General features: G+C 63.5%; 105 protein-coding genes, 1 tRNA gene and 8 pseudogenes (2 of these 114 only partly in view). 79 read left to right on the top strand and 35 right to left on the bottom strand.

Features of this window, described 5'->3' with window-relative positions; translation table 11 throughout:
* The 7 genes from DEA8626_RS08960 to DEA8626_RS08930 all read left to right on the top strand — a co-directional run.
* Nucleotides 1-335 carry the final stretch of a cryptochrome/photolyase family protein gene (locus DEA8626_RS08960; RefSeq protein ID WP_108852631.1) on the top strand. The gene continues 1,087 nt to the left of window position 1, outside the view, so the window shows 335 of its 1,422 coding nt (coding positions 1,088-1,422); its start codon lies off the left edge, out of view; it ends in the stop codon at nt 333-335.
* 686 nt (nt 336-1,021) lie between these two features.
* Entirely contained in the window at nt 1,022-1,462 is a 441-nt protein-coding gene (locus DEA8626_RS08955; protein WP_108852630.1) for a TrgA family protein, read from the top strand.
* The gene (locus DEA8626_RS08950) at nt 1,459-2,616 is read left to right on the top strand and encodes an NUDIX domain-containing protein (RefSeq protein ID WP_245890810.1); all 1,158 of its coding nucleotides are present in this window, start codon (nt 1,459-1,461) and stop codon (nt 2,614-2,616) included. The genes DEA8626_RS08955 and DEA8626_RS08950 overlap by 4 nt, the downstream gene beginning before the upstream one ends.
* A gap of 53 nt (nt 2,617-2,669) precedes the next feature.
* Nucleotides 2,670-3,701: a cysteine synthase A gene (locus tag DEA8626_RS08945; RefSeq protein ID WP_108852629.1), complete on the top strand. Its 1,032-nt coding sequence runs from the start codon at nt 2,670-2,672 to the stop codon at nt 3,699-3,701.
* Complete coding sequence (locus tag DEA8626_RS08940; RefSeq protein WP_108852628.1) at nt 3,701-6,127, top strand: DUF3772 domain-containing protein; 2,427 nt, start codon at nt 3,701-3,703, stop codon at nt 6,125-6,127. The genes DEA8626_RS08945 and DEA8626_RS08940 overlap by 1 nt, the downstream gene beginning before the upstream one ends.
* Nucleotides 6,127-6,849, top strand: a complete 723-nt coding sequence (locus DEA8626_RS08935) for an alanyl-tRNA editing protein (protein WP_108852627.1) — start codon at nt 6,127-6,129, stop codon at nt 6,847-6,849. Before DEA8626_RS08940 ends, DEA8626_RS08935 begins: the two co-directional genes overlap by 1 nt.
* Before the next feature lie 80 nt (nt 6,850-6,929).
* Nucleotides 6,930-7,019: transfer RNA gene (locus DEA8626_RS08930), tRNA-Ser, on the top strand.
* Nucleotides 7,020-7,464: 445 nt separating this feature from the next.
* On the opposite strand, the gene DEA8626_RS08925 is transcribed toward DEA8626_RS08930, so the two are convergent.
* Nucleotides 7,465-8,379: an AraC family transcriptional regulator gene (locus DEA8626_RS08925; RefSeq protein WP_108852626.1), complete on the bottom strand. Its 915-nt coding sequence runs from the start codon at nt 8,377-8,379 to the stop codon at nt 7,465-7,467.
* A gap of 169 nt (nt 8,380-8,548) precedes the next feature.
* Between DEA8626_RS08925 and DEA8626_RS08920 the strand changes: the two genes are divergently transcribed.
* Both DEA8626_RS08920 and DEA8626_RS08915 read left to right on the top strand, forming a co-directional pair.
* Nucleotides 8,549-9,496 (top strand): SDR family oxidoreductase, encoded by a 948-nt coding sequence (locus tag DEA8626_RS08920; RefSeq protein ID WP_108853392.1) that lies wholly within the window; start codon nt 8,549-8,551, stop codon nt 9,494-9,496.
* 194 nt (nt 9,497-9,690) lie between these two features.
* Nucleotides 9,691-10,317, top strand: coding sequence for a tyrosine-type recombinase/integrase (locus DEA8626_RS08915; protein ID WP_108852625.1), 627 nt, complete (start codon nt 9,691-9,693; stop codon nt 10,315-10,317).
* 487 nt (nt 10,318-10,804) lie between these two features.
* Here DEA8626_RS08915 and DEA8626_RS08910 read toward each other — a convergent pair whose 3' ends face one another.
* From DEA8626_RS08910 to DEA8626_RS08895, 4 genes are read right to left on the bottom strand one after another with little or no spacing between them, the layout of a single operon-like run.
* Nucleotides 10,805-11,761, bottom strand: coding sequence for an ABC transporter substrate-binding protein (locus DEA8626_RS08910; protein WP_108852624.1), 957 nt, complete (start codon nt 11,759-11,761; stop codon nt 10,805-10,807).
* 48 nt (nt 11,762-11,809) lie between these two features.
* Entirely contained in the window at nt 11,810-13,354 is a 1,545-nt protein-coding gene (locus DEA8626_RS08905) for an ABC transporter permease (RefSeq protein WP_181366395.1), read from the bottom strand.
* A 4-nt stretch (nt 13,355-13,358) separates the two neighbouring features.
* The gene (locus DEA8626_RS08900) at nt 13,359-14,420 is read right to left on the bottom strand and encodes a quaternary amine ABC transporter ATP-binding protein (RefSeq protein ID WP_245890809.1); all 1,062 of its coding nucleotides are present in this window, start codon (nt 14,418-14,420) and stop codon (nt 13,359-13,361) included.
* The gene (locus tag DEA8626_RS08895; protein WP_245890808.1) at nt 14,417-16,741 is read right to left on the bottom strand and encodes a DUF1989 domain-containing protein; all 2,325 of its coding nucleotides are present in this window, start codon (nt 16,739-16,741) and stop codon (nt 14,417-14,419) included. Before DEA8626_RS08895 ends, DEA8626_RS08900 begins: the two co-directional genes overlap by 4 nt.
* Nucleotides 16,742-16,943: 202 nt before the next feature.
* Between DEA8626_RS08895 and DEA8626_RS08890 the strand changes: the two genes are divergently transcribed.
* Together DEA8626_RS08890 and DEA8626_RS08885 are read left to right on the top strand one after the other, a co-directional pair.
* On the top strand, nt 16,944-17,972 hold the full coding sequence (locus DEA8626_RS08890; RefSeq protein WP_108852620.1) for a LacI family DNA-binding transcriptional regulator: 1,029 nt from the start codon (nt 16,944-16,946) through the stop codon (nt 17,970-17,972).
* Nucleotides 17,973-18,111: 139 nt separating this feature from the next.
* Entirely contained in the window at nt 18,112-19,119 is a 1,008-nt protein-coding gene (locus DEA8626_RS08885; protein ID WP_306418097.1) for a zinc-binding dehydrogenase, read from the top strand.
* A gap of 392 nt (nt 19,120-19,511) precedes the next feature.
* Here DEA8626_RS08885 and DEA8626_RS21330 read toward each other — a convergent pair whose 3' ends face one another.
* The gene (locus tag DEA8626_RS21330; RefSeq protein WP_245890807.1) at nt 19,512-19,910 is read right to left on the bottom strand and encodes a CsbD family protein; all 399 of its coding nucleotides are present in this window, start codon (nt 19,908-19,910) and stop codon (nt 19,512-19,514) included.
* 94 nt (nt 19,911-20,004) lie between these two features.
* Nucleotides 20,005-21,594 carry a hypothetical protein gene (locus DEA8626_RS08870; protein WP_108852619.1) on the bottom strand — a complete coding sequence of 530 codons (1,590 nt, stop codon included), beginning with the start codon at nt 21,592-21,594 and terminating at the stop codon, nt 20,005-20,007.
* A 175-nt stretch (nt 21,595-21,769) separates the two neighbouring features.
* On the opposite strand from DEA8626_RS08870, the gene DEA8626_RS08865 reads away from it, so the two are divergent.
* The 4 genes from DEA8626_RS08865 to DEA8626_RS08850 all read left to right on the top strand — a co-directional run bounded on the left by DEA8626_RS08865 (nt 21,770) and on the right by DEA8626_RS08850 (nt 25,015).
* A complete protein-coding gene (locus DEA8626_RS08865) occupies nt 21,770-22,069 on the top strand; it encodes a hypothetical protein (RefSeq protein ID WP_108852618.1) in 300 nt (99 codons plus the stop codon).
* A gap of 70 nt (nt 22,070-22,139) precedes the next feature.
* Complete coding sequence (locus tag DEA8626_RS08860; RefSeq protein WP_108852617.1) at nt 22,140-22,538, top strand: PRC-barrel domain-containing protein; 399 nt, start codon at nt 22,140-22,142, stop codon at nt 22,536-22,538.
* 16 nt (nt 22,539-22,554) lie between these two features.
* Nucleotides 22,555-23,121 (top strand): HdeD family acid-resistance protein, encoded by a 567-nt coding sequence (locus tag DEA8626_RS08855; protein WP_181366394.1) that lies wholly within the window; start codon nt 22,555-22,557, stop codon nt 23,119-23,121.
* A 499-nt stretch (nt 23,122-23,620) separates the two neighbouring features.
* Complete coding sequence (locus DEA8626_RS08850; protein ID WP_108852615.1) at nt 23,621-25,015, top strand: DUF3179 domain-containing (seleno)protein; 1,395 nt, start codon at nt 23,621-23,623, stop codon at nt 25,013-25,015.
* A 629-nt stretch (nt 25,016-25,644) separates the two neighbouring features.
* Here the strand turns inward: DEA8626_RS08850 and DEA8626_RS08845 are convergent.
* The 5 genes from DEA8626_RS08845 to DEA8626_RS08825 form a co-directional block, all read right to left on the bottom strand.
* Nucleotides 25,645-26,259, bottom strand: coding sequence for a hypothetical protein (locus tag DEA8626_RS08845; RefSeq protein ID WP_108852614.1), 615 nt, complete (start codon nt 26,257-26,259; stop codon nt 25,645-25,647).
* A gap of 1 nt (nt 26,260) precedes the next feature.
* On the bottom strand, nt 26,261-28,558 hold the full coding sequence (locus DEA8626_RS08840) for a copper-transporting P-type ATPase (RefSeq protein ID WP_181366429.1): 2,298 nt from the start codon (nt 28,556-28,558) through the stop codon (nt 26,261-26,263).
* A 151-nt stretch (nt 28,559-28,709) separates the two neighbouring features.
* Entirely contained in the window at nt 28,710-29,432 is a 723-nt protein-coding gene (locus tag DEA8626_RS08835) for a TVP38/TMEM64 family protein (RefSeq protein WP_108852613.1), read from the bottom strand.
* A gap of 72 nt (nt 29,433-29,504) precedes the next feature.
* Nucleotides 29,505-29,891 carry a DUF302 domain-containing protein gene (locus DEA8626_RS08830; protein ID WP_108852612.1) on the bottom strand — a complete coding sequence of 129 codons (387 nt, stop codon included), beginning with the start codon at nt 29,889-29,891 and terminating at the stop codon, nt 29,505-29,507.
* A gap of 172 nt (nt 29,892-30,063) precedes the next feature.
* Nucleotides 30,064-30,744: an EF-hand domain-containing protein gene (locus DEA8626_RS08825; RefSeq protein WP_181366393.1), complete on the bottom strand. Its 681-nt coding sequence runs from the start codon at nt 30,742-30,744 to the stop codon at nt 30,064-30,066.
* 171 nt (nt 30,745-30,915) lie between these two features.
* Here DEA8626_RS08825 and DEA8626_RS08820 point away from each other — a divergent pair, with 171 nt between their 5' ends.
* The 7 genes and pseudogenes from DEA8626_RS08820 (at nt 30,916) to DEA8626_RS08785 (ending at nt 35,876) form a co-directional block, all read left to right on the top strand.
* A complete protein-coding gene (locus DEA8626_RS08820; RefSeq protein ID WP_108852611.1) occupies nt 30,916-31,638 on the top strand; it encodes a response regulator in 723 nt (240 codons plus the stop codon).
* Nucleotides 31,638-33,017, top strand: coding sequence for an ATP-binding protein (locus DEA8626_RS08815; RefSeq protein ID WP_108852610.1), 1,380 nt, complete (start codon nt 31,638-31,640; stop codon nt 33,015-33,017). Before DEA8626_RS08820 ends, DEA8626_RS08815 begins: the two co-directional genes overlap by 1 nt.
* Before the next feature lie 95 nt (nt 33,018-33,112).
* Nucleotides 33,113-33,685: a L,D-transpeptidase gene (locus DEA8626_RS08810; RefSeq protein WP_108852609.1), complete on the top strand. Its 573-nt coding sequence runs from the start codon at nt 33,113-33,115 to the stop codon at nt 33,683-33,685.
* A gap of 457 nt (nt 33,686-34,142) precedes the next feature.
* Nucleotides 34,143-34,346, top strand: a pseudogene (locus tag DEA8626_RS08800) (c-type cytochrome); the annotation flags it as partial.
* A complete protein-coding gene (locus DEA8626_RS08795) occupies nt 34,346-34,705 on the top strand; it encodes a hypothetical protein (protein WP_108852608.1) in 360 nt (119 codons plus the stop codon). The pseudogene DEA8626_RS08800 and the gene DEA8626_RS08795, both read left to right, overlap by 1 nt.
* Before the next feature lie 38 nt (nt 34,706-34,743).
* A complete protein-coding gene (locus DEA8626_RS08790; RefSeq protein ID WP_108852607.1) occupies nt 34,744-35,298 on the top strand; it encodes a cupredoxin domain-containing protein in 555 nt (184 codons plus the stop codon).
* 92 nt (nt 35,299-35,390) lie between these two features.
* The gene (locus DEA8626_RS08785; RefSeq protein WP_108852606.1) at nt 35,391-35,876 is read left to right on the top strand and encodes a c-type cytochrome; all 486 of its coding nucleotides are present in this window, start codon (nt 35,391-35,393) and stop codon (nt 35,874-35,876) included.
* A 13-nt stretch (nt 35,877-35,889) separates the two neighbouring features.
* On the opposite strand, the gene DEA8626_RS08780 is transcribed toward DEA8626_RS08785, so the two are convergent.
* Nucleotides 35,890-36,099 (bottom strand): heavy-metal-associated domain-containing protein, encoded by a 210-nt coding sequence (locus DEA8626_RS08780; protein ID WP_108852605.1) that lies wholly within the window; start codon nt 36,097-36,099, stop codon nt 35,890-35,892.
* A gap of 167 nt (nt 36,100-36,266) precedes the next feature.
* Between DEA8626_RS08780 and cueR the strand changes: the two genes are divergently transcribed.
* From cueR to DEA8626_RS08750, 6 genes and pseudogenes are all read left to right on the top strand, one after another.
* Nucleotides 36,267-36,692, top strand: a complete 426-nt coding sequence (gene cueR, locus DEA8626_RS08775) for a Cu(I)-responsive transcriptional regulator (protein ID WP_108852604.1) — start codon at nt 36,267-36,269, stop codon at nt 36,690-36,692.
* Nucleotides 36,693-36,786: 94 nt separating this feature from the next.
* Nucleotides 36,787-37,152, top strand: a complete 366-nt coding sequence (locus tag DEA8626_RS08770) for a hypothetical protein (protein WP_108852603.1) — start codon at nt 36,787-36,789, stop codon at nt 37,150-37,152.
* Between the two features lie 68 nt (nt 37,153-37,220).
* On the top strand, nt 37,221-37,457 hold the full coding sequence (locus DEA8626_RS08765; RefSeq protein ID WP_108852602.1) for a hypothetical protein: 237 nt from the start codon (nt 37,221-37,223) through the stop codon (nt 37,455-37,457).
* Entirely contained in the window at nt 37,457-38,920 is a 1,464-nt protein-coding gene (locus DEA8626_RS08760; RefSeq protein WP_108852601.1) for a TolC family protein, read from the top strand. The genes DEA8626_RS08765 and DEA8626_RS08760 overlap by 1 nt, the downstream gene beginning before the upstream one ends.
* Nucleotides 38,921-38,936: 16 nt before the next feature.
* On the top strand, nt 38,937-40,274 hold the full coding sequence (locus DEA8626_RS08755; protein WP_108853388.1) for a multicopper oxidase family protein: 1,338 nt from the start codon (nt 38,937-38,939) through the stop codon (nt 40,272-40,274).
* Nucleotides 40,275-41,477: 1,203 nt separating this feature from the next.
* Nucleotides 41,478-41,777 (top strand): annotated as a pseudogene (locus DEA8626_RS08750) (integrase core domain-containing protein); the annotation flags it as partial.
* Between the two features lie 536 nt (nt 41,778-42,313).
* Here the strand turns inward: DEA8626_RS08750 and DEA8626_RS08740 are convergent.
* Nucleotides 42,314-42,979: a L,D-transpeptidase gene (locus DEA8626_RS08740; protein WP_108852599.1), complete on the bottom strand. Its 666-nt coding sequence runs from the start codon at nt 42,977-42,979 to the stop codon at nt 42,314-42,316.
* Nucleotides 42,980-43,235: 256 nt separating this feature from the next.
* On the opposite strand from DEA8626_RS08740, the pseudogene DEA8626_RS08735 reads away from it, so the two are divergent.
* From DEA8626_RS08735 to DEA8626_RS08670, 14 genes and pseudogenes are all read left to right on the top strand, one after another.
* Nucleotides 43,236-43,929: pseudogene (locus tag DEA8626_RS08735) on the top strand (IS6 family transposase).
* Nucleotides 43,930-44,245: 316 nt separating this feature from the next.
* On the top strand, nt 44,246-45,622 hold the full coding sequence (locus tag DEA8626_RS08730; RefSeq protein ID WP_245890806.1) for a serine/threonine protein kinase: 1,377 nt from the start codon (nt 44,246-44,248) through the stop codon (nt 45,620-45,622).
* On the top strand, nt 45,619-46,491 hold the full coding sequence (locus tag DEA8626_RS08725) for an FHA domain-containing protein (protein ID WP_245890805.1): 873 nt from the start codon (nt 45,619-45,621) through the stop codon (nt 46,489-46,491). Before DEA8626_RS08730 ends, DEA8626_RS08725 begins: the two co-directional genes overlap by 4 nt.
* Complete coding sequence (locus DEA8626_RS08720) at nt 46,475-47,365, top strand: PP2C family protein-serine/threonine phosphatase (RefSeq protein ID WP_108852598.1); 891 nt, start codon at nt 46,475-46,477, stop codon at nt 47,363-47,365. The genes DEA8626_RS08725 and DEA8626_RS08720 overlap by 17 nt, the downstream gene beginning before the upstream one ends.
* 4 nt (nt 47,366-47,369) lie before the next feature.
* Complete coding sequence (locus DEA8626_RS08715; RefSeq protein ID WP_146188851.1) at nt 47,370-48,581, top strand: hypothetical protein; 1,212 nt, start codon at nt 47,370-47,372, stop codon at nt 48,579-48,581.
* Between the two features lie 11 nt (nt 48,582-48,592).
* Nucleotides 48,593-50,677, top strand: coding sequence for a dynamin family protein (locus DEA8626_RS08710; protein ID WP_108852596.1), 2,085 nt, complete (start codon nt 48,593-48,595; stop codon nt 50,675-50,677).
* Nucleotides 50,678-50,733: 56 nt separating this feature from the next.
* Nucleotides 50,734-51,714 (top strand): dynamin family protein, encoded by a 981-nt coding sequence (locus DEA8626_RS08705; protein ID WP_181366392.1) that lies wholly within the window; start codon nt 50,734-50,736, stop codon nt 51,712-51,714.
* Nucleotides 51,715-51,893: 179 nt separating this feature from the next.
* Entirely contained in the window at nt 51,894-52,247 is a 354-nt protein-coding gene (locus DEA8626_RS08700; RefSeq protein WP_108852594.1) for a hypothetical protein, read from the top strand.
* Nucleotides 52,244-53,050, top strand: a complete 807-nt coding sequence (locus DEA8626_RS08695) for a hypothetical protein (RefSeq protein WP_108852593.1) — start codon at nt 52,244-52,246, stop codon at nt 53,048-53,050. The genes DEA8626_RS08700 and DEA8626_RS08695 overlap by 4 nt, the downstream gene beginning before the upstream one ends.
* Before the next feature lie 115 nt (nt 53,051-53,165).
* A pseudogene (locus tag DEA8626_RS21315) lies at nt 53,166-53,411 on the top strand (IS6 family transposase); the annotation flags it as partial.
* Nucleotides 53,412-53,757: 346 nt separating this feature from the next.
* Nucleotides 53,758-54,678 carry a class I SAM-dependent methyltransferase gene (locus DEA8626_RS08685; RefSeq protein ID WP_108852592.1) on the top strand — a complete coding sequence of 307 codons (921 nt, stop codon included), beginning with the start codon at nt 53,758-53,760 and terminating at the stop codon, nt 54,676-54,678.
* A complete protein-coding gene (locus tag DEA8626_RS08680; protein WP_108852591.1) occupies nt 54,675-55,355 on the top strand; it encodes a class I SAM-dependent methyltransferase in 681 nt (226 codons plus the stop codon). The genes DEA8626_RS08685 and DEA8626_RS08680 overlap by 4 nt, the downstream gene beginning before the upstream one ends.
* Before the next feature lie 47 nt (nt 55,356-55,402).
* Nucleotides 55,403-56,155 (top strand): methyltransferase domain-containing protein, encoded by a 753-nt coding sequence (locus DEA8626_RS08675; protein WP_108852590.1) that lies wholly within the window; start codon nt 55,403-55,405, stop codon nt 56,153-56,155.
* Nucleotides 56,156-56,202: 47 nt separating this feature from the next.
* The gene (locus DEA8626_RS08670) at nt 56,203-57,330 is read left to right on the top strand and encodes a glycosyltransferase family 4 protein (RefSeq protein WP_108852589.1); all 1,128 of its coding nucleotides are present in this window, start codon (nt 56,203-56,205) and stop codon (nt 57,328-57,330) included.
* Nucleotides 57,331-57,493: 163 nt separating this feature from the next.
* Here the strand turns inward: DEA8626_RS08670 and DEA8626_RS08665 are convergent.
* The 12 genes and pseudogenes from DEA8626_RS08665 to DEA8626_RS08610 all read right to left on the bottom strand — a co-directional run.
* A pseudogene (locus tag DEA8626_RS08665) lies at nt 57,494-57,836 on the bottom strand (transposase); the annotation flags it as partial.
* 84 nt (nt 57,837-57,920) lie between these two features.
* On the bottom strand, nt 57,921-59,078 hold the full coding sequence (locus tag DEA8626_RS08660; protein WP_108852587.1) for a Gfo/Idh/MocA family protein: 1,158 nt from the start codon (nt 59,076-59,078) through the stop codon (nt 57,921-57,923).
* Nucleotides 59,078-60,133 (bottom strand): sugar phosphate isomerase/epimerase family protein, encoded by a 1,056-nt coding sequence (locus tag DEA8626_RS08655; RefSeq protein ID WP_108852586.1) that lies wholly within the window; start codon nt 60,131-60,133, stop codon nt 59,078-59,080. The genes DEA8626_RS08660 and DEA8626_RS08655 overlap by 1 nt, the downstream gene beginning before the upstream one ends.
* Complete coding sequence (locus tag DEA8626_RS08650) at nt 60,130-61,173, bottom strand: LacI family DNA-binding transcriptional regulator (RefSeq protein ID WP_108852585.1); 1,044 nt, start codon at nt 61,171-61,173, stop codon at nt 60,130-60,132. The genes DEA8626_RS08655 and DEA8626_RS08650 overlap by 4 nt, the downstream gene beginning before the upstream one ends.
* A 25-nt stretch (nt 61,174-61,198) precedes the next feature.
* Nucleotides 61,199-62,821 carry a dihydroxyacetone kinase subunit DhaK gene (locus DEA8626_RS08645; RefSeq protein ID WP_108852584.1) on the bottom strand — a complete coding sequence of 541 codons (1,623 nt, stop codon included), beginning with the start codon at nt 62,819-62,821 and terminating at the stop codon, nt 61,199-61,201.
* A gap of 13 nt (nt 62,822-62,834) precedes the next feature.
* Nucleotides 62,835-63,833, bottom strand: coding sequence for an ABC transporter ATP-binding protein (locus DEA8626_RS08640; RefSeq protein WP_108852583.1), 999 nt, complete (start codon nt 63,831-63,833; stop codon nt 62,835-62,837).
* Nucleotides 63,826-64,920 (bottom strand): ABC transporter ATP-binding protein, encoded by a 1,095-nt coding sequence (locus DEA8626_RS08635; RefSeq protein ID WP_108852582.1) that lies wholly within the window; start codon nt 64,918-64,920, stop codon nt 63,826-63,828. Before DEA8626_RS08635 ends, DEA8626_RS08640 begins: the two co-directional genes overlap by 8 nt.
* 6 nt (nt 64,921-64,926) lie before the next feature.
* On the bottom strand, nt 64,927-65,115 hold the full coding sequence (locus DEA8626_RS08630; RefSeq protein WP_108852581.1) for a hypothetical protein: 189 nt from the start codon (nt 65,113-65,115) through the stop codon (nt 64,927-64,929).
* Between the two features lie 61 nt (nt 65,116-65,176).
* On the bottom strand, nt 65,177-66,115 hold the full coding sequence (locus DEA8626_RS08625; protein ID WP_108852580.1) for a carbohydrate ABC transporter permease: 939 nt from the start codon (nt 66,113-66,115) through the stop codon (nt 65,177-65,179).
* 37 nt (nt 66,116-66,152) lie between these two features.
* Nucleotides 66,153-67,100, bottom strand: a complete 948-nt coding sequence (locus DEA8626_RS08620) for a carbohydrate ABC transporter permease (protein WP_108852579.1) — start codon at nt 67,098-67,100, stop codon at nt 66,153-66,155.
* A gap of 88 nt (nt 67,101-67,188) precedes the next feature.
* The gene (locus tag DEA8626_RS08615) at nt 67,189-68,508 is read right to left on the bottom strand and encodes an ABC transporter substrate-binding protein (protein ID WP_108852578.1); all 1,320 of its coding nucleotides are present in this window, start codon (nt 68,506-68,508) and stop codon (nt 67,189-67,191) included.
* 497 nt (nt 68,509-69,005) lie between these two features.
* A pseudogene (locus DEA8626_RS08610) lies at nt 69,006-69,636 on the bottom strand (tyrosine-type recombinase/integrase).
* 370 nt (nt 69,637-70,006) lie between these two features.
* On the opposite strand from DEA8626_RS08610, the gene DEA8626_RS08605 reads away from it, so the two are divergent.
* From DEA8626_RS08605 to DEA8626_RS20830, 4 genes and pseudogenes are all read left to right on the top strand, one after another.
* Nucleotides 70,007-70,996: a multicopper oxidase domain-containing protein gene (locus DEA8626_RS08605; protein ID WP_108852577.1), complete on the top strand. Its 990-nt coding sequence runs from the start codon at nt 70,007-70,009 to the stop codon at nt 70,994-70,996.
* Nucleotides 70,997-70,999: 3 nt separating this feature from the next.
* Nucleotides 71,000-72,136, top strand: coding sequence for a ZIP family metal transporter (locus DEA8626_RS08600; protein WP_108852576.1), 1,137 nt, complete (start codon nt 71,000-71,002; stop codon nt 72,134-72,136).
* 295 nt (nt 72,137-72,431) lie between these two features.
* Nucleotides 72,432-72,625 (top strand): annotated as a pseudogene (locus DEA8626_RS08590) (integrase core domain-containing protein); the annotation flags it as partial.
* Between the two features lie 48 nt (nt 72,626-72,673).
* Nucleotides 72,674-72,856: a hypothetical protein gene (locus tag DEA8626_RS20830; RefSeq protein WP_146188850.1), complete on the top strand. Its 183-nt coding sequence runs from the start codon at nt 72,674-72,676 to the stop codon at nt 72,854-72,856.
* A 179-nt stretch (nt 72,857-73,035) separates the two neighbouring features.
* Here DEA8626_RS20830 and DEA8626_RS08585 read toward each other — a convergent pair whose 3' ends face one another.
* The 4 genes from DEA8626_RS08585 to DEA8626_RS08570 all read right to left on the bottom strand — a co-directional run bounded on the left by DEA8626_RS08585 (nt 73,036) and on the right by DEA8626_RS08570 (nt 77,238).
* Nucleotides 73,036-74,028 (bottom strand): ester cyclase, encoded by a 993-nt coding sequence (locus tag DEA8626_RS08585; protein ID WP_108852574.1) that lies wholly within the window; start codon nt 74,026-74,028, stop codon nt 73,036-73,038.
* Nucleotides 74,025-74,906, bottom strand: coding sequence for a carbohydrate ABC transporter permease (locus tag DEA8626_RS08580; RefSeq protein WP_108852573.1), 882 nt, complete (start codon nt 74,904-74,906; stop codon nt 74,025-74,027). The genes DEA8626_RS08585 and DEA8626_RS08580 overlap by 4 nt, the downstream gene beginning before the upstream one ends.
* A gap of 3 nt (nt 74,907-74,909) precedes the next feature.
* The gene (locus DEA8626_RS08575) at nt 74,910-75,932 is read right to left on the bottom strand and encodes a carbohydrate ABC transporter permease (RefSeq protein WP_108852572.1); all 1,023 of its coding nucleotides are present in this window, start codon (nt 75,930-75,932) and stop codon (nt 74,910-74,912) included.
* Nucleotides 75,933-75,996: 64 nt separating this feature from the next.
* Complete coding sequence (locus DEA8626_RS08570; protein WP_219929175.1) at nt 75,997-77,238, bottom strand: ABC transporter substrate-binding protein; 1,242 nt, start codon at nt 77,236-77,238, stop codon at nt 75,997-75,999.
* 247 nt (nt 77,239-77,485) lie between these two features.
* Here DEA8626_RS08570 and DEA8626_RS08565 point away from each other — a divergent pair, with 247 nt between their 5' ends.
* The 11 genes and pseudogenes from DEA8626_RS08565 to DEA8626_RS21750 form a co-directional block, all read left to right on the top strand.
* Complete coding sequence (locus tag DEA8626_RS08565; protein WP_108852570.1) at nt 77,486-78,532, top strand: ABC transporter ATP-binding protein; 1,047 nt, start codon at nt 77,486-77,488, stop codon at nt 78,530-78,532.
* Nucleotides 78,529-79,026: an ester cyclase gene (locus DEA8626_RS08560; protein ID WP_108852569.1), complete on the top strand. Its 498-nt coding sequence runs from the start codon at nt 78,529-78,531 to the stop codon at nt 79,024-79,026. Before DEA8626_RS08565 ends, DEA8626_RS08560 begins: the two co-directional genes overlap by 4 nt.
* Before the next feature lie 10 nt (nt 79,027-79,036).
* Complete coding sequence (gene hisD, locus DEA8626_RS08555) at nt 79,037-80,347, top strand: histidinol dehydrogenase (RefSeq protein ID WP_108852568.1); 1,311 nt, start codon at nt 79,037-79,039, stop codon at nt 80,345-80,347.
* Entirely contained in the window at nt 80,344-81,108 is a 765-nt protein-coding gene (locus tag DEA8626_RS08550) for an SDR family NAD(P)-dependent oxidoreductase (RefSeq protein WP_108852567.1), read from the top strand. The genes hisD and DEA8626_RS08550 overlap by 4 nt, the downstream gene beginning before the upstream one ends.
* Nucleotides 81,105-82,124, top strand: coding sequence for a LacI family DNA-binding transcriptional regulator (locus DEA8626_RS08545; RefSeq protein WP_108853385.1), 1,020 nt, complete (start codon nt 81,105-81,107; stop codon nt 82,122-82,124). The genes DEA8626_RS08550 and DEA8626_RS08545 overlap by 4 nt, the downstream gene beginning before the upstream one ends.
* Nucleotides 82,121-83,113: a nuclear transport factor 2 family protein gene (locus DEA8626_RS08540; protein WP_108852566.1), complete on the top strand. Its 993-nt coding sequence runs from the start codon at nt 82,121-82,123 to the stop codon at nt 83,111-83,113. Before DEA8626_RS08545 ends, DEA8626_RS08540 begins: the two co-directional genes overlap by 4 nt.
* The gene (locus tag DEA8626_RS08535) at nt 83,110-84,075 is read left to right on the top strand and encodes a cupin domain-containing protein (protein ID WP_108852565.1); all 966 of its coding nucleotides are present in this window, start codon (nt 83,110-83,112) and stop codon (nt 84,073-84,075) included. Before DEA8626_RS08540 ends, DEA8626_RS08535 begins: the two co-directional genes overlap by 4 nt.
* 88 nt (nt 84,076-84,163) lie before the next feature.
* Nucleotides 84,164-85,288, top strand: coding sequence for a cobalamin-independent methionine synthase II family protein (locus tag DEA8626_RS08530; RefSeq protein WP_108852564.1), 1,125 nt, complete (start codon nt 84,164-84,166; stop codon nt 85,286-85,288).
* Nucleotides 85,285-85,977, top strand: a complete 693-nt coding sequence (locus DEA8626_RS08525) for an alpha/beta fold hydrolase (RefSeq protein ID WP_108852563.1) — start codon at nt 85,285-85,287, stop codon at nt 85,975-85,977. Before DEA8626_RS08530 ends, DEA8626_RS08525 begins: the two co-directional genes overlap by 4 nt.
* Nucleotides 85,977-86,669, top strand: coding sequence for an RraA family protein (locus tag DEA8626_RS08520; protein ID WP_108852562.1), 693 nt, complete (start codon nt 85,977-85,979; stop codon nt 86,667-86,669). Before DEA8626_RS08525 ends, DEA8626_RS08520 begins: the two co-directional genes overlap by 1 nt.
* A gap of 101 nt (nt 86,670-86,770) precedes the next feature.
* A pseudogene (locus tag DEA8626_RS21750) lies at nt 86,771-86,881 on the top strand (transposase); the annotation flags it as partial.
* 333 nt (nt 86,882-87,214) lie between these two features.
* Here DEA8626_RS21750 and DEA8626_RS08515 read toward each other — a convergent pair.
* The 3 genes from DEA8626_RS08515 to dctP form a co-directional block, all read right to left on the bottom strand.
* Entirely contained in the window at nt 87,215-88,510 is a 1,296-nt protein-coding gene (locus DEA8626_RS08515; RefSeq protein WP_108852561.1) for a TRAP transporter large permease, read from the bottom strand.
* Nucleotides 88,511-88,521: 11 nt separating this feature from the next.
* Nucleotides 88,522-89,010, bottom strand: a complete 489-nt coding sequence (locus DEA8626_RS08510; protein WP_108852560.1) for a TRAP transporter small permease — start codon at nt 89,008-89,010, stop codon at nt 88,522-88,524.
* 65 nt (nt 89,011-89,075) lie between these two features.
* On the bottom strand, nt 89,076-90,086 hold the full coding sequence (gene dctP, locus DEA8626_RS08505; RefSeq protein WP_108852559.1) for a TRAP transporter substrate-binding protein DctP: 1,011 nt from the start codon (nt 90,084-90,086) through the stop codon (nt 89,076-89,078).
* A 631-nt stretch (nt 90,087-90,717) separates the two neighbouring features.
* Between dctP and ugpB the strand changes: the two genes are divergently transcribed.
* From ugpB to iolB, 7 genes are all read left to right on the top strand, one after another.
* The gene (gene ugpB, locus DEA8626_RS08500; protein WP_438502429.1) at nt 90,718-92,028 is read left to right on the top strand and encodes a sn-glycerol-3-phosphate ABC transporter substrate-binding protein UgpB; all 1,311 of its coding nucleotides are present in this window, start codon (nt 90,718-90,720) and stop codon (nt 92,026-92,028) included.
* Nucleotides 92,029-92,249: 221 nt separating this feature from the next.
* Nucleotides 92,250-93,131, top strand: coding sequence for a sn-glycerol-3-phosphate ABC transporter permease UgpA (ugpA, locus tag DEA8626_RS08495; protein ID WP_108852558.1), 882 nt, complete (start codon nt 92,250-92,252; stop codon nt 93,129-93,131).
* A 17-nt stretch (nt 93,132-93,148) separates the two neighbouring features.
* Nucleotides 93,149-93,985: a sn-glycerol-3-phosphate ABC transporter permease UgpE gene (gene ugpE, locus DEA8626_RS08490; RefSeq protein WP_108853383.1), complete on the top strand. Its 837-nt coding sequence runs from the start codon at nt 93,149-93,151 to the stop codon at nt 93,983-93,985.
* 1 nt (nt 93,986) lies between these two features.
* The gene (gene ugpC, locus DEA8626_RS08485) at nt 93,987-94,994 is read left to right on the top strand and encodes a sn-glycerol-3-phosphate ABC transporter ATP-binding protein UgpC (RefSeq protein ID WP_108852557.1); all 1,008 of its coding nucleotides are present in this window, start codon (nt 93,987-93,989) and stop codon (nt 94,992-94,994) included.
* Nucleotides 94,995-95,287: 293 nt separating this feature from the next.
* Nucleotides 95,288-95,551 (top strand): hypothetical protein, encoded by a 264-nt coding sequence (locus tag DEA8626_RS21695; protein WP_108852556.1) that lies wholly within the window; start codon nt 95,288-95,290, stop codon nt 95,549-95,551.
* A 125-nt stretch (nt 95,552-95,676) separates the two neighbouring features.
* Entirely contained in the window at nt 95,677-95,892 is a 216-nt protein-coding gene (locus DEA8626_RS21690; RefSeq protein WP_108852555.1) for an IolE/MocC family protein, read from the top strand.
* An 11-nt stretch (nt 95,893-95,903) separates the two neighbouring features.
* On the top strand, nt 95,904-96,710 hold the full coding sequence (gene iolB, locus DEA8626_RS08470) for a 5-deoxy-glucuronate isomerase (RefSeq protein WP_108852554.1): 807 nt from the start codon (nt 95,904-95,906) through the stop codon (nt 96,708-96,710).
* Between the two features lie 243 nt (nt 96,711-96,953).
* Here the strand turns inward: iolB and DEA8626_RS08465 are convergent, their stop codons facing one another.
* Nucleotides 96,954-98,324 carry an aspartate aminotransferase family protein gene (locus tag DEA8626_RS08465; protein ID WP_108853382.1) on the bottom strand — a complete coding sequence of 457 codons (1,371 nt, stop codon included), beginning with the start codon at nt 98,322-98,324 and terminating at the stop codon, nt 96,954-96,956.
* Between the two features lie 188 nt (nt 98,325-98,512).
* Between DEA8626_RS08465 and DEA8626_RS08460 the strand changes: the two genes are divergently transcribed.
* From DEA8626_RS08460 to DEA8626_RS08450, 3 genes are all read left to right on the top strand, one after another.
* Nucleotides 98,513-99,697, top strand: coding sequence for a M24 family metallopeptidase (locus DEA8626_RS08460; RefSeq protein ID WP_108852553.1), 1,185 nt, complete (start codon nt 98,513-98,515; stop codon nt 99,695-99,697).
* Between the two features lie 4 nt (nt 99,698-99,701).
* Nucleotides 99,702-100,862, top strand: coding sequence for an acetylornithine deacetylase (gene argE / locus DEA8626_RS08455; protein ID WP_108852552.1), 1,161 nt, complete (start codon nt 99,702-99,704; stop codon nt 100,860-100,862).
* A 73-nt stretch (nt 100,863-100,935) separates the two neighbouring features.
* Nucleotides 100,936-101,625: a GntR family transcriptional regulator gene (locus DEA8626_RS08450; RefSeq protein WP_108852551.1), complete on the top strand. Its 690-nt coding sequence runs from the start codon at nt 100,936-100,938 to the stop codon at nt 101,623-101,625.
* 35 nt (nt 101,626-101,660) lie between these two features.
* Here DEA8626_RS08450 and DEA8626_RS08445 read toward each other — a convergent pair whose 3' ends face one another.
* Nucleotides 101,661-102,347, bottom strand: a complete 687-nt coding sequence (locus tag DEA8626_RS08445) for a fumarylacetoacetate hydrolase family protein (protein ID WP_108852550.1) — start codon at nt 102,345-102,347, stop codon at nt 101,661-101,663.
* 161 nt (nt 102,348-102,508) lie between these two features.
* Between DEA8626_RS08445 and DEA8626_RS08440 the strand changes: the two genes are divergently transcribed.
* The 12 genes from DEA8626_RS08440 to DEA8626_RS08385 all read left to right on the top strand — a co-directional run.
* Entirely contained in the window at nt 102,509-103,198 is a 690-nt protein-coding gene (locus DEA8626_RS08440; protein ID WP_108852549.1) for a FadR/GntR family transcriptional regulator, read from the top strand.
* 87 nt (nt 103,199-103,285) lie between these two features.
* Nucleotides 103,286-104,260, top strand: a complete 975-nt coding sequence (locus tag DEA8626_RS08435) for an ABC transporter substrate-binding protein (RefSeq protein ID WP_108852548.1) — start codon at nt 103,286-103,288, stop codon at nt 104,258-104,260.
* Nucleotides 104,261-104,319: 59 nt separating this feature from the next.
* Nucleotides 104,320-105,078, top strand: coding sequence for an ABC transporter permease (locus tag DEA8626_RS08430; protein WP_108852547.1), 759 nt, complete (start codon nt 104,320-104,322; stop codon nt 105,076-105,078).
* Entirely contained in the window at nt 105,059-105,865 is an 807-nt protein-coding gene (locus DEA8626_RS08425; RefSeq protein ID WP_245890804.1) for an ABC transporter ATP-binding protein, read from the top strand. The genes DEA8626_RS08430 and DEA8626_RS08425 overlap by 20 nt, the downstream gene beginning before the upstream one ends.
* 4 nt (nt 105,866-105,869) lie before the next feature.
* A complete protein-coding gene (locus tag DEA8626_RS08420) occupies nt 105,870-106,622 on the top strand; it encodes an ABC transporter permease (protein ID WP_108852545.1) in 753 nt (250 codons plus the stop codon).
* A gap of 155 nt (nt 106,623-106,777) precedes the next feature.
* Entirely contained in the window at nt 106,778-108,976 is a 2,199-nt protein-coding gene (locus tag DEA8626_RS08415) for a NosR/NirI family protein (protein ID WP_108852544.1), read from the top strand.
* A 14-nt stretch (nt 108,977-108,990) separates the two neighbouring features.
* Entirely contained in the window at nt 108,991-110,934 is a 1,944-nt protein-coding gene (gene nosZ, locus DEA8626_RS08410) for a TAT-dependent nitrous-oxide reductase (protein ID WP_108852543.1), read from the top strand.
* 2 nt (nt 110,935-110,936) lie between these two features.
* The gene (locus DEA8626_RS08405) at nt 110,937-112,262 is read left to right on the top strand and encodes a nitrous oxide reductase family maturation protein NosD (RefSeq protein ID WP_108852542.1); all 1,326 of its coding nucleotides are present in this window, start codon (nt 110,937-110,939) and stop codon (nt 112,260-112,262) included.
* A complete protein-coding gene (locus tag DEA8626_RS08400; protein ID WP_108852541.1) occupies nt 112,228-113,124 on the top strand; it encodes an ABC transporter ATP-binding protein in 897 nt (298 codons plus the stop codon). Before DEA8626_RS08405 ends, DEA8626_RS08400 begins: the two co-directional genes overlap by 35 nt.
* Nucleotides 113,121-113,942 carry an ABC transporter permease gene (locus DEA8626_RS08395; RefSeq protein WP_108852540.1) on the top strand — a complete coding sequence of 274 codons (822 nt, stop codon included), beginning with the start codon at nt 113,121-113,123 and terminating at the stop codon, nt 113,940-113,942. Before DEA8626_RS08400 ends, DEA8626_RS08395 begins: the two co-directional genes overlap by 4 nt.
* Nucleotides 113,939-114,499, top strand: coding sequence for a nitrous oxide reductase accessory protein NosL (locus DEA8626_RS08390; RefSeq protein ID WP_108852539.1), 561 nt, complete (start codon nt 113,939-113,941; stop codon nt 114,497-114,499). Before DEA8626_RS08395 ends, DEA8626_RS08390 begins: the two co-directional genes overlap by 4 nt.
* A gap of 4 nt (nt 114,500-114,503) precedes the next feature.
* A protein-coding gene (locus DEA8626_RS08385) for an FAD:protein FMN transferase (protein WP_108852538.1) crosses the window boundary here: on the top strand, nt 114,504-114,819 show its start. The gene runs 593 nt beyond the window's last position; 316 of the gene's 909 nt are visible here — the first part of the coding sequence; its start codon is at nt 114,504-114,506; its stop codon lies beyond the right edge, outside the window.

Raw genomic sequence — 114,819 nt, 5'->3', positions numbered from 1 at the left:
GGTTCGCCGAGTGTCTGACTGACTGGGACCCGGCCTCGAACGCCATGGGCTGGCAATGGGTCGCAGGTTCCGGCCCGGATGCGGCGCCTTATTTCCGCATCTTCAATCCCGACACGCAGGCCAAGAAGTTCGACCCTCGGGAGGATTATCGCCGCGCCTTCATCGCCGAAGGGCAGGCGGACCCGCCCGACACAGCGCTGAGCTATTTCGATGCGATCCCGCGAAGCTGGGGGCTGAGCGCCGATCAGAATTATCCTGAGCCGATCGTGGATCTGGCCGAAGGTCGCGCGCGCGCCCTTGACACCTACGAGCGCCAAAGCTCGAACGGCGGATAAGTCGTTGTCACGGGGTCGGGCATAGAGGGGGGCGTCTGTCAATCGTCGCTCGACGCTATGGCCTGTTGATTCCCCGGCACGTGCGCAAATCAAGGCGATTGTCGCCGAGGAGGCAACGGTTTCGGCGCGCCGTCGTTGATGTCTTTGCTGAGGCGTTGTTCGGCGCTGCGCGCGCGAACGTCGGCCTTGACCTGCGGTTTCCGGATGACAGGGAAGATCGCCGCTTTCGCTGCGGTCCGGCACTGCGCTGAGGAGTTGGTCAGTGAACGAGAATGCCGGGCCGGCTTTCCCGGCGAATGTATCTCAGTTGGCCTTCTTCGGGCCTGTGAGTGGTCTTGCAGAAGTGTTCCTCATTGACGGTACATGTGGATTACATTGTAAGGCATTGAGTTAAAACATTAAAGTGTCCTGCAGCATGATGTCTTCCCCGCGAGCTTCGTGGATTCGGGCGAACTTCGGCGCGCTTGGCTTTGATGCGAAAGAGTGTTCGCGCGCAACTTGAGCACCGGCCAACTGCAGCGGCAGCGGGAGGACAGCCGCGGCGACCTTAGCGACGAAATCGCAACGATGGGATTCGATCTGGCGTCCATCAGGCCGGGAAATTCCGCTTGCCTCTTGCGCCAAGGCCGTTCAGCGCGGAAACTGCGACGTAACAAATAACAATTGTGACGAGGCCAGCAGTCTAGATGCCCACCGCAGCCAAGCTATTCGCCGCCTTCGCGTTCGCGGTGCTGGCATTCTTCGCGGCCGAGATATTCAAGCCCCATATGCCAGAGGGGACGCAGTTCGGCTATTTCTCGTTCGTCTCGGCGCTGATCGGGCTCGTCGCGGGCTGGCGCGTGATGGGGCCGGAAGCGGGGCGCGGCAACTGGCAGGCAGTCAATACAGGCGTCAAGACGTCGGCCGTGATGGTCGGGCTCGCGCTGCTGATCTTCTCGACCTACGAAATGTTGCTGCTCGCATTCAGGCCGGCCTACAAGGGTCCGATGGAGGCGGTCGTCGGCATCTTCGACATTGGCGTGGAGTTCTTCCGCACGATGCTGGCCTGGGACGTGCTTGTTGTTCTCATCATCGGCGGCGCGTTGGCCGGGCTTCTGTCGGAATGGGCCGCGCGGCGCTGGCGGTGAGCGGCTTCTTCTTTTACGGCACGCTGTGTCACGCTCCGCTGCGGCGCGTGGTGCTGGGCCGCGACGCCAAGCTCTTTGCGGCGCGGCTGCCGGGTTTTGCCGTCAGCTGGGCCGAGGGGCGGGCCCACGCTCTCGTCCAGCCCGAGAATGGCGCGACCGCTGAGGGCGGGCTTCTAGCCGATGCTACCGAGGGCGAGGCGGCGCTGCTTGAGTATTACGGCGCAGTGATCGGCCACGAGCCGCACGAGGTCACGGTCGAGACTGAGGCGGGACCGGTCACGGCGGTTGCGTGGTTTCCGTCGCGTGAGCGATGGCAGGCCGGACCGGCTTGGCGGCTCGCGGACTGGGCGGGGCGGTTCGGCGCGGTGGTGACGGCGACCGCCGAGGAAGTGATGCGCGGCTTTGGGGCGCGCGATCCGGGCGGGATGGCACTACGCTATCCGATGATGCTGATACGGGGCGGTGCGCGCGTGCGGGCGAGGGCCGGAACCGGTGCAGGGGGTTCGGTCCTGCGTCGCCACGCGTCGCCGGGCGACGTCGTCACGAGCCGCGTAGAGGAGGTCTATTCAAACTACTTCGCGGTCGAGGAATTCGACCTCAGGTTTCGCCGCTTCGACGGCGAGATGAGCCCCGAGGTTGACCGCGCTGTCTTCATCTCGGGCGATGCCGCGGTCGTCCTGCCCTATGATCCGGTCCGTGACCGAGTGCTTCTTATCGAGCAGTTCCGCATGGGCGCCTATGCGCGCGGCGACAGCCAGCCCTGGCTTTTGGAGGCGGTCGCCGGCCGCGTCGATGGCGGCGAGACGCCCGAGGAGGCGGCGGTCCGCGAGGCGCGCGAGGAGGCGGGGCTGGAGCTTCAAGCGTTGATTCCAGCCCGGCACTACTACCCTTCGCCCGCCGCGAAGGGCGAGTATCTCTACTCCTATGTCGGCATCGCCGATCTGCCCGACGCCGCCGCCGGGCTCGGGGGGCTTCCGTCCGAGACCGAGGACATCCGCGCCCATGTCGTGACCTTCGAGCGCTTTCAGCAGCTTGTCGAAAGCGGTGAGGCGAATACCGCACCGCTGGTGATCCTGGCCGAGTGGCTGGCGCGGAACCGGCCACGTCTGCGCGCGGATGCCAAGGCGCGGGAGGTTGCGCCCCGGGGGGCTTGAGGTCCGCCACGCCGCGCCCTAGGAAGGTGGCAGGCGACAGGAGGGCACCCCCCATGCGGATATACAGCGATCTGGCAGATGCGGTGGGCAAGACACCTCTGATACGGCTGAAGAAGGCCAGCGAGATCACGGGCTGCGAGATCCTCGGCAAGGCCGAATTTCTCAATCCCGGTCAATCGGTAAAGGACCGCGCCGCGCTTTACATCATCCGCGACGCCGTCGCGAAGGGTCACCTTAGCCCGGGCGGCACGATTGTCGAGGGCACGGCGGGCAATACCGGGATCGGGTTGGCGCTTGTCGGTGCCTCGATGGGATTCCGCACGGTGATCGTGATCCCGGAGACGCAGAGCCAAGAGAAGAAGGACATGATCCGGCTTGCCGGAGCCGAGCTCGTCCAGGTTCCCGCTGCGCCCTACAAGAATCCGAATAACTACGTGCGCTATTCCGGACGGCTTGCCGCGAAGCTCGCCGAGACTGAACCCAACGGCGCGATCTGGGCCAACCAGTTCGACAATGTCGCGAACCGCCAGGCCCACGTCGAGACGACGGCGCCCGAGATCTGGGAACAGACCGGCGGCAAGGTAGACGGCTTCATATGCGCCACGGGCACCGGCGGAACGCTGGCAGGCGTCGCCACCGCGCTCGGTCCAAAGGGCGTCAAGATGGGTCTTGCCGATCCATATGGCTCCGCGATCTACAACCACTTCGCCCGCGGCGAGCTTAAGGCCGAGGGCAGCTCAATCACAGAAGGTATCGGAAACGGTCGGATCACGAAGAACCTGGAAGGCTTCACGCCGGACATGGCCTACAACATCCCCGATGCCGAGGCTCTGCCGATCATCTTCGATCTATTGGCCGAGGAGGGGCTGTGCATGGGCGGCTCGACGGGCATCAATGTCGCGGGCGCGACCCGGATGGCGAAGGAGATGGGGCCAGGGCACACGATCGTCACGGTGCTGTGCGACTATGGCCAGCGCTACCAGTCGAAGCTTTTCAACCCGGATTTCCTACGCGCCAAGAGCCTGCCGGTGCCGGACTGGCTCGACCGCGCGCCGCGCGCGCTGCCGAGCGTCTTCGAGGACTGATGCGCGTGCTGAGCCGTCTTCTCCTTGCGCTCTGCTTGGTGCTCGGGGCGGCTGGAGGCGCGGTTATTGCGCCTCTTTCCGCCGTCGCGCAGCAGCGTGCGACTGCGCCTGACTACGCGAGTTGGAACAACGTCGCGGAGGAAGCCGAGGCGGCACTGGCTGCGGACCGTACGTCGAACGAGAAGCTCGAATCCCTGCGTGCCACCATCGTCGAATGGCGCGGCAGGTTCCTCAGCGCCCAGAGCGCGAACGCGGCGCAAATCGAGACCGTCAAGAACCAGATATCCGCGCTCGGGCCAGCCCCGACGGAGGAAAGCCCCGATGCGCCGGAGATCGCCGCCCGGCGCAAGGAATTGAACGATCAACTCGCGCGGCTTCAGGCACCGGGACTCGAAGCGGTCGAGGCCTACAGCCACGCCGACGGGCTGATCCGCCGGATTGACGCCAATATTCGCGCGCGGCAGGCTTCGGAGCTTCTGAGGCTGTCTCCGTCGCCGCTAAACCCGGTCAACTGGCCCGCGGGCGTCGCCGTCGCCACGCAGGGAACGAAAACACTCTGGTCAGAGACGCGCGAAGCCTGGCAGGACGACGCGCGTCGGGCCGAGTTCCGCAACAAGCTGCCGATCATTTTGCTGCTCCTCACCGTGGCCGCCGTGCTGATGTGGCGCGGCTCGGACGTCATCGAGCGGCTCACGCAGCGGCTCCAGACCGGTGCCTCGATCCGGGCGCGGCATGTCGCCGCTGGTCTCTTGTCGCTCGGACAGGTGATTGTGCCCGTCGGCGGCATGGTGTTGCTGGTGATCGCCATCGAGATTACCGGTATGGCGGGCACGCGCATGAGCGCGCTGATCCAGGTCCTGCCCATCGCGGCCTTCCTGTTTTTTGCAGCACGCTGGATCGGAAGCTGGCTCTTCCGATCCTCGGGCGCGGTGGTTCGGCTTACCGAACGGCCGGCCGAGGCGCGCTTTCACGTCTCCATGCTTGCGCTGATTCTCGCCCTCGAAGCCTTCCGCCACGCCTTTACCACCGAAGTCCGGCCGCCCCTGTCGCTGGCCGCGCAGGCTGTTTGGGCCGCCCCGGCAGTCTGTCTCGTCGCGATCTTCCTCTTCCGGCTTGGCCTTCTCTTGCGGCCCAAATCCGCCGGCGTGGGACAGGATCAGGCCGATTTCCGGCTGCGCATCCAAAAACTGATCGCGAATGCGGTTCTGGCCGTCGCCGTCGTTGCGCCCGCGCTTGCCCTCATCGGTTACGTCGCCGCCGCCAACGCCCTCATTTGGCCCACTGTCGGTTCGCTCGGGCTGATGGGGATCATCCTGCTTCTGCAGCGCTTCGGAACCGACATCTACCTTCTGGCGAGCCGGCGCGGCGAGGAGGGCCGCGACGCGCTCATCCCCGTCCTGATCGGTTTCGGGCTGACGACCCTGGCGCTGCCGCTCTTCGCCTTGGTCTGGGGCGCGCGGGTGACCGATCTGATCGAAATCTGGACCAGCTTCTCCGAAGGGATACCGCTGGGCGAGACCCGGCTGTCTCCGGGCGTGATCGTGACCTTCGCGCTGATCTTCGCGATCGGGTACGCTGTCACGCGGCTGTTCCAGGGGGCGCTGAAGTCGGTTGTGATGCCGCGCACCCAGCTCGACAAAGGCGTGCAGAACGCCGTCGTGTCGGGCATCGGCTATGTCGGTATCCTCCTCGCCGCCCTGATCGCGATCACCGGGGCGGGGATCGACTTGTCGTCGCTCGCCATCGTCGCCGGCGCATTGTCGGTCGGTATCGGTTTCGGCCTTCAGAACATCGTCCAGAACTTCGTCTCCGGCATCATCCTCCTGATCGAGCGGCCGATCTCGGAAGGCGACATGATCGAGGTCAACGGCCAGTTCGGGACCGTGAAGGGCATCTCGGTCCGGTCGACTTGGATCGAGACGTTCGACCGCACCGACGTGATCGTGCCGAATGCCGATCTCGTCTCGGGCGTGGTGACCAACCTCACGCGCGGGAACCTCACCGGGCGTCTGATCATCCCGGTCGGAGTGGCCTACGGCACGGATACCCGCAAGGTGCAAACGATCCTGACCGAGATCGCCGAAGCCCAGCCTTTGGTCATGGTCGATCCCGCGCCACGAGTGCATTTCGTGGCCTTCGGCGCCGACAGCCTGAACTTCGAGATCCGGACGATCCTGTCGGACGTGAACTTCAAGCTCGACGTGCAGACCGAGATCCTGCACGAGATCAACGAACGCTTCGCGGCCGAGGGTATCGAGATACCCTTTGCGCAGCGCGACCTTTGGATTCGAAACCCCGAGGCGCTTGGGGGCGAAGCCGCGCGCCCGCACGTTGAGAAGGAGACGCAGCCCCCCCCGGCGCCGCCCGCCGAGCCCGATCCGCGCTACATCCGCAACGATCCGCAAGACGACAACGGAGACGACTGATGAGAGAAGCCGATCTCTACCGCGCCGACCCCTATCTGACAGAGGCCACGGCGCGCGTCGCGGCGCTGACGGAAAACGGCGGAATCGTGCCCGATCGGAGCCTCTTCTATCCGCAGGGTGGCGGCCAGCCGGGCGACAGCGGCGAACTTCTGTGGGAGGGCGGACGCATTCCGATCGTCACCGCGGTCAAGGGCGCGGACGGGTCCGTCGTCCTTGTCCCGGCAGAGACCGCCGCGCTGCCGCCCGTGGGCGCCGAGCTTCGTCAGACGCTGGATTGGGAAAGGCGCTACCGGCACATGCGAATCCACACGGCCTTGCATCTCCTGTCGGTGGTGATCCCGCTGCCGGTCACCGGCGGCCAGATCGGGTCCGAGAAGGGCCGGCTCGATTTCGACATGCCGGAGCCGCCTGAGGACCCCGCCGCGCTCGAGGCGGAGTTGAACGCTCTCATCGCGCGCGCTCTGCCGGTCACGGAGGATTGGATCACCGACGAGGATCTCGCCGCCAATCCCGGCCTCGTCAAGACGATGTCGGTCGCTCCGCCGACGGGGCAGGGCAGGGTGCGGCTGATCCGGATCGGGGCGGGGAGCGATCAGGTCGACCTGCAGCCCTGCGGCGGCACCCACGTCGCCCGCACCGGCGAGATCGGCCGGGTCGCGATCGGCAAGATTGAGAAGAAGGGCAGGCAGAACCGGCGCGTGAGCCTTGTTCTCGTGGACTGAAGCACCGAATGGCAGCGTACGGCACTTCGCGCCGATCCCTCTTGCATCGGGTTCGCCTGAAACGCTAAGTAGCACCCCACGGAGAGGTGGCCGAGTGGTCGAAGGCGCACGCCTGGAAAGTGTGTAGGCGGGAAACCGTCTCGAGGGTTCGAATCCCTCTCTCTCCGCCAATTAGTACGTTTAATATTCTGATTTTAAATAATAAATTCATCTGAGTCTCGCCTCAAACCCTCATCTGGCCCCACATTTCGCCCCCATCGCGTTTTTTGTATTGACTGTCCACTTAACCTTCTTGGCTAACGAATGACATGATCCGATCCTCCTGAATGGGATGAATCGCAAACCACGCCTCAAGGGAATCCCCGCGATTCAGGTTTCACCCGAAACGCTTTAGTTGCGAGACTGTTTTGTCGCTGGCGGCCCAATCCTGCCATTCGCTCGGCGATTCGACGCTGCATTGCAGTTTCATCAAACCGGTCACTCGCCGCGTGTGCGAGATCAGCGCCAAGACGGAGTTCGGCAACGCGGGACGGAGCAGGCGTTCATTTCGCTTCGCCCAACACTCGCTTGCGCCATGGTGAATGTAATAGGTCCACGGTGAAATTGTTCCCAATATCATTGAAGCGCGCCGTCCGTCACGCCGCTCCCAAGGGGGAGTTGCTGGGCATCGCTCCACTGCCTGGGAGACTGCCCGTACATCCGTTTAAACTCCCGGCTGAACTGAGACGGGCTGACGTAACCCACATCCATGGCCGCTTCATTCACGGTCATGCCCCCGGCAATCTTCATCGCAGCGTTGTTGAGGCGCATGGATTTCACGAATTGAATGGGTGACATCGTCGTGGCCTGCTTGAACATTCGGTGAAACACGGCGCGGCTCATGCCCGCGCGCGTTGCCATACTGTCGATCGAGATTGGCGTGTTCAGATTGGAAGACACATGCGCGATGGACCGCGCGATCCCATTTCCGACGCCAAACGCCTGTCTCGCAAAGAAGCCTGCCTCTCCTTTCAGGATTGCATAGTAGAGCTCGCGCAGGCGCGTGTGCCCAAGGACAGCCGTATCCGTTTCGCTGTCGCCTAATTGCAGCAGCCGCAACAGCGCGTCCGAGAACGCCTCATCCCAACGCGCGAGCCTGATCCCTTGCGCACGCGGACCACCCTTATTTGATCGGATGGTGCCCCCGGCGCTGTCTATCTCCATGGCCAGTTCGGTCATCACGCGCTGATCCAGTGAAACATAAACGCCAAAGAGAGGGTTTTCCGGCGATGCGGCAGGTGTCCCTGCCTTCACCGGCATCGACATGGGGCAGCACATGTACCTGCTGCTGTCGTAGACATATCGCTCACCATCCAGCACAGCCTCCTTGGCCCCGCTCACAATGGCGATGACACTGGGTTCGTAGACCGCAGGGGCACAGTGAACCGGACTGGTCGCCCGGAAAAGCTTCACCCCCTTCACACCGGATTCCATCAGGCCGTCCTCACGGATCCGGCCCTCGAGGAGGTGCTTGATCTGTTCATTGCACATGTGACCAACCTAATGCCGTCATATCTGCCGGGACAACCACCATGATACAATTAGGCAAGTATTCGCGACGATATCGTCTGTTTTGGAACGGACGAGAGAGCTATCTACCCGTTCAAGATGAAAACCCATACCGAGCGGCTCCTCAGCCGTCGCTGGAAGGAGCATGAAGATGAAAGACAGCCAATTTGGACCCAAAGGCTGGACGCCCGAGCGCCTCGGCTCACTTGCAGGCAAGACCTACGTCATCACCGGCGCCAATGCCGGTGCGGGGTTCGAGGCATCGCGCATCCTTCTTTCAAAGGGCGCAAAGGTGGTGATGCTGAACCGCAGCCCGGAGAAGTCGACAGCCGCAGTCGAGACGCTGAAGAAGGAATTCGGCCCTGACGCCGACGTGAGCTTTGTCCGCATGGACCTCGCGGAGCTTGCGAGCGTGCGCGACGCGGCGGCAGAGGTGTTGAAGATGGTTCCACGCATCGACGCGCTGATCTGCAACGCGGCCATCGCGCAGGTGCCCATGCAGAAGTCCACCAAGGACGGCTTCGAAAGCCAGCTTGGCACCAACCACTACGGTCATTTCGTCCTGTGCGGCATGCTCTTCGACCGCATCGACGAGTCAAGGGGCCGTATCGTGGTCGTTGCAAGCCTTGGCTACAAGATGGGCTTGAGGACAATCCAGTTCGACGACATGAACTGGGACAAGAATTATCGCGCCAATCCCGCTTACAGCCAAAGCAAGCTGGCTCAAATGATGTTCGCCTACGAGCTGCAAGACCGGGTGAAAGCGGCAAACAAGAACGTCGAAGTCTATGTCTGCCATCCGGGGTCATCCGCAACGTCGCTCATCAAAACCAGCGGCAGCCTCACCTCAAGATTCGTGTTTTACATCATGACCCTGTCGCCCTTGGTTCAATCGGCGGAAAAGGGCGCCTATCCGGAAGTCATGTGCGCAACCGAGGGCGGCCTGGATCAGAAGGCTCTTTACGGTCCCACGGGCCGCATGGAGTGGGTCGGTCCTGTCGGTAAGGGCACGCTGGAACCCTTCGCTTTGGACAAGGCCGTAATGGAAAAGCTGTGGAGCCGGTCAGAGAAGGAAACGGGTTTCAGTTGGAGCGTTTGACTGAAAACTGATCCCGCCGCAACTCTACGGGCGGGCGCGCCTTGCTTGCCGCAGTTGAAATTGGCACGGAATGCAGCAGTCTACAGGTTGGGCTCGGGGCCCACCTTCTCCGCAGTCGTACGTTAGCGTGCTACCGTGAGCCGCCAACGTCGGGTTGGAGATGTGGCTGGGCGTGGCGGATCGGAGGATCCGCCATGACAATTGCAAACCTACCGGCCATTCGCGCCTGCCGCCCTGCCTGGAACAAGGGCCGCGTTGTCGGCCAGAAACGCCCGCTGCTGCCGAAACAGGTCTGGGCGATCCGTGTCCGGCTCGAGCTGGCTGAGAACTTCCGCGACCTCGCGCTCTTCAACAACGCGATCGACAGCAAGCTCAGGGGCTGCGATATCGTCAAGCTAAACGTCGCCGACGTCTATGCCGCCGGCCAAGTCAAGGAACGCGCCTCGATCATCCAGAGCAAGACGCGGAAACCGGTTCGGTTCGAATTGACCGAGGGGACCCGCGCGTCGCTAGCGACCTGGCTCGAGCAACCCATGATGATCGGATCAGAATTCCTTTGGCCCGGCCGGTTCCACGAACGCCTGCACATCTCGACGCGGCAATACGCCCGCCTTGTTCGGGATTGGGTCTCGTCCATCGACCTCGAGCCAAGCTCCTACGGCACGCATTCCATGCGCCGCACCAAGGTCGCGCACATCTATCGCAAGACCGACAACCTTCGGGCGGTGCAACTGCTCTTGGGCCACACCAAGATGGACAGCACGGTCCGCTATCTCGGCGTCGAGCTCGAAGATGCGCTGGCTATCGCGGAAGCAATTTGAAATCTAGCAGAAATGGGCTGTCCCACGCGGACGGCCCATACCGGCAACTCGACCGAAGCCGTCCATGCTGCGTTGCGGCCCGCCGCACCGGACCTTGATCGATCGCGTAGCGATATGGATATTCGGGAGTCTTCGGCGCAACAAACCTGCGTTTTGCCGCGAACGCTCCAGCCGCGCTTCAGGCTCCTCGCGATGCGTGTATTGGAAATGCCGACGGGTTGGGGCGTTTGCACCAAGCGCGGGCCTGCCTTACCCGTTCAAGCTTTCGATTGTTCAGGCGCCTTCCTGAACAACAATAATATCCCGATAAGACCGAGCAGAATGCGGTCAGCTGTTCCATTCGCTTTCATCCGCACTGTCTTGACCCGAACTGACTGAGGGAAGGAAATGGGTTGGAATTCGTCCGAAAACCCCCATGCCCGAGCAATGCCATGCATGTATGCCCGACGCGACAGGAGACTCCGCGTCGGGCTGCGAATTGTATCGCTCAGTTAATCCATTCGTTCACGGTGTCCATGTTGTTCGCGACCCAGTCCTCGGCCACATCGCGCGGGTCCATGCCGTCGCGGCCGATCTTCAGGATCCATTCGTTGACTACGTCCGGATCGAGCTGCATCTGGCTGAGGAACTTCGCCACCGGCGGATTACGCTTTTCCAAGGTTTTGGAGTAGGCGACGAAGATTTCCGCGTCGCTGCTGGCGCAGGAGAAGTTTGACACTTCCAGCCAGTCTTCCTTTTCGAGGTCCACGTTCTCGCAGCCCTCGGTGCGCTCCGGCTCTTCGATCGGCGTAAGGTCATAGGCAGCGTGAACCCACTCCGGCGTCCAGTAGTAGAACAGGATCGGCTGTTCGCGCTGAATCGCGGTCTGTAGCTGCGCCTTGAAGGTCGCGTCAGGCAGAATCTCAGGCTCCCAAAGCTCCGACAGGCCGTAGCTTTTGAACTTTACCTGCCACATCCGCGTGGAGTTCCAACCGGCGTCGCCGGCCCAGTACTCGCCCTTGCCATTGCCGTCCTTGTCGAACATCGCGGCGACTTCCGGATCCTTGAGATCCTCGACTGATTTCACCCGTTCCGCCATGTAGGACGGCACATACATCTTCTGGGTGCCCAGATAGGGGATGTTGTGGCCGACGGTCTGTGCGCCGTCGATATATTCGTTCCAGATGGCCTCGCGGTTAGGCATCCAGAGATCGGTGTAGACATCCGCCGAACCGTCACCCTTGTCCATGCCGGCAGCGATGACATTGCCGTCCGAGAGGCCGGTGACGATTTCGGCTTCCGAATCGAGCGGACCATCGATCACGGCTTCGATCACATGGGCGATGGCCGAGGCGCCCGTCCAGCTCAGATCGCCGATCTTGACCGTGGCGTCCTGCGCGGCGGCACCGGAAGCGAATAGCGCGGACACGGCGGCCCCTGCGAGCAGATTTCCGAATAGTTTCATATTTCTCCCTTTCGTGTTGGCGGCGCCATTGGCACCGGTTCTGGTTGACTAGTGACGGGCCCTGTTCGCTTTCTGCACCACCCGGTCGATCATCATCGCAAGGAGGGCAATTCCGATACCAGCGAGGACTCCGCGTCCGGTTTCGGTCTTTTCAAGCGCCTCGGTTACGATGTAGCCCATGCCGCCCGCGCCAATGAGCGCGGCGATGACAACCATCGATAGGCTCATCATGACGACCTGGTTGATCCCGGTCATGATCGAGGGCAGCGCCAGCGGAAGCTCGACCTTTGTCAGCAGCTGGCGGGGGTTCGCGCCGAAGGCGAGGGCAGCTTCCTTGGTGTTCTCCGGCACATGACGGATGCCGAGCGCCGTTAGCCGGACCATCGGCGGCATCGCGAAGATCACGGTAGCAAGGATCCCCGGCGGCTTACCGATCGAGAAGAACGCGATGGCGGGCAGCAGGTAGACGAAGGACGGGATCGTCTGCATGACATCGAGGATCGGTGTCATGATCCCGTGCCCGCGCGCCGACTTTCCGACCCAGATCCCCAATGGCAAGCCCGCAACGACGCAGATGATCGACGCCGCCACGACAAGCGACATCGTGTCCATGGCCGTCTGCCAGAAGCCGAACACTGCGAGGTAGATCAGCGAAGCTCCGACGAAGATCGTCGTGCGCGTGCCTGCCATCTTGTACGCGATGAAGAGAAGTGCGCACATCGTGATCGGCCAGGGCGTGCCGACGAATACGGAGGTGATCGCGCTTAGCATCCCCCGCAGGAATTGTGTTATGCCGTCGAAAAGAAAGCCGTAGAATACCGTCAGGTAGGCAATGCCGTTGTCAATCGCCTCCGACACATAGGTGTTGAGGTTGACCGGCGGAGCGTCAGGGTTCGGCGGCGTACGCTGGATGATCCTATTGCCCGCGTCGTCCCGGGGAAAGGTGATGTCATCCGGCCGCTCGATCCAGAAGAGCGTGGGAAATTCACCGATTATGAAGCAGTCGAACCGATCTTTGAAAGGCACGGCTTCGCCTTCGGCCATGGCGCGGTCCTGCCGGATACAGGTGCGTTCGTCCGGAGCGAACTGCGTGGACCGGTAGATCATCATCGGAAAGATCAGAAGGGTGATCAGAGCGCAAAGGATCAGGCGTGACGTCGAAACGCCGCTGTTGACCTCTCTGTTCACGCGCCATCTCGAATACTGGTTGGCGTAGAGCCTGTCAGCCACCCAGGCAAAGATCAGCCGCCCGAGGACGAACGCAACTATGGCGCCCATCAGATGGGACTGGGACCAGCCCTCATAGCGTTGGACGAGAAAGTCCTTGTCCGCGTTGTCGGCGGCGGCCTTGGTGTATTTGTGGACAAGCGATAGATTGACCACCGCGATCAGGTCGACGGCGAATCCGATCACGAAAAGCGTCCAGTTGCCGCGCAGCGCCGCCCAGACGAAGCTGCCCAGAAGTGCCGCCTTGTTGATGTGAAAGCGGTCCAGCGTCGACTTCTGGATCTTCAGAAAGACATCGGAGTAGTAGTCTCCGCTTTGCTCCGCGAACTCGGAAAAGGGTCTTCTCAGATCGGGTTCCATTGTCATCGGCTCACACCTCGCCCTTGATGCCGTGCAGGAGCGCATCCTTCGTCACGACGCCCACCGGTTTGCCGTCGCTCTCGATCACGATCGGGTTGTCCTGATCGACCGCGAGGCTGACCAGCACGTCCAGATTGTCCTCGGGCCCCGCCTTCGGGCAGGTTTCGAGCGGGGGCAGCTTCCTCCCATTGCTCTCGAAGGCCTCGACGGGCTGCATCACCGTGTGCGCGAAGATCAGCTTGAGCTTTGAGATGCCGGCCACGAAATCCGCGACATAATCGTCCGCCGGCTGGGTCACGATCTCTTCCGGAGTGCCCGTCTGCACGATCTCGCCGTCCTTCATGATCGCGATCCTTGTCCCCATGCGGATCGCCTCGTCGAGGTCATGGGTGATGAACAGCGTCGTCTTCTTCATGGACTTCGAGAGATCGAGAAACTCGTCCTGAAGCCCACGGCGGATCAACGGATCGAGGGCGGAGAACGGCTCGTCCATCAGGAGGATGTCGGGATCGGCGGCCATGGCACGGGCGAGGCCCACGCGCTGCTGCATGCCGCCGGAGAGTTCGCTCGGCATCCGGTCGCCGTAGCCCTGAAGGTGAACCAGCTCGATTACGCGGTCGGCGACGTTGGCGCGAGTGAAGGCGTCGACGTTCCTCAGTTCCAGCGCGAAGGAGATGTTGTCGCGCACCGTGCGGTGCGGCAACAGCGCCATGTTTTGAAACACCATACCGATCTTGTCGGCGCGCATGACGCGCAAGTCTTCGGCGTTCAGGCCGCCGACATCGACGCCGTTGATCAGGATCTCTCCGCCGGTAGGCTCGATCAGCCGGTTGATATGACGGACAAGCGTCGATTTTCCGGAACCCGACAGCCCCATGATGCAGAAGATTTCGCCTTCGCCCACGGAGATCGAAACATCCCGCACGCCGACGACGGCCTGGAACCGTTCGAGCACTTCGGCTTTCGACAGGTTGTCCCGCCGGACGGCCTCCATGGCTTCTTGGGCCAGGTCGCCAAAGATTTTCCACACGTTCCGTGTGACGACGACAGCTTCTGATCCGTTATCTCTCACGCGCGCGCCTTCTCTCTTTTCGGGTCGAGGAACGGCAGGGCGACGACGACGCCGGGCAGCCGCTTCATGCGCCCGTCGAGCTTGCCAACTTCAAGTTCTGTGCCGATCTCGGCGTTCTCCACCGCCACGCGGGACATCGCGATTGCGTGGCCGAGTTGCGGCGAGTGGCAGCCGCTGGTGGCGACCCCGACCTGTTCGCGGCCGATAAAAAGGGCGTCGCCGTGCGAGGGCGCCTCGCTCCCGGCAAAGTGAAGGCCCACAAGCTTGCGGCGCGGCGCGGCGGCATTGCGCTCGAGCGCAGCTTTGCCGAGGAAATCGGACTTCTTCAGGTCGACCGCGAAGCCCAGACCGGATTCGAAGGCGTCGCTGTCGGGCCCGAACTCCGCGCCCGCAATCATCAGCCCAGCCTCGATGCGCAGCAAGTTCAGCGCCTCGCCGCCCATGGGAACCAGCCCGTGCGGCGCGCCGGCCTCCATCAGCCCGTCCCAGATCGCGAGCGCATCGTCGCGGTCGCAGAATATCTCGTAACCCAGCTCGCCAGTGAACCCGGTCCGGCAAAGCATGAACATTGGGCCGTCGCGATCGTGGAGCCGGGCGATCGTGAAGCCGAACCACTTGAGGTTGTCGAGCGCGGGGCGCGTCGGCTGGGTGAACACGACCTTGCGCAGGATGTCGCGCGATTTCGGCCCTTGCAACGCCAGGTTCACCATGCGGTGCCCGAGCGAGAGCACGCGCGCGTTCAGCCCGAGGATTTCCGCCTGCTCACGCAGATGCGCAGCGGAATTGTCCGACCCGCAGCACCAGCGGAACGCCATTGGCTCCAGCCGGAATAGCGTGCCGTCATCGAGCACGCTGCCCCGCTTGTCGCACATGAGTGCGTAGAACCCGCGATGCTGGGCCAGTTTCGACACGTCGCGGGTTAGGCAGTGCTGCAGTAGCGCTTCGGCATCCGGGCCCACGACGTCGAACTTCCTGAGGCCCGACATGTCCTGCAACGTCGCCGCGTTCTTACAGGCCCAGTATTCCTCGACAGCGCCGGTCGCGTCGTACTGCGCCGGAACCCAGAGGTCGCGCGAGGCGTGGAAGCGTGTCGTCAGCTTCGAGGTGCGCGGGTGGAACGCCGAATGTCGTGTCAGACTTCCGGCATCATCTGGCTGTGCACGCCAGGAAACTGAGTGGGAAATGGACGTGTCCTCTTCGTAGATGCGCACGTGGATGTCAGTCGGATTCCAGCCGTTGATCGGATCGACGTCGTCCGGGCACGCGGTCGAGACGCAAACGAGATCGATCAAGGCCTGCATGGCCACGTAATCCCCCGGGCGCGACCACGCCTCGTCGGCCGAGATGTTGTGATCGTGCCAGTCGATCCAGGAGTTGAAGAAGAAGTTGATCGCCGGCCATGCCCGACGCGGCTGGATACCGTAGGGGGCGAAGACACTGCTGATGTTGTCGGAGCAGTTCAGATGCCCCGGAAAGCCGCGCTCTTCGTACCCCCGCGCGGTGCAGGCCAGCGCGAAGGTGTCGTGCCGACCCACCGTGTCCTGACGGACCGCCAGAAGCGGGCGGATGTCCTGATCGTAGAACTTGTCGTGCAGGCCGGGTAGCGGGTAGGCGCTGCGCGTCATCGTGCGCGACACGGTGGAATCGATGTAGCGCTCTTTCCCGGCATCCAGCGCATCGCTCCGCATCGCCATGAAGTCGGAGCATTGCTGCCCCTCAACGTCGATGATCTGGACGAATTGGCCCTTCTTCAACTCATAGGCCCTGGCGGTGCCGCGCGTTACGCGCCACTCGTCGCGGATTTTGCCCAGCGGCTCGGGCAGGACGAGGCCGCTGTTGTCGCCTACCGGAGGCTTGATGCTCACCGCGATCTGGCCGCCGCCGCCGACGGTGATGTAGTCGCGGGACTTAGGGACGATGACGAACAGCAGAGCATCCGACGTCACCCGCGCGAGATGAACCTCGCCGGGCGCGACCCCCTCGTCGAAGACGCGCAGCACGCGCGCGTCCTCGAGCTTCCCACCGCGTTCAGAAGCGATGGCGGCCATCATACGCGAGTCAAATGCGGCGGGATCGAGCGTCGAGGCGGCCTGCGGTGGCACTTCGAGCGCGGACAGACCGAAATTCCTGTCGCGCTCGGAAATGGCGGTTAGCCACGCGCCGGCGCCGCCATCCACATTGGTCAGCGAGACGATGCTACCAGCTGAGACGCGCACGCGCCCGGTTTCGCCACAGCCGACGGACAGTTTCAGGCTGTCTGCCTGCTTGATGCCCTGATAGCGAAAGCGCTGTAGCCGCGTGGCGGCCTCGATGTTTAGCACGGACTCTCCCCCCCCCATGGCGGTTCCGCGTCGATTTCAGCCGCGCCTCGCAGCGCGAAGTGAAACCGGTTACATTTCATCACACGTAAGCTTGTCGAACACTTAGAATCAACGACGAATGACTAGGTAACCGGTTACATAAAACACTTGCCCTGCCGGTACGTCAAGTTTAATCATACGGAATGATACAAGCGGGTGTCTCGTGGCCAGGAAAGTAGGAAGCATCCGCGATGTCGCGAAGGAAACCGGGCTTTCCATCGCAACAATCTCGCGGGTCATGAACGGCGTCGATAAGGTCAGTCCGGAGACCCGCAACCGTGTTCTGAAGGCGTGCAAGAAGCTGGACTACTTCCCCAACCCGGCCGCACGCGCCCTCTCTACCAAAAAGTCCAGAACGATCGCAGCCATTATCCCGACGATCGAACATTCGGTCTTTGCAAAGTTTATCGCCGGCATCGAGCAAACTTTGGCAGAGAGGGATTATTCGCTCGTTCTGGCCGTCTCCAACGGCGACGAGGACGAGGAATTTCGGGCGGCGCGCAAACTTCTCGGCATGGGTGCCGAAGCCTTCATACTCAGCGGGGCGGCGCATAACAAAGCAATGGTGGAGATGCTGGAGCGACGCCAAGTACCGCATGTCTTCACGTCGATCTGGAATCCGGACTGCAAGAGTCCGACGATCGGATACGACAATTTCAATCTTGCCGCGAATGCCGTTAGTTTTCTCGCCGCGAAAGGACATCGCAACCTCGCTGTCATTCACGGACCCCTCGCAGAAAGCGACCGGACGGTCGCCCGGCGTGAAGGTGCGGCCTCTGTGCAAACGGAGCCACTTGTAACTGAGTTTCACGAAACGAGTCTCAGCGTTGAGGGTGGCAAGAGCGTGATCCGGGAAATCCTGACGCGCCACAGCGGTGTGACCGCAGTGTTGTGCTTCTCCGACGTTTTGGCACTAGGCGCCTACTTCGGTCTGTCCGAGGCCGGATTGCGAATTCCCGATGACATGTCGGTCATGGGTTTCGACAATCTGGATTGGGCAAAGGACGCCATGCCTCCGCTCACCACGATTGATCTCCCTGCAGCTGGGATGGGACGCGAAGTGGCCAGTCAGCTTGTGGATCACCTCGAGAGTGATGCAGCGCTCGTGCCGAAACTCCTGCCCAGCCGGATCATTGAGCGGGAGTCCGTCCGTCAGTTAGGCGGGGATTGCGAGCAGGAGGCCGGCGGTTGACGCGCGACTCGCTCCGCATGACGGGCGCGATGATGCAAAGTTTCAGGAAACTTGTCCGATCTGGGCGGAGGTGGGAAATGGCATTGCCGGAATCTATGTAGGGCGTTCAACTGACCGGCCATGGCGGTCCGGAGATGCTTTGCTGGAACGAGTCGATCCCGACCCCTGCGCCGGGTCCCGGAGAGGCGCTCGTCCGGGTGCTGCCGCAGGCGTCAACAATACCGACATCAACACGCGCATCGGTTGGTACTCCAAGGAGGTCACCGGAAGCACAGAGGAATGCGATCATCCGGCGGACGTCGACGACGGTGGATGGGCCGGCGCCCTCCAATTTCCGCGGATTCAAGGCAGCGACCTCTGCGGCGAGGCTGTTGCCCTGGGCGCCGAGGCCGGGAAAGTCGCTGTCGGGAAGCGCGTGATCTGCCCGACCAGCCAGCCCAATCCGACAGAAAAGGAGCCTACGCGGATTCTGGCCATCGGCTCGGAATTCGACGGAGCCTTCGCGCAGAATTGCGTGGTTCCCGCCAACCAGCTTCACGATGTCACCGACGCGCCGCTGACGGATATCGAGCTTGGCGCGATACCTTGCGCCTACGGGACGGCCTTCAACCTGCTGAGCCGGTCCGGGGTCGGGCCCGGCGATCGCGTAGTCATTGCCGGGGCGTCCGGCGGGGTCGGCCTTGCCGCCGTCCAGCTCGCGAAACTCCGGGGCGCGCGTGTCTGCGCGGTGGCCAGCGCATCGAAGCAGGCGATGGTGCGCGCCGCCGGTCCCGACGAGCTTCTCGATCGCGACCAAACGCCACCTCCCAAATCCGGAACAGTGGTGATCGACGTCGTCGGCGGACCCGGATGGCGGGCATTTGTCGAGGCACTGATGCTCGCGGGCCGCTACGCCAGGTCTGAAGCGATCGCCGGACCGATCGTCAACGCGGATCTTCGGACGCTTCATCTCAAAGACCTCACGATCTACGGGTGTACCTATACGCCGCACGAGACATTCGCCGAGCTGGTCGCCCTGATAAACACGGGCGCCGTCAAACCTCTGGTCTCAAAGACCTATCCGCTCTCGGATATCGCTGTTGCGCAGGCCGATTTTGTGGCGAAGGCCTATCCGGGAAAGCTGGTGCTCATTCCTCCTGACATCTGATGCGGCGCTTGCGTCGCCCCCGCGCGACCGTGTTCATTCGCCAATTCAGGCGTGACACAAAATCGGCCAAATTGGACTCGGAACAGTCGTGTGGTGCCGCAGCGAGCCACGGGCAGTGGTCAGGTGTTGCTCGGCCCTTTCCCGCCGTTCATCACTGCTTGTCGGCGCTGCGGTGCAGCTTCACCGAAGCGGCCGTTCGCGCGTCGCGCAGAAATTTACTGAGATGGGCGTCGGCGAAGCGTGACGACGTTCACTGCGGTTGGTCGAACGGCGGTTCTGGCGCATCGCCATGGGATCTGTCCGAAAGATCGGCGGAACCCTGATGCGGGCTGGGTGGTCTAGGTCGTGGCGAAAGAGGCGCCGCCGGGATGCCCCGAACGGCGCCGCAAGGGTCAGAAGTTGCGCTTCACGAAATCATTCACGGCTTCCCAGGCCTTCGCCCGGTTCTCGCCATAGCGCTTCTCGAGGAGGCCGACGAGCTGCGAGCGGCGACCGGCGGTCTTTTCGATCTCGTCATCGGTCAGATCGCCCCAGGCTTCGCGGACCTTGCCCTTGATTGCGGTCCAGTCGCCCTTCAGCGCCATGTTATCATAACGCGCCGCGATAGCGTCGATCTCGTCGCGCGCCTTCTCGATCGACATGCCGTATTCCTTTTGAAGCAGACCGGCCAGGTACTCCGCATTGCCGCGCGTCTGTTCGAGCTTGTCGTCGGTCAGCTTGCCCCAGGCGCTGCGTGCGGCGCCCTTGAACTCGTTCCAGGTGCCGTCGATCGTGTCTTGATGGATGTGCATTTCCGTCTCCGTTGTTGGATTGAACACCCACAGCATGTCCGGCGCCGTGCGCGGCGGGGAGTGAGTCACGGTATGCCGGGGGTTAACCGGCGGATCAGAGCTCGGTCACAACGCCCGCCTTGCGCCAGCCCTCGCGGATCTTCGTCTTGAGCTCGTCGGGCGCGTGCCAAAGCCGGAAGTTGTGGCTGACGAGGTGTTTGAACCGGTCGGGATCGGCTTCGATCGCCTCGACCAAGGGACGCGCTTCCTTCACCCGCCCGAGCTGGCCGAGCACCATCGCCTCGAACAGGATCTCGAAGCCCCAGGCGCTCTTGCCGCCCAGATGCACCTGCGTCAGCGCCTCTTCATGGCGATCGTCGAGATAGAGACGCCAGGCGGGGAGCCAGTAATACCAGCCGGGCGGATTGGGGCTGAGCCGCATGGCGCGCTTCATGATGCGAAGCCCCTCGCCCCAGTCGCGCGTGAACGCGGTGCAGACGGCGAGGTCGGCGAGCATATCCGGGTAGTTCGGATTGAGCCTGAGCGCGGTGTCGGCGGCGGCGCGGAAGCGGCCGAATTCGCCGAGATGGTAGTGCATGAGGAAGAGCGCGTGATGGCCGGCGACGTCGAGGGGATCGAGCTCAACCGCCCGCTGCGCCGCCGCCAGCGCGCGGTTCAGGGGATCGGGACGCAGGTTGTAGCCGCCGCGCAACTCGTCGCCGTAGACGATCGACAGCATCGCCCAGGCGCCGGCATAGTCGGGGTCGATGGCGACTGCGCGTTCGAGAAGGTCACGGACGCGGGCATGGGTCTCCTCGGTCGGCTTGCGCCAGTATTCCGATGCGAGCAGCCGGCATTCATAGGCGTCAAGCGCCTCGGTCCCCGCCCGCCGCCGCGTGCCGAGCCGGTGGATGACGCCATGCGGCTCGGCGATCTCGGCGGCGATGCGGGCGGCGACCTCCTCCTCGATCTCGAAGAGGCCTTGCGCGCTCAGCGTGCGGTCGAAGACCTCGCTAGACAGATGCGCCCCGGTCTCGGCGTCGATAAGCTGCGCGGTCACCCGCACCTGATCCTCCCAGCGCCGGACCGAGCCCTCGACGATGTAGCGCACGCCCAGATCGTTGCCGATGTCGCGCGGATCGGCGGGGCGGTCCTTGTAGCGGAAGGTCGAGTGACGCGAGATCACCTTGAGCTCGCGGAACCGGGCCAGCGCGTTGAGGATCTCTTCAGTGAAGCCGTCGGCGATGAATTCCTGCGCCGGGTCGCCGCTGAGGTTGTCGAAGGGCAGGACGGCAATGGAATAGCGCGCGGTGTCGGCTTCGCCGGGCGCGGCCTCGTCGGCGGCTTCGGGGTCGAATGCGACCTCGAAATGCGGGGAGTAGGAGCCCTTGGGAATGACGATCCTGAGAGGATCGTCGACTCCTTCCTGCGCATAATAGAGGTCGAGCCGCATGCGGAGCTTGCCCGCCTGCACGCGCACGATCGTGTCGATGGCGGGGTCGAAATCCTCGGGCCGGTCGAACACGTCGACGCCGATGGCGTAGCCCTTGAGCTCGGCGGCATTGCCCGCGAGCGACTGCTCGACCAAATAGCGCAGGAACCGGTTCAGCCGCGTCGTGCCCGCGAACTGGCTGCTGGCGAGGATGCGATCAAGTTGTTGCTCGACCACGCCCCGGCTGATCGGTGCGGTGGCGGTCGTGCTCACAATGCCGCTCCCGTGGCGATTGATCGTTGACTGGGATTCTCTGCGCGTCTCCCGCGGGTCCCATACCACATCCTTCACCGTGATTCACTCATCGCGGCCCCGTGGTCTGTGCCAGTTTCCGCTCATCGACAGGCGCCGGATCCATCTGGCGCCGGATGAGAAAGGGAACGACTGAATGACGAAATCTTACGAATTTGTCGCGGAGGCCAGGGCCGGGCTCGACCAGATCGACGCCGAGCTGAGTGCGCTCGAGACCAAGGTGAAAGCTTCCGGCAAGGCGGCGGATGATTGGACCTGCGACCAGGCAGGTAAGCTCCGCGCCGACTGGCAGAAGGCCCGCACCGAGATGCGGAAGATCGCCGATCGCATCGAGACCGAGGGCGACGAGGCCGCCCGCGATGCCAAGGCGCAGGCCGAGAGGCATTGGGCGGCGCTGAAAGCCGCTGTGAAGGCATATCGCGACCACGTCGGCTGAGCCGACGGGCGCGGATCGCGGCCGGGGCAATGGTGCCGCCGGCCACCCCACCACCAGAAGGAGAACCACCATGAAAACCGTGTTCACCCCCCTTGCCGCCGCGCTGATCGTCGCGGCCCCCACCTTCGCGGTCGCCGAGGAAAAGCCCGTCGCGGGCGGCTCGATCATGGGCGTCGAGGTCCATGTCGAAAGCGTCGTCGCCAACGGCTACAGCGCCAACAAGCTGATCGGCCAGACGGTCCACAACGACCAAAAGAAAGAGGTCGGCATGGTCCATGACCTGATCGTCGGCACCGGCGGCGACGTCAGCCTTGCCATCGTCGAGGTCGGCGGCTTCCTCGGCATGGGCTCGAAATGGGTCGCGGTGCCTGCGGGCCTCTTCGAGCCGGGCCCGAAGGCCGAACTGGTCCTGCCGGGCGCGACGGAGGCCAAGCTGAAAGAGATGCCGGCCTTCCGGTATGCCCACTGAGCGCGGAGGATCAGCCATGACCACGACAACGCATGACACCCAGGAGCGGGAAATCGGACGCGGCTGGTTCATCGCGCTCGGCGTCGTCCTGATCCTGACCGGCGTCGGGGCGCTGACCTTCCCGCTTGTCGCGACGCTTTCGATGGAGATCCTCGTCGGCTCGGCCATGCTGGCCGGCGGGATCGTCACCCTCGTCCACGCCTTCCGGACCAAGGAATGGAGCGGCTTCTTCTGGGAACTGATCCTGGCGGCGATCTATCTCGTCGGCGGGGTCGTGTTCCTCGCCAATCCGTTCGGCGGGGTCGTCGCGCTGACGCTGATGCTCGGCGTCTTCTTCACCGCCGAAGGCGTGGCGCGCATGATCCTCGCCTTCCGGGTCCGGCCTGAACGGGCCTGGGGCTGGGTCTTCGCCTCGGGCGCGATGTCGCTCCTCTTGGGCATCCTGGTGATCGCCGGCATGGCGAACGGATCGTCGCTGGTCTTCATCGGGCTTCTCGTCGGCATCAACATGATCTTCGCCGGAGCGTCGTTCATTGCCTTTGGCAATGCGAGCGGGCCGCTCGCCGCGCCCAACAATGCATAGCGAAGTCCCAGGGGCGGGCCGTCGCGGTTCGCCCCTGCCTGCCGGTCGAACGCAATCCTCGTAGGAGTAGGAGAGGCAACCGCTCAAGGGTTTGAAATGCCGGGAGGTCAGCGGAACTCGGCTCGCCTGGCCGCCAGGTAACGTACCGCGTCTTCACCGATGACCGGAGTGAACAGCGCTTGCATGCGGCGGGGTCCTCGTTCGGCCCATAGCGGAAATTCATCCCGTTCTGGGTTCTGCGGTGCAGCTTACGCCAGAGCGGTCCTTCCTTATCGCCACAGCTTGAGTGCCAGTCAGACAGCCCAAGTACGAACCCACCGAAACACAACGACCGCCGCGTTCACCGAATGCTGATATAATCGTGACTAGCGATGCAGCACGTTTAGGTCGACTGTGTTGTGGTGTGACCCGCACCGCCCATCGCTCGAAAGCTGCACTGCAGAAGGGCTATCGGAGGTTGTGCGTCTGAAGAGGAATCTGGCGCGCGAAAGGCCCTGCAATGGCTTTGAAAGCTCACCCCCGGATCGTCGCAGTTGCGTCAATGGTTGCGTTTGCGTTGTTTTGGCCCGGTGCCTTGCGTGCTCAAGAAACGACATCGCTACCAGACTACGTGGTCGAGCAATTTGGCACTCCCCCCGCAGTTCCGGACGGCCCGCTTTCCGAAGCCTTGCAGGCTGCGGTGCAGGTGGCCTTTCTCGAGAGTGCGATCGAGTCAACCTGGGGGCAAGATCAATCGGCCGCCCTCGGTGAAATCGCTGAGTCAAAAGATCCCCGGCTCGTCTGGATCATAAGTGATCTGATGCGATTTGCCGGCGGCGAACCGCTAAGCCGAGAACTAGCCGGTGCTGCCACGACATTGTTGGACATAGACGTACCGAACCAAAATCAGTGGGGGGTTGTGACGGACCATCTCATTGCATGGGACATCCCGGCGCCCCCTGATTACCTGCGGGCCAAGCGCACCATCTTCACAAGCCTTGTTCCCGGCTGGGACCGTATCATTGTTGAAGGCGACATCGACTGGCGGCTCGTGTCCTGGGGCGGCGTGCCCATAGACGATCGCGCCTATGATACGACAGACGAGCCGTGCAACTGCATTCCCGCGGCCGACAATCCCGAAGTCAGCAGCGCCGAAGATGCAACCTGGCTCAAGGACGACGATATCGTCTTCGGCATTGAGGTGAACGGAGAGTATCGGGCGTATCCGCGGCGCATCATGGAGGTGCGTGAAATGGTCAACGATACCTTGGGCGGACGTGACCTCGGCATTCCATACTGCACTTTGTGCGGTGCGGCACAGGCCTATTTCACCGACCGGCTGCCGGAGGGAATTGCGCGGCCCGTTCTGCGAACATCGGGGCTGCTAATTCGTTCTAACAAGGTGATGTACGACGTGAACACCTTTTCGGTGTTTGACACGTTCCTCGGCAAGGCGGTGACCGGGCCTCTTGCGGAACGGAACCTGCAACTGGAACAGGCCTCTGTCGTGACCACCGATTGGGGAACGTGGAAAAGGACATACCCTCAGACGACGGTGCTCGTGGAAGAACTGGCGCTTGGTCGCGATTTCGATTTTCGCAACGGCCGTGATGCCAACGGGCCGATATTCCCAGTCGGCGATGTCGATCCGCGCTTGCCCATACACGAGGATATCATCGGCATTGTCACGGCGTCCGGCAAGCCTGTGGCGTTCCAACGCAGTCAGGCGTTCTTGGCATTGAGCGACGGTGATGAGATCGCGTTCGAGAACGTCCGTCTTCAACTGGATGCTGGCGGCATAAAGGCCGTTGACGCAGACGGCACCGACCTTGGGAGCCATCAGGCATTTTGGTTCGCCTGGTCGCAGTTTCATCCGGATACCACACTCTGGCCCGGACAAGGCTCGGCGGAGTGAGCTATCCTTGGCGCGGCAAGGGCGAGGATTGAGGCTGTCGTAGCCGCTGGCCTGAAGCGCAGCGTTTGATACTTTGAGCTCTAAACTGACTTCAGGCGCGTTGCAGACGGCCCGCTCCTGCCGTTCGACTGAGTATAGCGACGCCGCGGCGCAGCCCGTGAGACCGGACTTTCGCGGCGCCCGCGAAAATGCGCACCACTTGACCTCACACAATGCGCGACACTCGCGCGAGGAGCCTACTCCGACTGAATGTCAGGTCTGGAATTTCGCGACATGCAGCATCCGAAAGTGCGCCGCCAGTCGACGGTCTCCGCGTGATGTCACGAAGTTGGGCTTCAAGGTTACACTCGTTGTTGCAAGACCCGGGGGTTCGTCCTTGCACACTCAGGGCGACGAAACCGACATGAATGGCCACAACCGATCGTGTTGAATGCTTGTGCGCTTGGCATCAGGCGGGAAACCGGCTGCGGTGCATCGAGCGCGCCTTCATACCGAAGCGCTACGATGGAACGGTCCGCGCGGGCGAGGAACACGGCGGCCTCAGCGCGCGGTCGGTGCCAGGCGGATCGCCGGTGGACAAGTCCCTAATTCGGCCGTCACACCATCCGTAGCTTTGGTACGAGTGCCTGCTACCATTCGATCCTGCCCTGGGTCTCGGTGAGCGACCGGACGAGCGCTGCGTCGTCCCCCACTGTGCCGAGCGGGCGCACCGCAAGATCGATGCGCCGCGCTGCGTTGTAGCCCTCGGCGGCGGCCTGATCGGGGGCGATGCCATAGGCGGCGCGGAAGCGGGCGGCGAAGCTTTCCGCGCGGCCCGGGTCCTGCCGGGTTTCGGGCAACTCCCCCGGATGCAGGAAGATCGTGTCCGATGTCAGCCCCGGCAGCGTTCCGGGCCGTGGCGGCTCTGACGCCTTGCCATCGAGGAGCAGCAGGAAATCCAGCGTCGCCGGTCGTGTTCCCATGAGCCCCTTGATCCCTGCCGCCGCGGCCCCGGGCAGCGGAACGATATGGACGTCGAGCCCGCCGATATGGCCGTCGGAGGTCTCGTCGGGATGTGAGTCGCGTTCGGCCGAGGCGATCAGGAAGCCGCGCACGGCGGAGGCGAGCCGCGCCTCGGCCCCGTCGCCCGTGGCCAGGATGCCGATCGAGAAGCTGTGGGCAAGCGCGGCGCCCGCGCGCGCTCCGAGGATGAGGAGCGCGGCAAGCATGGCGCGCAGGAGGAGGACGGGCCGCAGGTCGGTCATGTCACTCTCCTTCCGAGATGTTGGCGCTGCGCAGCCTGAGCGAGTTTAGCACGACGGAGATCGACGAGGCGCTCATCGCGAAGGCGGCGAACATCGGGCTGATGAGGATGCCGAAGACCGGGAACAGCACGCCCGCCGCGATGGGCACGCCCGCGGCATTGTAGATCAGCGCGAAGAACAGGTTCTGGCGGATGTTGCGCATCGTCGCGCGGGCCAGCCGGCGGGCGCGGACGATGCCGTCGAGGTTGCCCTTGACGAGCGTGAAGCCCGCGCTTTCGATCGCCACGTCCGCACCGGTGCCCATGGCGATGCCGACATCGGCCTGCGCGAGGGCGGGCGCGTCGTTCACGCCGTCGCCCGCCATCGCGACCTTGGCGCCCCCGTCTTGCAGTTCCTTGATGATGCGTGCCTTGTCCTCTGGCAGAACATCGGCGCGGATCTCGTCGATGCCGAGGCGCGCGGCCACGGCTCTTGCGGTGCGCTCGTTGTCGCCGGTGGCCATGATGATGCGGAAGCCGAGATCGTGCAGCGCCTTCAGCGCGGCGGGTGTCGTCTCCTTCACCGGGTCGGCGACGCTGACGAGGCCTGCGACCTCGCCCTCGACGACGACGAACATCACCGTCTCGCCCGCGTCGCGGCGGGCATTCGCCTTGTCGGCCGGCGCGCCCGCATCGAGACCGAGATCGGCGAGGAGACTCAGGTTGCCGAGCGCCACTGGCCTGCCGTCGACCTTGCCGGTCACGCCCTTGCCGGTCACCGCCTCGAACTCCTTCGCATCGGCCATATCGACACCGCACTCTGCCGCACCCGCAACGATCGCCTCGGCCAGGGGATGCTCCGATCCGCGTTCGAGCGAGGCGGCGAGGCGCAGCACCTCGGTCTCGTCGTGGCCCGGTTCGGGGAAGACGTCGACAAGCTTCGGCTTGCCCTCGGTCAGCGTGCCGGTCTTGTCGACGATGAGCGTGTCGACCTTCTCGAACCGCTCCAGCGCCTCGGCGTTCTTGATGAGGACCCCAGCCTGCGCGCCGCGCCCGGTGGCGGTCATGATCGACATCGGCGTCGCCAGACCCAGCGCGCAGGGACAGGCGATGATGAGAACCGAGACTGCAGCGATGAGCCCGTAGGAGAGCGCCGGTTCCGGCCCCCAGAGCGCCCAGCCAACGAAGGCCAGCACCGCGATCCCGATCACCGCCGGAACGAACCAGCCCGAGACCTTGTCGGCGTATTTCTGGATCGGCGCCCGGCTGCGCTGCGCCGCCGCCACCATCTCGACGATCTGGCTCAGCATCGTGTCGGCGCCGACGCGGGTCGCCTCCATGATCAGACTACCGGTACCGTTGATCGTTGCGCCCGTGACCGGGTCGCCCGCGACCTTCTCGACCGGCACCGGCTCGCCGGTGATCATCGACTCGTCAATCGACGAGCGGCCCCCGGTCACGACGCCGTCGACCGGCACCTTGTCGCCGGGGCGGACGCGCAGCCGGTCGCCGACCTGCACCTGTTCGAGAGGGATTTCCTCCTCGGCTCCATTGGCGCGGATCACGCGCGCGGTCTTCGCGGCCATGTCCAGAAGCGCCCGGATCGCCTTGCCGGTCCCTTCGCGGGCGCGGAGTTCCATCACCTGGCCCAGAAGCACGAGCGTGACGATCACCGCCGCGGCCTCGAAATAGACCTCGACATGGCCCTCGGCGTCGCGGAAGCCCTCGGGGAAGATGCCGGGCGCCAGCACCGCGACCACGCTGAAGATCCAGGCGGCCATCACCCCCATGGCGATCAGGCTGAACATGTTGAGATTGAGGCTGCGGAACGAGTTCCAACCACGCACCAGGAACGGCCAGCCGCACCACAAGACGACCGGCGTGCCGAGCACGAGTTCGATCCAGAGGGCCGCGCGTTCGCCGAAGACCTCGCGCACGGCGCCGAAACCCAGAAGCGGCCCCATCGTCAGGACGAGGATCGGCAGGGAGAGCGCCACGCCAACCCAGAAGCGGCGGGTGAAATCGACAAGCTCCGGGTTCGGGCCTTCCTCGGCCATCGCGGCGGATTCCAGTTCCAGCCCCATGCCGCAGATCGGGCAGGAGCCGGGATGGGTCTGGCGCACCTCGGGATGCATCGGGCAGGTATAGACGGGGCCCGTGTGACCAGCCGGCACGGCGTCGTAGCGCCCCGACGCAACCTCAGCCGCATGGTCGTGGCCGCAATGATGGTGCCCGTGCTCTGCAGCCTCGCCCTCTGGAACCAGATGCATGCCGCATTCCGGACAGTCGCCCGGTCCGGACTGCCTGATTTCGGGATGCATGGGGCAGGTGTAGATCGTGCCGGCCTGTTCTTGGCCGGATCCGGCCTCGGCGGTGTCGGCTGCGGAATGCGCGTGTCTCAATTGCTGGCCATCTCCTGGGACTCCCTCAACGAAGCTTTGCACCAAGATGGGGCTTCCAGTGACTGGAAGGTCAAGACCCGCCCGAATTCCGGCGCAGATGGCCGCGTATTGCCGCCCAGATCAGCGGTGCGCCGGTGAGAAGGCCGAGCCCAAGCACGGCCCAGGTCATGCGCCCGATCTCCGCGCTGGCGACCTCGCTGCCGAAATGCGCCAGAAGAAAGCTCGCCGGAATGATCCCCGCCAGCGTCGCCAGGCTGAAGCGCCAGAAATGCAGGCAACTCAGCCCCGCGGCATAGCTCACGAGGTCGAACGACACGAAGGGCATGAGCCGGCTTGCGAACACGGTCAGCGACAGCGCGTTCTGCGAGCCGAGAAGCCCGATATCGACCTTGTCACCAAGCCACCTGAGCAGCACGTCGCGCCCGAGGAACCGGGCGAGGCCGAAGGCGATCATCGCCCCCAGTTCGGCCCCGATGACGATATAGGCCGTGCCGACGACATGGCCATAGGCCGCGCCGGCCGCGAGCGCGATCGGCGCGCTCGGGATCGGGGTCGCGACGATGGCCACGGTCATGAGCCCGACGATCACCACCGGGCCGAGAAGGCCGGCATTCTCCACCAGGGCCTCGATCCGGTCCCGCGACAGGGCGGACTTGAGATCGGCCGGAAGGTCCCAGCCGAAGACGGCAAGCAGGACGAATCCAAGGATCGCGACGGCCGCAACGGCACGCCAAAGATCGCGCCCCTTGGCGCGGCCTTCCGGCGGCGGCTGCGGGTGTGGTTCCCGCGTCATGGCGTCATCCGATCTGCATGAGGCTATCGCGCCGCACATCTTCCGCCGCCCGCGCCACTGGCGCAAGCATGGTCAGGCGGCCTCGATCGCCTCCTTCAACATCTCGCGCACCTGGCCGGCGAGGCCCTTGAGCCGGGCGTTGTCGATCGCCGCCATCGAGGCGACGGGGTCGATGGCGCTGATCTCGACGCCGCCTTCGACCTGCCGCAGGATGACGTTGCACGGCAGCATCGCGCCGACCCGGGGCTCGATCTCCAGCGCCTTGTGGGCCATCTGCGGGTTGCAGGCGCCGAGGATCCGGTAGGGCTCCATCTCGGCGTCGAGCTTCTTCTTCATCGTGGCCTTCACGTCGATCTCGGTCAGGACGCCGAAGCCCCTGTCGCCGAGCGCCGCCCGGACCCGCCGGTCAACCTCGTCGAAATCGGCACCGGGGATCATCCGATCGTGCGTATAGGTCATGTCCGCCTCCGCTCATCCCTTGCTGACATACTTCACCAGCGCGAGAATCGCGAGGATGACCAGAACCGCGATCAAGAGCATCCACAGCCCGCCAAATCCAAATCCCATCATTGCTCGTCTCCAGGTCAGAAGTTTCCCGTTTGCCGGCCCGGGGCGGGCAAACGGGGTCTGGTCAGTTGTTATCCATCATCGGCATCTGGCCACCATTCGTCCCGGGTTCGGTCGGTCGCTGATCGGCCGGGCCGCCGAACATGCGGCCGCGCAACTCGAGCATGGCCTCCATGCGGTCGGCCGGTACCGCCATTTCCTCCTTGGTGACACGGCCGTCGCCGTCGTTGTCGAGCGACTGGAAGCGGTCGACCATGGCGTCCCGGATCAGCGCGCCATGGAGCGCCTCGAACTCGGCAAGCGAGAGCGCGCCGTCGCCGTCCGCGTCGAATTCGGCATGGCGTGCCTCGAGCCCGGCGCGCAGCTCCTCCGGGGTCACGTTGGCGTCGCCGTCGGCGTCGAACGCTTCCATCATCGGCCCCACACCGCCCATCATGCCGTCCGGCATGAAGCCGCCCTGCGGGCCGATGCCGCCCATCATGCCGCCGCCCATCATCTGGCCGTGCATGCGCATCATCATCCGCATCATGTCGTCCGAGCCGCCGAACTGGCCGCCCATCATGCCGGGTCCACCCATCATGCCTTGGCCACCCATCATTCCGGGGCCGCCCATCATGCCGTAGCCGCCCTGCTGGTTCATCATGCCCGGACCTGCGCCCTGGCCGTGCCAAGGATCGGCATAGGCGGCCGCGGCGACGACGGCTGCGGCGACAAGCCCGATGGCGAAAAGCGATTTGCGTGTCATGAACATCACCTCATGTTCGTCGTTGCGATACCCGCAATATGGACCCGCCACCACGCACCGCCATGCCCGACGAAAGCCGATTTGTCGCAATCTGTCGCAAGCCGGTCGGCGGTTACGGACTGCGACAATTTTCCGGGGAAAAAGCGGGCCAAGGTCGCATACATTTCAAGCATGAATGACACGCCCCACATCCTGATCGTCGACGATCACCGCGATATCCGCGACGCCGTCAGCCGCTATCTGGAGCGCAACGGCATGCGCGCCACCGCCGCGCGGGACGCGGCCGAGATGGATGCGACACTCGCGACGGGGAAGTTCGACCTCATCGTGCTCGACGTGATGATGCCCGGCGAGGACGGGCTGTCGGTCTGCCGGCGCCTGTCGGCCGAGGGCAAGGTGCCGATCCTGATGCTGACCGCGCTCGGCGAGGATACCGACCGCATCGTCGGTCTTGAGATCGGCGCTGACGACTATCTGCCGAAGCCCTTCAATCCGCGAGAGCTGCTGGCACGGATCAAGGCGATCCTGCGCCGCGCCGAGCGGACCGAGCCCTATGGCGGGGCGCTGTCGGGCCGCCGCGTCGCCTTTGCGAACTGGGTATTCGATCCGGACCGCAAGGTCCTTGTGGCCGAAGACGGCAGCGAGACGGAACTGACCACGGCGGAGTTCAGGCTTCTGACCGTTCTATTGGAGCGGCCGCGCGTCATTCTCAGCCGCGATCAGCTTCTCGACCTGACGGCGGGACGCGCCGCGCAAGCCTTCGACCGCGCGATCGACAATCAGGTCAGCCGGCTCAGGCGCAAGATCGAAGCGGACCCGACCCGCCCGAAGATCATCACGACGGTGCGCGGCGGCGGCTATTCGCTGGCGACCGACGTGACGGTGCTTGGCTGATGCCGGGGTTCCCCGACAGCATTCGCGGCCAGCTCGTGCTGCTGATCGTCGCCGCGCTGGCGGTCGCGCAGGCGATCAGCCTGTGGCTCTTTGTCGATGAGCGCAGCCTCGCGGTCCGGGCGGCGCTCGGCTCCGAGGCCGCGGCGCGGGCGGCCAATGTCGCGCGCCTGATCGAGGAGGCGCCCGAGCCGCTGCACGAGGCCATCCTGCGCGCGGCGGATTCGCCGCTGGTCCGGTTCGGCATCGCCGGCCGCCCGGAGGTCGATCACCGCGACCATCGCGGCACCGGCGCGGTGGAGGCGCGCATCCGCGCGCTGCTGGGCGATCGCGAACGCGACATCCGGGTCGAGCTGCACGAGGTCGTCGGCAGTGTCATGCCGTTGCCGCACATGTCCTCGGACATGGCCCAGATGCATCTGGCCATGATGGAGGGGCAACTCGCCGCGATCGAGATGCGGCTCTCGATCGCGCTGTCCGACGGACGGTGGCTGAACGTCGCCACGCGGTTCCAGAGGCCGCCCCTGCAATGGGCCTGGGCCTCCGCCCTCAGTTTCGGCCTGACGGCGGCGTTGCTGCTGATCGCCGCGTTCTGGTTCATCTTGACCCGGATCACCCGGCCGCTCAAGCACCTGTCACGCGCGGCCGACCGGCTTGGCCGTGGCGAGGCAACCGCCGCGATCGAACCCGCCGGCCCGTCGGAGATCCGCGACCTGGCATGCGCCTTCAACCGGATGCAGGAGCGGCTTTCGCGCTTCATCGGCGATCGCACGCGCCTGATCGCGGCGCTGAGCCACGACCTGCGCTCGCCGCTGACCGCGATGCGCGTCCGGGCCGAGATGATCGACGACGCCGAAAGCCGTGAGAAGCTGGTCGTATCGATCGAGGAGATGCAGGAGATGGTCGATGGGACGCTGGCCTTCGCCCGCGGCATGGCAACGTCGGAACCGACCGAACGGGCCGACATCGCCGCCTTCCTCGCGACCCTGCGCGACGACATGGCGGCCGGGTTCGGCATCGAGGCCGAACCCGGCCTGATCGCCCGCATCCGGCCCAAGTCGATGCGCCGCGCGCTGCGCAACGTCATCGAGAACGGGTTGCGCTATGGCGGCGAGGTGGAGGTTGCCGTGAAGCGGACTGGCGAGATGATCGAGCTTTGCGTCCGTGATCGTGGCCCGGGCATCCCGGAGGCTGAGCAGGAGCGCGTCTTCGAACCCTTCTACCGGATCGAAAAGTCGCGCTCGCGCGATACCGGCGGCGCGGGGCTGGGCCTGGCCATCGCGCGGACCATCATCCATGGACATGGTGGGTCCATCGAGCTCGCGAATCGGACCGGCGGCGGTCTCGAAGTCCGCATCCGTCTGCCAGCCGACACTGGCTGACGGAAACGTGAACCGGCGCTGACCAGCCCTATGCGCTGAACTGCAAGGATATTGTGATAGCCTGGCGTCGGAGGAAGCGGGAAGGACGGACGACGATGCAGAGGCGCATGTTTCTAGGCGCGGCAGCGGCTTGGGCTGGCGGCGCGACAATCGGGCGGGCACATAGCGCGGCGACGCCTTACATTCTGCCGCCCGAGCACCTGCCCCGCGTAGTACCGATCCGCGCCACGTTCGTGCCGTTCGAGATTCATGTCCTGCCCAGCCAGTTCGCGCTCTACTGGACGCTCCCGGATGCGAAGGCGATCCGCTACACGGTCGGCATTGGCCGGCCTGGCCTTTGCGAAGCGGACGAATTCTACATCGGCGCCAAGAAGGAATGGCCGAGCTGGACGCCGACCCCTCAGATGATCGAGCGCGAGCCGGAACGCTATGCGCAATTCGCCGACGGCGTGGCGGGCGGGATCGACAATCCGCTCGGCGCCCGCGCGCTCTATCTGTTCCAGCCGGGCCGCGGCGACACCATGCTGCGCATTCACGGCACTAACGATCCGACGACCATCGGCCGCGCCGTGTCGAACGGCTGCGCCCGTCTCGTCAACGACCAGATCACGGAGCTTTACGAACGCGTGCCGCTTGGTACACGGGTCATCCTCTATTCCCAGGCCTGATTCACGGCCCACACCGGCGCGACCTCGGTTCGGGCGGGCTCGTCCGTCTGCGACAAAGCTCACGGTTTTGTTGGGCGCGAGGGGTTGACCTTCCAGTGCAGGAAGGCGGTTCTAAAGGCATCGAACGCGTGTGAAATTTCGCGAATGAGGAGGCAGGCAATGGCGAGGGACCATGAAAAGTTCCTGAATCGACGTGACGTCCTTGGCGCGGCGGGCGCGGCGGCGCTGACCCTCGCAGCGCCCGGTCGGCTTCATGCGGACGACTTGACGGAAGAACCGGACGGCGTGCGCCGCAACCTGTCGGCCTTCCGGTTGCATGACTGGCGCGACCATTTCGACGCCTTGGGCAAAGGCATCCTGCTTTCCGACACCAATACGCGGGTACTGCAACACTGGACCGCCGACGGCGAGATGCGGGTCTACCCGACCTCGGTTCCGCTTACCGACGAGTTGACCCGGCGCGGGTCCGCCGCTCGTGCACAAGATCTACGAGCCCAGCCACCACGGGGACGCGGCCTTCCTCGTGGCCGTGAGGAACGGCGTAAGGCAGCATCACTGGGATTTCGGCAACATGCTGCCGGTCGAGGGGCTGACTGACGGCGACGTGAAATACATCGTCCGCTATGTCCGCGAATTGCAGTTCGAGAACGGGATACGGTGATGGTGTCGCAGGCACGCAGATCGCTGACGTCTCTACTTTGCCTGCTCGTCGCCTGCACCGCCTTTTCCCTCTCGGTGATCGGCGGGCCGGTTGGCGCATCTGTCGTTTCCCCGCATGCCGAAGCGGACCCCCACGCGCATCCCACGGCCAACTCCCCGGGCGTCGCAGACTCCTTGCCGGACGGCGGCGCGCATTGCGACCCGGGACCGGATTGCGGTCCGCAGGCACTCGCCTTGCAGGTATCGTCGGGCGTTGCGGGACATGCGGGCTGGGCGCGGCTGGGCCGGGTCTTCGGCATCGCGATACGGGAGACGTTCCTGACTTTCGAGCCGCCTCCGCCGCGCCGCTCTCGGATCTGAGCAACGAGAGACAGGAAAACAGCAGACAGGACCTATCAATGAAGACCACAATCACGAAATGCGCCGTGCTCACTCTGGCGGCATCGCTTGCCCTTGCGGCACCGGTCTTCGCCGGCGGCACGCATGGCGATGGACACGGCCATGGCAGCAGCCACATGACCATGATCGGAGCACCGGGCGCGCCGGGCGATGTCGACCGGGAAATCCGGGTCAAGCTCGGAGAGATGTTCTTCTCGCCATCGAGCATAGAGGTGGAGCGAGGCGAAACCATCCGCTTCATCGTCACCAATACCGGTGAATTCGTGCACGAATTCAACATCGCGACCGCCGAGATGCACCGCGAGCATCACGAAGAGATGATGAAGATGATGGAAACCGGGGCGTTGGAGGCCGATCGCATCAACCACGCGATGATGATGGCGGGCCACATGGCGCATGACGATCCCAACAGCGTTCTGCTCGAACCCGGGAAGGCGGCCGAGGTGATCTGGACCTTCGCGGGAGACGCACGGATCGAGGTGTCCTGCAACGTGCCGGGCCATCGCGAAAGCGGCATGATCGCACCGATCCGCATCGAGGGCCGATCATCGTAAGCTGCCATCGGAGCACGGGGTTTTCCCGTGCTCCGACCCATGCCCGCACTCCGCAATGCGCGGGGCGCGGCGGACCGATCCCGAGGCAATGAATGAGTGAACGCAGCGCCATGATGACAGCCGTTGTCGCAGCGGTCATGGTTCTTGCCGTTCTGCTCGCTGCTGCGCCGATTGTGCGCGGGCAGAGCGGTTTTCGCCCGGCGGATGTCGCCGAAGGCGAACGGCTCTACGCCGATTTCTGCGCCTCCTGTCATGGCGCCGATCTTGAGGGCCAGCCCGACTGGCGCTCAGTCGATGCCGACGGCCGGCTGCCCGCGCCACCGCATGACAAAACCGGCCATACCTGGCACCACGGCGACGGGCTTCTGTTCGCCTATACCAAGCTCGGCGGCAAGGCGGTGATGGAAGCGCAAGGCCTGGACTTCGACAGCGGCATGCCGGCCTTCGCCGACGAACTCACCGATCAGGAAATCCGGAACGTCCTCGCCTTCATCAAGTCGACCTGGCCCGAACGGCAGCGCGAGTTGCAGGCGGTCCGGACCGAGGCCGAACGGCTGCGCGAACAGGCCGGCCAGTAAAGCCGGGCCCGTCTCAGCGGGCGGCGGCGAGCGGCGTCGCCTTGTATCCGGCCTCGCGCATCGCCATGACCAGGCCGTCCGGATCGAGCGCGCTCAACACTCCGACGATCCGTGCGTTCAGGTCGCAGTCGACCTTGGCCAAGGGATCGACGCTGCGGATCGCTTTTTCGATCGCGGCGCGGCAATGGCCGCAGCTCATGTCGGGGACGTCGAATCGTGTCATCACTCGCTCCTTGCCTTCGCCCGGTGAGTGGCGGGTTCCAGCACGGGAAGGTCAAGCTGGAACGAACCCGCGCCGGCACCTTGTTTTCGCGCCTTGACCTTCCAGCGGGTGGAAGGCTTATCTTGGGTCGCATCCTTTCCCTCCAAGCCAGACAAGACGGGGCAAGCATGAATATCGGCGATGTCGCACGCGCTTCGGGGCTGCCCGCGAAGACCATCCGCTACTACGAGGATATCGGCCTCGTCCAACCCCTGCGCAGCACCAACGGCTACCGCGCCTTTCGGCCAAGCGACCTGCACAAGCTCGCCTTCCTCGGCCGGGCGCGGTCGCTGGGTTTCACGATCGAGGATTGCCGCAATCTGCTCAGGCTCTACGAGGATACCGAAAGGGCCAGCGCCGATGTGAAACAGATCGCCGAAGAGCATCTCGACCGCATCGACCAAAAGCGCTCTGAGCTTGCCGAGATGCGGAACACGCTCGCGCATCTGATCAAGGGATGCGCCGGGGATGACCGCCCGGACTGCCCGATCCTCGCCGACCTCGCCGCGTCCGAGGACCAACCCGCGGCGATCGAGCGCCGCAGCGGCGGCTGACCGCTGATGCTGACGATATGTTGAACGCCTTGGCGCACGGCGCCTCAACTATTCGCTTGCGCGACTCCTTGTTCCGACATAATCGGCGGAAATGATGACCGCAATCGCCCATCAGCTCCGGCGCGTCTTCATCGCGCTCCTGATCGCTGTGACGGCCGCCGGCAGCGCGTCGGCCGGGGCCCGCGCGATGTCTGCGGACTGCGTGACAGTCGCCGATCTCCACGCGGCCCACATGGAAGCCGCGCAGGATCAGGGAACCGGCGCAGACGGCGAAACCGGGCCGGTCGAGTTGAACCATACCTGTCTGCATTGCAGCCCTCACGGCTGTGCAGCCGTCCTGACGGTTGCCTCCGGTTCTCAGACAAAGACGAACCTCTGGCCGGCGAACACCGCTTCGGTTTCCGAACAGGTCGTGATCGGGCAGCGGCCAGGCACGCTGCAACGGCCACCAAAAGCCTGATCCTGCTCGACCTCGACCGTGCGCCCGGCGCTTCGGCGCGCATTTGACCGGCAGTATCAGGACCTCACATGAAACGCATCGCAATCGCGGCCATCGCGCCGCTTCTCGTCACCGCCTGCGCGGCCCCCAGCCCGCAAGGCGGCACGACCCGGCTGGACGGACTCTTCCAACCCGCCAATCCCGCGCTCGGCATCCGCGCCCAAAGCCCCGCCGGTTTCCCGGCCTACGAGACCCGCTTTCCCGCCACGCCCGGCCTCTGGCAGGGCACCGACAGCGCCCCGGCGCCAACGCATGAGGGCCACTGATGCGCGTCCATTCCAAGCGAATTCTCTGTCTCGGTGGCGTGCTCGTCCTGTCCGCCTGTGCGACCCCGCCGGGCCTGAACGGCGTATCCGAAGGGCGGGCGGGCTTCGATACTGTCGCCAGCACGACGCGCGCGGCGACCGGAAAGGACACCGTCTGGCTCCAGAACGCGGGTGAGATCGCCGCGAACGCCAAGCGTGTCCACGGGCTGACCCATGGCAAGACGATCAGTGCCGACACGGCGGTGCAGGTGGCGCTTCTGAACAACCGGGGCCTGCAGGCCGCCTATGCCGATCTCGGCCTGTCGGCGGCTGATGTCTGGCAACAGACATTGCTGCCCAATCCGACCGTCTCGGTCGGTGTGCTCGGCATCGGCGCCGAAGGGCTCGGCGGCTATCGCAGCATCGAGGCGACGGTGGCCAACAACCTCCTCGCGCTCGCCACACGCGACCGTCGGCTGGACGTCGCCGAGACCCGCTTCCGCCAGGCGCAACTCCGCGCGGCCGAGGAAACCTTGCGGGTCGCGGCCGAGACCCGCCGCGCCTGGATCGAGGCGGTGGCGGGTTTCGAGGCGGCGGCCCTCGTGCGCGAGGCGCGCGACACTGCCGATGCGGCCTCGGAACTCGCCGCGCGGCTCGGCGATACCGGCTTTCTCAACAAGTCCGACCAGGCGCGGGAACACGCGCTTTACGCCGAACTGACGGGTCAACTGGCGCAGGCTCGGCTCGATGCCGAGTTGAAGAAGGAGGCGCTGACACGGCAACTCGGCCTCTGGGGCAGCGAAGTCGACTATTTCGTTCCCGACGCCCTGCCGGGGCTGCCGAACGCCCCGCGCGCCCATCCCCGGATCGAGGAGGATGCGCTGCGCGCTCGCGTCGATCTGGCGGTCGCCCGGCTGGAACTCGAGGCGCTTGCGAAGTCGGGGAAGCTGACCTCCGCCACCCGCTCACTCACCGATCTCGAGATCATCGCCGGCGTCGAAAGCGAACGCGAACTGGAAGGCGGCGTGCGCGAGACCGAGACGACGCCGCAAGTCGAGGTGGAGTTCGACATTCCCGTCTTCGACAGTGGCAAGGCGCGGCTCCGCAAGGCCGAGCTTGCCTATATGCGGTCGGCCAACGAGCTTGCCGAACGCGCGGTCAATGTGCGCTCCGAGGCACGGTCGGCCTATCGCGCCTACACCGCGACCCACCAGATCGCTCGGCACTATCGTGACGCGGTCCTGCCGCTCCGCCAGGTGATCGAGGAGGAATCGCTTCTCAGCTACAGCGGCATGATCACCACGACCTTCGAGCTTCTGGCCGATATCCGGGCGCGGCTGAACAGCGGCCTTGGCGAGGCCGCGGCGCGGCGGGATTTCTGGCTGGCCGAGGCGGACCTTCAGGCAACCATCCATGGCGGCGGCGGAGCGCCTTCGGCCGGCGGTACCCTCACTGTCGCCGGCGATGCCGACGCCGGTCACTAAAGAACAGGAGAACAGGATGAACAGACGTCAACTCCTCGGCGCCGGCGCGGCGCTCGTCTCGACCGCCGCCTGGGGCCAGACCTCGAACACGGCCCTGCCCGAAGCGGCCCTCGCCGGAGGCGCGGGCACGCAGGTGCCGCCCAGACCATCCGCCGGGCCAGACTACAATCCGGTCGTGACGCTGAACGGCTGGTCGCTGCCCTTCCGCATGAATGGCAACGTCAAGGAATTCCACCTTGTCGCCGAGCCCGTCGAACGCGAACTGGCCCCCGGCATGATCGCCCGGCTCTGGGGCTATAACGGCCAGTCGATCGGCCCGACCATCGAGGCGGTGGAAGGCGACCGGGTGCGGATCTTCGTCACCAACCGCCTGCCCGAACACACGACCGTCCACTGGCACGGGATGATCCTGCCCTCGGGCATGGACGGTGTCGGCGGGCTCAGCCATCCCGGCATCCCGCCCGGCAAGACCTATGTCTACGAGTTCGACCTGATCAAGTCCGGCACGTTCATGTATCACCCCCATGCCGACGAGATGGTGCAGATGGCGATGGGGATGATGGGGCTCTTCATCGTCCATCCGAAGGATCCCGCCTTCATGCCCGTAGACCGGGATTTCGCGTTTCTTCTGAACTCCTTCGACATCAATCCCGGCGCCTATGTGCCGCGGGTGATGACGATGACCGACTTCAACCTCTGGTGCTGGAACAGCCGGGTCTTTCCGGGGATCGACCCGCTCGTCGTGCGCAAGGGCGACCGGGTGCGCGTGCGGGTCGGCAACCTCACGATGACCAACCACCCGATCCACATGCACGGCTACGATTTCGAGGTCACCGGCACCGATGGCGGCTGGGTGCCGCAATCGGCGCGCTGGCCCGAAGTCTCGATCGACATTCCCGTGGGTGGGATGCGGGCCTACGAATTCGACGCCGTTCATGAGGGCGACTGGGCGATCCACTGCCACAAGTCGCACCACACGATGAACGCGATGGGCCACGACGTGCCGACCTTCATCGGCGCCGACAAGAGCCGGCTCGCTCAGATGATCGGCCGCCAGAGGCCGGGCTACATGCCGATGGGCACCGCCGGCATGGCCGATATGGGCATGATGCACATGCCGCTGCCGGAGAACACGCTGCCGATGATGAACGGCCGTGGCCCGCACGGCCCCTTGGAGATGGGCGGCATGTTCTCGGTCGTGAAGGTGCGCGAAGGCATCGGCGCGGACGACTACGCCGATCCGGGCTGGTACGAAAACCCGCCGGGCACGCAGGCCTACGAGTGGACCGGTGAAGTGCCGGAGCCGATCCGCAGCGGCAGCGCCGCGACCCAGATCACGGAGCGCAAGTCGTGAAGCCGTGCGCCTGAGCGCCACGAAACGGGCGCCGCCGGGGCAGCCTCGGCGGCGCGCAACGCCCGCGATTGGTTCGAACGGCCTGGAAGGCTCTCCATCTGCGCAATCGGGGCTAGCAGCGATCTCGCCACCATCTTGGCGGAAGAGCGGCACCAACGCGCCGAACGTCTTCGCGCTGCTCGCTCGTCAGGCTTCGCCCTGCTTGGCGTTGGCTGAAGCTCGACTTGATTGCTCTTTATGTCCGCTACTTTGGACGGCACCATGCGATTTCGCACTTGCGGAGAAGGTCCGCTTTCCCTGAAGACCCTTCGGTTCGTGCCGGCCGCCGCCTAACTGTCAGGCGAATGTCTGCTTCTTCTGACGGCATCGGCTGCTTTCGCTCCCGCGGCGAAGGTCAGCTATCCCTGAAGCTCCGCCCGCTGCTTCGCAGGTGCGGCGAATTCACACTTCCCGCCGACGCGCCGGATTGTCGGGTGTCGGTCAGTTCCACGGCTGAATGTCCGCTCCCGCTATCAGCCGGTGACGCGCTCGCACCCGCAGCGAAGGTCTGCTTCCCTGAAGGTCTGAGCATTGCCGCGCGGTCGCAGCAGAGATGATCCTCGATGCATCTGAACTGCCGCTTTTGCGATGCCCAACGGGGAGGTCACGCCTGCGGCGAAAGCCCGGAACCCACCGATTCTGATTTCTAATCTGTCAATGGGCGTATTCCGAGCTTCCTTCTTTTTGCGCCTTAGGTTGCCTGTGTTCTCATCGAACGCGGCGGTTCATGATGGGGTTCGCTGGGTGTTTGTTGGCAAGGTGGAATCCGCTATCACGCCGGCGGATCTCGCGGCTGCAACATAACCCGTGTCGTTGCTCACGCCTTCCCTCGAACACGTCCCGGATGGGAGCTCTGGTGTAGGAATCCTCGCGCTTGCTGTCGCGACCGCCTCTACGCCCTCACCTGACGAAAGGTTCATGATCGCCCGAGTGAACCGTCGTTCGCGAGTGCCGGCCGTGCATCGCTACTCAGACCTCTGACGAAGCCCTTCTTTTAACTGTATCTTCAATGCCATCAGAAAAAACGTGATCTGCCCGATCAGGCATATTACAACCCGCCTACGCCAATCCTGGTGGCGGCATAATCGAGCGGAAAATCCACTTACGAAACGGCTCGAAACTGTTCAAACCAACCGAGCCACCTCTTTAGTGCGGGAGGATCAGGACGACGGCCCGGAATTCGTCGCCCAAGCGGTTCGGGACTGGATCGCTGCCGTCGGTGCTAAGACAACCTACATTGAGCCAGGATCACCTTGGCAGAACGGCTACTGCGAGAGCGTCAACGCCCGGTTCCGCAATGAGTTGCTCAACGGCGAGATCTTCTACAGCCTCAGAGAGGCGAAAATCCTGATCGAACGATGGAGGCGGCACTACAACACGAAGCGACCGCCCAGTGCTCTGGGCTTCCGCCCGCCGGCCCCGGAAACCATCGTCCCGATGGACGACAGACCAGTCATGCACTAACACTCAAACCGGACCACTCAAGTGGGGCTGGTCACTCTGACAATACCCTTCTGGCTTGTGTCGCTTGTTCGCCAGTCCTGGTCCTCCGTTTTAAACATAGCGGTCGACCAATTCAGATGGGGAGGCTTAGAATCCGCAGACCGGGCGGTCGTACTTACTACTTGAGGCGGGGGGTGCCGGATGGCAGGTTGCCAGCAACGAACCGTAGAGGAAAGAGCAAGAAATGCGGGAACGAAACGTCGCTGTCTTTTTAGTTCTGCTGATCACGGCCGGGTGCTCGGTGCAGACGACGGACGCCGGAGGTGGCGCCGTCAACGTGTCCGAAGCCGTCGTCGCCCTTGCCGGGCCCGGCCAGGATCTCGCGTCGGCGCGGCTAATGCCGGAGGACGGCTGCTACTGGTATGAGCACCGGGGGCCGGTGGAAACGACCCTGTTGCCACTTCGCACAGCCGGCGGAAATCCAATCTGTTCCGCTCGCGATTCATAGCTCCGGCACGAAGCAGTCCAATTTTCTTCCCACTTCAGGGGCTGCCGGCTCAACTCTGCGCGGTCACGCTATCCTCGGCGGAATAGAGAAACGCCGTCGAACCGATTGCGACCTTCGGATAGAGGCCGTTGATATGGGCCATGACCATCCGGACGCAGCCCGAACTTGCCCGGCTTCCGATCGAACGCGGATACGGCGTCCCATGGATTCTCAGGTAGGTGTCGCGGTTTCCCACGAAGAGATAGAGCGCACGCGACCCGAGCGCATTCCGCGGCCCGGGCTCCATGCCATCCTCATACTGTGCGTAGGTTTCCGGCTCGCGCTCGATCATGCTTTGCGTCGGCGTCCAGTGCGGCCACTCGACCTTGCGTTTGATCGTGTAGACGCCGGGTTCGTAAAGGCCGCCCCGTCCGATGGCCACGCCGTAGCGCATCGCCGTTCCGCCTTCCTCGATATGGTAGAGGTACCTCGCGACTGCATCGACGTGGATGTCGCCCGGGATGAGGCCGTCGTTCGCGATCACCCGCTGCGGCAGAAACCGAGGGTGAAGTCCCCACGGATTGGACGCAGCCGGATCGTAGCCGGGCGGGGTCACCTCGGAATCCCATGCCGCTTTCTGCGCATCGGTGACCCGCGTCCCGGCCTGCAGGGGGCCGGATAACGACGCTGAAAGCAGCGCAGTGGTCGTCTGGATGAAATGGCGTCTTGTCAGCATCTTTTCTGTTCCTGTGATCGTCTTACTATTGTCACCGCGCATTCCCGTTACGCACTGTTACTCGTCCGGAAGTTCGAGGCTCCAAAGATAAACCCGCTTGTACCAATCGTTACCGTGGTCGGTTAACGCCTACAGTAACCAGAAGTTCAATAAAAACTTGCGTGACCGGGCAAACTAGGTTCTCACCTCTTAGCCGATACGGCAGTGTCAAAGGAACTGGCTTGAGCGGGGCAGGGCGGTTTCGTGGCCTGCGTCCATGACGAAACGCTCCCCTTTTCGCTACTTCAAGACGTCGCCCGATATCATCCGCCCGGCAGTAATGATGTATGTCCGGTTCCCGCTGTCGCTTCGCAATGTTGAGGACCTTCTGCACGAACGAGGTATCGACATTTGCCACGAGTCGGTCCGGTATTGGTGGCACAGGTTCGGCCGGGATGTTCGCCTCCGAGATCCGCAGGCGGCGCGTCAAGAGGATGCGTTCGAGCCGCTGGCGCTGGCATCTCGACGAGGTAATCGTGAAGATCAATTGCGAACGGCACTATCTGTGGCGGGCCGTCGATCACGAAGGCGAAGTGCTCGAGAGCTTCCTGACGAAGACGCGGGACAAGAAAGCGGCATTGAAATTCTTGAAGAAATCACTGAAGCGACACGGCGCAGCCGATGAACTCGCGACTGAGCGCCTTCGCTCTTATGGCGCCGCACTTGGCGAACTCGGCATCCGCGACCGCCGGCAGACCGGCCGGTGGATGAACAATCGCGGGGAGACTTCGCATCAGCCGTTCCAACGACGAGATCGGACGATGCTCCGCTTCCGGCGAATGCGAATGTTACAGAGGTTCGCCTCCGTCTCGAACGACTTCAACCAGGGACGCAGCCTTTCCAGCAGATCCCTCTTCAAGGCCAACCGCGCCGCTGCTCTCGCCGCGTGGCGCGGCCTCTGCGCGGAATAAGGGGCAGCGCTACTGTCCAAGCTGAGACGGGTTCGAATTTGTCTGGCAGCACCCTGTCGCCCGTTAGTTTCGAATTCAGGCAACAGAAACTGAACGAGGCAGGTGTCTAGGAAACCAGGGGCATCTCAAATATCGTGATTAATGGCGCGTTCAACGCGGCACGCATCAATAGGCAACTTTATTGTGATTTGTTCTCGTGTGGCCAACATTCACCAGCTTGTTGCCATCTTTCGGGCACATTTTTCTGTCGAGTTTGTCGGACAGTTGATGGCCTTCGGGCCGCGCCTTTCTGTCGCCATGCACTCAGGGAACAGAATTGGACAATACGTCGAACATAGGCGTTCACGGTCATCTCGACCCGTTCGGAGACGAGCTATCGCCCGGAACCGAATTGTGTGGCGGGCAATACACGATCGAATCCTATCTGAATTCCGGCGGATTCGGGATCACATACCTTGCGCGTGACAGCCTCGGCAGGAAAATCGTCATCAAGGAGTGCTTCCCCGGAGCGATATGCTGCCGTACCAGGCAAATGGTGCGGCTTCGCTCGAAAGGGGGTGAGCAGGAATTCGACAAGATCCTCGAGCTCTTCGAAAAGGAAGCCCGCGCGCTCTCGGAACTGCAGCATCCCTATATCGTCGGCGTCCACCAGATATTCAAAGACAACGGCACCGCCTACATGGCGCTCGACTTCATCGAAGGGAGCGATCTGCTCCACGTGATCGAGACGGAGCCGGGCCGGCTGGGTCCCGGAGAGATCAAGCGACTGCTGATAAAGGTGCTCGATGCCGTCACCTACATGCACGAACACGACATACTTCACCGTGACATCTCGCCCGACAACATCCTGCTCGACAACGACAATTCGCCTGTCCTGATCGATTTCGGAGCGGCGCGGGAAAGCGCGACGCGCGTGAGCCGGGTTCTCTCGAAAGTTCTGACCGTCAAGGACGGCTACTCGCCGCAGGAATTCTACCTTGCCGGGAGCGAACAGGCCTATTCCAGCGATCTCTACGCGCTGGCGGCGACTTTCTACCACTTGGTGTCGGGCGAGGCGCCGCCCAGCAGCCAGGTACGGCTGGCAGCGGCGGCGAAAAAGCTGAAGGACCCGCTGGAACCGCTGACGACTGAAACGATCAAGCAGTACGACCGCTTTTTCCTTGAGGCCATCAACCGTTGCCTCAGCATATTCCCGGCCGAGAGGCTCCAGAATGCGAGGGAATGGCGTGACCTGATCGATACCGAACGGCGCAAGCGTCGGCTGCTCGAACAGGCCCGCAACGACCGCGACATGGAGGCGCGCGTAGCGCAGCTCGTGCAGGGTTCGGAGCGCCAGACCCAGTCGGAACCGCCTGCCGCGCAACCTGCGGTGCCGCCCAAGAACACTGCGTCGCGGCCGGAGCCGAGCGGGGCGACCGATCAGGTTGCCGCCGCCGCCAAACGCAAGAGCGCGCCGTCCAAAAAATCTGCGTTTCGACGAGTCCTCCCTAAGCAGGAAAGCCACGGGCACATGCCCGCTTCGTCAATGTGGAAAGTTGTTCCGGTCGACGACCCGGCCGACGACCCTGAAATCAAGGCGACCAAGATCCCGGAACCGCCAAACACGAAATTCGGCCGGTTCTTCGCAGATTCTTATCTTTTCCGCATCTTCGGGGCCGCCCGCGGCCCAATGTCCAAAGAGGTGAACAGGTGAAGTACCTGAAAGACGTCATCGTGCGAAAGCGGCCGCTGCCGTTGTCGGCAGATCGAGATGATGCCGATGAACAGGAGCGGGTTTCCGATTTTTTCGATCTGGATGCCGTGCGGGCGAGGCTCCAGGAGCCCGAAGGCGCCCGAGAGCAGCCGCCTACGAAGCGCGCCGATTCTCCGCGTGAGGAGGCGGCCGACCCAAGCGGCGCGACCGCCGGTTCCGCCCCGAAAAAGCAGATCTGGGACATAGAAGAAGGCGAGCGGGAAGACGATGCGGTCCGGCCACCGGAACGGGCGTCACGTCGCGCACCTGCCGCTGAGTCTGTGGATGAAACGCCGGTCGCGCGTGGCCGGACCGGGCGGGATCGCGACGCCGGAGTCGATCCTACACGCACCGCCGCAACCCGAGTGAAGACGCGGATCATCGGATTTCACACCGGCGGCGTGGAAAACGATGTGTTCGCCGCGGAGCGGGCGGCGCCCTCTGCCAAGGGACAGTTTCCCGCCGGCTGGCTCGTGGTTGTCGACGGCCCGGGACGGGGCGCGTCGTTCACGATCGGCGCGGGTGTCTCGACTATCGGCCGCGGCACCGACCAGACGGTCTGTCTCGATTTCGGCGACACCAGCGTCTCGCGCGAGAACCATGCCTCGATCGCCTACGATGACGAACAGAACCGGTTCTTTGTCGGCCATGGTGGCAAGTCGAACATCGTTCGCCGGAACGGGAACCCGGTGTTGGCGACCGAGGACCTCGCCGATGCCGACCTGATCCGGATCGGCAAGACGACGCTTCGTTTCGTAGCGCTGTGCGGACCGGATTTCACCTGGGGCGCGACGGAAGACAGGCAGGAAAGTGATGCCCCGGAAAGTTGAGATTGCCATCGACGCAGCCTCTGCGCTGTGCCAAGGCGCGCGGTCGCGCCAGGAGGATGCGCTCGCGACATCGTTTGCACAGGGTGCCGAGATCGGCTTTGCCGTGCTGTCGGACGGCATGGGCGGACATGCCGCCGGGGACGTGGCGAGCCGGATCATCGTCGCCGAGGTCTTCGCCGAGCTGATCCTGCGCATTGGCGATCCCGATTTGGCCGAAGCCGACATACCTGAGCTGCTTTGCAGCGCGACAAACGTCGCCAACCGCCGCATCCGCGCGCGTATCGACGCGGAACCCGAGACCGCCGGCATGGGCGGCACGGTGATCGTGGTGGTGGTGCTCGAGGACCGTCTCTATTGGCTGTCGGTCGGGGATTCGCCGCTCTATCTGTTTCGGGACGGCCGGCTGAGGCGCCTCAACGACGACCATTCGCTGGCGCCGCAGATCGACCTGATGGTCCGGGAGGGTCTAATCGACCCGGAAATGGGTCGCAACCACCCGCAGCGGAATTGCCTGACCTCCGCCCTGATCGGCCAGGCGATCGGCGCGATAGATTGCCCGGCGCAGCCGTTCCTGTTGCGGGATTGCGATCTGGTGCTGGCCGCCAGTGACGGGCTTCAGTACCTGCCCGACGACGGGATCGAGGCGGTGCTCGCGCGCGCGATGGGCGACCATAGTGCGTCGATTGCCAACGCCCTGATTGCGGGCGTCACGGCGCGCGGCGACCCGGAGCAGGACAACATCTCGGTGGTCGTGCTGAAGGCTTCCGACACAGCGGCAGAACAGCGTTTGGCGCCCGGCTTGTCGCCAAGGACGATATTGCGCGCACTGACAGGCGCGATTGCACCGGCGCGATACCTCGGGACGAGGAACTGACATCGTGGCATCGCTCGCGCCCCGCACCCGGAAGACATTGGAAGAGCTCGAGGCCCTGATGGGCTCGGCCGCGATCCCCCCGCGTGTGGCTCGCAGTTGCGAGCACCTCGTCGAAAGATTGCGCCGCCCGATCCGGGTGGGACTGATCGGTTTCGAAACCGGGCTGCGCAAGCGCCTGCTGAGCGCTCTTCTCGGAACCGAAGTGCTGCCGGAACGGATGGCTTGGCCCACCATCGAGATCGGCTTCGCAGAGAAGCCGCACACCAAGGCAACGCTCGCTGATGCGAGCACACTATCCGCAGACGGAATGCCGCGGTCCGACCTCCTTGATCGCGACGCGGTTTTTCTAGAGGTCGGCGCACCGATCGATGCACTTCGGCGCGTGACGCTTCTCCACCTTGCGGCCAGCGAGGATGCCGAAGAGCAGTCAGCAGCTCTGTGCTGGGCCGCGCGCCGGATCGATTTCGCGCTCTGGTGCACCCGTGACTTCTCGCCCCCCGAGGCCCGGATCTGGAGTGCGGCCGCGCCCGAGCTGAAAAACCATGCCTATCTCGTCGCTTTCGCATCGGAACCGGATGACCACGGACTGCGCGGCCGGACACCGCCTGGTTTCGAGCGGGTGATGTTCCTTCCAACCGGGAATGCCATGCGCTGCGGTGCCAAAGATCTGCAGGTCGGCGCAAACAGGCTGTTCGAGCAACTCGCCTCCGATATCGACGATGCCCTTGGAGAGGACCTCGATGCGGCGCGAGTACTGCTGTTCCGGTGCGGACGCAGGGTTGGCGCTTCGGAACCGGAACCGGCAGCCCTAGAAACCCCGCGCCCGTCCCCCGCGGAGGAGGATGCGCTGGATATCCCGGAAACGGCCGAATTGGTCGATCTTCTTTCCGAGCCGCTCATCTTTCTCAAGCGCCAGGCGCGCGACCTGTTCGAGGCGCTGGAATGGCACGACGCGGTCTCCGCCGACTGGGCGGGCGAGGTGCTTGAACGCTGCCGTGAAGTGACGGACGGTCTTCGCGACCGCGCCGCGGAATGGCCGGAAGACGTAGGACCGGTGTCGGCGCTCCGGGGACTCGTCGATGATGCGTCCGACATGGCGACGTTGCTCCAGATTGAGGGCGGCGCCGAGCAGGCAGAGGACGCCGCAGCGCTTCTGCTTCAAATCCGTTCCGCCTTCGAGGCAAGCCTGGCACGGACCGCAACGCCTGTGAACTGAGGAGACAGACGATGAACGCCCCAGGAGATATCGCCGAGCCGGTAGAAGCCCTCGCGCCCGAGAGCACCCTGATCCGATCGGCTTTTTCCGGATTGCAGTCGTTCGCGGATCGGATTCAGAAGCTTGAGACGGCGGCGGACGCGATCGCGGATGCTGGGGGAGAGACGGCCCGCGCGGCCACACGCAAGCTCAAGCATCAGATCCGTAGCTTCGAACCTTCGGTGACGATGATCGGCCAGGTCAAGGCCGGCAAGACCACGCTGGTCAACGCTCTGGCCGGCTGGCCCGGTCTTCTGCCCGCTGACATCAACCCCTGGACCTCGGTGGTGACCTCGCTCCACCTTGATCCCGCGACGCGCAGCGGTGCGGGAAAGGCGAAGTTCCGCTTCTTTGACGAAGAGGAATGGGACCGCCTGCTTAACCGGGGTGGACGCGTGGGTGAACTCGCCGCCCGTGCGGGCGCTGACAGGGAACTCGAGAAGGTGCGGCGCCAGCTCGAGGAGATGCGCGAGAAATCGCGCCAGAGGCTCGGGCGGAAATTCGAGCTTCTGATGGGGCAGGCGCACGAATACGGCTACGTCGACGAGGAACTGGTGCAGCGCTACGTCTGCTTGGGCGACGATCTCGACGGAAACAACAGCACCGATAAGCAACAGGGCCGGTTCGCAGACATCACGAAGTCTGCCGATCTCTATCTCGGGCACCCGGAATTGCCCTATCGTCTCTGCATTCGCGACACGCCGGGCGTGAACGACACGTTCATGATCCGTGAGCAGATCACCGTCAATGCCATCCGAGGAAGCCGGCTGTGCGTGGTCGTGCTTTCGGCGCACCAGACCCTCTCGACCGTCGACATGGCGCTCATCCGCCTGATCTCCAACATCCGGTCGCGCGAGGTCATAATCTTCGTGAACCGGATCGACGAACTGAACGACCCCGTCCGCGAGACGGAGGAAATCCGCCAGAGCATCGTGGCCACGCTCAAGGCGCTCAACGGCCCGACCGACGCCGAGATCATCTTCGGCAGCGCGTTCTGGGCGGTTCACGCGTTGTCTCAGACCTACAAGGACCTGGGCACGGCGAGCTCCAAGTCGCTTGTCGACTGGGCCGAACACCAGCTGCTCACGGGTTACATTCCCGGCACGGTGCAAGAGACGATCTGGAGGCTCTCGGGCATTCCGGCGCTATGCGAGGCGATCTCCTCGCGGATCAGTTCCGGCGAGGGTGCCGAGTTCGAGGAACGCATCGTCCGCTCGGCGCGCAACATCGCCAATGGCATCGAGGCGTCGCGCCAGGTCATGTCGAAGCGGATGAACGGCGAGTCGGTCACGCCCGTCGCGCCCGCCGACATCGGCAGCGAACTTGACGCCATCGCGGCGCGAAACCTCGACCTCCTCGATGCCGAATTAAGCAAGCTGATCTCGGGACTCGAAAGCCGCCTCGCCAGCGCCCGCCGATCCTTCCTCGGTCGCGCCACGGCCTCTCTTGTCCGCCACCTGGAGCACTACGGCGACCGTGAGATTTGGCAGTACGAGCCGGCGGGCCTGCGGCTGCTCCTCGGTTCGGCCTACCGGGTCTTTGCCGCGAAGTCGGTGAACGCGAGCGAGAAGGTTTTCGCGGCCACCGCCGCCGAGATACAGAACCTCTATGCCGCGGCGTTCCAGCTTTCCGACGCCTCCGCAGCACTTGAGGCCCCGGTGGCGCCGAACCCGCCTCCGCCAGTCATCCTTGGCAGTACGATCGCGCTTGACGTCAAGGGGAACTGGTGGACGAACTGGTGGCGCCGCCGCAGGAGCTACGAGGAATTTGCCGAGGAGTACTCGGAGTTGATCGACGCCGAGATCGAGCCATTTGTGGTCTCGCTCCGCGCCGAACACGCGGAGGCCTATGCCCATACCGTAAGGCATGTCCTCACCGAATTCATCGGCACCCAGCGGTCGCATCTGCTGGATCTCGCGAACCGGACCGAGATCGGGGTCGAAAAGCTCCGGCAAGATGCCGAAGCGGCCGCCCCGGATCGGCGAGACACGCTGAGCGACACCGTCGCCTTCCTGTCCGAATTCAAACCTCAAAGCGAATGGAGGGCTGCAGAATGACGGCCGATTTCACGTTGGATACCCCGGCGCCGCGCCGGAAGCCTCGGATCGCTCTGATGGGTGAGTTCAGCGCGGGCAAGAGCACGCTGGCGAACCTGTTGATGAGCGAAACGTTTTCTCAGGTGCAGGTGACGGCAACTCAGATGCCGCCGGTCTGGTATGCTCATGGCGAGGGACCTGCGGTTCGCATCGCGGTGGACGGAACGGAAGAACCGCTGGATGCCGGGCAGGCCGACGCCGTCACGATCCGCAACACCCGCGCCATCCGGAAGTTCGTGCAGGCAGACATTCTCGAAGTCTGCGACATCATCGACATGCCCGGCAGTTCCGACCCGAACATCACCGAAAACATCTGGCAGAGCATGTTGCCGCTGGCCGACGCGGTGGTGTGGTGCACACCCGCGACCCAAGCCTGGCGCCAATCCGAGGCGGCGATGTGGGAAGAGGCGCCCGAGCACCTGTTCCCGCGCAGCCTGCTTCTGATCACCCGCATCGACAAGGTCCTGTCGGAGGCAGATCGGCGGCGCCTGGTAAGCCGTGTGCAGCGTGAGGCAGGGTCCATGTTCCGGGAGGTTCTTCCTGTATCGCTTGTCGAGGTCCAGGATGCCGACGGCGATCCGGAAGCTTGGCAGGCATCTGGCCTTGAAGCGGTCCTGGGCGGGCTGCAGGAGATCATCGCGGAGCTCGAACGGGTGCTTGCCTCCGCGCCTCGGACCAGCGCATCCGATGTTTTCGTCGCAGACCGGATGACCTTGGCGACGCCGGCGGAACCAGCACCTCCGGCGGGAGCGGGGGGAGCGGACGAAATCGCCGAAGCCCCCGGGGCGACGGCCACCGTGCGACGCTTTCCCACACCGCACGAGGCCCCATCCGAACCTACCATTGCCGCCGCATCCGAGCCTGTGGAAATCGGCTCGGAGGGGGCGGGGGAAGATGCGTCGGCCGGCCGGGTAATGCCGCGACGCGTGCAGTTGTCCAAGGCGGGAGAGGGGCGGAGTCGCAGACCGCGAAGCGCCGGGTCCGCTTCGCTGATCTGAAGCGTTTCGGGTTCGCAGTGAATCAGAATTCGAACCTTTCTTGTTCGCATTCTGATGCTTCCGGTTTGAACGAAGACCCGAAACGCCAGAGCCGCGCCTGCCGCCGCCCGGGGTTGTCGCGACCGGCCTGTTGACGCAAGATCGCTCTTGCCAATCTGAGGACGCGAAGCGGCCAGCCGATGACCCCAAGTGCGCTCAATGCATTTCGCCGAAAACTCACGGACTGCGAGCTCGCAGTATACGTGGATCTTCGATCCTGTACCGTGCTCAGTTACGACGGGGCCCTGCATTTCCCGCAAGAATACCTCGATGTGCTTTGCGCCTGCGCCGCCGACCTGTTCGAAGCCGCGCCGAAAGACGCGGGGCCGGTCGAACACGTGCTGTTCTTCTCGCCGACGGGAGGTCGGAGCTTCTTCAGGACGCTTGCAGACCCGAACGAAGCCTTGTGCTGCATGTGCGCCGCAGACACCGACGTGGAAACGCTGATCGAGAGTGCCCGCGCGGCTCTTGCCAGCGAGGCTACCGCGCAATGAGCGATTTCGAACGCTTGAAGGCTATGCTCAGGCATTCGGCGCAGGACGGAACGCCGCGACTGGGGCGGGTCGAATACGCAACCGCTCAGGCGGGCGTTGCCCGCGTTCTGGAGCAGGTTGATACGGCGGTTATTGGCCAGCAGCTCAGTTTCGAATTCGACGATGGCGCGCGTCTTGTTTGCACAACTGTGGGCCGCCGGCTGGTGCGCTTGCTTCCGCCGGCGCCTCCGGGCCTGACCGCCGAACAGACAGCGCTCTTCGACCTTGATGAGTTGAGGGGTGAACACGCGCAGGGGCTTTCCAACCTGCTCGTCGGTCTCTGCGAAAGGGGCGCCGGCTTCGCGATGAGGGTGGAACCGCTCGGCGAGGGTGTCGCGCCGGCGTCGGGCGGTGTCGAACCGGTGGCTATCGCCGAGGCGGCGGGGCTGCCTGGCGAGGCGATGTTCGAGACGGGCGCGGGCAAATTGCATGAAACATTCCTCGACGCGCTCCAGGCGTCCTTGCGAGCCGCGATCCTGATCGACGGCGAGGTCTCCTCGTTGATCTGCGGCGAGGGCGACGAGGCGGCCCTTGTCGTCGACTGGGTCGAGAGTTCGCTCGAGAAATTACTGTCGCCCGGGTTTCCGTTGCTCGGAACGCTCGAAACGAACGGGATCCTGGTCTTCGGTCTGCCCGAAGCGGCCGGGTGCCACTTGCTGATCGCGGGCCGGCGCGGCAACCTCGTGGTCGCGACGGTGAAGGGCGGCGACGTGGCCGCGACCGTCGATCTCTGGCGGAAGCACTGTCAGACAAACTCGGCTTGAGGCGGGCCAAATTCGAGCAGCGGCCAAGGCGGGTCATCGGGATGGCAGCAGAGCCGCAGGTTCTGTCAATACGACTTGGGTTGAGACGGGGCAAGGCGCTCAGTAGTGTCCGGCCCTGACGAAGCGCAGCCCTTTCAAGTACTTCAAAACGTCGCCTGAGATCATCCGCCTGGCGTTGCTGCTCTACGTCCAGTTTCCGCCCTCGCTCAGGAAAGTCGCAGACCTGCTGTGTGAGCGTGGCGTCGATGTCAGCCACGAGACTGTTCGGTTCTGGTGGCACAGGTTCCGCCCGATGTTCGCAGCCGAGATCCGGAAACGCCGGATCGAGGGCGTGCGATACAGCCGGTGGCGGTGGCACCTCTAAGAGACGTCTGTGAAAATCAAAGGCGAGCGACATTACTGTGGCGCGCTCAATCAGATGCCGCCGTCGGCCGCGACGAGATGATTCGGGTCATGGTCACGATGATTGAATTCGCGAAGGCGTCGGAGCGAAACACTGGCGCGCGAATGAAGTGACTGTCCGCGGATGAGGAACGAAGGCATGAAATCGGCAACCCAGTGAAGCCGTTCGTTCAGCGGCATGGCCGGAATGGCTGCAACGGTGGAAGGACAGCATCCGGGTCGCCATCGCTTTCGTCGTGGCCGTACTTTGCATGATGAGGCGCACTGCGATCGAAACTCAATGAAATCTCCTTCGGCAACTGTCGATGGGCATCGCCAAATTCTTCGTACAACTCTACCGCGAACGCGCGTCGACAAATTCGGTCTTCACCGAGCCGCCGAGATTGCTAAAATCCCAGTCTTGCGCCCACCAGCGAGTAAGGAGTTTCGCACTGAATCAGTCTCTTCGAGATAAGGCCATTGCGCTTGCAAAACGTCACCTCCCGCCGGAAACAAGGAATTGGGTGGTGCGACAGCAGCGTCGGTTTCACCTTCAATGGCCGCCGGCAGGCACGGTTCGCTTTGGCAATCTGCGTCGGTTGACCCCGATAAGTCCCATATTCGGTCTCGACAGAGGCTTCCCGATCGAGCGCTACTATATCGAGAAGTTTCTCTCGAAGCATCGGGATGACGTTCGCGGCCGTGTGCTCGAACTTGGCGATGACACATACATCCGAAAGTTTGGCGGGAATCGGGTTGAACAAACGGACGTTCTGAGCGTGGTTGATGGCGAAGGGATAACAATCGTCGCGGATCTGACCTGCGCGGATCACGTTGACTCCGATATGTTCGACTGCATCATCTTCACCCAGTCCATCCAGATGATCTACGACATGGACGCGGCGCTGAACCATCTCCATCGGATTCTGAAGCCGGGCGGCGTGCTGCTCCTGACGTCGCATGGCATCAGCAAGATCGGCCGACGCCTGGGACGGGACAATTGGGGTGAATACTGGCACATCACGACCCAATCCGCGTCGCGGATGCTGGATCAGGCGTTTCCCGGCGGTTCCGTCGAGGTGAGCTCTTACGGGAACGTGTTCACCGCGGTCTGCGAGCTGCATGGGCTCGCATCCGAGGAACTGCGCGAGGAGGAACTGGATCATCACGATCCGGATTTCGAGGTGATCGTTTGTGCCCGTTGCGTCAAGCGACAGGATTCTCAGCCGGAACGGAACGGCGGATGAAGCTGCTGGACAGCTTCATAGGTCGTCAGATCCGCAGGCCGTCGGGCGTTCCCGGCTGGCTCTTGGGTCACCTGATGGCTAACGAACACAAGGCGCTGGTAGACTGGATGCTCGAGGCCGTGCAGATCGGTCGCACCGACTCGGTGCTTGATGTCGGGTGCGGCGGCGGAATGACGCTGAAGACGCTGCACAGTTTGGCGCGGGACGGATTTGTCGCCGGGGTCGACTATTCCCCCGCGATGGTAAAGCAGGCGCGCCAGCGAAATCGGCGCGCCATCGAAAACGATGGCATGGCTGTCCTGCTCGGCGATGTCGAAGCGCTTCCCTTCGGGGATGCCAGTTTCGACGTCGTTTGCGGCGTCGAGACCTTCTATTTCTGGCCGGATCCAGGCGCCGGTCTGCGCGAAATATTCCGGGTGCTGAAGCCCCGGGGCACAGTCGCGCTGGTCATGGATATCAGCAAGAAGTCGCCGGACTCTCCCGTGCCCGAAGACTTGGCGCAGCGCATGGGATTTCACGTCTATTCCGGGGAGGAAATGAAGGAGCTTCTGACCGATGCGGGATTTGGCGATGTGACCATCAAGAGCAGACCAGATCGCGCGAAAGGATGGCTGTGTGCCTGCGGGGTGAAATCGGCCGCTGTGTCCGGGTCCCAGCGCCCGGATCGCAAAGCGTGAGCGACACGGATGCCACGCAGAGTACGCTTGTATTAGTGGAGTAATCGATGAAGAAGGTGAGCGAGAACGGCAAGAGTCGAAAGGCCGAGGGCACGGTCGGACAGGACATTGCGGCCCTCAGGGCCGGTTGGTCATTCGGCGGCAACGTTGCCGATACGTTTGTCAGCCACGTCCGGCAGTCCGTCCCCTACTATGATGACGGTCATGACCTGATCTGCTACCTCAGCGATTTCTTCTGCCATTCGGACAGCACCTGCTACGAGCTCGGCGTGTCCACCGGCGAGCTGATCCGGAAACTGGCCGAATACAACGCCAGCAAGCCCGACATCCGCTGGGTCGGCATCGACGTCGAAGAGCCGATGACGAAAAAAGCGCGGGACCATTGCAAGAACATCAAGAACATCGAGATCGAGACCGGCGACGTGCTGCTCCACGAACTCGGGAAAACCGACTTCATCGTGTCCTATTATTGCATTCAGTTCATTCCCCCCTGCCACCGGCAGGACCTGTTCGACAAGATCTACGAGAGCCTCAACTGGGGTGGCGCCTTCGTGCTGTTCGAAAAGGTCCGGGGACCCGATGCGCGGTTCCAGGACATCATGATCTCGCTCTATAACGATTTCAAGTTTCGAAACGGCTTTTCCGCCGACGAGATTCTCAACAAGTCGAGAAGTCTCAAAGGCGTCCTGGAGCCGTTCTCTACGGAGGGCAATCTGGGCCTTCTTAAACGCGCGGGCTTCGTCGATATCATGCCCATCATGAAGTACGTCTGCTTCGAAGGCTTCCTCGCCATCAAGTGAAACAGCGCCTTGGTGTGCGGTGGCGTTTGGACGAGGAATAGCATCGCGTGAGAATTTTTGAGGTCGGAACGGAATTCGGCGTTGGTGGCATTGCCCGCCACATCATCGATCTCACGCACTGGCTCCGAGATGCCGGGCACACGGTCTATTTCGCCGGCGGCGCCGACGCGCTTCTGGACAGCAGCAAGGACGATTACTTCTTTACGGTGCCCCTCGCGAAGGTGTCGGCGAGCGGCGGAAGCGTCGCAACGAGGCTGTTCAACATGATGCGCTGCGTCGCGATTCTGCGGCGATACCTCAAGCGATATCCGGCGGACGTCATCCATTGTCACGAAAGCGCTCCCGCCCTTGTCGCGAAGCTCGCGGCTACAGGTATGGGCATCCCGATCGCCGTCACCTATCATGGTTCAGAGCCCGAGCGGGTTAGATCCTTCGGCCGCATCGGCAGGTTCGCCGCGGATATCGTCATCACACCCAGCCACCGATGCGCGGACGAATTGCACGATCTCGGCGGTGTCCCGAGGGAAAGGCTGCGGGTCGTCGGCCTCGGGGTCAAGCCCGCGCCGGACGTGGACCAGAACGAGGTCGCGAGGCTGCGTGCCGATCTGCTGGGCGAGGATGGAAAGCTGCTCGTCCTGCTGCTCGCGCGGGCATCCTACCAGAAGGGCCTCGACATTCTCATCGAAGTCGCGAGCGAGATTCTAAAGATCAGAACAGACATCCGCTTCGTGGTTGCTGGCATCGGGCCGATGTTCGAGGCGCTCAAGGCATTGGCCCGCGAGAAGCGCGTCGACAGTCATGTGAATTTCATCGGCGAAACGCACCGCCCTTATCATTATCTTCACGCCGCCGACATCTTCCTTCTCACCTCGCGTTGGGAGGCACTGCCCATTTCGATCGTTGAGGCTTTCCGTGCGGGGGTTCCCGTCATCGCGACCGATGCGGGCGGCGTTCGTCAGCTCGTCGATGAAAACGTCGGGGCCGTGGTTCCTATTGGTGATGTGGAGGAGTGCGTGCGCCAGCTGCTCCACCTCGCGAACGACGAGGGGTTGCGGGCCAACATGTCCAAGGCAGCCCTGGCGCGGAGCAGGGAGGACCGCTTTACGCCCGACGTCATCCACGCGCAGTTCGAGCGGCTCTACGGCGAAATGACACATCGTCGCGGCCACATGTAACAGTCGGCCGCTGAATATTGATCCTTGATGCTGACGCGTCAGAAAAACTTGGGGTAACAGGGCGCAAATTTGCAGTCTGCGACCTGAGACCTGAGACCCGACTTCCCTCCAGCCTTTGGGAGAATCCGTCGTTTGCTGGCTCCACCCCGGAATCTGGACCACCCTAAGTGAGGAATCCCGGCGGTTGGTCGGCTGGGGATGCTGTCCCGAGCCAAGGTAGCAAGGCCATCGGCGATCTGTCACCGATGGCGCCATCCGGTCTCACATCATTGTATTCCCGGCGGCGGGTTTCGACCTTTTTCGCGGGCGTCGTCGAGGCTCAGGAACGAGTGTTGTCCGAGGCATTCCAGACGCACGATGGCGTTGTAACTCTCGGCGTACGCATTGTCCGTGGGCTTGCCCGGCCGGCTGAAGTCGAGCGTGACACCGTTGCCGTAGACCCAGAGATCGAGCCCCTTCGAGGTGAACTGGCTGCCCTGGTCGACGCGGATCGTCTTGGGCCGACCGTACCGCAGGCACGGTTTTTTTCGCGGAGAGAGATGACCGAGCGGGGCAGATGAACGTCCGACCGATCATCCTCTGCACCAGGTTCAGGGGTCGAGTTTGACCCACGCGGCGTTGCGCGCCGAGGATTTTATGCAGGCGGCGACGAACTGCACGCCCCTAAGTCCGTCATGGACGGTCGGGTAGACCACATCCTTAGGCACAGGCCTTCCGTATCGGGCGGCGAGTATGGCTTCGGCAGCCTCCGAGTAGATGTTCGCGAAGCCTTCGAGGTAGCCCTCGGGGTGGCCGGGCGGTATGCGGGATATGCGTGCCGCGGCTGCTCCGGTCCCTGAACCGTTACGGGTCAGCAGCCGCTTCGGCTCGCCGAAGGCCGTATGCCAAAGATAGTTCGGGTCTTCCTGAGCCCATTCGAGGCCGCCTTTTTCGCCGTATACCCGGAGCCTCAGCGCGTTCTCGTTTCCGGGCGCGACCTGGCTGCACCAGAGCATCCCGCGCGCGCCGCCCGCGAAACGCAGCATGACATGGGCGTTGTCGTCCACCTGGCGGCCAGGCACGAAGGCCTCGATGTCGGCTGCAATGCTTTCGACTTCGAGGCAGGTGACGAAGCAAGCGAGGTTGAAAGCATGGGTGCCGATGTCGCCCGTCGACCCGCCCGCACCGGACCGTTCCGGATCGGTCCGCCACTCGGCCTGCTTGAAGTCCTGCTGAACCGTCAGCCAGTCCTGCGGGTACTCGACTTGGACGACGCGGACCTTTCCGAGATCGCCGTTCGTCACCATCTCGCGCGCCTGCCGGACCATCGGGTAGCCGGTATAGTTGTGAGTCAGGATGAACAACGCGTCCGAAGTTTCGGCCGCCTTCACCATCTTCTTGGCATCGGCCAAAGTCGAGGTCAGCGGTTTGTCGCATATGACGTGGATGCCGCGCTTCAGGAACTCGCGTGCGGCGGCGTAATGGACGTTGTTCGGTGTGACGATAGCGACCGCCTCGATCCCGTCCTTCCGCCGCGCCTCGCGGGCAGCCATGGTCTTGAAGTCGTCGTAGATGCGGGGAAGGCCGAGCGACTCGCCGCTGGCCTGCGACTTTTCGGGGGTTGAGGACAACGCGCCGGCGACCAGTTCGTATTTGTCGTCAATGCGCGCTGCGATGCGGTGAACACCGCCGATGAAGGCGTCGATCCCGCCGCCCACCATGCCGAGGCGGATGCGGCGGCCATGCGGTTCATTGCGTCCCTTCGCCATCAGTCGATCCCCAGCATCTTGCGGTTGGCCGCCTCGTCGGTACCTGCGTCCGCGAAGTCGTCGAAGGCCTTCTCGGTTACGCGGATGATATGGTCTGCGACGAAGGCCGCCCCCTCGCGCGCGCCGTCCTCGGGGTGCTTCAGGCAGCATTCCCACTCGACCACGGCCCAGCCGTCGAAGTCGTTCGCGGCCAGCTTTGAGAACACCGCTCCGAAATCGACCTGGCCGTCGCCCAGAGACCGGAAGCGCCCGGCCCGGTCCACCCAGCCTTGGTATCCGCCGTAGACGCCCTGCCGCCCGGTCGGATTGAACTCGGCATCCTTGACGTGGAACATCCGGATCCGGTCCTTGTAGATGTCGATATTATCTATGTAATCAAGGCATTGAAGGATATAGTGGCTAGGGTCATAGAGCATGCAGGCGCGGGCATGGTTGCCGGTGCGCTCGAGGAACATCTCGTAGGTCACCCCGTCGTGAAGGTCCTCGCCCGGATGGATCTCATAGCAGACGTCGACGCCGCATTCCTCGGCATGGTCGAGGATAGGTTTCCAGCGTTTCGCCAGTTCGTCGAAGGCGGTCTCGACCAGCCCGGCGGGGCGCTGCGGCCAGGGATAGACGTAGGGCCAGGCGAGGGCGCCGGAGAAGGTGGCGTGGGCGTCGATCCCGAAGTTCCTGGACGCGGTCAGCGCCTTCTTCACCTGGTCAACCGCCCATTCCTGGCGCGCCTTCGGATTGCCGCGGACTTCCGGGGCGGCGAAGCCGTCGAACGCGGCGTCGTATGCGCGGTGGACCGCGACGAGCTGGCCCTGGAGGTGGGTGGAAAGCTCGGTTACCTCGATGCCGTTCGCCGCCGCCTCGCCCTTGAACTCGTCGCAGTAATCCTTGCTTTCAGCAGCCTTGGCGAGGTCGAACAGCCGCGCGTCCCAGCTTGGTACCTGGACGCCCTTGTAGCCGCAATCGGCGGCCCATTTCGTGATCGCGCCCCAGGAGTTGAACGGTGCATCGTCGCCCGCAAACTGCGCGAGGAACAGCGCCGGTCCCTTGATGGTCTTCATGTCTCTTCTCCCTGTTGAGGCATGTTTTCCTTGAGATATATATCAATGCGGATGCGTTCCTGGGTGACGTCGAACGGCGCCCTGTCGGCGGTTGCCCGCAGTAGCCGCGTCGCGGAGCGAACGAGATGTCCGGTATCTTGGCTGATGATGGCGTCGAAGGTTCCGCTCGTCAGGGCCGCGCGCGACCCCGGCGTCAGTTCGTGCGCGATGACGACGAGGTCGGGGTAGGGGCCGGTCTCTTCGAGGAATTGAACGAGGCCAGGGTTCCCGGCAGCGGACGAGTAGATGCCGACCAGATCGGGATAGGCCGCGAACACATCCGGAAGCATCCGTCGGATGAGCTCGGGGTCGTCGCGGCCCTCGATCGAGGCGACGACCTTCAGGTCGGGGTACTCGGAAGACATCAGCGCGTCGAACCCTGTGCGGCGTTCGAGATGGTCGCGCGCGAGGCGCGAACCGGTGATCACGAGGATCCGCCCAGCGCGGCGGACGAAGCGGCCCATCAGTCGGGCAGCGGTGCGGCCAGCGGCCATGTTATCGATGCCGACGAAGTGGTCGCGATCGGAACTCGGCAGATCCGACACGAGGGCCACCACGGCGATGCCGCGCGCGCGGGCGCGCTTGACCCCGTCGCGGACGGAAGGCGTTTCGGGGCCGAACACCGCGACGCCGTCGATGGTCTCTGGATCGAGCGCGTCGAGCGCTGCCACGATGGCCTGCGGGTCGAAGGGCAAGACCGAGCGTTTCTCCAGCGTCGTGCGCTGGTGCAGCAGGGTTTCGGCCTGGGACGCGATGTCTCTCTCGAGGGCCAGAACGAACTCGTTGGCGGTTTCGGGCAGGATGAAGACCAGCCGGTAGAGCCGGCGGCGGGCGAGGTTGGCCGCCGCAGTGTCTCGGACATAGCCGAGTTCGGCGATCGCCCTGTTGACGCGCTCGATGGTGACCGATCTGACCCCCGGCCGCGCGTTCAGCACGCGGTCGACGGTGGCAAGCGACACACCCGCGACGCGGGCGATGTCGTTCACGGTCGGCTTCTGCACCGTTTTGAGGTCGTCGTCCGGCAGTCTAGCTCTCCATGGCTTCTTCTAGGCCCTCGAAGAGGATCGCGACCGCCTCTGCGCCGGGGTCGTTGTGGCCTCGGATATTCTCCGACGGAACGTAGACGGCACGGCCGGCCTTGGCTTTCTGAATGCTCGCCGTGGCGTTCGCGCCCGCGCGCGCGGCCTTGGCGGCGGCATCTATGCCGTGCTCGAGCGCCTCGAGGGCCGGGGCGAGCGCGTCGACCATGGTCCGGTCTCCCACTTGCGCGCCACCGACTTCGCTGACCCGCTTTAGTCCTTCCCTTAGCGCCGTCTCGACCGGTGCGCCGCCCGCGCAGGCGTCGCCCGCGGCATTGAAGTAGATCGCGAGGATCACCCCCGAGGAGCCACCCATCGTCTGCGACAACTCGTTGCCGAGCGCTGGGAATAGCTGCGTGAGGTCGGCGAGGGGCATCCGGTCGAGACGGCTCTTCAACGAGTGTGCGGCAGTGGCGAGCGTCGAGCCGGTGTCGCCGTCGCCCGACTTGGCGTCGAGTTCGTTGAGCCGCGACTCGGCGCCTATCAGGAGGTCCGCGACCCTTTCGATGATTGCGCGGGTGCGGGCGTTCCGGGACGGGATCGGCTCGATCGGCGTCAACCCGTCGGGAAGGAGGGTGACCTTCGGCGAAGTCATCTCGCGCAGGCCGGGCCATGCGGCCATCGGGACCGGTTCGGCGAGGGCATCGAGGTCGGCTGCGGTCGCGGGCAGGACCGACACTGAAAAGCCGTGCATGTCGAGCGAGGTCATCATCGGCGCGGGGCCGACGATGTGGGTGATGACGCCAGCCTGAGCCAGAGCATGGGTCAGGACGGACATTTCCAGGGTCGTAGTCGAGCCAAGGTTGTTCATCAGCGCGACGCAGGGTCCGTCCTTCATGTGGGGACGAAGCTTCGCCAGCATGATTTCCATGGCTTGCGCCGCACCGCCGAAGTCGACCTGCTCGACGCCCGGCTCGCCATGTATGCCGAGGCCCAGTTCAGCCTTGCCAGTGGGAATGCGATCCTCCTTCGGCGAGCCGGGGATGGTGCAGGTGTCGAGGCTCTTGCCGATCGAGGCGACATTGCCGATCACGCGCCTCGCGGCGGCGGCCACGTCTTCGAGAGGTTTTCCCCGTTCGGCAAGCGCCCCTGCGATCTTGTGGACAAAGAGCGTGCCGGCGACGCCCCGCGGCTGGGGCAGGTCGGGGAGCGCCACGTCATCATCGACGACAACCATCTCGACGTTGCGGCCAACTGCGCGGGCACGTTCGGCGGCAAGGCCGAAGTTCAGCCGGTCGCCGGTGTAGTTCTTCACGATGAGAAGGCACCCGGGCTCGCCAGTCACGGCGAGAATGCCCGCCAGCACGGCCTCCACCGAGGGCGAGGCAAAGACCTCGCCACAGACCGCGGCGGTGAGCATTCCAGGACCGACGAAGCCCGCGTGCGCCGGTTCGTGACCTGATCCGCCACCCGAGATCAGGGCAACTTTCGAGCGGTCCCAGTCGGTGCGATAGACGACCTTGATGTGCGGATATCCGTCGAGCCGCGCGAGCTTGCCGCCCGAGCACGCGAGCAGCCCGTCGATGGCTTCCTTGACCAGGTCATCCCTGGCGTTGACGAATTGCGCCATACTGGTTCCTCCCTCAGGCGACGCGGTTCCCGTCCGCGTCGAAGAAAATCGCGTTCTGCGGGGCGATCCGGATTGTCTCGCCGGGCGCGAGCGTGCTGTGCGGATCGGTCAGCGTGATGACATCGTGGTCGGCGACCTTGAGGTGCAGCCGGGTCTGGTCGCCAAGGTGCTCGACCCGGGTGACAGTCGCCTCCCGGCCCTCGCCGTGACGGATGTTTTCGGGGCGCAGGCCCATGCGGGTTGCGCCCGGCGGGGCAGTCTCGCCCATGATGCCAACGGGCAAGAGGTTGATACGGGGCTGGCCGAGGCGGGCCGCGACATAGGCCGTCCTGGGGTTCTCGTAGATCTCGCGCGGCGGGCCGAACTGGACGAGGCGGCCGTGGTCGAGGACGCCGACGTGGCTGGCCATCGTCATCGCCTCGATCTGGTCGTGGGTGACGTAGATCAGGGTCGCTGCCAGCTCGGCGTGGATGCGCTTCAACTCGACACGGAGGTCGGCGCGCAGCTTCGCATCGAGCGAGGAGAGCGGTTCGTCCATCAGGTAGACCAGCGGGTCGCGGACGAGCGCGCGGCCGATACTAACGCGCTGCATCTCGCCGCCCGACAGCTCGGTCGCCTTGTTGTCGAGCTTGTGAGGGATGTGAAGGACCTCGGCGACCTCGGCGACCTTCCGGGCGATCTCGTCCTCGGGCGTTTTCAGGATTGGCGAGCGGAGCGGGAAGGAGAGGTTCTCGCGCACCGTCAGGTGCGGATAGAGCGAGTATTGCTGGAACACCATCGCCACGTCGCGCTGGGCGGGGGTGAGGCCGTTGACGCGGGTGCCGCCGATGGAGATGTCGCCGGTATCGGGCTTCTCGAGGCCCGCGATGAGGCGGAGCGTAGTGGTCTTTCCCGCGCCGGTGGGGCCGAGAAGGACGACGAAGGCGCCGTCGGGGACGGCTAGATCGATGTCGATCAGCGCCTTGGTCTGGCCGTAGGATTTCGAGACGCCGTTGAGAGTGATTTCAGCCATGGAGCACAGCCTCGTTCAGCGCGGATTTGAGTGCGCGACCAGATGACTTGTCGAACAAGGTGACGGTCGATGGGTTGAAAGCGAGGCCGACCCTGTCGCCCATTTTCGCGGGTTGATCGGAGGCGATCCGGGACTTCACCTCGCCGTTCGGGGTGTCGATGGTGACGATCTGGGTGGTGCCGAGGTACTCGGTCGCCAGCACCTCGCCGCGATAGGGGCTGTCGGTCGCGAGGTGGATGTGCTCGGGGCGGACCCCAAAGACGAGATCTCCGGACGCACCTTCGCGGAGCTGGGGGATGCTCATCGGGTGGCCGTACAGTTCGACCGTGGTGTCGCCACTGGCGAGGTTTCCAGAGAAACTAAGGAAATTCATCGGCGGCGAGCCGATGAAGTCGGCGACGAACATGGTCGCGGGCTTGTCGTAGATCTCCTGCGGCGTGCCGAACTGCTCGACGACGGCGTTGTTCATGACGACGATCTTGTCGCCCATCTGCATCGCCTCGAGCTGGTCATGGGTGACGTAGACGGTAGTGGCTCCCATCCGGTCGTGCAGCGCGCGCAGTTCCTGGGCCATGTGCTCACGGAATTCCGCATCGAGCGCGCCCAGGGGTTCGTCCATCATGAAGGCCTTGGGGTCGCGCACGATGGCACGGCCCAGCGCGACGCGCTGCCGGTCGCCGCCCGAGAGGCTGCCGACGGGGCGGTCGAGGATGTCTTCGATGCCGAGGATGCGGGCGACCTCGGCCAACTTGGCGCGCACCTTGTCGCGCGGCATGCCCTGAGAGACGAGGGGGTAGGAGATGTTCTTGCGCACGTTCATGTGCGGGTAGAGCGCAAACATCTGAAAAACAAAGGCAATGTCGCGCTGGGCGGGAGGTTTCTGGCTGATTTCCTCGCCGTCGAGGTAGATTTCGCCCGAAGTCGGAAGTTCGAGGCCTGCGATCATGCGCAGCGTCGTGGTCTTGCCGCAGCCCGAGGGGCCGAGCAGCATGAAGAATTCGCCATCCTCGATGGTGAAACTCGATTCCTTCACCGCGACGAAATCGCCGAACTCCTTCCGCACGTCTTTGATAACGATTTCAGCCACTTGGCGTTACTCCTGGAAGTGAGAGACGACGATGAACATGACGGTGCCGACAAGCGTCGTGATGAAGGAATAGGTGTAGGCCCACATCACGAAGGGCTGCATCAGCATGAAGACCCCGATGGCGATGACGACAGTCGCCAGCATCTCCCACGAACCGCGGCGGAGGTGAAGAAGGCCGGTCACGAAGCGGGTCATGGGCGTGTCTCCGCGCTGTCTGCGACATGTCGGCACAACGTATGCAAAACCAATGGCAACCTCATTTCCGCACCGCTCCGAACGTGATGCCCCGAAGCAGGTGCTTCCTGAGCAAGACGGTGAAGATCATCACGGGCAGCAGGAAGATCGTCGCCCCCGCTGCGACCGCCGGCCAGTCGAGACCGCCGATGCCGATGATGGTCGGGATAAACGGCGGCGCGGTTTGCGCCGTGGCCGAGGTGAGCAGCACCGCGAAGGCGTATTCGTTCCAGGCAAATATCAGGCAGAAGATCGCGGTCGATGCGATGCCGGTCGCGGCCTGGGGCAGGACGACCTTGTAGAAGGCCTGAAAGCGTGTGTAGCCGTCGATCAGCGCCGCTTCCTCGTACTCGCGCGGGATCTCGTCGATGAAGCCTTTCAATAGCCAGACCGCCAGTGAGATGTTCACCGCCGTGTAAAGAAGGATCATGCCGAGATGCGTGTCGGAGAGGCCGAGGTTCCGGTACATCAGGAAGATCGGGATCGCGACGGCGACGGGCGGCATCATCCGTGTACTGAGGATGAAGAAGAGGAGGTCATCGGCCAAGGGTATCTTGAAGCGGCTGAACGCATAGGCCGCGAGCGTGCCGAGGAAAACCGAGAGGAACGTCGATCCGAAGCCGATGATGACCGAGTTCATGAACCGCTCGCCGAATTTCGACGGGCCGACGATGACCATGTCGTACTTGCGGACGATCTTGTCCGCCCAGGTCTCGGGCGGATTGGTGGCGAGGAAGTCCTGCGTTTGCCGCGTGCGGGTCGTGAAGAGATTCACATAGCCTTCGAGCGTCGGCTGGAAAACGATCTTGGGCGGGTAGCTGATGGCGTCCGACGGGGACTTGAAACCTGTGATCATGATCCATGCGAGCGGGATCATGGTGATCAGCGCGTAAAGGATGACCAGCGTTCCGGCGATCCACTTCTGCCGCGAACTGGGGGCGTTGATGGCGTGGGCGCTCATGTCCTTGCCTTTCTGCTTACCGGGCCGGCGAAGCCCATCACCGTTCCTTCACCTTGTTGAGGGCCTTCACGTAGATCGAGGCCAGCCCGAACACGGTGACGAAGAGGATGATCGCGTACGCGCTGGCGTAGCCCGTGCGCCATTTCTCGAAGGCCTCGCGCTTGAGGTTTATCGAGGTGAGTTCGGTCGTGGACCCCGGCCCGCCGCCGGTGAGTTGGACGACGAGATCGAACATCTTGAAGTTCTCGATCCCCCGAAACAGCACCGCCAGCATCAGGAAGGGCAGCACCATCGGGATGGTGATGGTAAGGAACTGGCGCAGCTTGGACGCCCGGTCGATCTCGGCCGCTTCGTAAATGTAGTCGGGAATCGAGCGCAGCCCGGCGAGGCAGATGAGCATCACGAAGGGCGTCCACATCCAGGTATCGACGATGACGATGGACCAGGGGGCCAGATCGACCTGACCCAGCATCTCGAAGCTCGACGGATCGCGGCCTGTGAAGTAGCCGACGATGTAATTGAAAAGCCCGATCTGAGGCTGGTAGAGAAATTTCCAGAAGTTTCCGACGACAGCCGGCGAAAGCATCATCGGCAGAACGATCACTGTCGTCCAGAAGGGCGAGCCGCGAAAGTTCTTGTTGATGAGGTAGGCCAGCGTGAAGCCGATCAGCACCTGGAAGAAGATCGTCCAGAACAGGAAATGCGCGGTCGCCTGCATGTTCAGCCAGATGTCGCTGTCGGTCAGGATGCGCTCGTAATTGCGCAGACCCACCCACTCGACCTCGCGGTTCAGGCGGTTGGCGCGGAAATTGGTGAAGCTCAGCCGGATCGTCCAGACAAGCGGGAAGATGTTGATCGCCAGAAGCAGGAAGATCGTCGGCGCAACGAACAGCCACGCGACGGTGCGATCGGACATGCCCTTGATCTTGCGTGCAATCCTGGGCGGCGTCGCCTTGGCAACGCGGTCCATCGCTCCGTCCGACATGGAAGCCTCTCGGTCCTGAAAGTGGCGCGGGACGGGAGGCCGTCCCGCGCCGGTCTGCGCCGGGCCCTGAGGCCCGGCAGGGAACTCTTCAGAGCTTGCCTTCGTCTTCGAAGGTTTCGGTCCAGTCCTTTATCAGCATGTCGAGCGCTTCCTTCGCTGTGCCCTGATCGGCCACGACGTAGTCATGGACGCGCTTCTGCATTGCGAGAAGGAGTTCGGCATAGGCCGGTTCCTGCCAGAAATCCTGCACGGCGTTCATCGCTTCTAGGAAGTCGCCGGCGAAGGGTTGGCTGTCGACGAAGCCCGGATCCTCGAGCACCGCGTCATGGACGGCGTAACCGCCGAGTTCCCACCACTTCTTCTGAACGTCAGGCTGCGCGAACCACTTGATGTACTCGAGCGCCGCGTCCTGCTTGTCGGAATAGGCGACGACCGAGATGCCCTGTCCGCCGAGCGTGGATGCGGCTTGGTTCTGCGGCGGGTTGACGAAGAAGTCGATCTTGTCGCCACCGATGTCCGGATCGGCATAAAGGCCCGGGAAGAAGGCAAACCAGTTCATTGCCATTGCCACCTGCCCGGATTTGAAGGCGTCGAGGCTTTCGCCCATGTAGCTATTGGTATAGCCCGGTGGCGTCGCGGTTTCGTAGAACTCCTTGTAAAATTCAAGCGCTTCCACGGCCTCGGGCGAGTTCACCGCACCTTCCATCTGGTAGGTGCCGGGTTCGGTCTCGTACTTGAAGCCCCAAGGGTAGAGTGCGCCGGTGACGCCCATGGTGATGCCTTCCGACCCGCGCTCGGTGAAGATCGCGGCGCCATAGACGGTCTTGCCGTCGATTTCGCGGCCTTGGAAGAACTGGGCGATCTGAAGAAGCTCCTTCTGGCTCTGCGGTTCGCCCAAGTCCTGTCCGGTGGCCTCCTTGTAGGCCGCCTGGATCTCGGGGTCGGAGAACCAGTCCTTCCGGTAGAACCAGCCGTTCGCGTCGCCCATCGCGGGGAGCGCGTAGTAGTTCGGCGTGCCTTTCGGCCAAGTCGAATAGGCGTAGACGGCGGCATCGGCGAAGTCGTCCATCGAGATGCCTTCGGCGTCGAAGAAGTCGTTCAGCTTCACATAGTGGCCGTTCTCGGCGCCGCCGCCGATCCACTGGCTGTCCCCGATCAGCAGGTCGCAGAGCTTGCCACCGGAATTGAGCTCGTTCAGCATTCGGTCTGCGAAGTTTGGCCAGGGCACGAACTCGAAATTCATCGTGTGCCCGGACTGGGCCTCGAATTCCTTGGACAGTTCCACCAGCGCGTTCGCGGGGTCCCAGGCAGCCCAGCACAGCGTCAGGTCCTCCGCCGCTGCGAGCGTGGGCAGGCTGACGGAGCAAGCGAGCGCCATCACGGCCGCTGCGTTTCCGTTCGTCTTCATGAATATCCTCCCAATCAGGCCGCCCTGTTCGCGACGGCCTTGGAGACAGGCTATTTGAGGTGCGTACATCACGTCAATAGAATCGTGAGTGACGTACATCAGAAATTCGCCAATACGCTGGAATATCTGACTTACTTCGATGACTGCTCGAGGGATGCAATGTATGCCGATGCTGGCTGAGCACTCTAGAAATGCCGGAACCTGAGGAATCGGATAGGCTGTTAGATGGTTTGCTGCCGGACATCTGACATTGAGGCCCGGAACGAAGCGAGGGTCGATTGCCGGGCAGGGGGCGCAATATGATCCGCCTGCTGCCAGGCGATATGCGGAAACGGCTTGTGGCGTAACCGTACGACCGCATTGTCCCGCGATAGGTCTTTCCAGCGGCCGAGATTTGGCATGCGCAGAGAATGTCTCCTCTGGCGGGCCACAGCGCAGCATGCCGAGAGGAGGCCGGACGGCGGCTATGAACCGCCCATGCCGAGCGGCCCGATCGATCAAATTTCAATTGCTTCCGCGATGACCCGCGCATCCTCTAACTCGACGCCGAGGTAGCGAACCATGCTGGCCATCTTCGTGTGGCCCAAGAGCAGTTGCCCCGCCCGAAGGTTGCCGGGCTCCCGATAGATGTGTGCGACCTTGGTCCGGCGCATGGAATGCGTGCCTTAAGAGCTTGGCCCGAGGCGGATGGACGAAATCCGATCGAGGACAAACCGCACGTATTGCCGCGTCGAGATGTGCAGGCGTTCGTGGAACCGGCCGGGCCAAAGGACCTCTGACCCGATCATCACGGGAGCCTCGAGCCACGTTGAAAGCAACACAGGCGCCCCCTCGGTCAGGTCGAACCGAACCGGTTTCCGCGTCTTGCTCTGGATGATCGAGGCGCGCTCCTTGATCAGTCGGCGGCATAGGCATCGGCGTTCTTCAGCCTGACGAGATCGCTGCGTTTGAGCTTGCTGTCGATTGCGGTGTTGAAGAGCGTACGATCGCGGAAGTTCTCGGCCAGCTAGTTTCGGACACGGATCGCCCGACCCGTTTCGGAAGCAATGTGCGTTTCTTGTCGACAACGCTGCACTTGTTCCAGGCAGGGCGACAGGCGCGGATGGCTGGTAGCTTTGCAATTGTCATGGCGGATCCTCCGGTGCGCCACGCCCAGCCACATCTGCGACCAGACATCGGCGCAGAGGCAAAACACGGGGGGTGATGGAGGCGCGGGAAACGGCTCCTACGGGCCTGAAAACGTTAGCTCCTGCATTTTGCTCCAAGATTTGGAAAGCGCAGAAACCTGACGTAGCCGACGATGTTCCTCACATGAATTTGCACGCTAGGATCATTGTCAGTTGTTGCGAATGATTTGCAATCTTACTAAGGTGCTTCAAGCGTGCATTGACGCGTCCTCGTCCGGACGAGGGGATTGTCGATTCCGAGGAGACGAGGTGTGCGGTTATCAAAACGACAAATCTTGGGGGCAATCGCTGGCCTTGGTGTGCCAGGATCGATGGCTCGGGCCCAGCATCTGGTTGCTACCGCACATGATCCGGAACATGCCGTTCATGGCGGCAACCGGGTCGTCGGCACAATCGACTACGTGGCCAATGGGTTCGGACCCCAGGACCTCGCGACCGAATTCGATTTCGGAGAGGTAACGACGGCGTCCGACGGGACCCGGACGCGGGAGTGGACGATTTCCGCCGTTGATGTGGAACTAGAGATAGCACCAGGAGTGTTCTTCCCGGCCTGGACCTACAACGGACGTGTCCCCGGGCCGACGATGCGATGTGTTGAAGGCGAACGGTTGCGCATCAATTTCCAGAACGCTGGCAGCCATCCGCACACTATGCATTTTCATGGCATCCACGCGGCGCGGATGGACGGAGTACCCGGGGCCGGGCAAGTCGATCCGGGCGCGAAATTCATCTATGAGTTCGACGCCAAGCCGTTCGGCTGTCACCTCTATCATTGCCACTCCTTCCCGCTAAAGCGACACATCCACAAGGGGCTTTACGGGGCATTCATTGTCGATCCGGATCCAGACCTTCACCCCGACTTCCGCGACGTGGCCGCGGGTCGACTGGCGGGCACGCCCGAGAATTCCCGGTGGCAGGAGTTCGTCATGGTGATGAACGGGTTCGACACGAACTTCGACGACGAGAACGAGTTCTACGCGGTCAACACCTATCCCTTCGCCTACAACGAGCAGCCCCTGCGAGTGGAGCGGGACAGGCCGATCCGTATCTACCTGGTCAACGTGACCGAATTCGACCCGATCAACTCGTTCCACCTGCATGCCAATTTCTTCGACTACTACGACCACGGCACCACGCTGGAACCGACGCTGCGGACCGTCGATACGGTGATGCAGTGCCAGGCGCAACGCGGCATCATCGAGATCGATTTCTCCGGCCACGAGCCGGGACTCTACATGTTCCACGCCCACCAGACCGAGTTCGCTGAGCTTGGCTGGATGAGCCATTTCGAGGTGGTGTGACCGATGCGAACCGCCTGGCTTGTCTTACCTGTGATCGTGCTGGCCGCCCTGGTGGCGTTTATCATTGTCGGCAAACCCTTCGACCGGCTGACCCGGGCCGCACCGGCTGTCGAAGACCTTGCCGTAGAGACCGTCCGTCTTGGGGCCGGTCTCATCGAGATGAGCGTCCGGGCGGACGGGTCTATCCCAATCGTCATCGCCCAGGTCCAGGTAGACGGTGCCTATCGCGACTTCACTCTCGATCCCGCTGGCCCCATCGACCGGCTGGCGCGAGGCACGGTCCGCATCCCCTATCCGTGGGTCGATGGGGAAACCCACCACATCCTGCTGTTGACTTCCACCGGCGTTGGGTTCGAACACACGATTGATGTGGCCCAGAACGCACTGGCTTTGGATGGGCCGACACTTTGGGTGCTGACGCTGGTCGGGCTTTTGTTGGGCGTCGCTCCGGTGGCGGCGGGCATGCTGGCCTACCCGGCGCTGCGCGACGCCGGGCCGGGAGTAATCCACTTTCTCCTGGCTCTGACGATTGGTCTGCTGGCGTATCTGCTGATCGACACCCTGCGTGAGGGACTGGAGGCCGGGGCGGAGACGTTGGGCCGCCTCAGAGGGGAAACGCTTGTCTGGGTGTCTGCTGGCCTGACTACGCTGGCGCTTGTCGCCTTTGGCCGACGCCGGGGGCAGCCGCCAGAAGGGATCGCACTTGCCGCGTTCATCGCCCTGGGTATCGGGCTGCACAATTTCGGCGAGGGCCTGGTGGTGGGTGCCTCTTTCGCCACCGGGGCTGCCGCGCTCGCCGCGTTCCTTGTCGTCGGATTCGTGCTTCACAACGTGACTGAGGGCATCGGCATCGCCGCACCACTGCTGCGCCTTCGGCCTTCATTGCAGGTGTTCATAGCTCTGGCCCTGCTGGCGGGCCTGCCTGCGGTTTTCGGCGTATGGATCGGGGCGCAGGCGATCAACCCTTACTTCGTTGCGCTCTGCTTTGGCGTTGGAGCCGGAGCCATACTGCAAGTCATCATCGAGGTGGTCGGGCTGACGACCCGCTCTGATGGAGCGGAATCGCTGACTCGCCCGGCCTATGCCGGAGGCATCGCAACCGGGCTGGCCGTGATGTATGCAACCGCGCTACTGGTCTAGAAGAGCTTCCGAACACGCCTGCAATTGTCCCGATATGTGTCGCCATTTTGCTGTTTCAGCCACGGTTCCTCGGCAAAGGGTGCCGCAACTGGGGCGACGGTCCCCGCCACAACCGCTGGCACGGTCAGCGAAGACGCTGACAGCAGGGCCCGGCCGGCTAGCATCGCCATGCCAGCCAGGTATTGGGGGTTTTAGGAATGTGCACAAAGACCGCCAGTTTCGAGGTCCATGATGGCCCCACCTGATTTGGCCATCCCGAACCCTGCGACTGCTGACTGGGCGACGGCATTCCCGGCCGGGATCGCCATGCGAGATCGGATACTGAGAGAGCTTCAATGCCCGGTTCCGCGACGAACTGCCCATCGGCGAAACCTTCCACAGCCTGAGAGAGGGCGGATCCAGATCGAACAACAGAAGCGGCGCTACAACACGAAACGTCCTCACAGCGCCCTGGGCTGCCGACCACCGGCCCCAGAAGCCATCGTTCCGATAGACCACAGGTCAGTCATGAACCAACATTCACACCGGATCACTCAGGTGGGGCTGATCGACGCCCGCGCGCCGAAGCCCAGCCCGCGTGGCGCCTACAAGAAACAGACTTCGAACTGGGATACTACCCTGGCGTTCATCGGCCGTCTCGTCGGCATCGACATGATCTTCGCCGGCGCGGCGCCACATCGTCTCGGAAGCGAGCGTCTGCAGGGTTCTGAAGGCCCTTGACCTTATCACCGGTCTGAACTTCGCCAGGTGATGGAGAACCGAGGCGCAGAACTCGGCCCCAGCGATCCTGACAACCCTTTGGTGCGATTTCATCGCCGACCTCCCGAATTCGTTTCGCGGGAGAGATTAGGGAAGGGTAGGGGCTCTTGTAGGCAATCCAGTCCAGACGCATTGCCGGGTCAGATCTTGGCCGCACGCCCCAGCACGTCGAGCCCCTGCATGTTCAGGAAATGCAGGATGTCGATGAAGATCCAGTTCTCGGCCAGCTTGTCGCCCTCGCGCCGGTAGATGTCGACGACGCGCATGTCGGCGGCCTTGCCCGAGCCCGGCAGGCCCAAATAGCCGCCGGTCGGCGTCAGCGTCAGGTTGGGCCAGCCGAAGAAGCCCCCGAACTTGCCCTCGGCGAGCCGGCAGAGATGGCCGTTGAACCTGCGGTCGGCGAGTTGCGTGCGGAACGGGTGCTGGTGCTGCTCGATATAGCGATCGATCGTGTAGGTCGAACCGATCCCGTCCGGACCCCACCAGATCATGTCGTCATGCCAGCACCGGCCGAGTTCCTCCTCGGGCGAGCCGAACCGCTCCTTGGCGTTGATGTCGCCGATCATCCGGTTGATGAGCGCAAGCGTCGCCTCGCCCTCGGCAGGATCGGCGTCGGCGTGCAGCAGCCCGTCATGCATCGCCGGCCCCGGCTGCACCAGATGCGCGCCGGTCTGTGGCGGCAGCGGACGGAGGCCGGCCTGGTGCATCAGCTGGAGGAGATCGCAGAACAGCGCCGTCTCGGTGATCCTCCCGCCCTCGACCTTGTTAAACTCGGCATAGCGCAGCATGGCGATCTTCCGCGTCGGCGGAATGTCGAGGAAGGGCGCGTCGAAAAGCCCCATCAGGTGGCCCATCGAAATCACCCAGGCCGACTGGAATCCGTCGATCTCGTTCAGCCCCGCGAGGAAGATGTCCTGCCGCCTTTGAACCCGCGTCATCGCCGTAAGATATGGCACCCAGAAGGCCCCGGCGACCGCCCCGGCGCCCTGCTGCTCGTGAAACGGATGCACGCCCCGCCAGTGCCAGTCGGGCGTCGTACGTTCGGCCAGCACTTCTGCGACCGTTTCCGGCGCAGCCCGCGCCAGCGCGTCGTAATGCGCGCGGACCACAGCCTTTTCGGCCTGAAAGCTCATCCCTTGACGGCCCCCGCGGTCAGGCCCGAGACGATCTGACGCTGAAAGAACATGATCATGATGAAAAGGGGTGCCGTTACCGAGACGACCGAGGCCACGGCGAACATCACGTTGCCCTTTGTCTGGGTCGTGCCGAGGAAGCTCGCGATCTTCGGCACCATCGTCTGGTTCTCTTTCGACAGGATCATCGCCGTCACCGCGAAGTCGTTATAGGCAAGTAGGAAGGAGAACAGTCCCGTGGTGATCACCCCCGGCCACATCACCGGAATGATGACATGCCGGAACGCCTGGAACCGCGTGCAGCCATCGACCATGGCGGACTCGTCGAGGTCCTTCGGGATGTTCTTGAAGAACGAGTGCAGCATCCAGAGCGTGAAGGGCTGGTTGATCGCCACCAGAACGATGATGGCCGTCGCGAGGTGCCCCCAGAGATTCCACTTGAAGAACACCGGCAGATAGCCCGAAACGAGCGTGATCGGCGGCAGCGCCCGGAAGATGAGCGCGATGATCAGAAACCAGAAGGCATAGCGGTAAGTCGAGCGCGACAGGGCATAGCCCCCCAGCGTCCCGAACGTGAGCGAGATCGTCACGACGAAGAGGCAGACCAGCGTGGAGTTGACCGCCGCGCGCCAGAACTCCTCCTGAATCCACGCACCCTGATAGCCCTGCCCGGTGAACTGCCCGCCGGTTTCGATCTGGGTGAGCGTGCCGGAGATCGCCCAGGCCCAGTTGGCCTTGGAAAAGAAGTCGCCCTCGACCTTAAACGACCCCCAGAGCGTCCAGATGAACGGAAAGGCCGCGAGGATCATCCACAGCGTCAGGAAAGAGACCGTGAAGAGCTTGAGGCCGAGCGGTTTTTCCTGCGCCTTGATCGTCATGGCTCAGCTCTTTCCGAATTCGCGCCAGGTGCGCACCAGCACCGGCGACAGAAGGATCGCGACGCCGATCACCGTCAGGACCGAGGTCGCGGCGGCCGACGAGAGCTGACGGGTCTCGCCGCCGAGGTCGTTGAAGATCGCCCAGCTCAGAGAGGTCGCATGCGCCGAGGCGGCGAAGCTGACGATCGGTTCGAAGACCCGGAAATTATCCATGAGCTGGATGAGCGCGATGAAGGTCGTGAGCGGTAAGAGATGCGGCAGCACGACATAGCGGATGCGCTGCCAGCGGCTCGCCCCGTCGATCATCGCCGATTCCAGCGTGTCCTTGTTCACCGTCTGTAAGCCCGCGTAGTAGACGATGAAGGCGAAGGGGGCCGCGTGCCAGACGCCGTAGACCATCAGCATGATCCACATCAGGGGCGTCGAGGCCTTGACCGACAGGCTCGGATCGCCCGCGACGACCTGCAAGGCCGAGCCGATGATGCCGCGCGCATCGACCATCCAGAACAGGATGAGCGACCCAACAAGCGGGGTGATGATCATCGGCAGGAGCGAGAAGAAGATCAGCGGCCCCCTGATCGCGCTCACCGCCGCGTTGACGGCGACCGCGATCATGAAGCCGAGGATGATCGTCAGCGGCGTCACGACAAAGGTGTAGGTCAGCGTGAAGGCGATGGCCTTGTAGAAGGGCAGGTTCAGCATCCGGCTTCCGAAGTCGCGCCAGCTTCCGGACGCGTCCCAGGCCCGGCCGACCTCGGTCACCGCCAGATGGCCCCGATCGAGATAGGTCTCGACCCCGGCGAACCGCCCAAGCGGCTGTTCGCGGCGCAGTTCCTCGGTCGCCGCCTGGTCGATCATCGTCGCTTCGGTGCAGCCGAAGGGGCCGCAATTCTCGACCGTCACGATCACCTGGTCATGTGCGACATAGAGCGACTGCACGACGATCGAGATCAGCGGAAAGAAGATGAACAGCAGCATCGCCAGCGACGACGGCAGGACGAACAGGAAGAACGTCTTGTGTTTCATGGCTGGCGCGTCCGGACAGGCGGTCGGGGACGAAGGGGCGCGGGCCGCGCCCCTTCGGACGGGCTCAGTTCAGAAAGCCCTTTTCCTTGGCGGCCGCCGAATAGGCCGCCTCGACATCGGCGAGCGCCTGCTCGGCGCTTTCCTTGCCCTGCAGGAACTCGGCGAGGTTGTCGCCGAGCGCGGTGTGCAACAGCCCCTGATAGGGCAGCATCGGATAGGGAGTCGTTCCCATCTCGATCGCGGCGAAGACGCCCGCGTTGACCGGGGCGGGCTCGTAGCCCTCGATCATCCAGACCGCCTGGCCCATGGTCTCGTCATTCAGGATCGACGGGCTGATGCCGTTCTTCATGGCAATGAACGTGGCCTCGGCATCGGCATCCGAGACGTTCTTGGCCACGGTCCAGCCGTCCCACCAGAGGGTCGAGGCCGGCGTCGACCCGCCGCCCACGGTCATCGGCGCGCCGACCATGGTGTTCTCGTAGACTTCGGGCGCCGAGCCCTCCTCATCCATCAGGACACCCGTCCGCGACCCCCACATGTTCATCAGCGCGACATTGCCGGCTTCCCACTCCGCCGAGGTGGCGTTCGAGTCATGCGTCAGGAAGTCCGGGTTCATGTACTCGCTGAGCGCCTTCAGCATGTCGAGCGTGGCCACGCCCTGCTCGTTGTTGATCGAGACCTCGGCGGTGCCGGGTTTGTAGAACGCGCCGCCATGGCCGATATACATGTTCACGAATTCCTCGGCGAGGTTCCAGCCGGCCGCATAGGCGCCGCCCACCGGGTTCTGCATGATCCCCTGTTCGCGGATCATCTTCGCCGCCTCCAGAAGCTCCTCGTAGGTCTTCGGCGGCGCGACGCCGATCTGCTCCAGCACGTCCTTGCGGTAGACGAGGTGCTGGGCATTGGCCATGAACGCCACCGCCATCACCTTGCCGTCTATGGTGATGAGCTGGCTTTTCGGAATGTCCTGCCCGTGCTCGGCGACGAGGTCGTCGAGCGGCCGGATCACGTCTTCGTTGATCAAGGCGACGATCGAGGAATTGGCGATGATCGCCGTGGTGTATTCCGCCGGATTGCCCTGCATGCCGGCCACGTTGATCTTCTGGTGATCGGCGGTCAGGTTCGCCTTGACCTCGACCCCGTCGCCCGCGCAGGCCATTGCGCCGTTTGCGACGGTATGGATCGCGGGGAACTCGTTGCCGACGATGCTCACCCGGCCGGCCTCGATGCCGCAACCCGCCATCGCCGCCGAGCCGCCGAGGACGGCGAAGGCGGCGGTCAGCGCCAGCTGTTTGCACATTGTCATGATCTCAGACCCTCCGTGTCTCATCCCACCCCGTCTCAAGCGGGGCTATTGTCTCGGCGCCGATGTGCTGCGCCACGCAGTCAGAATGCCGAATCGCTCGACTAACTGCATACATATGCGATTTAACGTCAGAACTGAATATCCTTGCAAGCGCTAACTGAACCTCGTGTGTGCGTGTGCCGGGCTTGCCAACTCCAGCGATTCGCGGCTACGTATATTGCAGTCGTTTGCAAGCGGAGCGTGCGGGATGGCCGAGATTCAGCTGCGCAATATCTCCAAGCGCTGGGGGGCCTTCGTCGGCGTCCACAAATTCGACCTTACCATTCCCGACCGCGAATTTCTCGTCCTCCTCGGCCCCTCAGGCTGCGGCAAGACGACGACGATGCGCATGATCGCGGGGCTCGAGGAGGCGACCGAGGGCGACATCCTGATCGACGGCAAGCGCGTCAATGACCTCGACCCGAAGGACCGGGACGTCGCGATGGTGTTCCAGAGCTATGCGCTCTATCCCAACATGAACGTCTATGAGAACATCCGCTTTCCCCTGAAGGTGCGCAAGACCGATTCCGGCGGCCATGACGAGCGGGTGCGCCGCGCCGCCGAGATGGTGGAGCTCACAGACTTCCTCCACCGCCGCCCCGCCGAGCTGTCCGGCGGCCAGCGCCAGCGCGTGGCATTGGCCCGCGCCATCGTCCGCCAGCCGAACGTGTTCCTGATGGACGAGCCCCTGTCGAACCTCGACGCCAAGCTCCGAGTCTCGACCCGGGCACAGATCAAGAATCTCAGCCACGAGCTGAAGGTCACCACGATCTACGTCACCCACGACCAGATCGAGGCGATGACGCTCGCCGACCGGGTCGTGGTGATGAACAAGGGCATCGTCCAGCAGGTCGCCACGCCGACCGAGATCTACGACCGCCCCGCCAACAGCTTCGTCGCGGGCTTCATCGGCAATCCGGCGATGAACTTGATGGAGGGCGAGCTGAGGGGCGGGACCTTCGTCGGCAAGAACGTCCGCATCCCGGGGCTGAAGGGTCCCGACGGCGCGGTGACGCTCGGCTTCCGAGCCGAGGATGCGCGTATCGCCGACAAGGGAGAGATCGCCGCACCGATCTATTCGCTGGAGCTTCTCGGCGATGCGACCATGATCACCGTCAAGGCGGGCGGTGCGCTGGTCTCGATCAAGGCGCCCAAGGACTTCCGCGCCGAGATCGACGACCCGATCCAGGCGGGCATCCCCGCCGCGATCTGCCATCTCTTCGATGCCAAGACCGGCGAAAGGATCGACCCATGACGCCTGAGGATCACGCACGCCAAAGTGCCGAGACGCTCGCCGCGGTGCGTCGGATGGAGGACGCGCTTGTCGCCGGCGAGAACGACATGACCCGCTACTTCCACGCCGATTTCCTCTGGCGCGGCAACCAGGGCTGCGGCACCAAGAAGGGCGTCGCCGAGTTTCGCCACAACTGGCAACTGCCCTTGCGCGCCGCTTTCACCGACCGCACGTACGTCACCGAGAAATTTCTGGCCGACGGCGACTGGGCCGCCTGTTTCGGCCATATCGAGGCCACCCATTCCGGTCCCTTCATGGGGCTCGCCCCCACCGGCAAGCGCATCCGCATCCCCTACATGGATTTCTGGCGCGTCGAGGACGGGCGCATCGCCGACAACCCGGTCTCGGTCGATTTCGCCTCCGTGCTCGCTCAGCTCGGCCACGACGTGTTCGGCGGCGAGGGTTGGGAAGCCTACGACCGCGGCGAGCGCGAACCTGCCCGACCCGAAGCATGAGGACAACGCCATGAGCATCACCCATCTCAAGCGTGGCAAGCCCGAGGCCGACCGGGCCGAGGACGATGCGAAGGTTCGCGGGGTCGTCGAGGCGACGCTGAGGGACATCGAAACACGCGGCGACGCCGCAGTGCGCGCACTTTCCGCGAAGTTCGACAAGTACCAACCGGCGTCCTTCCTGCTCACCGCGTCCGAGATCGAGGCCGCGATGCAGAAGGTCTCGGCCCGCGAGATGGACGACATCCGCTTCGCGCAAAAGCAGATCCGCAGCTTCGCTGAGGCGCAAAGGGCCTCGATGACCGATATCGAGGTCGAGACGATGCCCGGCGTGATCCTCGGCCACAGGAACATCCCGGTGCAGTCCGTGGGCTGCTACGTGCCGGGCGGCAAGTTCCCGATGGTAGCCTCGGCGCATATGTCGGTCTTGACCGCTACCGTCGCGGGCGTGCCCCGCATCGCGGCCTCCGCACCGCCGGTGAAGGGCGCGCCGCACCCCGCCATCGTCGCCGCGATGCACTTGGGCGGCGCGCATGAGATCTACGTCCTCGGCGGAATGCAGGCCGTGGGCGCGATGGCCTTGGGCACTGAGACGATCAGGCCCGTCGACATGCTCGTCGGCCCCGGCAATGCCTTCGTCGCCGAGGCCAAGCGCCAGCTCTACGGCCGCGTAGGCATCGACCTCTTCGCCGGCCCGACCGAGACGATGGTGATCGCGGATGAGACGGTGGATGCTGAGATGTGCGCGACCGATCTTCTCGGCCAGGCCGAGCATGGCTACAACTCGCCCGCCGTCCTTGTCACCAATTCCCGCAAACTCGCCGAGGCGACGCTGGCCGAGGTCGACCGGCTCCTAAAGATCCTGCCCACCGCGGAGACCGCCGGGGTAAGCTGGCGCGACTATGGCGAGGTCATCCTCTGCGACACCTACGACGAGATGCTCGGCGTCGCCAATGACATCGCGTCCGAACACGTCCAGGTCATGACCGACCGCGACGACTGGTTCCTCGAGCATATGCACAGCTACGGCGCGCTGTTCCTCGGCCCCCGCACCAATGTCGCGAACGGCGACAAGGTGATCGGCACCAACCATACATTGCCCACCAAGAAGGCGGGGCGCTACACCGGCGGGCTCTGGGTCGGCAAGTTTCTGAAAACACACAGTTACCAGAAGATCACCACCGACGAGGCGGCAGCGCTGATCGGTGCCTATGGCTCACGGCTCTGCCTGCTCGAAGGCTTCGTCGGCCACGCCGAACAGTGCAATCTCCGCGTCAGGCGGTATGGTGGGCGGAATGTCGAATACGGGACGGCGGCTGAATGACCCTCCCGCGCACCCCCTCGTTCCGACTCGATGGCCGTCGCGCGCTCGTTACCGGCGCCTCGTCGGGAATCGGCCTTGCCTGTGCCGCTGCGCTCGCCGAGGCTGGCGCCCATGTGGTTTGCGCGGCGCGGAGCGCCGACAGGCTCAAAGCGGCGGTGGAGGATATCGTGGGGCAGGGTGGGGACGCCGAGGCGCTGCCCATGGACATGGCCGACCTCGACGACCTGACCGCGAAACTGAAGGCGCAGGCCCCGTTCGACATCGCCGTGAACTCCGCCGGCCTCGCCCGCCACGGCCCGGCGCTAGAGACCCGGCCCGAGGACTACGACGCTGTGATGGCCGTCAACCTCCGCGCCGCCTATTTCCTTTCGGCCGGCGTGGCGCGCGGGCTGATCGCGGCGAAGAAGCCCGGCTCGATCATCCACATCTCGTCCCAGATGGCCCATGTCGGCGGCATCGACCGCGCGGTCTACTGCGCCGCCAAGCACGGGCTCGAAGGCATGGTGAAGGCGATGGCGATCGAATGGGGGCCGCACAAGATCCGCATCAATACGATCTGCCCGACCTTCATCCGCACGCCGCTGACCGAAAGCACCTTCGCCAACCCCGAACGCGTGAAATGGATCGAGGAGAAGATCAAGCTCGGCCGCACCGGCGAGGTCGAGGACATCATGGGCGCCGTCACCTACCTCGCCTCGGACGCCTCGGCGCTGGTGACGGGGACATCCCTGATGATCGACGGCGGCTGGACGGCGGACTGATGAAGGACAAGGTCACATCCTTCGACGTCGCCCGCCGCGCCGGGGTCAGCCAATCGGCCGTCAGCCGCGTCTTCACGCCGGGGGCTTCGGCCTCGAAGAAGACCGTCGACAAGGTCCGCCGCGCCGCCGAGGAACTGGGCTACCGCCCCAATCCGCTCGCCCGGGCCATGATCACCGGCAAGAGCCGGATCATCGGTCTCGTCGTTGCCTATCTCGACAACCAGTTCTACCCGATGGCCCTCGAATGTCTGTCGAACACGCTACAGGAGAAGGGCTATCACATCCTCGTCTTCACCGTGCCGCAGGCGCAGACCGATATCGGCCGGATCGTACAGGAACTTCTGGACTACCAGGTCGACGGCATCGTCACCGCCTCGGTCGCGATGACGAACGACCTCACCAATCTTTGCGAGGCTGCCGGCATCCCCGTCGTGATGTTCAACCGCGGCCAGGACGACCCGCGGCTCTCCGAGGTGACGTCGGACAACGTCGCGGGCGGTCGCACCGTCGCCAATTTCCTCGCCGCCGGCGGGCACAAGCGCATCGCCCATATCGCCGGCTGGCAGGAGGCGTCCACGGGGCGCGACCGCGCGAAGGGCTTCGCCGAGGGGCTGAGGGATCACGGGCTCGAACCGGTGGCGGTCCTCGACGGCATGTACAATCGCGATACCGCGGCGAGCCTTACGCGCGACCTTTTCGGGGGCCGCGACCGGCCCGACGCGGTCTTCGTCGGCAACGACCACATGGCCTTCGCGGTGATGGATGTGCTGCGCTTCGAGCTGGGATTGAAGGTCCCCGGCGACGTCTCGGTCGTCGGCTATGACGACGTGCCGATTGCCAGCTGGCCCGCCTACGATCTGACGACCATCCGCCAGCCAGTGAACCGCATGGTCGAGGCGGCGACGAAGACGCTCATCTCGCGCATCGAGGGCGATACGGAGCCGCGTCACATCCTCATCCCCGGCCCGCTGATGATGCGCGGCTCGGCCCTGAAACCGAAAGGATTCGCGACTTGAAGGGCTTCTCGAACAGGTGGAAGGACTTCCCCGACTACATCATCGGGATCACGAAGGAGATCTGGGAGGATCGCGGCGTAGCGACGCTGAACCACTACTACGCCAAGGACATTCCGGTTCGTTCGCCCATGGGTATCCAGAAGGGCAACCAGGCGGTGATCGCCTCGACCATGGCGACGATCAACGAGTTTCCCGACCGTCAGCTTCTGGGCGAAGACGTGATCTGGTCCGACGACCCCGACCACGGGCTCCTCTCCTCGCACCGCCTCATCACCACCGCCACGCATACGCGCGACGGCGCCTTCGGTCCGGCGACCGGGAAACGCTGGACCGTGCGTGTCATCGCCGACTGCGCGGCGAAAGCGGGCACGATCTACGACGAATGGCTGGTGCGCGACTATGGCGGCATCGTCCGCCAGTTGGGCATGAACCCACGCGACTATGCGAGCCACCTCATCGCCCGCGAAGGCGGTCTGAACGCCGCGACCCGGCCCTTCACGCCCGAGATCGACGTCGACGGCGGCTATCACGGGCAGGGCAACGACAACGAGTGGGGCGCGCGCTACGCCGACACGCTGACGCGGATCATGGACAAGGATTTCAATCATGTTCTTGCAGGTTACGACCGCGCGGTGATCGGCGAGTATTCCGGCGCGCGCACCGCGATCGGGCGCGAGGCCGTGACCGAGTTCTGGGTCGGGCTGCGCTCATCCTTCCCCGACGCCACCTTCACGATCCACCACCAGATCGGCATGGACGCCGACATGCTCAGCCCCCGCGCTGCGATCCGCTGGTCCTTGGATGGTGCGCATTCCGGCTGGGGAACCTTCGGCGCGCCCACCGGGGCGCATGTCCATGTGATGGGGATCAGCCACGCCGAATACGGCCCCTACGGCCCGAGCGGCATCGGCCTCCGCCGCGAATACGCGCTTTACGACGAAATCGCTATCTGGAAGCAGATCCACCTTCATACAGGAGCAACCGAATGACTCCCGCCGAGATGGAACCCCGCATCGTCCGCTACGGTGACCTCAAACCCTGCAATACCGCCTTCATCGACGCCCACACGCCGGGCTCCGACCAGAAGGAGAATTTCACCATCATCGGCGGCGGTGTCTCGGAATCGAAAGACCAACACGTCCATATCGCCATACCGCACGGCTTCAATATCGGCGCGGCGGGTCAGCCGCCGAAATGCCGCAACAGCTTGCATTCCCACCGCACCGCCGAGGTGTTCTTCGTGCTGAAAGGCCGCTGGCGCTTCTTCTGGGGCCGCTGGGGTAAGGCGGGCGAGGTCACGCTTGAGAAAGGCGACATCTTCAACATTCCGACCGGCATCTTCCGCGGGTTCGAGAATATCGGCACTGATTACGGGATGATCATGGCGATCCTCGGCGGCGACGACGCCGGGGGCGGCGTGATCTGGGCGCCGCAGGTTATCGAGGACGCGAAGGACCACGGGCTGGTCCTCTCCGAGAAGGGCAGGCTCTACGACACCAGAAGGGGCGACACGCTGCCCAAGGGCGAAAAGGCCATGCCGCTGCTGACCGACGAGGAGCTGAAAGGCTTCCCTGAACCCACCACCGCCGAGGTGATCCCGAACCACGTCGCCCGCTACTGGGACCTCGTGGCGCTCGCCGACAAGACGCCCGCCAAGGTGATCGGCGAAAAGGGCAAGCTCTGCGACAAACCCGGTTTCGAAGTGGATCTCATCACCCGCGCCTCGGCGACCGAGAAGAAGCACCGACATGACAGGCCCTCGGTCCTGATGCCGGTGAAGGGCCACTGGCGCGTCGACTGGGACGGCGGTTCCACTGTCCTCGCGCCCGGCGACACGATGAGCGTGCCCGAAGATCTCGCCCATTCCGCCGTGCCCTCGATGACCGGAGAGGCGGCGCTCTACCACGTCGTGGCGACCGACGATCCCGCAGGCCCAACCTGGAAAGGTTGACGGCGGGCGACCCGACACGTGTCGGGACGGATGCCCGACAGATGCCCGACGCTTGCTGGACAGAAGAAAGACAGAAGGAGATGGCCCCATGACGACAGTGCTGACGACCCATGTCGGCTCGCTGCCTCGCACCCAGAACGTGGTCGATTTCATCTTCGCCCGCGAACACGGCGAGCCCTATGACCAGCCGGCATTCGACGCCGCGATGGCGGAGGCGTGCTCGGAAACCGTCCGCAAGCAGGTCGAGGCCGGGATCGACATTGTCTCGGACGGCGAAACCTCGAAGATCAGCTACGCCACGTATGTGAAAGACCGCTATACCGGCTTCGACGGCGACAGCCCGCGGAACGCGCCGGCCGACCTGAAGCTGTTTCCCAGCTTTCTCAAACGGTTGGCCGAGGGCGGCGGCACGCCACAATACGCAAGGCCGATGTGCGTGGGCGAAGTGAAGTCGAAAGGCCAGGGCGAGCTGGAGAAGGACATCGCCAACCTCAAGTCCGCGATGGCGAAACACGGCGCGAAGCGCGGCTTTATGAACGCCGCCTCGCCGGGGGTCATCTCTCTCTTCCTCCAGAACTCCTTCTACAAGACGCGCGAGGCCTACCTGGCCGCTTTGGCGGACGCCATGAAGGCCGAATACGAGACGATCGTGGCCTCCGGCCTCGACCTGCAACTCGACTGCCCCGACCTCGCGCTGTCGCGCCACATGTTGTTTACCGATTTGTCAGATGATGAGTTCGTCAAGGTAGCTCAGACCCATGTGGACGCTCTGAACCACGCGCTCCGCGACGTGCCGAAGGAACAGGTCCGCATCCATATCTGCTGGGGCAATTACGAAGGCCCCCATGTCTGCGACATCCCGATGGCGAAGATGTTTCCGACACTCATGTCGGCAAACGCGCGCTATGTCTTGTTCGAGACGTCGAACCCCCGCCACGGCCACGAATGGACGGTCTTCCGCGACCGCAAGGCGGAGATCCCCGACGACAAGATCCTCATACCGGGTGTCGTCGATACGACGACGAATTTCGTCGAACACCCTGAGCTTGTCGCGCAGCGTATTGAGAGATTTGCGGATATCGTCGGATCGGATCGCGTCATCGCCGGGTCGGATTGCGGCTTCGGCACCTTCGCGGGCTTCGGCGCGGTCGATCCCGACATCGCCTATGCCAAGCTCAAGGCGCTGGCCGAGGGGGCGGCGCGCGTCTCGTGACACCGCTCGTGCTCTTGCCCGGCATGATGTGCGATGGAAGGCTCTTCGCGCCGCAGATCGCCGCGCTGGGCCGTGGTCGCGCGCTCCAGCTCGCACCAGTCTCCAACCACGACACCATGGCAGCATTGGCTGAAGACGCCCTCGCCCACGCCCCGCCGCGCTTCGCGCTGGCGGGGCTCTCGATGGGCGGGATCGTCGCGATGGAGGTTATGGCGCGGGCCCCCGAACGCGTCGAACGGCTGGCACTTCTGGACACCAATCCCCGCGCCGAACTGCCCGATGTGCAGGCCCGCCGCGGGCCGCAGATGGAGAAGGTGAAGGCCGGTCGGCTCCGCGAGGTGATGCGCGACGAAATGAAGCCGAATTACCTGATTGATGGGCCCGCCAAAGAGGCGGTGATGGATCTCTGCATGGAAATGGCGCTCGACCTCGGTCCCGGTGTCTTTCACCGCCAATCCATTGCTCTGCGCGACCGGCCAGATCGGCAGGGCGTGCTGCGGCAGGTCCGCGTGCCGACCCTCGTCCTCTGCGGCCGCGAGGACCGGCTCTGCCCGGTCGAACGGCACGAACTGATTCATGAACTCATCCCCGGATCGCGGCTCGAAATCATCGACGGCGCGGCGCATATGCCGACGCTCGAACAACCCGACAAGACGACGGCGGCCTTGGCCCGCTGGCTGGAGGACTAATGGACGACACGCTTCTCGCCCTTCTGAAATCGGTCGACACGCCCACCGTTTGCAATGCCATCGAGGTGGTCGAAGGTAAGCGTGGCTTCGACCGGTTCACTCGCGGCACGGTGCTGTGCTCCGACCCCAGCGCCGGGCCGATCGTCGGCTATGCCCGCACCGCGAAGATCGCCGCCGCCGAACCGTCCGCCGAGCCACCGGACGTCGTCCGCGCCCACCGCATGAACTATTACCGCGACATGGCCGAAGCGCCGAAACCCGCGGTCACGGTGATCGAGGATATCGACCCTCTGCCTGTCGGCGCCTTCTGGGGCGAGATAAACACCACGATCCACAAGGGGTTCGGAGTTTCCGGCGCGCTCACAAATGGCGTCATGCGCGATCTTGGCGACCTGCCCTCCGGCTTCCCGGTCATCGCGGGCTCCATCGGCCCGAGCCACGCCTTCGTCCATGTGCGCGAAGTCGGCACGCCGGTGACGGTCTTCGGACTGACCGTTCATCCCGGAGATCTCATTCACGCCGATCGTCACGGCGCGCTGGTGATCCCCGCGGGCGTTGCCGAGCGCCTTGCTCAATCCGTCGCCAAACTCTTGGCGACCGAACGCATCGTTCTGGATGCGGCCCGGAACCCGGGCTTCAGCTTTGCCGCGTTCGAGACCGCCTGGGCGGCGTTCGAGAAGACGCGGACCTAGGGCCCGACCCCGAACGGAAAGGGACATATCCGAAAAACGGGCCGGTCTGGACTTGCCCGGTAAAAGTCGGGAGCACCAACTGAGGAACCTGGAGGTGTTCTATGGGAAACGGGAACAGACCGACGCCGGAGTTTCGGCGCGAAGCAGTGCGGCTGGCGTTGACGAGTGGTCGGACGCGGCGGGAGATCGCGAAGGATCTTGGGATCGGGCTGCCGGCCTGATCAGCTTGACCGGCGAGGCGCTCGGCCGGTGGCCTAATCCAAAACGCGCAGGTGGATAGTCAGTGAGTTGCACCAACGGTTTGCGGACACTCCCAAATTTCTTGCGTCGACGGTAGGCCACTCTGCCTTCAGACATGTTTGTTGCCAGCGGTGACCGTGGCCGAGGAACAGCTGCCCATCCGCGTCTTCCAAACACGCCACCGGCAAGTGGGTCGAGCGGCTGAAGGACCAGGCTGCGGCCGGACGGGACATGAAAGCAGATGCGAGATGCTTCGGCGCGGCAGAAAGGTTCGCTCGAAAGTGCGCTTCGCTACACGGTAAGTCTCACATCAGCAATTCGGGAAGATATAGCGCAATCTGCGGAAACGCCGTAAGGATCGCTACTCCGAGAAGCAGCAGCAGCCAATACGGCACAGTGGCCAGCGCCGCGTCCCCCAGCGTCACGTCCTCCTTCGTCACCGATACGAGAACCGTCAAGTTGAGACCCACGGGAGGCGTGACCTGTCCGATCTCGATCATGATCGTGATGATTACGCCAAGCCAAACGGCGTCGAAGCCGATGCCGGTCATCAGCGGGACGACGATCGGCAAGGTCATGATCATCAGGGAAAGACCGTCGAAGAAGCACCCCAGAACCAGATAGACAAAGACGACGGCGGCCAAGACCGTTAGCGGGCCCAGATTTGCCTCCCGCACCGATCCGAGAATTGACTGCGGCACGCCGAGAAGACTTACCGCTTGCGCGAGAATCGTTGCGCCCATCACGACGAAGGCAATCGAAGCGTAGAGCAGAATCGCGGCGAAAAGGCTTTCGGTCAGGGTCACGAGGCTCAGAGAGCCCCAGAACCTGCCGACAAGAATGGTGGCGATGACGCCGATCCCGGCGGCTTCGGTGGGTGTGGCGATCCCGCCAGCGATGCTCCCCATGATTGCAAGGATAAGCAGGAGAAACGGCCAGAGGCCGAGAATGTTGCGAATGGATTTGACCAGTCGGACCTTGCTTTCGGCCGATGGCGCGAGATCGGGCCGAGAGAGGCAGAGAATGAAAATGTAGGCCATGAACATCGCGGCGAAGAGCAGTCCGGGCAGGATTCCGGCCAGGAACAACCGACCGATCGACGTCTCGGTAAGGGCGCCGTAGATCAGCAGCGAGAGGCTGGGCGGGATCAGCAGTCCAAGTGTTCCGCCACCCGCAAGGGACGCGACCACCGTTTTCCGATCGTAGCCCCGCGCGGTCATCTCGGGATACGCGACCGATCCCACGGCCGCCGCCGTCGACAGGCTCGATCCGCTAACGGCACCGAAGAGCGTGCAGACCGCGATGTTGGTGTGGAGCAGTCCGCCCGGAACGTGCTGAAACAGCGGCGAAAGCGCGGAGTAGATTCTTTCGCTGACACCACTGCGGAGCATGATTTCGCCCAGGATGATAAACAGCGGGATCGCGCTTAACGTGAATGAATTCAAAACATTCCAGACCGCGTCCACGGCAACGAAGGTCGCGCCACCGGCAACGAACTGAAGAATGAGAAACCCCGTAAGTCCGAGCGCGGCACCGAGCGCGAGCCCCGATCCTGCCAGCACGGTCAATCCACCCAGAAGCAGCCCCCAGAACGCCCCCATGAGGTCTCCCTTTACGCTCGATCTTGCGGGGTCGTCTCTTCGTTCCGCTCGCTGCCACTGGCGGCGCCTCGGATCGCGAATGCCAGTGCTGTCAGCACGAGCGAAAGCGGAAGGAGTGCCATCCACGGATACATCAGCAGCCGGGCAACCTCTGTCTTGATGCGCCGCTCAAACGCGAATTCGAACCAGGACAAGCACAGAGCGAAAAACCACAGGCAGAAAACGACGCCGAAGAGGTTTGCGAGCACCGCCACCCATAGCCTCAGCCGATGCGGCATGTTCTTCACGAATATGCTCACGCGAACGTGCTCAGCCTTCAGAGTCGCCAGCGGCAGCGCAAGGAAGAAAGCGGCGGTCAGTAAAAGGCCGACGAGTTCTTCGGTGAAACGAAACGGGGCATTCACGAGATGACGCATCGCGACGCTGACGCCGATCAAAACAACCATCAGACCGCCTGAAAGAGTAGCCAGCCCGGCCAGTGCCTTGAACACTGGCGTCATCCATGCCTCAGCCTGTCGCGCTGCTGCCGCAAGTCGAGCGACCGATCGGCCCTCGTCTCCCACAATCAACGTCCGAGGATGCCGAGAATCCTCTGGCGATACTCGAGGGCCTTGCCGCCGGCTTCATCGGCCATCTCCTTCCAGGTCGCGGACGCCGCCTCAAGGAAGGCGTTCCGGTCGTCTTCGGAGAAGTCCTCAAGGTACTCGACTCCCTGTTCGGCGAGCGCGGAGCGCGCGGCTTGTTCGTTTTCCTCGGCTTTCGAGTATTCGTTCGTTCGCTCCCAGACCCGCGCGGCAGCCGTCGTCACGGCTGCCCGCTCCTCGTCTGTGAGGCCGTCCCAGGCTTCCTGATCCGCCCCGAGCACGTAGGGGACACCTGCAATCGGGTAGAGATAGGACGCGTAGTCGGTCACCTCCTGAAGCGAAATCGTGTGCGCGAACAGCGCCGGATAGACCGCGCAATCGACCACGCCGGTCTGCAGGGCCACGTAGAGGTCGTTCTGACCGACGATCTGCGCAGACACGCCGAGTTTGGTGAAAGTCTCGACCTGGTCATTGCTCCAAACCCTCAGCTTCTTGGTCCTGAGGTCTTCCAGTGTGCGAACCGGCTCCTCGCGGCAGAAGATCGAGGCTTGCAACAGCGGCAGCGCCATGAAGCCGGTCGGCACGATACCCCATTCGGCAAGTTCTTCGGCGTAGATATTCTGAATTTCCGGCAGGACCTTGATCAGCTCCTCGGAGCTGCCGACCGATCCCTGCACGAGAACCGCATTGAGCGCCGGCGCGTCACGGCCCAGATAGTTGGCCCAGACGAGCCCCATCTCGACGGCACCCTGCGGCAGCCAGCGCACCACATCGTTGTTCTGCAGATTCAGTGAGCCGCCATGGAAGACGTTGATCGTCAGACTTCCATTGCTCAACTCGCCGACATCGGCCGCGAACATGTCGAGTTCCTGGGATTCGTTCCTGCCCTCGGGCAGTCCGTTGTTGAACTTCCACTCCTCGGCGCTCGCGCTGTCGAGGACGACTCCGAGACCGAGTGCAGCAGCAAACAGATGACGCAAGGTTGCAGACATTGTAGTTCCCTCAGGGCAATTTGTCGGGCTTGTCGCGAACGTTACCGGCGGTGGCGATCTGCGGCAAGCTCCTTGCGCATGCTCTTGGAAGGCCGGCGGTAGCGACGAGTGGAATTGGCCGGCCGCCGGCTCCTCGGGGGTGCGCGGGGAATGCCCAAGGGCCAGCCAATTCGCGGCCTGGCGACCTTACCACTAGTATTGCTCCTAAGGTTGCTGCCTGTGAGGTAGCAAAACCGACTGCGCCAAAGCCAAACAGGGTGATGTGACGGGGGCAATTGTGAAGCAGTGGCTTTGCGACCGCAGGCATCAGTTTTCAGGCGACCGATCTCACTACCGATATCGCGCACGATAGTCCAATCCCGCGGTTCGAACGGGAGTCGTAGACTGGCCGACATTAAACGGAGCGAACCTTTCTGCGTTCCACCGGATGCAACAGCCCCGCTCCGAAGAGTTAACTTCTGCGTCCTCGATTTCGTCCACCGACAGGCGACCCGACGGGATCGCGACACCCTTGGCAGTTTCCGTGTACCGGAATTCGGTGAGCCACGCGGCGAATGCTTGCCTCTGGCAGCACCCCAATCGTAGGCTAACACGGCAAAACACAAAATCTCGTGAACCTGGGAGGATCACTATGAACATGCGGCATTTGGTCATTGGGCCGATATCATTGCTCGCGATGGCGGCGCCCGCAGTCGCGCAGACCGAGATCCAGTTCTGGCACGCCTTCACCGGTCGGCTGGGTGAGTTGGTGGACGAACAGGTCAAGACCTTTAACGAAAGCCAGAGCGACTATGCCGTCGTTGCTTCGCACAAGGGCAATTACTCCGAGACGCTGAACGCCGGGATCGCCGCGTTTCGCGCAGGGGAGCAGCCGGATATTCTGATGGTCTTCGAGGTCGGCACGGCGACAATGATGGGCGCCAAGGGGGCCGTGAAGCCGGTGTACCAGGTGATGGAGGAAGCGGGCGCGGAATTCGACCCCGATGCCTATATCGGCGCGGTGAAGGGATACTACACGTCGACGGACGGCGACATGCTGTCGCTGCCGTTCAACTCGTCGACGCCGGTGCTTTGGGTGAACCGCGATGCGCTGACTGCGGCAGGGATCGATCCGGATGTGGACCTGACCACGTGGCAGACGGTCGGGGAGGTTCTGGATCAGTTGAAGGCGGCGGGACATGAATGCCCGCTGACGACGGCCTGGCAGAGCTGGATTCATCTGGAGAACCTGTCGGCCTATCACAACGTCCCCTTCGCCACGCAGAACAACGGGTTTGCCGGCCTCGACACCGAACTGGCCTTCAACGGGCCGGTGCAGGTGCAGCACATCCAGGCGATGGGCGATTGGGCGAAGGACGGCAAGTTCATCTATACCGGGCGCCGGAACGAGGGCGGAGCGAATTTTCGCGCCGGGGAATGCGCGCTCTTCACAGAAAGCTCGGCCGGCTACGCGGGCATCAAGGCAGAGGCGGAGTTCGAATTCGGTGTGCGCCCGCTGCCCTATTGGGAAGGCGTCGAAGGCGCGCCGCAGAACACGATCATTGGCGGCGCCTCGCTTTGGGTGATGGAGGGGCAGACAGCGGAAGAGTACAAGGGCGTCGCCGCATTCCTCAACTTCCTGTCCTCGCCGGAAATTCAGGCGAAATGGCATCAAGATACGGGGTATCTGCCGATCACTGCCGCAGCAGGCGATCTGACGCGGGAGCAGGGGTTCTACGAGGCCAGTCCAGGCACCGAAGTCGCGGTGGTCCAGATGACCGCGAAAGAGCCGACAGATGTTTCGAAGGGCATTCGCCTCGGTTCGTTCGACCAGATCCGCGGCATAATCGACGAGGAGCTCGAGGCGGTGTGGTCCGGTGACAAGGACGCGCAGGCAGCGCTGGATACGGCTGTTCAGCGCGGGAATGAGTTGCTGCGCCGGTTCGAGCAGGCCAGCCAATAAGGTTCGAGGGGAGGGGGCGGCCCACAATGGGCCGTGCCTTTCTCCGGGCACCGTGCGTTCGGGGCGCAGGACAGAGCCTAGTGCGTTCGTCCGGCGCTGATATTCGCCGGTTTTGCGTTCGGATAGCAATGCGGATTGGACAAGGATAACGCCAAACGCACTTGCACATCTGCGCCAAGAAGAACCGCCGGGTGGCACGAAGGCGAGAGGGCGAAACGGAAATGGAGAAGCGCGTCACCTTCAAGGGCATCCTGTTGCCGCTCATCCTGCTGTTGCCGCAGGTGGTCGTGACGGCGGTCTTCTTTTTCTACCCCGCAGGGCAGGCGGTTTGGCAGTCGCTGTTCATTCCGGACCCGTTCGGGCTCTCTTCGCAATTCGTAGGGCTCGGGAATTTCGAATTCCTTCTATCCAATCCATATTACCGCGCCTCCTTCAGTACGACCGCGATTTTCTCGGTGCTTGTGACAGTCGTTTCGATGGGCGTCGCGCTCTACCTCGCCGTGTTGGCGGATCGTTTGATCAAGGGATCGGGGACCTACCGGACGCTGCTGATCTGGCCCTATGCGGTGGCCCCGGCAGTGGCGGGGGTGTTGTGGCTGTTCATGTTCAACACGCGCGTGGGCGTCGTGACATGGTACCTCGGGATGCTCGGCTACGACTGGAACCATGTGCTGAACGAGAACGAGGCGATGGGTCTGGTCGTCATCGCTTCGGCCTGGGGTCGGATCAGCTACAACTTCCTGTTCTTCCTCGCGGGCTTGCAGGCCATCCCGCGCAGCGTCATCGAGGCGGCGGCGATCGACGGCGCGCACTTCTGGACCCGGTTCCGGACCATCGTCTTTCCGCTGCTGTCGCCGGTCACCTTCTTTCTGCTCGTGGTCAACATCGTTTATGCATTCTTCGAGACATTCGGGGTGATCCACACCATCACCAGCGGCGGCCCGCAACAGGCGACGACCATTCTTGTCTACAAGGTCTATTCGGATGGGTTTGTGGGGCAGGATCTGGGATCATCTGCGGCGCAGTCGGTCATACTCCTGGTGGTCGTGGGCCTTCTGACCGTGATCCAGTTCAAGTTCATTGAGCGACGGGTGCACTACTGATGGCGGATGCAGGCGGCATGGTGGAGAAGCGCGGCGCGGGGCTTTGGCTCACGCATTTCGGGCTGATCGTGGGGATTCTGTTCATCTTCTTCCCCATCTGGCTTGCCCTAGTCGCCTCGACCGTGACGCAGCCTGAAATCGCGCGGCCGCCGATGCCGCTGGTTCCCGGCGACCAGTTCTTCGAGAACTACCGCAAGGCGCTGGTGTCAGGTGTGAACGCTCCGGTTGCGCGGATGCTGTTCAATTCGGGCGTCATGGCAGTGGGGATCGCGGTGGGAAAGATTGCGATCTCGCTCCTTTCCGCCTTCGCGATCGTCTATTTCCGCTTTCCGGGGCGGCGGCTCTTCTTCTGGCTGATCTTCCTCACGTTGATGCTGCCGGTCGAGGTGCGGATCGTGCCCACCTATCAGGTCGCCGCGAATTTCGGCATGCTGAACAGCTATTCCGGCCTGATCTTCCCTCTCATCGCCTCGGCCACCGCGACCTTCCTGTTCCGGCAGTTTTTCCTGACGGTTCCCGATGAACTGGCCGAGGCCGCGCGGGTCGATGGGGCGCGGCCGATGCGCTTCTTCTGGGACATCCTCCTGCCTATGAGCCGGACGAACATCGCGGCACTGTTCGTCATCCTCTTCATCTACGGCTGGAACCAGTACCTCTGGCCGTTGCTGATCACCACCGACCCGGACATGAACACCATCGTCATGGGCATCAAGCAGATGTTTCCGAGCGGAGACGACATCGCGGACTGGCCGGTGATCATGGCGACCTCGATACTGGCCATGTTGCCGCCGATTCTGGTCGTGATCTCGATGCAGAAGCTTTTCATCCGCGGCCTTGTGGACAGTGAGAAATAGCATGGCGACGGTAACGCTGGACGGAATTCGCAAGAGCTTTGGCCAGACCGAAGTGATCCACGGGGTCGATATCGACGTCCAAGACGGCGAGTTCATCGTCATTGTCGGGCCGTCCGGCTGCGGGAAATCCACACTCCTTCGGATGGTCGCGGGGCTGGAGAGGGTAACCGCGGGGGAGGTTCGGATCGATGGAAAGCGCGTCAACGAGAAGGAGCCGATGGACCGCGATATCGCGATGGTGTTCCAGAACTACGCGCTGTATCCGCACATGTCGGTCTTCGACAATATGGCTTACGGGCTCAAGATAGCGGGCAAGGCCAAGGACGAAATCCGCGAGAGGGTCGGACAGGCGGCAAAGCTCCTGCAGCTGGAGCCGTATCTGAAACGCCGCCCGCGCGAGTTGTCGGGCGGGCAGCGGCAGCGCGTCGCAATGGGGCGGGCCATCGTGCGGAAACCGGCAGTATTCCTGTTCGATGAGCCGCTGTCGAATCTCGACGCGAAGCTCCGTGTGCAGATGCGCCTGGAGATCAAGCAGCTACAGCGCGAACTGGGTGTCACCGCGCTCTATGTCACGCACGATCAGGTGGAGGCGATGACGCTGGCCGACCGAATGATCGTGATGAATGCGGGGCGAGCGGATCAAATCGGCGCCCCTCTCGACGTCTACGCCAATCCCGCCACCGAATTCGTTGCAGGTTTCATCGGCTCCCCGCCGACGAATTTCATCGAAGCGAGCGATATCGGTGTCGATGCGCCAAAAGGGACCAGACTTGGCATCAGACCGGAGCATTTGGAGATTTCGGAGGCCAACCCGAAAATCCGGGGAGACGTTCTCTATGCCGAAGCGCTGGGTGCCGAGACCTTGGTGCATCTTCGGATTGCAAATGGCCAGGTCGTCACTGTGAAACTCGACGGAAAAGATTCAATCCCTTCGGAGGGTGCCGAAGTCGGCATGAGCTGGTCCGAGCGACATCAGATGCTCTTCGATAGGGACGGCGTTCGCAGCTAGTTTGGCCCGACCACTAGCGGCCCCAGGCGCTTCCGTTTTTCTGAGTTGGAAGGCGAATTTGCATGCTATCCAGGTGCTTGCTTGGGCCCATGTTGCCGTAATACGGCCATACCAACCAAATACCCGCAAAGGTTGGGGAGCGCTGAGGAATTTCGACAGCGCCACAGCACCTAGGCTAGGCAATCAAGTGAAGCATGGGACCGGTTGTCTGCGGTGGCTGGTGCGCGGGCAACCTGATGGTGGCCTCGCTCGACGACTAGAGGGTTACCATCCGCCAGCAGGTCGAGCAGTTCGTGGCACTCGACGCGCCCTGCATCGTCTACGCGGAATGCTCCAACACCGTGCAGGGCAACCTAACCACGCCGGCCAACGACCGCCCGAAGCTCGCGCGAGACGAGGCACTGGCCTACGCCGCCAACCTCTCGGAACTGGCAAAGTGGACGGCGGGTGAGGAGATGACGCTTTCGTGTCATCATCACATGGGCTCGATGATCGAGGATGCCGAAGACATCGACCGGCTGGTGGAGGGCTCGTCGCCCGAGGTGGCGCTGCACTGAGACAAGGGTCATCTGCATTGCGGCGGAGCCGACGTCATCGGCACGCTCGACAAGTGGGGCGACCGGGTGCACCATGTGCATTTCCAGGATGTGCGCGATCCGAGAACGGGAGCTTCCTCGACGGCGTGCGCTCTGGCGCCTTCACGGTGCCGGGCGGCCCCAAAGGGTGCATCGATTTCCAGGCGGTCACCGATAAGCTCAAAGCCATGAACTACACGGGCTGGATCGTCGTCTGGGCCAAGCAGGATCTGGCCAAGACCCCGCCCTACGAGTACTCCACGATGGGCTACAACCACGTTGTCGAGATCTGCGGCAGGCCCGGCCTCGGCATCGAAACCTGATAGGAGAAGCCATGCCCGATCTTCTCAGAAAACCCTTCGGAGCCCATGGCAAGGTCCATGAGATCACGCCCGAAAACGCAGGCTGGCGTTACGTCGGCTTCTCGCTCTACCGGTTGCGGAAGGGCGAGGCGGTGGGCGAGGCGACGCGTGACCGCGAGGTCATCCTAGTGATGGTGGAGGGCAAGGCGGCGTTCACCGGCGCGGGCAAGGACTGGGGCGTTCTCGGCGCGCGCATGGACGTCTTCGAGAGGACGCCGCCGCATTGCCTCTATTTGCCCAACGGCACAGAGTGGGAGGCGAAGGCCGAGACCGATTGCGTCCTCGCCGTCTGCTCTGCGCCAGGCAAGGGCGGCCACGAAGCGCGCCGCATCGGGCCCGACGGCATCACCCTGACCGAGCGCGGCAAGGGCACAAACACGCGGCACATCAACAACATCGCGATGGAGGCGGAGGATTACGCCGACAGCCTCCTCGTCACTGAGGTTTTCACGCCTGCGGGCCACTGGTCGTCCTATCCGAGCCACCGCCATGACGAGGACGACTTTCCGCGCATCACCTATCTGGAAGAAACCTACTACCACCGGCTGAACCCGGCTTCGGGCTTCGGCGTCCAGCGGGTCTACACCGACGACGGGCGGCTCGACGAGACCATGGCGGTCGCCGACGGCGACGTGGTGCTCGTCCCGCGCGGGCACCATCCCTGCGGCGCGCCCTACGGGTTCGAGATGTACTATCTCAACGTCATGGCCGGCCCCCTGCGCAAGTGGCGCTTCGTGCCCGCGCCGGAGGTGGATTGGATCATGGAGCGCGACAGCTGATAGTCGCGCGGTTCCGCCGAACTGGTCGCGTTCCTCGCGACCGCTCTTATCGGCGCCGAAGCTTCACTCGGTCGGAGGTCTGTGAGAACGGCTACTCCGTGGGTTCGGCGTTGATCGAAGGCCGCATCCCCAGAAACTCCTCACTCTGATGTCTTTCCATTCCTCGGTTTGATGTGCAGCCCACCGCACAAATCAAAAAAGGAAGGCTGCCCTCCGGTTTCAAACCGCCGTGACGTCGAGGCTCTATCCCAAGACGGCGCGAACGGCGCGCGCCACGGCCGCGACGATCGTGTCCGCCTCTTCCCGGCTCAGGCAGAAGGGCGGCGCGAAGCCGAGGATGTCGCCCTGCGGCATGGCGCGTGCAATCACGCCCTCGGACAGCAGCGCGGAGGAAACTTGCGGGCCGATCTTCTTCGACGCATCGAAGAAGGCACGGTCGTCCTTGTCCTCGACGAATTCGACGGCGCACAGCATGCCCTCGCCGCGTACCTCGCCCACATGGGAATGGTTGCCGAGCGCCTCCGTCATCGATTTTCTCAGATAGGCTCCGACCGTGCCGGCGTTCTCGACGAGCTTCAGATCATCGATGAGATTGAGATTTGCCACACCCGCGGCCGCGCCGATCGGGTGGGCCGAGTAGGTCCAGCCGTGGCCGATGGCGCCGAACTCGTCGGTGCCCCGCTCCAGCACGTTCCAGACCTTGTCCGACACGATCGAGCCCGAAAGCGGCGCATAGGCCGAGGTCAGGCCCTTGGCGATTGTGATTATGTCGGGCTTGATCCCGTAGTGATCCGAGCCGAACATCGTGCCGAGACGGCCGAAGCCGGTGACCACCTCGTCGGCGATCAGGAGAATATCGTGCTTATTCAGCACCTTCTGAATAGCCGCCCAGTAACCCGCCGGGGGCGGGACGACGCCGCCGGTGCCGAGGACCGGCTCTCCGATGAAGGCGGCGATCGTGTCGGCGCCCTCACGCTCAATCAGTGCTTCGAGTTCGGCGACGCAGTGGGCGACAAAATCAGCCTCGGACTGCGCGAGGTCCTTCCGGCGGTAGTAATAGGGCGCCTCGGTATGGATCACCTGCGCCAAGGGAAGATCGAACTTCTTGTGGAACAACTCCAGCCCCGTGAGCGAGCCGGTCATCAATCCCGACCCGTGATAGCCGCGCCAGCGAGAGATGATCTTTTTCTTCTCCGGCCGGCCGAGAATGTTGTTCATGTACCAGACGAGCTTCACGTTCGTCTCGTTCGCGTCCGAACCGCCGAGGCCGAAATAGACCTTCGACATGTTCTTGGGCGCCCGGTCGAGGATCATCTTGGCGAGCGTGATCGACGCCTCGGTGCCGTGGCCCACATAGGCGTGGTAATACGCAAGTTCTTTCGACTGCGTCGCGATGGCCTCGGCGATTTCCTGTCGCCCGTAGCCAACATTCACGCAGTAGAGACCGGCGAAGGCATCGAGCAGCCTGTTGCCGTCGCGGTCCTCGATGAAAACGCCCGAGGCGGTCCTTATGACGCGGTTCGGCGCCTCTCCCCGCGCATGCTGGGCAAGATGGGTCGAGGGATGAAAGAAGCATTCGCGATCCCACTGGTCGAGTTGGTCGTTTCTGAGCATGATACCCCCGATGCGGTTGCGCGTGGCCCGAAGCGGGCCGGCGAATGCAACTGTTGTGCACATCATCATGCCGATCGGGCCTCCGTCAACTCGGGCGATCGCGCTGAAGCGGGTGAACGGCAAGAATTTCTTGCCGCGAAGAGAGCGACATCTTAGCGTTGTGCACAAATTTGCGCGAGGAACCCGCCATGCCTCTCGAAAGCGCTCCCTTCTCGGCCGACGAATACACGCGCCGCATCGTCAAGACCCGACAGGCAATGGAATCGGCTGGGGTCGAGGTCCTGTTTGTCACCGACCCGTCGAACCAGGCCTGGCTCACGGGTTATGACGGCTGGTCCTTCTACGTCCACCAAGGGGTGATCCTGACAATGGAGGGCGATCCGCACTGGTGGGGCCGTTACATGGACAGCCTCGGCGCGCTTCGGACCTGCTGGATGGAGGCCGCGACGATTCACGGCTATGCCGACAACTACGTGCAATCGACCGTCCGCCACCCGATGCAGGACCTTGCCCGCATCGTCCGGGACCTCGGATTCGAAAAAGCACGGATCGGCGTCGAGATGGAGAACTACTACTACTCGGCCAAGGCTCACGCCGTTTTGACGGCTGAACTGCCCGACGCGCGTATCGTGGACGTCACCGCACTGGTGAACTGGCAGCGTCTGGTGAAATCCGACGAGGAAATCGCCTTCATCCGCAAGGCCGCGAAGATTTCGGACAAGATCGTGCGGACCGCAATCGACAGGGCCGAACCGGGGCTTCGCAAGAACGAGCTCGTCGCCGAGATATTCCATGCTGGCATTTCCGGTGTCGGCGATATCTGGGGCGACTATCCGGCGATTGTGCCGCTGACACCTTCGGGGCTCGACGCCACCGCCGCGCACCTGACCTGGAACGGCGATCCGATGCGGAAGGGCGAGGCGACATTCTTCGAGCTTTCGGGCTGTTACCGCCGCTACCACGCGCCGCTCTGCCGGACCGTCTATTTAGGCACGCCGCCCGCCGAGATGCGTGAGGCCGAGAAGGCGCAGATCGAGGGGATCGAGGCCGGGCTGGACGCCGCGCGCGCCGGCAACCGGACCTGCGATATTGCGAACGCGTTCGTGAATGTTCTGAAGACATACGGCATCCAGCGCGAGGGCCGTTGCGGCTATGCGATCGGCCTGTCCTACCCGCCTGACTGGGGCGAGCGCACGGCCTCGATCCGGGCCGAGGACGAAACGCTTCTCGAACCCGGCATGACTTTCCACTTCATGCCTGCGCTCTGGATGAAAAGCTGGGGTCTTGAGACGACCGAGCCGATCCTGATCACGGAAAGCGGCCCGGCCGAACCCTTCTGCACCGTCGAGCGCAGGCTTTTTGTGAAGGATTGAGACGGTGCGCTATCTTGATGACACCAAGGCGCTGCTTCGTCACTTGATCGCCTTTCCGACAGTCTCGACCGACAGCAATCTCGACATGATCGAGTTCCTCGCAGATCACCTCGGGACGGTCGGTGCGCGGGTGGATGTGCACCGCGACTTCACCGGGTCCAAGGCGAACCTGTTCGCCACGATTGGCCCGGATGTGGAAGGCGGGATCGTGCTGTCTGGGCATTCCGACGTGGTGCCCGTGACCGATCAGGACTGGTCAACCGACCCGTTCGAAATGGTTGAGCGCGACGGGCGGCTCTATGGCCGGGGCACCTGCGACATGAAAGGCTTCATCGCCGCCGCAGTGGCGATGGCGCCTTTCTACGCGGAGCGTGTAGGACATAGGCCAATCCATTTCGCCTTCACGCATGATGAGGAAACCGGCTGCCTCGGCGCCCAGGCGCTCGCCCAGGTTCTGCGCGCTCAGGGCGTCCGTCCCGGTGTCGCGATCATCGGCGAGCCCACGTCGATGCGGATCATCGAGGGGCATAAGGGCTGCTACGAATACTCCACGCATTTCACCGGTCTAGAGGGCCACGGCTCCGGTCCCGACCGGGGCGTGAACGCCGTCGAATATGCGGTGCGCTATGTCGTGCGGCTTCTCGAACTGAAGGAACGACTCAAGGCCCGCGCGCCCGCGAACAGCCGGTTCGATCCGCCTTGGACGACGATCAACACAGGGGCGCTGATCGGTGGGGTCGCGCACAACGTCATTCCCGGCAAGGCGCGGATCGACTGGGAGATGCGCCCTGTCCAGCCGGGCGATGCCGACTTCGTGAAAGCGGACCTGCACGATTTCTGCGCCGAAACGTTGCTGCCCGCCATGCGGGCAGTCATGCCGCAGGCCGATATCGTCACCGAGGTGATCGGCGAGGTCGACGGGCTCGTCCCGGCAGACGCGAACGAGGCGAAGGACATGCTGATGGAACTGACGGGCGCTAATGGTGCTGAAACGGTGCCGTTCGGGACTGAGGCCGGCATTTTTCAGTCGCTCGGCATGTCGGCGGTCGTCTGCGGGCCGGGCTCGATCGAACAGGCGCACAAGCCTGACGAGTATGTCTCGCTCGATCAGCTCGAGCAGTGCCTCATCATGCTCGAGCGACTAGGCGGGAAACTGGACGCGTGAGGGGGCGTGAAGAACAGAGGGCGTCGGTCTGCGCGCCTGCGGCGCTGGCAAGCGGGACAGGGGCCCAGATCCGTTGACCGTCGGGACGGACGACGCCGCCCCGACCGCCCGCGACCGCTTCGAGCGGCTGCATGCCGAGATCCGGACCCGGATCTGCCTCCTCGACTACGCGCCCGGCACGCGGCTGTCGGAAGAGGCGCTGGCGGCGGAGTTCGGCGTCAGCCGCACGCCACTGAGGCGAGTTCTGGTGCGGCTTGAGGGGGAGGGGCTGTTGCAGTCTGTTCACGGCGTCGGAACGTTCGTGACAGATGTCGACATCGAGGAACTGGCGCAGACCTACCAGCTTCGGCTCGAACTGGCCGAACTGACCGGCAAGCTCGACCCGGTTGTGCCGGACGCCGAGTTATGGGCGGAATTTCAACGCCTTTCGGCTCGGTCCAAAGCCGTCGTTCACAACCCTGATCCGCGGCGTTTCGCAGAGCTCAACATGGATTTCTTCCTGGCGTTGATCCGCCTGACCGAGAACGAGCCGTTGCGCGCGATCAGCGAGCGACTCTATTTCCGGACGACGCGGATCTGGCTGATGTCGGTCTTCGCTTCCAAGATCGACTTGCGCGACGAGGTCGATATCTTCGACCGCGAGGTGCATGACGTCCTCCGCGCCCTTGAAATCGGCGACCTTCGCGCCGCCGCGCTCATCCAGCGGGCCCATATCTCGATGAGCTTCGAGCGGATGCGGAAGGGCTTTCAGGCAAAGTCCTAGCGCTTTCCGCCACGCGCACCCGAAGCGACGGTCTTTCAGCTCACCTTGACCGTCAGCGCCCCGATGCCCTCGACCGTCGCCTCGAGCGTGTCGCCGCGCGCCACCGGCCCGACGCCGGCAGGCGTGCCCGACAGGATGACATCGCCGGGAGCCAGTTCGAAGTACTCCGAGAGATACGAGATCATTTCGGGCACCTTCCAGATCATCTGGTTGAGGTTACCTTCCTGCCTCGTCTCCCCATTGACCTTCAACTCGACCCGCCCGCTGTCCGGATGTCCTATGTCAGAGGCGGGGAGGAAGGAGCCAATCGGCGCAGAGCGTTCAAATGCCTTGCCGATCTCCCACGGGCGGCCGAGCTTCTTGGCCTCGCCCTGAAGATCGCGGCGCGTCATATCGAGCGCTACGGCGTAGCCGAAGACGTGGTCGAGTGCCTTGTCGAGCGGAATGTTCGTGCCGCCCGATTTCAGCGCGACGGCCAACTCAATCTCGTGATGAACGTCCGAGGATTTGCCGGGGTAGGGAAACGTGCCCGAAGTGTCGAGATTGTCGGGGTTTTTCTGGAAGAAGAAGGGCGCCTCGCGGTCCGGGTCGTGGCCCATCTCGATCGCGTGGGCGGCGTAGTTGCGTCCGATGCAGTAGACCCGGCGGACCGGGAATAGGGCGTCGCTTCCCGAGACCGGGACGGCCGGCAATTTCGGCGTTTTGATCACGTAGTCCGGCATTTTCACCTCCCTCTGGGTTTCTCGCTGCTAACGCACATTTCGTCACAGATCAATCGAGATCAATTGCACATATCGGCGGAAATTAGTTGCCGTGGGGCGCAAATTCGCGTTATTTGAACCAATATGCGTCCTTTGGTCAACCAATAGCAGGGAGTGATTAGGTGCTGACGCGTCCTGACCCTCCAAGACAAAGCCAGGCGATCGCCGCGCTTCGGGACTTCATCGAAGAAGGCTCCTACGGGCCAGGGGACCGCTTGCCGGCCGAGCGAGAGCTGATGAGTGATTTGGGCATGAGTCGCGCGACGCTGCGCAAGGCGCTCGATGCGCTCGAGCGTGAAGGAGCGATCTGGCGGCATGTCGGCAAGGGGACGTTCATTTCCGATACGCGCCACGATTCAGCACTCGACGACCTTGCCGAAATCGGAACGCAACTGACGCCCGTGCGCATGATGCGCGCCCGACTTTGCATCGAATCCGCTATTGCGCGAGAGGCGGCGGTGAACGCCTCGGCCGCCGCGGTCGCGCACATCCATCTTGCCAGGACCCGCGCAGAAAGCGCGTCGAGCTGGGCCGAATATGAGGCGCAGGACGATCTCTTTCATCGCGCTGTCGCGGAGGCGTCCGACAACATCCTTCTCTTGTCGATCTTCAACAAGCTCAACCGCGTGCGCCGAACCGTCGGCTGGACTGCGGTGGTTCGAGAGACCAACCGCCCGCCCGATGAACATACCAGCTTCGCCGAGCACCGGCACATTTCCGACGCCATTGAGGCGCGCGATCCTGCGCGCGCGTATGACGCCATGCGGAACCATATCGGGTCGGTTTCGGCGCGACTGTTTGGGGAGGTTTGAGGGCAGAATCCGGCGGACAGACCGAAAAGGCGCAGGACCGGACCAAGGAGTAATAGACAAACAGCTCCATTCTCAGGGAGGAGAAAAATGAAGAACCTGTTCAAGAGCATCGTCAAGACGGCGCTTGCCGCGCCTGTGGCGTTGGGACTGGCGATTTCGGCCGCGCAGGCCGACACGATCCGGATCGCGCTCGCCGAAACGCCTTCCGACGAACTTGCGGCATTCTTCGTCGCACTCGATCGGGCGAAAGCCAACGGACTCGACTACGAATGGACAGCATTCTCGGACGAGGAACTGGCGATCCAGGCGGTCCTCAGCGGCCAGATGGATATCGGCTTCGGGACGCCCTATGCGGCCATGCAGAGGTCAAAGGCGCCCGTCAGGATCATCTTCCAGCTCTCGAAGCTCAAGTTCTTCCCGGTGACCACGAAGAAGTACGAAAAGCTCGAGGATCTCGACGGCCAGCCAATCCTTCTGCATTCGCGCGGCGGCGGCACGGATTCGATCGCCAACGTGATCGAGCAGAAGGCCGGCATCACGTTCGGCGAACGGTCCTACGTGCCCGGATCGGCAAACCGCGTGGTCGCGCTGGTCGCTGGGCAGGCGGATGCGACGATCATCGATTTGTCGAACAAGAACAAGATCATGCGCGAACATGGTGACAAGTTCAATGTCCTGCCGATGTTCGAGGTGGAAGCCAGCGACGAGGCGCTCTTCGCCAATCTCGACTGGATTCAGGCGAACGAGGAGGACGTGCAAATCTTCGTAAACGCGCTTCTAAGTGTCTGGCGCGATATGAACGAGGATCCGACGATCATCAGCCGCGAAACCAACCCGGACGGGCCGATCGGTCAGCTGCCGCCCGAGATCCTCGGTGAGCTCGACGGCTTCTACAAAGACGCTGTGGAAGGCGGTCTCTACGATCCGAACGGCGGCGGTGAGAAGGCCGCAATGGCCGACATGGAATGGTACAGTCAGGCCGGCCAGCTCGAAGGCGATCCGGCGTCGCTGAACATCGAGGACTTCTGGTACATGAAGCCGCTCGAAGCGGCGATGAACTGAGCATCTTGGCGGCCGCCTGCGAGTGGCGGCCGCCCTGACGATCCCAGGGGACCAACCCGATGACACGATCTCTGGCACTCAAGCTTCTCTCCGCCGTCATCGTCTTTGGCGCTTGGGAGATCGCGGGCCGCATCCCGGTCAGCTACGCGTTTCCGACCTTCTTCGACTCGATGCGCGCGCTCGCCGCCATGACCTTCGACGGCACACTTTTTGCCGCTTATGGCGAGACTCTGAAGCCGCTCGTAATCGGTGTCGCGATCTCGGCCGTTCTCGGAATCGCGCTCGGGCTCTGGATCGGGCTTAGCTCTTGGTTCGATTGGCTCTTCTCGCCGATCTTCGTCGTGATGCAGGCGGCGCCGCTCGCTGCGCTGATTCCGCTTCTGGTCATGGCTTACGGCATCGGCCTGACGTCGAAGGTATTCGTCGTCTGCATCATGGCGATGCCGGTGATCGTGCTGAACACTGCCGGCGCGGTCCGCAACACACCGTCGAACCTCAAGGAGATGGGCCGCTCGTTTCTCGCCAACGACACCGACATCATTCTAAAGATCATCCTGCCCGACGCCTCGCCGATTATTTTCTCGGGGCTGCGCCTCGGTGTCTCTGCCGGCTTCATCGGCGCGATTCTGTCCGAACTGAAGATCACGCCCACCGGCGTGGGGGACATCATCACCTTCAGCCGGTCGATCGCCGATTACCCCAGCATGTATGCCGCTATCTTTTCGATCATCGCGCTCGCCGTGCTGTTCCTCAATCTTCTCGAGAAACTCGAGACCGTACTTTTCGAAGGAAACATCCGTGGCTACGTCTCCGATTAAAGGCAACGTCGTGCATCCCGCAAAGTTCAATGCCGAGAACGCGGTCTCTGCGCGCAGGATTTCCAAGAACTACGGGGCCGTGGAGGCGCTAAAGAACCTGTCGCTCGATTTTCCAAAGGGGCAGCTTACCTCTCTCCTAGGGCCCTCTGGCTGCGGAAAGACGACACTTCTCAAGATCATAGCGGGACTTCTTGATCCTACTTCGGGTGAGGTCGAAGTGAACGGAAGGGCCGTGACCGGCCCCGGACCAGACCGGGCATTCGTCTTTCAGGACTTCGCGCTTCTGCCCTGGGCGAACGTCATTCGAAATGTCGCGTTCGGGCTCGAATTGCGCGGCGTGGCACAGAGTGAGCGCGAGGATATCGCCGCGCGCTATATCCGTCAGGTCGGCCTTGCGGGTTTCGAGAAGAGCTATCCACACGAGCTGTCGGGCGGAATGCGCCAGCGGGTCGGTCTCGCGCGGGCGCTGTCGGTCGATGCGCAGGTTCTTCTGATGGACGAGCCGTTCTCGGCCGTGGACGAACAGACGAGACGCAAGTTCCAGGAGGATCTGCTCGGGCTCGTCGCGAACGAGAACAAGACCTTCATCTTCGTCACGCACTCGATCGAAGAGGCGGTCTATGTCTCTGACCAGATCGCGCTCCTGCTGCCGCGGCCGAGCCGCGTGCACGAGATCATCCGCCCCAGCGGATTCCGCGACAAGGGCGTCGACAACATCCGCCGAGACCCGGAATATCTCGATATCGTCGACCGAATCTGGGCCTCGCTGCGCAGCTACGTGGAATAGCTATATGACCGTTTTCGGTATCCGCCTTCCTGGTATGTCGTCGCTGATCCTCTGGGGTCTCCTGTGGGAACTCATCGGCCGGTCGGGCCTCACGTTTTTCGTCCCGCCGCTATCCGAGGTCGTAGCGACGCTCTTCGCAATCATCGGCACCCCGGCCTTTCTCAAGGCGCTCGGCGAGACGGCCTATGCTTTCGTGGTGGGCGTCTTCGCTGCCGTGGGGATCGGTATCCCCGTGGGCATTCTCATGGGAAAGAACCGGCTTCTGGATGAGCTTCTGCTGCCTTGGGTCAACATCTTCCTCAGCGCGCCCCTCACGGCGCTCGTGCCTGTCCTGATGGTGCTCTTCGGCTTCGGCATGAAGTCGATTATCATCACGACCGCGCTCTTCGCGATCTGGATCATCATCTTGAACGCTCGGGCAGGCGTGCTTCAGATCAACCGCTCGCTGGTCGAGATGGCGCGCAGCTTCGGTGCCTCGCCCCTCGATGCGTTCTTCAAGATCTATCTCTGGGCGGCCCTGCCCGAGATCCTCGGCGGCGTGCGGATCGGTGTGATTCGTGCAGTCAAGGGGGTGATCATCGGACAGCTTCTGATCTCCATCGTCGGCTTCGGAGCACTGTTCGAGCTTTATTCGGCCAATTTCCTCATGGCGCATTTCTGGGCCGTGCTCATCGTGCTGTTCGCGCTCGCTTTCACGATTTCCGAGGTTTTGGCCTATATCGAGCGTCGGATATCCTTCTACGCCGCAAAGCGGTAGAGCCGCGCCGCAAGAGTGCGCAAGGCGGCTCATAGGGCGAAGCCATCGCTCTTTGGGGCAGCTCCGTTCACTTCCTGACGGCATTTGAGATAGGTCAAGAACAGCCCTACGCGAACAGTGCTATCACCCGGCGCATCCGACAGGACACGCCAGGTATGACGCGCTTTCGAATTCTCGCTCTGATGCTCGCTCTGCTGCTGCAAGTCGCCCCAGTTGCGGCTGAAGCGGTACTCTCCAGATACCTTGGCGAGCTTTCTGCGTCTGACCTCGTCGACGGAGCGGATGCCTACGGATCAATTCGTGACGATCTTCCGGTCGCCCCGGTCCTGAAGGGCGGAGAGACTGTAGGTTGGGTCTTCGTGACTTCGGATTTCGTCGGCACGACCGGCTATTCCGGTAAACCGATCCACACCATGGTCGCGGTCGACGGGGACGCGAAGGTGGTCGGGGTGCGCCTCGTCAAGCATTCCGAGCCGATCGTACTGATCGGCATTCCGGATTCGAAGATGCGGGCGCTGGCAGAAGACTACCGCGGCCTCGACCTCGTGGCAGAGGCGCAATCGGGCGGCACGGCGCATGAACTCGACATCATCTCGGGCGCGACGGTCACGGTCATGGTGATCGATGACTCCATCGTTCGGTCGGGTTTGAAAGTTGCCCGCGCGCTCGGCCTTGGCGGGCTTTCGCCCGAAACGGTGCCCGCCGGGCCGGCCTACGAGATCGACCCGAAGGCCGAGGCCGCCGGTGAATGGATGGCGCTGGAAGGCGACGGCACGCTCAGGCGCCTTTCGCTCGACGTGGGCCAGGTCAACGCGGCCTTCGCGGCGATGGAGGATGAACGCGCTGGCCGGCGCGCGTTGACCGAGCCGCCAGAGACGACGTTCATCGAAATGCAGGTGGCGCTCGTCTCGCAGCCGGCCATAGCGCGCGCGATTCTCGGCGCGGCTGCGGCGGCGAACCTCGAGGAGTGGCTGGGCGAGGGCGAACATGCAATCGCCGTCGTGGGCCGCGGGCTCTATTCCTTCAAGGGGTCGGGCTATGTGAGGGGCGGCATCTTCGACCGGATCGTGCTGATCCAGGACGACGTCTCAGTGCGCTTCCGCGACCGCATGCACAAGCGCATCGGGTCGCTCGCCGCCGGCGGCGCGCCCGCCTTCGCCGAGGCGGATCTGTTCAAGATCCCCGCCGATGCGGGTTTCGATCCGACGCAGCCCTTCCGCCTCCAGCTTCTCGTCCAGCGTGAAGTGGGGGCGATCGAGAAGGTCTTCACGACATTCGATCTGATCTACGAAATGCCTCGAAAATACCTGCGCGCGGTAGTGACGCCGCCTGCGCAGGAGGTTTCGCAGGCTGTGGCCGACGTCGCCGACCAAGAGGAAAGCGCGGCGCAGGCTGCCTTGTGGAAGCGGATATGGGCCGACGCGAAGCCCGAGATTGCCGGTCTTAGCGTCATGCTTCTCGTGCTGACAGCCACGTTCTTTTTCCAGTCGTTCGCCACGCGCAATGAACGCGCCTTCTTTTGGTTCCGCATGGCGTTTCTGACGGTCACGCTGGTCTTCATCGGCTTTTACGCCAATGCGCAGCTTTCGGTCGTGAACCTGATGGCGCTTTTCGGGGCGCTGGTCTCCGGATTCAGCTGGCAGGCGTTCCTTCTTGATCCTCTGACTTTCATTCTGTGGTTTGCGGTTGCTGCGGCGCTGCTTTTCTGGGGCAGAGGTGCCTATTGCGGCTGGCTCTGCCCGTTCGGCGCCTTGCAGGAGCTTCTGAACCGCATCGCCAAGGCGATCCGCATCCCGCAATGGACGCTGCCCTGGGGGCTGCATGAACGGCTGTGGCCGGTAAAGTACATGATCTTCCTCGGCCTGTTCGGCGTCTCTCTGGTCAGTATCGAGCAGGCGGAGCACCTGGCCGAGGTCGAGCCCTTCAAGACCGCGATCGTTCTGAAATTCGTCCGCGCTTGGCCCTTCGTCGCCTATGCCGTGGCGCTGCTGATCGCGGGGCTCTTCGTCGAGCGGTTCTACTGCCGCTACCTCTGCCCGCTAGGCGCCGCGCTCGCCATCCCGGCGCGGCTGAGAATGTTCGACTGGCTGAAGCGCTACAAGGAATGCGGCAATCCCTGCCAGACCTGCGCGAACGAATGCATGGTCCAGGCGATTCACCCGACGGGCGAGATCAACCCGAACGAATGCCTGAACTGCCTGCATTGCCAGATGCTCTACCGCTCCGAAACGACCTGCCCGGTGGTCATCAAGAAGCTGAAGCGCCGCCAGGCAGTCGCAGCCAGCCCGATACGCGATCTGACCGGGCATCCGAACGCACCAAGAATTTCACTCGAACCCACACACTCCGTCTGAAAAGGAGACTAGAGATGACAGACAAACGGACAATAGGACTAAGCCGCCGCGGACTTCTCGGCGCAACGGCAGGAGGCGCGGCGCTGCTGAGCGGCGCAGGCGCCGCGCGGTTGGCGCTTATGGGCGGCACAGCGGCGGTCGCCACGACCGCCGCGACGACGAAAGCCGGCGCGCAGGCGGCCAGGTTCGAGCTCGCCCCCGGCGAACTCGACGAATACTACGGTTTCTGGTCTTCGGGCCAGACAGGCGAGCTGCGTATCCTCGGCTTTCCGTCCATGCGGGAGCTGATGCGGATTCCGGTGTTCAACCGCTGCTCGGCCACCGGCTGGGGCCAGACCAACGAGTCGCTGAAGATTCTGACCGAAGGCCTGACGGAAGAGACCAGGGCCTTCCTCGCCAAGCGGGGTATGAAGACCTACGACAATGGCGATCTGCACCACCCGCACATGTCGTTCACCGATGGCACCTATGATGGGCGCTACCTGTTTATGAACGACAAGGCCAATACCCGCGTGGCCCGCGTGCGGTGCGACGTGATGAAATGCGACAAGATCATCGAGATCCCGAACGCCAGCGACATCCACGGGATGCGCCCGCAGAAGTACCCGAGGACGGGTTACGTTTTCGCGAACGGCGAGCATGAGGCGCCGCTCGTCAACGACGGGCAGATTCTCGACGAGCCGGACAAGTACGTGAACATCTACACCGCGATCGATGGTGACACGATGGAGATCGCCTGGCAGGTGATCGTGTCCGGCAATCTCGACAACACCGACTGCGATTATCAGGGCAAGTACGCCTTCTCGACCAGCTACAACTCGGAAATGGGCATGAACCTGCCCGAGATGACCGAGAGCGAACTGGACCATGTGGTTGTATTCAATCTCGCCGAGATCGAGGCAGGCGTCGCCGCGGGCGACTATCAAGAGCTGAACGGCGTCAAGGTTCTGGACGGGCGCAAGGGGTCGGACAAGAAATACACCCGCTACATCCCAATCCCGAACAGCCCGCACGGCATCAACACGGCGCCCGACGGCCAGCACGTGGTCATCAACGGCAAGCTGTCGCCGACCTGTTCGGTCATGGACGTGACCAAGCTCGATGCGATCTTCAACGAGGATGCCGACCCGCGATCCTGCATCGTGGCTGAGCCGGAGCTGGGCCTCGGGCCCCTGCACACCGCCTATGACGGCAAGGGCAACTGCTTCACGACCCTGTTCCTCGACAGCCAGGTCGTGAAGTGGAATCTCGAAAAGGCGATCCAGGCCTATGCGGGCGAGGATGTGGACCCGATCATCTCAAAGGTCGATGTGCACTATCAGCCGGGCCACAATTCGACCTCGATGGGGGAAACCAACGAGGCCGACGGCAAGTGGTTGGTATCGATGAACAAGTTCTCGAAAGACCGGTTCCTGAATGTGGGGCCGTTGAAGCCTGAGAACGAGCAGCTCATCGACATCTCGTCGGACGAGATGAGGGTGGTCCACGATGGGCCGACCTTTGCCGAGCCGCATGACAGCATCATCGTGCGCGCCGACATCGTGAACCCGGTCAATGTCTGGAATCGCGACGACCCCACTTGGGAAGACGCGCGCCGGCAGGCCGAGGCGGATGGCGTGGTGCTGGAGGACGGCCACGATGAGGTGATCCGCGACGGCAACAAGGTCCGCATCTACATGTGGTCGGTGGCGCCGACATTCAGCCTGGAGAAGTTCACGGTGAAGGAAGGCGACGAGGTTACGATCTACATCACCAACCTCGACGATATCGACGATGTGACGCACGGCTTCTGCCTGTCGAACTACGGTATCGCGATGGAGATCGCCCCGCAGGCAACCGCCTCGGTCACTTTCACCGCGGACCGGCCGGGCGTGCACTGGTTCTACTGCCAGTGGTTCTGCCACGCGCTCCACATGGAAATGCGCGGCCGGATGCTGGTCGAGCCGAAGGCGGCCTGACGATGCGCTTCCTGCCCCTCATCCTCTCGCTTATGGCCGTGCCCGCGGGCGCGGAAGAAGTGCGCGTGGTCGCGGGGGTGGACAGTCTGCAGGACGCCATCGCCGGGTCCTTGCCCGGCGATGTTCTGATCCTCGGTGACGGGACCCATGTGGGCCCCGTCACCATCGACCGGCCATTGACCATCCGCGCCGAAGGCGAGGCGGTCGTTGATGGTCGAGGGCAGGGTACAGTCCTCACCATAGCCGACGACGACGTTGTCGTGCGCGGATTGTCCGTGACCGGGTCGGGCAAAAGCCACGAGCACATCGATTCCGGCATCAAGATAACCAAGGAGGCCGACCGCGCGCTGATCGAAGGGAACCGCCTGATCGGTAATCTCTATGGCATCGACGTGCATGGCGGGCGCGATGCTGTGGTGCGTGGCAACGTGATCGAGGGCACGCAGAACCACCGCATGAACGAGCGCGGCAACGGCGTCTATGTCTGGAACGCTCCGGGCGCGGTGATCGAGGGCAACGACATCCGCTACGGTCGCGACGGCATCTTCACCAATACGTCGAAGGACGGGATCTATCGCGACAACCTGCTTCGCGACCTGCGCTTCGCGATCCACTACATGTACACCAACAACTCCGAGGTCTCGGGCAATATCAGCATCGGAAACCATCTCGGCTACGCGATAATGTTTTCGAACCGGGTTGTCGTGCAGAACAACATGAGCCTCGGCGACCGGGGCCACGGCATCATGCTGAACTACGCGAACAATGCCGACGTCTCGGGCAATCTCGTGCGCGGCGGCACGGAAAAGTGCACCTTCATCTACAACGCGCACAAGAACCTCATCTACGACAACCGCTTCGAAGGCTGCGATATCGGCATCCACTTTACAGCAGGCTCCGAGCGGAACGTGCTGACCGGCAACGCCGTCCTCGGCAACCGGAACCAGGTGAAGTACGTCGGTACCAAGGATGTCGAGTGGAGCTTCGACGGGCGGGGCAACTTCTGGTCGGATCACCCCGCTTACGATCTGAACGCCGACGGTATCGCCGACAGCGCCTTCCGCCCCAATGACCTTATGGACCACATCCTCTGGTCTCAGCCCGCTGCCGCGCTTCTGACCGGCGCTCCGGCGGTGCAGCTTATCCGCTGGTCGCAGGCGAGCTTCCCCGCGACCCTTCCGGGCGGAGTGGTGGACAGCCATCCGCTCATGACCCCCGTCAACATTCCCGTTTCCGACGATGTCGCGGCCATGGAGGCCGCCGCCGCGGAACGCTGGAAAACAGGTGACCACGATGACATCGACGTTGAAAATCTCGCGTCTCACTAAGGCGTTCGACGGCGTCACGGCGCTTGCCGAAGTCTCGCTCGACGTCGCGCCCGGCGAGCGCGTGGCGCTGCTCGGCCACAACGGGGCAGGGAAGTCGACGCTGATGAAGGTCGTCCTCGGTCTCATCCCGTGGGATGCGGGGGAGGTCACGGTGACGGGTGCCGCGCCCGGCAGCCGCGAGGCGCGCGACAAGGTCGCCTATCTGCCCGAGAACGTGGCCTTCCACCCGGCGTTGACGGGGCTCGAACAGCTCCGCCTTTATCTCAGCCTTCGGGGCGAGAAGCCGGGCCGCGCGATGGAGCTTCTGGAACGCGTGGACCTCGCCGGCGCCGCGAAACGCCGGATCGGCACCTATTCGAAGGGCATGCGGCAGCGCGTCGGGCTCGCCCAGGCATTGATCGGCAAGCCGAGGCTTCTGGTGCTGGATGAACCAACCTCGGGCCTCGATCCCGTCTCGCGGCGCGATTTTTACGCGCTTCTCGACGGTTTGGCGGCCGACGGCGCCGCGATCCTGCTCTCGAGCCACGCGCTAACCGAAGTCGAGGCGCGGACCGATCGCATCGTGATCCTCTCGCGGGGCCGGCTCGTCGCCTCCGGCTCACTCGCCGACCTGCGCCAGACGGCTGCGCTTCCGGTCGCGATGCACGTGATGGCGCGGAACGGCTACACCAGCCAGATCGCCGAGGCGCTGCCCGGAGCGATCCATGTCGGTGGTGCGCTGCACCTCACGTGCCCACAAGAGGAAAAGCTCAACGTTCTGTCGCGGATCACAGGGCTCGGCGACAAGGTGGCCGACCTCGAGGTCCTGCCGCCGAGTCTCGAAGACATCTACAGCCATTTCAGCCGGAGGGACGCGCGATGAAACGCATCCTCGCCACAGCAGGCTCAGAGTTCCGCATCGCGCTTCGCAACCGCTGGGTGGCGATCGCGGTTGCGCTGATGGCCCTGTTCGCGATCGTGCTGTCGGCGGCGAGCTCGGCGCCTACCGGAACGCTCGGGGTCGACCGGCTGTCGGTCTCCGTCGCTTCGCTCACCTCGCTCGCGGTCTATCTCGTGCCGCTCGTAGCTCTACTCATGTCCTTCGACGCAGTCGCCGGAGAGGTGGAGCGCGGCACGCTGCCGTTGCTTCTCACCTATCCCGTCGCGCGCTGGCAGATCCTCGCGGGCAAGCTTCTTGCCCATATCGCAGTCCTGTCGCTGGCAGTCGTCGCGGGCTACGGAATCGCCGCCGCGGGGGCCATCGCGCTTGACGAAGGCGCGCGTGCCGGCCTGCCTGCACTCTGGCGGCTGACCTGGACCTCGGTGCTCTTGGGCGCGACGTTCCTCGGTGCGGGCTATGCGATCTCGTCGCTCGCCCGCCGGCCGTCGGGCGCGGCGGGGCTCGCCATAGGACTCTGGCTGGGGCTCGTTGTGCTCTACGATCTGGGGCTTCTCGCGGCCATCGTCGCCGATGACGGCGGGCGCTTTACGACCGACATCTTCCCGCTCGCGCTTCTGGCCAATCCAGCCGACGCGTTCCGTCTATTCAACCTTTCGGCCTCAGAGGCAACCGCAGCGGCGGCCGGCGTCGGCGCGGCCGCCGGCGCGATCCCCCTCTGGCAGTCGCTCGCATCGGTCATTCTCTGGCCGTTTGCGGCCCTGAGCCTCGCAACCCTTGCCTTCAGAAAGGTAACGCCATGAGACGCGTCCTGGTTCTGTCGCTCGCCCTTCTTGCTGCCTGCCAGGAGGACGGGGCGGGTCCGCCGAACCCGGTCGCGATGACGGCCGACGCCGTCGGACACTACTGCCAGATGAACATCCTGGAGCATCCCGGCCCCAAAGCCCAGGTCCATCTCGACGGTCTGCCGGGCGCGCCGCTCTTCTTCAGCCAGGTCCGCGATGCAGTGGCCTATGCCCGGATGCCCGAGCAGAGCCACGACATCGCCGCGATCTATGTCAACGACATGGGAGCGGCGCCCAACTGGGAGGCCCCCGGCGCCGCGAACTGGATCGCGGCGAACGAGGCCTTCTATGTCGTCGGGTCCGAGCGACAGGGCGGCATGGGCGCGCCCGAACTGGTGCCGTTCGGCGCGGCAGATACCGCGGTCACCTTCGCCGAAACTCATGGCGGACGTGTGATGCGGCTCGACACGATTCCGGACGTCGAGGTGTTGACGCCCGTCTCACTGGAAGAGGGCGTTGGTGAGGACGATTACGAAGATCGTCTGCGGGCGCTCGCCCAAAGGCGGGGAGGATGAACCGATGCTGACCCGCCGCCGCTTTCTCGCCGTCACCGCCGCCAGTGCGAGCCTGCCGCTCTCGGCCCGTGCGGAGGCGTTGCATGTTTGGACGGGGACCGCGCTCGGCGCCCGCGCAACGATCCGCCTCGTCCATCCCGATGCGGCGGCGATCACCGCAAATGCCATGGCCGAGATCGACCGGCTGGAGGACATCTTCAGCCTATACCGCCCGGATTCGGCGCTTTCCCGACTCAACCGGGACGGCCGCTTGGCGGCGCCGCACTTGGAGCTTCTCGAATGCCTGTCGCTGGCCAAGCATGCGCATCGCGCGACCGGTG

The organism is Defluviimonas aquaemixtae (assembly GCF_900302475.1).
In the GTDB taxonomy this organism is placed as follows: Bacteria; Pseudomonadota; Alphaproteobacteria; order Rhodobacterales; family Rhodobacteraceae; genus Albidovulum; species Albidovulum aquaemixtae.
Note: the sequence above shows the minus strand (reverse complement) of the source record. Positions and strands in the feature narration are given on the sequence as shown.

Excerpts from the sequence above, each read along its gene's own strand:
- DEA8626_RS08955 (WP_108852630.1), top strand. The coding sequence starts at position 1,022 with ATGCCCACCGCAGCCAAGCTATTCGCCGCCTTCGCGTTCGCGGTGCTG.
- DEA8626_RS08945 (WP_108852629.1), top strand. The coding sequence starts at position 2,670 with ATGCGGATATACAGCGATCTGGCAGATGCGGTGGGCAAGACACCTCTG.
- DEA8626_RS08940 (WP_108852628.1), top strand. The coding sequence starts at position 3,701 with ATGCGCGTGCTGAGCCGTCTTCTCCTTGCGCTCTGCTTGGTGCTCGGG.
- DEA8626_RS08935 (WP_108852627.1), top strand. The coding sequence starts at position 6,127 with ATGAGAGAAGCCGATCTCTACCGCGCCGACCCCTATCTGACAGAGGCC.
- DEA8626_RS08925 (WP_108852626.1), bottom strand. The coding sequence starts at position 8,379 with ATGTGCAATGAACAGATCAAGCACCTCCTCGAGGGCCGGATCCGTGAG.
- DEA8626_RS08920 (WP_108853392.1), top strand. The coding sequence starts at position 8,549 with ATGAAAGACAGCCAATTTGGACCCAAAGGCTGGACGCCCGAGCGCCTC.
- DEA8626_RS08915 (WP_108852625.1), top strand. The coding sequence starts at position 9,691 with ATGACAATTGCAAACCTACCGGCCATTCGCGCCTGCCGCCCTGCCTGG.
- DEA8626_RS08910 (WP_108852624.1), bottom strand. The coding sequence starts at position 11,761 with ATGAAACTATTCGGAAATCTGCTCGCAGGGGCCGCCGTGTCCGCGCTA.
- DEA8626_RS08905 (WP_181366395.1), bottom strand. The coding sequence starts at position 13,354 with ATGACAATGGAACCCGATCTGAGAAGACCCTTTTCCGAGTTCGCGGAG.
- DEA8626_RS21330 (WP_245890807.1), bottom strand. The coding sequence starts at position 19,910 with ATGCACATCCATCAAGACACGATCGACGGCACCTGGAACGAGTTCAAG.
- DEA8626_RS08865 (WP_108852618.1), top strand. The coding sequence starts at position 21,770 with ATGACGAAATCTTACGAATTTGTCGCGGAGGCCAGGGCCGGGCTCGAC.
- DEA8626_RS08860 (WP_108852617.1), top strand. The coding sequence starts at position 22,140 with ATGAAAACCGTGTTCACCCCCCTTGCCGCCGCGCTGATCGTCGCGGCC.
- DEA8626_RS08855 (WP_181366394.1), top strand. The coding sequence starts at position 22,555 with ATGACCACGACAACGCATGACACCCAGGAGCGGGAAATCGGACGCGGC.
- DEA8626_RS08850 (WP_108852615.1), top strand. The coding sequence starts at position 23,621 with ATGGCTTTGAAAGCTCACCCCCGGATCGTCGCAGTTGCGTCAATGGTT.
- DEA8626_RS08845 (WP_108852614.1), bottom strand. The coding sequence starts at position 26,259 with ATGACCGACCTGCGGCCCGTCCTCCTCCTGCGCGCCATGCTTGCCGCG.
- DEA8626_RS08840 (WP_181366429.1), bottom strand. The coding sequence starts at position 28,558 with ATGCATCCCGAAATCAGGCAGTCCGGACCGGGCGACTGTCCGGAATGC.
- DEA8626_RS08835 (WP_108852613.1), bottom strand. The coding sequence starts at position 29,432 with ATGACGCGGGAACCACACCCGCAGCCGCCGCCGGAAGGCCGCGCCAAG.
- DEA8626_RS08830 (WP_108852612.1), bottom strand. The coding sequence starts at position 29,891 with ATGACCTATACGCACGATCGGATGATCCCCGGTGCCGATTTCGACGAG.
- DEA8626_RS08825 (WP_181366393.1), bottom strand. The coding sequence starts at position 30,744 with ATGACACGCAAATCGCTTTTCGCCATCGGGCTTGTCGCCGCAGCCGTC.
- DEA8626_RS08820 (WP_108852611.1), top strand. The coding sequence starts at position 30,916 with ATGAATGACACGCCCCACATCCTGATCGTCGACGATCACCGCGATATC.
- DEA8626_RS08815 (WP_108852610.1), top strand. The coding sequence starts at position 31,638 with ATGCCGGGGTTCCCCGACAGCATTCGCGGCCAGCTCGTGCTGCTGATC.
- DEA8626_RS08810 (WP_108852609.1), top strand. The coding sequence starts at position 33,113 with ATGCAGAGGCGCATGTTTCTAGGCGCGGCAGCGGCTTGGGCTGGCGGC.
- DEA8626_RS08795 (WP_108852608.1), top strand. The coding sequence starts at position 34,346 with ATGGTGTCGCAGGCACGCAGATCGCTGACGTCTCTACTTTGCCTGCTC.
- DEA8626_RS08790 (WP_108852607.1), top strand. The coding sequence starts at position 34,744 with ATGAAGACCACAATCACGAAATGCGCCGTGCTCACTCTGGCGGCATCG.
- DEA8626_RS08785 (WP_108852606.1), top strand. The coding sequence starts at position 35,391 with ATGAGTGAACGCAGCGCCATGATGACAGCCGTTGTCGCAGCGGTCATG.
- DEA8626_RS08780 (WP_108852605.1), bottom strand. The coding sequence starts at position 36,099 with ATGACACGATTCGACGTCCCCGACATGAGCTGCGGCCATTGCCGCGCC.
- cueR (WP_108852604.1), top strand. The coding sequence starts at position 36,267 with ATGAATATCGGCGATGTCGCACGCGCTTCGGGGCTGCCCGCGAAGACC.
- DEA8626_RS08770 (WP_108852603.1), top strand. The coding sequence starts at position 36,787 with ATGACCGCAATCGCCCATCAGCTCCGGCGCGTCTTCATCGCGCTCCTG.
- DEA8626_RS08765 (WP_108852602.1), top strand. The coding sequence starts at position 37,221 with ATGAAACGCATCGCAATCGCGGCCATCGCGCCGCTTCTCGTCACCGCC.
- DEA8626_RS08760 (WP_108852601.1), top strand. The coding sequence starts at position 37,457 with ATGCGCGTCCATTCCAAGCGAATTCTCTGTCTCGGTGGCGTGCTCGTC.
- DEA8626_RS08755 (WP_108853388.1), top strand. The coding sequence starts at position 38,937 with ATGAACAGACGTCAACTCCTCGGCGCCGGCGCGGCGCTCGTCTCGACC.
- DEA8626_RS08740 (WP_108852599.1), bottom strand. The coding sequence starts at position 42,979 with ATGCTGACAAGACGCCATTTCATCCAGACGACCACTGCGCTGCTTTCA.
- DEA8626_RS08720 (WP_108852598.1), top strand. The coding sequence starts at position 46,475 with ATGCCCCGGAAAGTTGAGATTGCCATCGACGCAGCCTCTGCGCTGTGC.
- DEA8626_RS08710 (WP_108852596.1), top strand. The coding sequence starts at position 48,593 with ATGAACGCCCCAGGAGATATCGCCGAGCCGGTAGAAGCCCTCGCGCCC.
- DEA8626_RS08705 (WP_181366392.1), top strand. The coding sequence starts at position 50,734 with ATGGGTGAGTTCAGCGCGGGCAAGAGCACGCTGGCGAACCTGTTGATG.
- DEA8626_RS08700 (WP_108852594.1), top strand. The coding sequence starts at position 51,894 with ATGACCCCAAGTGCGCTCAATGCATTTCGCCGAAAACTCACGGACTGC.
- DEA8626_RS08695 (WP_108852593.1), top strand. The coding sequence starts at position 52,244 with ATGAGCGATTTCGAACGCTTGAAGGCTATGCTCAGGCATTCGGCGCAG.
- DEA8626_RS08685 (WP_108852592.1), top strand. The coding sequence starts at position 53,758 with ATGGGCATCGCCAAATTCTTCGTACAACTCTACCGCGAACGCGCGTCG.
- DEA8626_RS08680 (WP_108852591.1), top strand. The coding sequence starts at position 54,675 with ATGAAGCTGCTGGACAGCTTCATAGGTCGTCAGATCCGCAGGCCGTCG.
- DEA8626_RS08675 (WP_108852590.1), top strand. The coding sequence starts at position 55,403 with ATGAAGAAGGTGAGCGAGAACGGCAAGAGTCGAAAGGCCGAGGGCACG.
- DEA8626_RS08660 (WP_108852587.1), bottom strand. The coding sequence starts at position 59,078 with ATGGCGAAGGGACGCAATGAACCGCATGGCCGCCGCATCCGCCTCGGC.
- DEA8626_RS08655 (WP_108852586.1), bottom strand. The coding sequence starts at position 60,133 with ATGAAGACCATCAAGGGACCGGCGCTGTTCCTCGCGCAGTTTGCGGGC.
- DEA8626_RS08645 (WP_108852584.1), bottom strand. The coding sequence starts at position 62,821 with ATGGCGCAATTCGTCAACGCCAGGGATGACCTGGTCAAGGAAGCCATC.
- DEA8626_RS08640 (WP_108852583.1), bottom strand. The coding sequence starts at position 63,833 with ATGGCTGAAATCACTCTCAACGGCGTCTCGAAATCCTACGGCCAGACC.
- DEA8626_RS08630 (WP_108852581.1), bottom strand. The coding sequence starts at position 65,115 with ATGACCCGCTTCGTGACCGGCCTTCTTCACCTCCGCCGCGGTTCGTGG.
- DEA8626_RS08625 (WP_108852580.1), bottom strand. The coding sequence starts at position 66,115 with ATGAGCGCCCACGCCATCAACGCCCCCAGTTCGCGGCAGAAGTGGATC.
- DEA8626_RS08620 (WP_108852579.1), bottom strand. The coding sequence starts at position 67,100 with ATGTCGGACGGAGCGATGGACCGCGTTGCCAAGGCGACGCCGCCCAGG.
- DEA8626_RS08615 (WP_108852578.1), bottom strand. The coding sequence starts at position 68,508 with ATGAAGACGAACGGAAACGCAGCGGCCGTGATGGCGCTCGCTTGCTCC.
- DEA8626_RS08605 (WP_108852577.1), top strand. The coding sequence starts at position 70,007 with ATGGCTCGGGCCCAGCATCTGGTTGCTACCGCACATGATCCGGAACAT.
- DEA8626_RS08600 (WP_108852576.1), top strand. The coding sequence starts at position 71,000 with ATGCGAACCGCCTGGCTTGTCTTACCTGTGATCGTGCTGGCCGCCCTG.
- DEA8626_RS08585 (WP_108852574.1), bottom strand. The coding sequence starts at position 74,028 with ATGAGCTTTCAGGCCGAAAAGGCTGTGGTCCGCGCGCATTACGACGCG.
- DEA8626_RS08580 (WP_108852573.1), bottom strand. The coding sequence starts at position 74,906 with ATGACGATCAAGGCGCAGGAAAAACCGCTCGGCCTCAAGCTCTTCACG.
- DEA8626_RS08575 (WP_108852572.1), bottom strand. The coding sequence starts at position 75,932 with ATGAAACACAAGACGTTCTTCCTGTTCGTCCTGCCGTCGTCGCTGGCG.
- DEA8626_RS08570 (WP_219929175.1), bottom strand. The coding sequence starts at position 77,238 with ATGACAATGTGCAAACAGCTGGCGCTGACCGCCGCCTTCGCCGTCCTC.
- DEA8626_RS08565 (WP_108852570.1), top strand. The coding sequence starts at position 77,486 with ATGGCCGAGATTCAGCTGCGCAATATCTCCAAGCGCTGGGGGGCCTTC.
- DEA8626_RS08560 (WP_108852569.1), top strand. The coding sequence starts at position 78,529 with ATGACGCCTGAGGATCACGCACGCCAAAGTGCCGAGACGCTCGCCGCG.
- hisD (WP_108852568.1), top strand. The coding sequence starts at position 79,037 with ATGAGCATCACCCATCTCAAGCGTGGCAAGCCCGAGGCCGACCGGGCC.
- DEA8626_RS08550 (WP_108852567.1), top strand. The coding sequence starts at position 80,344 with ATGACCCTCCCGCGCACCCCCTCGTTCCGACTCGATGGCCGTCGCGCG.
- DEA8626_RS08535 (WP_108852565.1), top strand. The coding sequence starts at position 83,110 with ATGACTCCCGCCGAGATGGAACCCCGCATCGTCCGCTACGGTGACCTC.
- DEA8626_RS08530 (WP_108852564.1), top strand. The coding sequence starts at position 84,164 with ATGACGACAGTGCTGACGACCCATGTCGGCTCGCTGCCTCGCACCCAG.
- DEA8626_RS08520 (WP_108852562.1), top strand. The coding sequence starts at position 85,977 with ATGGACGACACGCTTCTCGCCCTTCTGAAATCGGTCGACACGCCCACC.
- DEA8626_RS08515 (WP_108852561.1), bottom strand. The coding sequence starts at position 88,510 with ATGGGGGCGTTCTGGGGGCTGCTTCTGGGTGGATTGACCGTGCTGGCA.
- DEA8626_RS08510 (WP_108852560.1), bottom strand. The coding sequence starts at position 89,010 with ATGACGCCAGTGTTCAAGGCACTGGCCGGGCTGGCTACTCTTTCAGGC.
- dctP (WP_108852559.1), bottom strand. The coding sequence starts at position 90,086 with ATGTCTGCAACCTTGCGTCATCTGTTTGCTGCTGCACTCGGTCTCGGA.
- ugpB (WP_438502429.1), top strand. The coding sequence starts at position 90,718 with ATGAACATGCGGCATTTGGTCATTGGGCCGATATCATTGCTCGCGATG.
- ugpA (WP_108852558.1), top strand. The coding sequence starts at position 92,250 with ATGGAGAAGCGCGTCACCTTCAAGGGCATCCTGTTGCCGCTCATCCTG.
- ugpE (WP_108853383.1), top strand. The coding sequence starts at position 93,149 with ATGGTGGAGAAGCGCGGCGCGGGGCTTTGGCTCACGCATTTCGGGCTG.
- ugpC (WP_108852557.1), top strand. The coding sequence starts at position 93,987 with ATGGCGACGGTAACGCTGGACGGAATTCGCAAGAGCTTTGGCCAGACC.
- iolB (WP_108852554.1), top strand. The coding sequence starts at position 95,904 with ATGCCCGATCTTCTCAGAAAACCCTTCGGAGCCCATGGCAAGGTCCAT.
- DEA8626_RS08465 (WP_108853382.1), bottom strand. The coding sequence starts at position 98,324 with ATGCTCAGAAACGACCAACTCGACCAGTGGGATCGCGAATGCTTCTTT.
- DEA8626_RS08460 (WP_108852553.1), top strand. The coding sequence starts at position 98,513 with ATGCCTCTCGAAAGCGCTCCCTTCTCGGCCGACGAATACACGCGCCGC.
- DEA8626_RS08445 (WP_108852550.1), bottom strand. The coding sequence starts at position 102,347 with ATGCCGGACTACGTGATCAAAACGCCGAAATTGCCGGCCGTCCCGGTC.
- DEA8626_RS08435 (WP_108852548.1), top strand. The coding sequence starts at position 103,286 with ATGAAGAACCTGTTCAAGAGCATCGTCAAGACGGCGCTTGCCGCGCCT.
- DEA8626_RS08430 (WP_108852547.1), top strand. The coding sequence starts at position 104,320 with ATGACACGATCTCTGGCACTCAAGCTTCTCTCCGCCGTCATCGTCTTT.
- DEA8626_RS08420 (WP_108852545.1), top strand. The coding sequence starts at position 105,870 with ATGACCGTTTTCGGTATCCGCCTTCCTGGTATGTCGTCGCTGATCCTC.
- DEA8626_RS08415 (WP_108852544.1), top strand. The coding sequence starts at position 106,778 with ATGACGCGCTTTCGAATTCTCGCTCTGATGCTCGCTCTGCTGCTGCAA.
- nosZ (WP_108852543.1), top strand. The coding sequence starts at position 108,991 with ATGACAGACAAACGGACAATAGGACTAAGCCGCCGCGGACTTCTCGGC.
- DEA8626_RS08405 (WP_108852542.1), top strand. The coding sequence starts at position 110,937 with ATGCGCTTCCTGCCCCTCATCCTCTCGCTTATGGCCGTGCCCGCGGGC.
- DEA8626_RS08400 (WP_108852541.1), top strand. The coding sequence starts at position 112,228 with ATGACATCGACGTTGAAAATCTCGCGTCTCACTAAGGCGTTCGACGGC.
- DEA8626_RS08395 (WP_108852540.1), top strand. The coding sequence starts at position 113,121 with ATGAAACGCATCCTCGCCACAGCAGGCTCAGAGTTCCGCATCGCGCTT.
- DEA8626_RS08390 (WP_108852539.1), top strand. The coding sequence starts at position 113,939 with ATGAGACGCGTCCTGGTTCTGTCGCTCGCCCTTCTTGCTGCCTGCCAG.